A 115343-nucleotide genomic window follows, 5' to 3' on the forward strand; every position below is an offset into this window, starting at 1 on the left:
TTACATGGCCCAAGGCGACTATGATCTGGTGATTCTGGACGTGATGCTGCCTGATCAAAGTGGTATTGATACCGCCCGCCACATCCGTCGTGACGGCTATGAAGGTCCGATCCTGATGCTAACGGCCCTGTCCACCACCAAGGACAAAGTTCATGGACTGGATGCCGGTGCTGATGACTATCTGACCAAGCCCTATTCTTTTGATGAACTGCACGCCCGCGTGCGCGCGCTGCTTCGCCGAAAGGCCCCGTCCCAAGGCGGTGCTGTCAGCAACATCCTGAAATATGCGGATCTGGAACTGGATCTGATCCAGCGCAAAGCCCGCAGAAGTGCGCAAGAAATCTCACTGACTTCCAAAGAGTTCGCTCTGCTTGAATACTTCATGCGAAATCCTGAGCGCCCGTTGGGCCGCGTTTCCATTGCCGAACATGTCTGGGACATTCACTTTGATTCTGAAAGCAACGTGATTGACGTCTATATCAATTTGCTGCGAAAGAAAATCGATGTCCCGTTCCCGAAACGTCTGATTCATACGGTGGTGGGTACAGGCTATGTTCTTAAAGAAAATCTATAATTTCTTTCAAAGTTTCAGCATTCGTCTGCGCCTGTCGCTGATCTTTGTGCTGATCTTTGGCGCTACCACCGTTTTCTTTAATATGTTCCTGTTCCAAATGATGATCGACACCCTTCAACAGGATTTCGACGATGCTTTATTCAATTACTGCGTCGACGTTTCCGACGGGATTGAAATCGGCATCAAGGGGGACCTCAGCTTCCCTCCCCTAAGACTGGATCACGGGAAAATCCTTCCGTTCCCGCTGGGAACAGCGCTGATTCAGGTGCGTCACAGTTCTGGCGCCGTGCTGGCGCGCGTGGGAAATTTCGGCGAGTTCAGCCCGCCCTACAAAAAAGACTTCGAACGCATCTGGAAGGGCGAAGAAGCCACCTATCGCACCATCGAACACATCCGCAATATTCCCTCGGCCGAGGCCGATTCGTACCGCCTGATTTCATTCCCGCTGGATAACGCCGCCAAGCCCCAGTTGATGCTGCAAATTGCCGTGCCAATGACCTTGATGGAAACCCAGATTCAAAAGCGTCTGACGCTGTTGCAACTGGGTATTCCGTTTGTTTTGTTCGTGGCAACCCTGGGCGGAATGTTCCTGTCGGCGCGCGCTTTGAACCCGGTGAATAATATCATTAAGATCGCCAAGGAAATCAAAGTCACCGAGCTTTCCAATCGCGTCCCCGTTCCCAATGCCAACGATGAAATCAAACAGCTGTCACTGACGCTGAATGAAATGCTGGATCGTATTCAGCAGGCCTTCCAGTCCCAGGAACGGTTCGTTGCGGATGCCTCGCACCAGTTGCTGACACCACTGACAATCATGCGCGGTGAAATGGAACTGCTGCAGAAAACTGAACAGCGCGATGTCGATCAATTTATCAAAAGTGCTTTGCAGGAAGTGGACAATCTTTCCAGTATCGTGCAGGAAATGCTTTTGTTGGCTCGTGTGGATGCGGGGATTGGCGCCTTGAATCTGGAAGATCTGAATTTTGACGAACTGGTTTTTGAAGCCCTGACTCGGGTTGAGAAACTGGCAAAATCAAAAGATATCAAACTGAAAGTCACAATTAATAATGAAACCGGCGAAGAACACAAACCTATTCGTGGCGACAACGACCTGCTGACGAATCTCATTGTGAACATCGTTGAAAATGCCATCAAGTATTCACCCAATCAGGAAGTGGTCTCTGTGACGGTCAATCATGGCCGCGAGACAACAGAGCTGCTGGTTGAAGACAATGGCCCGGGCATCCCGGAAGAACAACTGCCGTTCATCTTTGAACGCTTCTCACGCGGTTCCAATATGGAGACTCGTGTTAAAGGCTTTGGTCTAGGTTTAGCAATCGCGCAAAAAATCGCCATTCTTCACAATGCCAAGCTAAGTGCTCAGAATCATTCAGGGTCAGGTGCGAAGTTCGGGTTTGAAATTAAAAACATTTAATCTGCTTTTAATCAAAGATTTAACCCCGTTTGTTAGCCTTTTCTAGTTCGCAATTGAAGCTAACAAAGAACCATTAGGAGGTTACTATGAAATTCGCTTCTATCTTGATGACTATCGCTTTCGCAGGTGTTGTTGCTCACGCTAACGAAACTGCTCCAGCTGCTACAACTGCTGCTCCTGCTGCTCCAGCTCACGCTGAAGTTAAAGCTGAGAAAAAAGCTGCTAAGAAAAAACACGCTAAAGAAGCTGCTCCTGCAGCGGCTGCAGCTCCAGCTGCTCCTGCTACTACAGCTCCTGCTGGTCACTAATCTTTCGCTCTCACGAGCAAAAGATGTGATAAAGGGAACCTTCGGGTTCCCTTTTTTTATTTCTGAATGTGTTGCTGAATTATTTCACCCAAAGTTCCACACGCGGAACACCGATAGAGCCTGCGCCCGTCACCGCATCTGATGCCGGAATCCCCGACGGAGTTCCATAGGTCGCACTTGCCAGCATTCCCACCGCATAGAACCAGTTCGAATGCCCGACCGAGCCTTCAGCCAGCGCCGATGTCATGGCCCCGTTATATTCAAGACCGCCCCAATAGTTGGTGGTTGATTCCACAGTCACTGCCGTGTAGCCAGCAATCGCCTGCGAAGTGAAGTTGCTGGTCTGAGTCCACCAGTTACGAATTGAACTGCCCGAACCCGGCCAGTTGATTCGAAGCTCCAGTTTACCCGAACGATAGAAACCACCCACGCGTCCCATGATGGAATAACGACCCGCCTGAGGTGCGCCTGAATTATAACTGAGTGCCTCTGCCGTGCTGGCAAACAGACCATCGGAAAAATTGTGATTCAGGATGCGTGTCCAGCCGCCACCATCTGTGGTCATGTCACAGTAAACCGGAATCGCACCGCCACCACCAGGGTTGATTGTGTATAATCCTGATCCGATGGATGCCCCGGCATCCAGAATGGCTTTGCAGGAATTGTAAGTCGTGTATGTGTCATCTTCCTTGATCCAAAGATTCACTTCCGCCACGCCAGCACCAGTTCCCAGAACTGCACCCGCAGAAGGAATACCTGCGGGCGTTCCATAAGCAACCGTGGATCCGATCGCGTACCACCAGTCCGGATACTGTACCGAACCATCCAGCAAAGAGTTATTATTGTTCACCGGACCGTGAGCCCCGTTCCCCAACTCCAAACCACCCCAACGATCAGTAATGGCCGTTGCCATGATCGGCACCCAGCCCGCAACTACAACGTCGTTCAAAGGATTTGTCGTTTGCAGCCAGATATTCTTATAAGCTGAATAGCCCGGCCAGGTCTGACGGAAGCGATACTTTCCGTTCGTCACAAAATCAGGAATCTTCGTTAGTTGAGAGTAAAGATTTCCCGTCGGGGCACCGGTATTTTTCGACTGAGCATCTGTCGTACTGGCAAAATATCCACCGGCAATATTGTGGCGGAAGATCCGTGTCCAGCCACCCCCATCAGTCGTCATGTCACAATACGCTGAATAGGATCCATTTGCACCGGTACCATCGGAATCAATCGTGTAAAGCCCGTCCGCCGGGCTTCCCATCAGATCTTTGATCTCTTTGCAGGATTTTGGGTAACACTGGGTCGCGACAATAAACGCCGGCTTTGAGGCTCCGACAAACGTGGTCCATTCCGTCGATGTTTTTGTGGGCACAAAAAGATCACTGCTGGCGTGGTTGTTGGTAACAATGTAACAGGACCCTTGCGAAGAAACGTAAGGCAGATAAAGCCGTGTCGAGCCCCCGACCGGAATACGATAGCCTTCACTGAGAGTGTTTATTCCCAGCACAAATGGCACCATCATAATCATCAAGGCAATTCGCATTTTCATGTCTGTCCACGTCCCGTCTTAGCGAAGATAGAATTTAAAATTACACGCGTTACCCTTGCCACTGTAACACACTTCCGTCGCTTTATACGATGGCACAATGCCTTCGTTACCTGAATTGAAGGCGATGTTAAAGGCATCCGAAGCACTGTAATTGTCATTGGCAGTTTGTCCCGCACAGCCGGCCGTCCGGCTGGTGTGACGAAGGTTCCCGGCACACTTGGTGCTGTTATAATTCCAGTTTCCGCCGGCCAAATCAATGATCGCAGCGCCCCCATTGTATGATGGAGACACAAACATGGCATCCGTCGTGTTCACGGCAATTGAAAATGCCTCGACATTCACCGACGCCTGCTGAGACGCCATCACGTGTTTACCAGCCGCGGCCAGGTTGTAGGTGTTCACAAAAAAATCATTCGGCGTGGTGCCAGTCACCGCACCATTGGAATATGCCACCAACGTCCATCCGCCACCGGATGTCGTCATATCACAGTAAACATCATAGGGTGCAGTGGCCCCGGCGCCATCAATGTCAATCGTATACAGTCCGTCGCCCTTGGAGGCTCCGGCTGCCAGGATCGCCTTACAGGAATTATAAACCGCGTGGGTGTCATCGTCCTTCATCCACAGATTCACTTCGGCGACACCGTGGCTGGTTCCCAGCATTTCAGACGCGGGAATACCCACCGGTGTCGTGCCCCAGGACACATACGCCCCCACAGCATAATACCAGTTGGCATGATTGACAGAACCTTCGATATAAGCCGACGTCTGCGCCGGCCCGTGGGCACCGTTACCCAATTCAAGACCACCCCAATAGTTGGTATATCCCTGAACAAAAACTGTTTTATATCCTGCCACCACCACATCCGCAGTGGGATTGGTCGTCTGGAACCAGATGTTTTTCAGGTCTTCCCCAGGCCAGGTCAGGCGGAACTGGTATTTGTTCCCGGCAGTTTTAAAATGATCGATTTTATTTAGAATAGAATACAGGTCCGCCGTCGGAGCCGTCGTATTTTTACTGCTGGCGTCCGTGGCATCGGCAAAATACCCGCCTGCGATATTGTGTTTGAACACGCGAGTCCATCCGCCACCATCAGTGGTCATGTCGCAGTAAACCGGATACGGAGAACTTCCCGTGGGATCGACGTAATAAATGCCGTCCCCTTCGGAACCATTGTTGTTCAAAATATCCAAACAGGATCCACATTTAGTCAAAGAGACATTTGTGAGGGTGGCTGCACGGAATGCCGTCCATTCGGCAGCTGTTTTAGTGGGAACAAAAAAGTCCTTGTCCGCCGTGGCATTTACCACTTTCTTACAGACGCTATGAGCATTGATGGCCTTGGTCGTGCCACGATTCACCCGGTGACCGGTGTCCTGGGTGTTCAGTGCCACCAGCAACGGTGACACGGCTAGAATAAGAATGATCTTTCCAATGATCTTCACTGTCTTATTTTCCGTTCAGCATTGCTTTTTCAAGACGCTCCAGACGTGCTTTCAAATCCTGATTTTCCTGTTCAAGTTTTTTCAAACGACTGTCCGAAGATTCATTCACGCTAGCCAAACCACGGGACACCTGAGAAATCTGTCCCTGACAAAGATCTTTGTCCTGCAGACGCTCTGCGTGTTCCTGCTTCAGAGCTTCCACCAAAACCGCCACGATGTTGCCGTACTGAACGGCCTTATAGCCAGACTGTTTGTCGGTGCGAACCAGTTCTGGATACACTGCTTCGACTTCCTGGGCGATGAAACCCATCGTTTTTTCGCCGTTGTTTTTCCAGACGAAGTTCACCCCGCGAAGTTTCAGAACGTTTTCCAGTGCCATCGGCAAAGTCACAACGTCTTTTTTCAGGCGCGCATCGGAAGTATACAGATACGAAGCAGCTTTGACGTTGCCATTGACTTCCAAAGCCTCGCTTGGCGCCGTGGTGTTGATACCGAAGAAACCTGTCGTCAGAATGGTCATTTTGGCCGTATTGCTCACACCGATTTGCATCGAAGTTGCCACGCTGTTGGTGATACTTTTACCGACCGTGACTGTGTTGCCGGCAGAAACAATGTTGTCACGGCCCAAAACTACGGCGTTGCCCGAGTTGTTATTCACTGTATTACTGCGTCCGAACAAATCCAGAGCGATACTGAAGTTAAACAAACTGGTCGTAATGGCATTGTTCGAGCCAATAATGTTCATTACCGAAGCATTACCACCGCCAGAGTTCGTGATCGAGTTGGAGGCTCCAATGACATAGTTACTGGCGTCAGTAAACGTGGTATTCCCCGAACCAATGATCCCCGCACCATTTACGTGCAAATGTGTGATCGGAGAGCTGACGCCGATACCCAGCTTACCTGCGGACGAGAGACGCATTTTTTCCGCGTTGCTGGTGTCAAAGATGATATTACCGGCAACTCCATTGCTGATAAACAAATCATCCGAAGCTCCATCGCTATAGCCCACGGTCCCTTTCCAGGTGCCATTGCGAAGCATGTCGATGGAAGGAATACCCGACGCCACCGTATCCAGAATCAAAGGAGCCTGAGCCGCAGATGTCGTCTTGATGGCGATTTTGGCATTGGCATCCGGAGCCTGCCCCACGCCCACATTACCTGTGGTGTCGACTGTGATACGAGTCGTACCCCCAGTTTCAAACTGCAGGCTTTGTGCATCGTTGGTACCGACTGTGGCTGCAGCACCAAAGCTGTTACCACCATTAACTAGAGCACTTGGGAAGTTGGCAGCACCGACGGCAATCGTCTGGCAAAGGAACGTGTCTGTGGCCGCATTATAATACATGGTTTGAGAAGTCGTACATGCCGAGTTTGCAAACACTCCGCCAAAGGGTGTGATCGTCGAACGGATGTCACCCACTTGCAGGAAGGATGGAGCGTACTGAGTGGTGCCATTGTAACGAAGCACCTGACCAGCGGCCGTCGGCGCCGTCGCACTGACCGCTGTGCTTTGAACTTTTGTCACGGTGAAAGCACCCGCATTGGTCATGGTCACATCACCACTTGGTGCCACGGCTGTCGCCACGTTGGAAACGTTACCCACGCGGATATTCCCCGAGGTCAAAGTCGCTGAAAGTTTATTATTAAAGGTCGTCCAGTCCGCAGAAGCCAAATAACCATTTTGAGTTCCATTGGCCACTTGAATGCCAATATTTGGAGCTGCCGCCGTACCAGAATTCACAATCGGTGAAGTCACCGCCACACCCGACGTCACCGCCGGTGATGTCCAGGAAAGATTTCCAGAAGCATCCGTGGTCAGGACCTGATTGGCTGAACCCACCGCTGCCGGGAATCTAAGAACATAAGAAGTCGTCACCGTGTTCGGTGCCTGCAAAGTTACGGTGTTTGCACCCGTGTCCCGTAAAACCACAGAACCCAAACTTGCCGCTCCGGCAGCAAAGTTACCGGATCCATCACGTTTTACAATGGCGCTGGCTGTATTCAGATTTGTCGCCGCATTTGCAGCCACCGTCGCGGAATTCACGTTCGCTGCTGTTGAGCCACCAACAGAATTCACTGTCGCACTGACCGTGCCGTTACCGGAAGCGGTCACATCCCCCGTCAAAGCCGCAATCGTACCACCGGCCCCAGCCGAGGAAGCAATCGCCACCCAGGCCCCTGAGTTATATTGATAGATAACTTTCGTATCAGCGGCGAAATAAATCGCCCCGGCTGCCGGACTTGCAGGCTTGGCGGCGTCGTTACCTGACTGAATGCTTGGTGAACCTCCGGCATTCCCCACAAGAACTGTCGAATTCAAGGTGGCTGCAGAGCCCAACCCCAGATTAGTACGGGCTGTAGCGGCTGTTGCAGTCAGCTCACTCAAATTGTTTGCAGGATTCAGCGGTGTGAATCCCAGCGCATTTTGTTTGCCGTTAAAAGTGTTCCAGTCCGCAGAAGAAAGATAACCATTAGTTGACGTATTCGCTTGAGAAATCGAGATCACCGGGGTCGTCGTGCCTGTCGCCACAGAAATCGGCGCAGTGCCGGTCACATTCGTCACGGTACCGCCCGCATTGCTGTCAGCCGCGGCATACCAGCTGGTGCCATTGAATTTCAAAACCTGATTGTTCGTCGGTGCCACTGTGAAATCCAGCGGGTAACCTTTAATCTGAGCAACAACCGTCGCGCCTTGAGTGCCCGTCACATCACCAGCAAGACTTCCCAGGAAGTTCGTCGCCTGAGTTGCAGACCCCACAGCCAATGAAGATTGATTTGTACACTGCCAGCCCAAAGCCACAGACCAGGTCAGTAATTGATTGGCACCACAAGAAAGCGGCGCCAGCGTCGCCCCCGTTGAAGAATCCGTCATCACCAGACGACTGATTCCAGGGTTTGCAAAAAGCTTTTCCGTAGTCACTGCACCCGCAGCAATTTTAGGTGTTGTCACCGTATTGTCAGCAAGGCCAGGATTTGGATATGTACCCGTCAAAGCCCCACCCGCAGCCCCATTGGGCGCACGAGAATCAGTGAAACGCGCATCATTACCCGCAGCCACAGTGCCCGCCACCGTGCCAACGTTCAAGGTGATCAACGGTGTGACCGTGTCAGCAGAAACTGTCAGATAAGGGTTGCTGCCCGCAGAAGCTGCCACGGACTGAACCGTACCGCCGCTGGCACCAGAAACACCCGCACAACCAAATTCCTTGGTCGCGGCATTCCAGGTCAGGAAGCTGCCAGCACCGCAATCAGCACCCGCATTGACTTCGGTCTTCATCACAAAGTCAGTTGCCACATGCGAACCCAACGTCGCCGCGGAAGAAGCAAAACCTGCGAAAGGAACGGTGCGAATTTCATTGTCCGGAGAAATCGTCTGCCATTGGGAACCATCATGGAATTTCACACGCAGGAAGCGGCCATCAGTCAGACCCGGATTGTAAGGTGAACCCCCGTCACACACGAAGGGATTGCCGTTGTTAAACGCATCCAGGATCGTGAAGGTCGGAGCCCCAGGGTAACTGTGCGAAGATCCGATCTTGACGTCGAACACCCCGCCTGAGTTTGTCATGTCGATGTGATTCAGTTGTTCCCGGTAAAGAACGCAGACCTTGTTCGGCGCCAGAATTTCAAACTGGAAGGCGACCGCGTTGTATTCCAGCGGTGCTCCGCTGCTTTTAACGATGCGTCCTTGATAAGTCAGCGCCGCCGGGCTGGCATAAGCCACCGTTGTTAAAAGGCTAACAAAGAAAAGTGCCGTTAACGTTCCGTAGTTTTTCATACGAAACGTATCGGCATTTATAATCCGACTCTAAATTACATTCACAAAATCCTAGGAAGATCTCGCTATTTACGAACCTTTGTTACATATTTCAGCACATTTCAGTCTCAAGGTGAGACACAAACCCCGACTTAAATTGAGAATCAACCTAGTCCATCGACGGGGCCTCAACATGAACGGTGTAAGGCTTTTCAACCGCCGGACGGCGAAGAGCCTGTCGCAAAGTGGGATGCAAAGTCTTGCTAAGCGCTGTCAGGGTGACTGGTTTTCGCAACTTCACCGACTTCATGATGGCCTCAATCACCATCAGATCCAGCACTCCTTCTGTGGCATTGGGTTCAGGATGTTTTTTATTGATCAGGCAGTCGGAAAAATACACGATCTCAGGCCCGAACTGATCGCTCTTTTTGAATTTGTATTTACGGGTGGCGGCGTTCACCCGGCTGAAATACAAAGTCATATCGTCAAAGTATTCATAGGCATTTTCCAGGCGCAGGCACCCCGTTGTTCCCACCACATCAAAGGCCGCCTGATGCTGACCACTGAAGCTGCAGATGAAAGTCGCCATTCGGCCCCCGGAAAACTTCATCACCACGGACAGCATTTCATCCACTTCTTTGGAACGCTGATCGAATCCCTGATTGGCAAAAGCAAAAACCTCTTCCGGCAGTTCACCAAAGAAACCGCGGACGGCGTTAATACAATAGATGCCGATGTCGTAAAGCGGGCCTCCGCCCTTGGTGCGACTGGTGCGCACATTCCCCTCTTTCACACGCATGCTAAAAACAGTGTTGAAAAAGCGAACTTCCCCGATCTGGCCAGATTTGGCAATTTCGATGGCTTTTAAATTGGCGCGCTGAAAATGCAGACGGTAAGCCGTCATCAAACGGCTGCCGGTCTTTTCACTGACCTGGGCCATGATCTTGGCATCATCCACCGACATGGCCAAAGGTTTTTCACACAGAACGTGAACTCCGGCCTGCATGGCTTCCACCGCAAAGCGCGCGTGCATGTCATTGGGAAGCGAAATATAAACCGCATCGATAAGCCCGGAATAAAGCATCTTGCGATAATCAGAATAATCAAAGGTGTAATCGACGTTGTATTCTTTGGAAAGCTTCTGAAGTTTGACTTCGTCGCCTGACACCAAGGCCACCAGCTCCGAGTTGGCGGTGGACTGAGTAAATCCAGGCAAAACAGCATTCTGAGCAATATGCCCCAGACCCACTACCGCGTACCGAATTTTTTCACTTTGTTTTACGGCCACCGAAAACCTCCTTTAGGGATCACATCCCGAAATTCTAAAAGGCTTTCGCTGCCATAAAAACAACAAGGCCCCCGGGTTTGCCAAGAAACCAGGGGGCCTTGTGTTTATCTGCAAAAATCTGAAATTACACCAGACTTTCTTCGATCTCTTCCTGTGAAAATTCCGTGGGACGACGAATGGATTTCACTTCGCCCGCAGAAATCTCAACGATCTGATCACAGTCCGCAATCGTTCCCAAACGGTGAGCAATGATCAACATCGTCACGCCCGCAAAGGATGTACGAATGACTTTTTGCAAAAGAGCATCCGTCTGCACATCCACGCTGGCGGTGGCTTCATCCATCACGATCACCCGCGCCTTGGTTAGCAAAGCTCTTGCCAGACACAGCAACTGACGCTGTCCCTGACTTAAGTTCAAGCCACCTTCGGCCACCGTCGAGTTCATGCCTTCAGGCAGGCTTTGTACATATTCCCACATGGAAGCATGCCTCAACGCGCCCGTGACCTCGTCATCTGAATACTCGTTGTAACGATCCAGATTGTTTCGGATCGTTCCCATAAACAGAGTCGGATCCTGCGGAATGATCGCCAGACTGCGACGCAGCTTTTCCAGCGGCACACTGGCAGTGTTCACGCCGTCAATACTGATGCTGCCTTCTTCCGCCTCAATAAAGCGGAACAAGGACTGGAAGAACGTGCTTTTTCCCGAGCCCGTACGACCGATGATACCCACGCGGCTTCCCGCCTCGACCTTGAAAGTGATTCCTTTCAAAACCTGCGGCAGATGGTTCGCATAGCGCACCTTCAAACCCTCGACGGAAATCTCGCCAAACTCCGGCCATGTCGGGCGCAGTGGTTCAGGCAAAGGTTTCAGTACGGACACTTCACCCGGCAGATTCGAGAAGAACTTCAGACGTTCAATCGAAGTCATGCGCGATTCAATATCGGCAAAGATACGAACACCCCAGTTCAGGAAACCCCAGAACGACAGCGAGTACAACGTCACCAGACCGGCCGTTCCGGCATCCATCACGCCGTAGTAAGCCGACAAACTGACACCCACGGCCGTCGCCATGGAAATCAAGCCCCCCACCAGCGGAATGCGCGACGAAAACCAGCGGTTGATCATATAGTGTGAATAGAACATGCGATTGCTGTGCGAAAGTTTCGCATAGAAATTCTGCATGAACCACGGTGCCTTGTTAAAGCTGCGAATGACCACCAGACCCTGCAGGCTTTCCTTGAAGTGCGCATAACGAGGAGACCTCGCCACACTGTCAAAGCGCTTCACTTCACGAGCCGGACGGCGATAATCCCGTTGCAGCACATAGTAAAGAACCATCACCGGAACAATCACAAACGCCATCAAAGGCATCAGGCCCAGAATAAGCACGATCGACACAATCACCTGCAACGCACAGTGAACGGCTGAATCAAAGCTCCATTGCAGGTACACATCCACCGATTCCACATCTCGCGAAAAACGCTGAATAATACGCCCCACCGGAGTCGAATCAAAGAAGCGCACCGGGGAACTCAAAACACTTTTCAGCATCTTATCGTGCATGTTCTTGCCGGCGCGAATACCGCGATCCAGCCAGAACAGATGATTCAGCAATGAACCCACCAGAACCATCACACCAATCAGCCCGTAAATCCCGATGGCGGTCAAAGCCAGCCACTCGGTCTGATGTCCGGAATAATAAGACAGCCAGGCTTTCTGCGCCAAGGGCAGAACCGTCACGCCGGTAGCACCCAATAACAGCGTCGCCAGAATCAAAGGCTTGGTGTATTTGCCATCCCCCCCCAGGGAACTAATATAGTCCCAGTATACAGAGCCCTTCACCGCCCCCACTTCACGATCCTCGTCTTCCGTCACGCGGGTGGTTTTGGCTTCCAGCTCTTCATTGATGGACGCTGCTTCCTGAGCCGTGTCTGCCGGTCGGGATTCATGCTCTTCACCTTGAGTTTTGCCGTGCTCTTTATAGAACTCTGCAAACGGCGCACAAGATTTCACCAGTTCTGCGAAAGTACCTTGCCCCTGCACACGTCCGTGCTGGATATAAATCACTTGATCAAACTGCGCCAAATGTTCCAGTCGGTGCGTCACAACAATGCGGGTCACATCCTTCCACGCGCCAAAAATCAGACGCTCACAAAGCAGATTTTCCGTATCGGCATCCACCGCTGACAACGGGTCATCCAAAAGCACGATCTGTGGTTTACGCAAGAACGCACGGGCCAACGCCACACGCTGCTTTTGCCCTCCGGACAGATTCACGCCTTTTTCACCGATCTCGGTGCGAAGTCCCCCGGACCATTCCTTCAGGTCTCGGCTTAAACAGCTGTTGTGCAAAGCACGACGAAGCTCTTCTTTGGAAACCTCTTCACCGAACTGCAAGTTTTCCAGCAGTGATGTATTAACGATGTAAGCTTCCTGAGGCACATAGGCCATGCGCGGACGTCCCGGCATTTCCGGTGTAAAATGCAACGCACCTTCACGCGGAGCCACTTCCCCCAATAAGGACATCAACAGCGAGCTTTTCCCCGCCCCGACCGGTCCAACAATGGCCAATGAGCTTCCCGCCGGAACATTCACGTTCACATCGTGAAGCACATCAGAAACCGCTCCGTCATGACGAAGGCTCAGGTGCTGCAGGTGCAGCCCCACGGCCGCACCATCGGTGCGTTCTTCGGTGGAGATTTCAACTTCATCCTCATTCAGGTATTCCAGGATACGACGAGCACCCACTTTGGCATTGGTCGCACGGGAAATCAGTCGCGACAAATCACCAAACGGACCTTCCAGCAAACCAAACAAAGAAATACAGGTGAAAATCACCGCGGCATCCAGCTTTTCCCCGCGCCAGGCATGCACCGCCAAAGCCACAAACAAAACCAGTGTGGATACTGCCAGATAACCCAGGCTTGAAACCACTTCCGCTTTCGCCAAACGACGACGGCTGGTCAGTTCCTTTTCACGAACTTCAGTCACTTCTTTGGCAACACTTTTTTCCCAGGCAAAGTATTTCACCACGCGGATCGCATTCATCGCCTGAGTCATCAGGGTCACACGACGGTCGCGGTGTTCCATCATCTCTTCATCAAGATGGGTGAACTTTTTTGCCACGTAATTGGTTAATGGCGCCAAAGTGAAAAGTACGGCCAGGGCCGCCAGTGCGGACCAGCCGATATAATAGAACAGCATCGCCACCACACCGACGATCAGGAAGCTTGCCGAAATCAGATCCCCGAATACCAATGGGAAGTCCGACACGTTGTCACTGTCCGTGCTCATGTGGTTGACGATATCGCCGACCTGATTTTTCTGGCGCGCCTTCTGACTGAGCTTCAAACTGTGTTTGAACAGACGCTCATTCAAAATATTCGTCGCGACCTGATAGGCCTTCAAAGAATTGAAGAAATAGTGCTGCATGCAAAGACCGGAAAGGAATCCACACAGCCCCAGCGCCACACCATAAATCAATGCCGTCGGCAAAGTTTCGGCCGTCACTCCGGCAGAAATAGTCCCGACAAAGCGATTCACAAACACCGGCGACAGCAGGGCCAGCACCGAGCTTGCCAGATACCACGTGTAAGAAGGTCTGGTGAAATCACGCAAAGCGCGGATCAAAGAAAACAGCAAAGCCCTTGGGGACTTCCAGCTGATTTCCTGCATATCAACCTTAATATGCTGAGGATGCAGTTCTGGTGGCAGAGCCAGCAGATCACTTTCCTCGATATTTTTCGTTTTCGCTAACTTCACCAGGGGCGTGACATCAGTGAACAACAAACGTCTGAAAAAATTCATAACGAATCCATAACTGCCCTAAATGGGCGTAAAAACAGTCAAATATTTAATTGTGCAGAAGAATAAGATCCGTTCTTAAATGAACAAGTGACCTTAGAACTGTGACAGAAGAAGGCCCAACATTGAATTCAATGAGCTGATATTCATCATAATCATGTGGTCCTCCTCTCGTGTGAGATGTTTTAAAGCCTAACCAAAGAAAAAGGGCTTGTCTAGCCCCCTCCTAAAATAAAAACCAAAGGATCTTATTTTGATCCCAGAGGTAGCGTAAAATAAAAGACTGATCCATGGCCGATTTCACTGGTAACTCCAATAGTTCCGCCCATTTTCTCGACCAGCTGTTTGCTGATACTCAAACCCAGTCCGGTACCGCCGAAGCGCCGCGTGATCGATGAATCCCCTTGTGAAAAACGTGTAAAGAGCCACTGCATTTGATCTGGCGCCATGCCAATGCCTGTGTCCTTCACACCGACCCACAATTGATCATCGCTCACCTTCATCTGCACTCTGACTTCCCCGTGGGTGGTGAACTTCAAACCGTTCCCGATCAGATTGATCAGCACCTGCTGAAAGCGTGAGGCATCCCCGTTAATCTTCTCGGGCACCTGCGGGTCGATATCCAATTTCAGATCCAGTTTCTTTTCCACGGCCTTGATCATCAGAATTTCAAAAGCCCGGCGGACGGATTCCCGTACGTTGAACGGAACTTTTTCAATCACCATCAAGCCGGACTCAATTTTGGAAATATCCAGAATATCATTAATCAAATTCAACAGGTTCGAGGAAGCCCGGGTCAGAATTGTCACAAACTGGCGCTGATCAGGGCTTAACTCTGTATCCAGCAACAATTCGGACATCCCCATGATTGAATTCATCGGGGTGCGAATTTCATGACTCATATTTGCCAGAAACTCGGATTTGGCGCGGGTTCCGGCTTCGGCGGCCTCTTTGGCAGTTTCCAGCTCTTGCTGGTAACGATGAAGTTCGGTGATGTCGGTGGACACCCCGGCAATGGCAATCAGATGGTCCCCTTCATCACGCAGCGGGAACTTTTCTGACAGATAATATCTTTGCGAGCCATCCACGAAAGTCAGACTTTCTTCATAGCTGCGCGGGCGCTGTTCTGCGATCAGCTGACTGTCGGAATCAGAAAAACGTTTTGCGTCTTCAACACCGAAAATTTCCTGGTCTGTTCTGCCAACCAGATCCGCACTGAGTTTTCCCACCAGCTGTTCAAACGTGGGACTGACCAGCAGATAACGACCGCCCAAGTCCTTGACGTACACAATGGCTGGCGACGACTGCAAAAACATCTTCAACAGGAACTGTTGATAGCGCAGCTCTTTTTCAAAGCTGCGTTTTTGCGCGACATCATACATCAGACCATAAATCTGAACGATCTGCCCTTCTTGGCGCAAAGCTGTTCCCATCACTCGCGCTGGGAACACCCGCCCTTTGCCCGACCGAACCAGAACCTCGATATCATAATCTGTTCCGTGCTCCATCAGACGCTGATGGGTTTCGATCATCAGGGCGCGGTCTTTTTCCGCGATCATTTCAAAACCGCGCAAACGATCCAGATCGTAGGTTTGCGGATCCACCTCAAAAATGTCGTAAAGAGCGCGGGACCAGAAATGCCGGCCCGTAAGAACATCCATGCTCCAGGTTCCAATGGGACCTTCGGCGTTGGCCTGACCAGATATTTCGGTAAAGATTTTTTGTGGACTCGTGTCCTTCGCCACACAAAGAGCATCGTTGCCTGTCGGATCGTACTGATAGTTCCAGGAAAGAAACTTGTATTGGCCGTCCTTGCAACGATAACGCAAAAGGAAGTTTCGAATCACTTCGCCTTTTTGAATCTTGTCGTAACGACTGACAATGCTTTTGATATCGTCCGGATGGATGAGGTCGCTGAAGCGCATTTGCATCAGCTCTTCGGTGGACCATCCCAGCACATCAGACCAAACATGATTCAGTTTCGTCGGACGCCAGTCTTCTCCAAAGACACCAACCATGTCATTGGACAATTCAAAGAGAGCGTCGTAACGGGATTCCATTGAGAAATCTTAACAGGGTAAAAAACAAAAAAGCCACCTCATAATAAGATGGCTTCCCAAGTTAGGACCTCTGAATTTCAGTGTCTATAACATCCATAAACAAATCACCGCCACCGCCGTAGGCACCAGGGCTGCAATCAGCAGGTTCAATGGCTTAATACCACCTGGGAACTTATGGCTTAAGATGGAATACCCCGCTGCGTTCGGCGCATTGGCAATAATCGTAAGTCCACCCCCGGCGATGGCACCTGCGACCAGTGCGTATTTGCTGGCATCAGTTAGCCCTTCGACCTGTGACCCCAGATACGTCAGTGCCGCATTATCGGTGATAGCAGTCAAACCCACCGCACCTTTGAACAACAAAAGATCACTCATACTGCCCAGCAAGGGAGCCAGCCACCATTTCTGGAACGCACCAAACTGAATGATACCACCCAGGAACATTGCCACCAGCAGACTTTCCTTCAAGCGCAAAGAATCCTGATAACGCTGAGTCACCGCCGCCACGCCCAGGAACAGCAGGAAGATTCCCATAAAGGCATTCTGATAGTGGGCCGTCACCACAATCCCCGTCAGAAACAACAAATGAACCAGTGTCACCGGCACCGGGATCGCCGCCTGCGAACCAGCCAGACGAGTTTCCACTTCACGCAAAGTGATGCAGCCTTCGGTCAGCTGTTTGCGGAAGACCGCAATCAAAAGAACCGTGTTGATCACAACCGCAATCGCACTTTTCCATCCGAAATGAGACATGACAAAAGCAAAGTCCCAGTTCCACTTACCGGCCACCATCAAAATCGGAGGTGCTGCAAACGGAGTCAGCGCACCGCCAATGGAAATATTCACGAACAGCACGGCAATAAGCCCGTAAATCAGTTTGCTGCTTTCTTTTTGCAGCATCGAGTTCAGCATAAATGCCGTCACGGTCATTGCCGCAGGCTCGGTGATGAAACTGCCGCTCAAAGGCCCCAGAATCAGCACGACAAAAATATCCGTCAGAACCGCTGGCGTGCGAAAGACTTTTTGAATCAAAGATGAAATGAACAAAATACCTTTGCGTCCCGCCGCCAGAACCGGCCGTGTTGAACACACAACCATGATGGCAAAAATAAAGAACGGCTCAATAAAGTTCAGCTTGCTCTGATAATCCAGTGCGGTTGTCCAACCCTCCAGACTGATAAAAATCGCCATGAAGATGGCAGCCCAGATGGCAAACACCGCCTCGATTTCACCTAATAGATGAAGAAAATTGCTCCACAATGAATCTTTGGGAAAGTGATGGGACCAGGCCAAGATACGCCCCACCATGAAGGTGTGAATGACCGCCAGTGCAAACAAAATAGTTCCGATGAGTTCAATCGTTGTGTATGTCATTCAGACATACTACACAGAGACAAAAACCCGTGCCAAACAGAACCGGAAAAACCCGGTGCGATTTTGCTCCGAGTCCAATTCCGCTATTTCTTGACACAAGCTCCCTGGCGGCAGGCCTGGTCAGGCGCGCACAGGATTTCTTTTTCGATGATTTCGCCCTGCTGACACGCAAACTCCAAAAGTTTCTGCGAATCCAGGCATCGATCAAATTCTTTCACCACCTGACGATAGCAGCTGTCCCCAAGGCAGTTTTCATCACCCAGTGAATAAATGACTTTACCTGCGGATTCAGGAATCAGGCCCTGATCTGAGTCCTTGCAGACTTTGGCGTGAGCCACCGACGCCGACATCACCAATGCAATCAACAGGGTTCTCATCATTGTGCCACCTCACAGCTGAAAGTTTTGGTCAGCTTGGCTTGAGTCTGCCACTCACGATCCTTTTTCGGAGAACCGCACTGCACTGCCAACTCCAGATCCACCGCACACTCGCCTTTGCCCGTACTTTGGGTTTTCAGGCGGATGACGGAGGAATACGAACACGGTGATTTGCACTTGGAGTCTTCCAGAAAAGAACCCAGTTCATTTTCACCCATCAATGTTTCCTGTGCATAAGTGGTGGCCGCTTCCTGACACTTTTTAGAATCCGCACGCATCCGGAATGATTTTTTGAAATAGTCCCCGCTCTGCCCGATGGCGAATCGCTGCTGCTCTGAAGAACTGAGCTTCAGGGCTGTGTATTGATCCGGACACGATGCGTGCTTCACCACTGCGGTGGGCTGTGTGGCAATCTCAACCACTGGTGCATTGATGCGTGAGCAGCCGCCAGGACAGCCACCCGCCTCTGCCAAAAAGGCTTTCTGCATGCCTTCCATTTTCTCAAACAGAGACTTCATCTTGCCCGAGGCACTTAAGATGCCATAGGTGATGGCTGGCACCGAATCGGTTTTGGCCGGCGCATTCACTTTGCAGTGAGACTGATTGGATTTATTAAGTTCGTCGCAAATACTTTGCAGATCCTTGACCGTGCTTTTGGACTGAGGGCAGCTTTCCTGCGCTTCCGCTGCGAAGGCTGCAATGAGGACCAGTAAAATAAGAACTGTTTTCATGGGGTTCTTATCGGCACCCCGACCGCGGATTTAAGGGATTTCAGGCCGAAATCCGTTCCTTATTGGTTTCTTAATCTTTCCATATTCTCAGAGCGAACCTATTGGCACAGAGCCATATTATCACTCATAAACTGACGCTGATTCTGAAGGTCGGCTTCGCTATAAACGAATTCATTCAAATCACAGCGGTTCTCGCTGGCCAGTCGTAAAACGGTGTCTTTTTCAGGTGGTGTTAACCCCAGGGACCAGATCATTTTCACTTTCAACCACTGCACCAGGTACTGACAACGATAGGCCGGATTCGGTGGCATGTAACCTTCCGGAGTTTTATCACTCTTGGAGGCGTTTTCTTTTCCGAACACCGACAGCAGATGGAATTCATTGCCCAGATAATTGGAATAAAGACAGCGCTTCGTGCGATTCCATTTGTGGGCTCCGCTGATGTAAGCATTCTTCAGCGGAACGAAGTGATCAACCTGAATGTCACTGGCGCGGGAATACTGACGATCCCCATACGGATCCTGCCACTTCCCCGTGGAGACCGTGCAACCGTTAGAGGCAAAATCCACCGGCACATCTGAATCACGCATCAAAACTTTGGCGCGTGTGTTGTAGCAGTTTTCATCGCGATGATCATTCAGCCAGCCACCGAAGTGTTTGGCGCGATTGTAGCGTTCCCCGACATTTCCATATCCATCGGTGTGATGATCAAAACGCACCAGTGAATAAATTCGGCTGCGCAGTTCAGTGAAAAATTCTTCGTTTTCGTGCAGCAGATTTTGAGCTGCTTCCCAGGGGCCCGTGAAATTTTCAGAATTAGCAGAAAGGGATTCCCTGACTGTGTAATAGTCATCGAAACGGGGGTTGGCGAGATTTTCTTCTGCCAGGGCCTTTGAAATTCCCGAGGTGGCCACCAACATCATCACAAGAAACGTTTTCTTCATGAAGTCTCCAAATCCTTTTAGAGCATCGTTGTTTCCTTATTAGAAAAGGGATTCGGGGCCTTGGCAAAGAGTTTATTTGTTAGACTTCTGTTAACGGCTCCGCTACAAATCCAATTATGTTACGCGTCGGCCGATTCCGCCATCGTCTGTTGGAAGACGAATTCCTCCAAAAACAAAGCCCGCTGGCCCACAAGTGCCTGCAGGTTTTCATGCGTCTGTGGCAGAGCAAATCCTTGTCTGACGCGGAAATCGCGGCAATTTACATTTTGATATTCAGCTTTTTGCGCCGCCCGAAAGACTTTCTGGGGGGCCCGCACAACCAGCCGCTGGCAACCCTTCCGGTCAATTCACGAATCAGCTGTCAGACCTTTTTCGAGTTGCTGCAAAAAGAGCTTCCTGAAGACCTGCGTCAGGCCAAGTCCCTGGCCCGCTTTCAGCGCCCCGACGATCTTTTAAGCTATTTCTGTGCCCACAGCTGGCGCTCTATTCCACTGTCCGTCGCGCAATCACTGATGGCGTGGGAAAACGGCCAGTACCCGCTGCGTCTGCTGTCTTATGTCCCAACACCAAAAGAGGTCTTGAGCATGCAGACCGAAGGGCAACGCTGCGTTTCGATGCTGCAGGATCTGACGGAAATGCAGGAATTCGTCGAAGAAGGCCGTGATGTTCTGGGTTTCATTGTGCATGACCTGATTCACGCGGATCATTTTTTTGCAGATCCCGTGAAGGCCCGCGCACAAATTGAATTCAGCCGCCGCTTGATGGTGGTGTTTGGTTTCCACGACATTCAGGGGATGCTGCAAACCGATGCCGTCTTTAAAAAGGAGTTTGAGTATCTGATGTCAGATATGAACTCTTTCCCGCTGCATTTGCTTAAAACCTTCAAGGCCGTACTTTTGGGCTACTTCAAACGGCGTGAAGGCTTGGCCATGACTGAGGCACTTTCAGAGGCCACAGAAGCTGAATTTCAGCGTTTGTACGAGTCCAGCCTGAAAATCTGGGAATTGCCGCTGGAAGCTCACAGTGCGGCCCAGCGCTTGAATACGCCCCTGTTCCAAGGTCTCGATGACAGCCTTTTGTTGCACTCAGCCCTGCTGCAGTATCAATAAACTTTCATGACGAAAAAGGCTTTTTCTGATAGACTGCCCCTATGTCGATCAAAAAAGAATGCAGCCCTCAATCCACCCCAGAAAACTGCAAAACATGTGGCAACCGCCTTGATAGCATCCTGTGCTCCAATCCGGATGTTTTGCTTATGGTGGAAAAGGCGCGCGTTTCCTGCCGCTTTAAAGCAGGTCAGATGATCTTCTATTCCGGCAACGATCCGCTGGGAATTTTCACCATTCAGTCCGGCCTGGTAAAACTGGAAGTGACGTCCGCCTCGGGCGCGGCGCACACTCTGCGTTTGGTGGGTCCTGGCGGCACCCTGGGTTACCGCTCGCTGTTTGCCAACGAGCCTTATCACGCTTCTGCCGTCGCGGTGGAAGACTGTGAACTCTGCTTTGTTCCCAAAGCCGAGATCATGAACATTTTCAAAAATCATCCTGATCTGGCGATGAAACTTTTGTCCCATATCTCCAAAGACCTGCGTCTGGCTGAAGAAAAATGGATGGATCAAATGGACAAAGGAGCTTCCGAGCGTATCGCCGAAGCTTTGTTGTTCCTGCAAGATCATTTCGCCCATCAGAACTGGACCCGCCGTGAAATCGCCCAGTGGGCCGGGACGACACCTGAAACCGTCATCCGCACTTTGTCGCAATTTGAAAAAGACGGCCTGATTGACCAGACTGATGGTCGCAGCATCCGCATTCTGTCCAAAGATAAACTGCGCGATCGCGCGGAAATCCGCTAACGGCAGGTTGTTATGGAAAAGCGCTTTATCGACAACTGTCCGATCTGCTCCACTCAGGAAGAAAACGTCACTGAACAAATCCTTTCTGTGATTCAGAAAAAAACCTTTGCCAAGAATGCCTTGGTTTTTGAGCAGGAAGAAGAATCCAGAGGTTTGTTCTTAATCACCAAAGGTGTGGTGAAAATCTCCAAGATCTCCCCTGCCGGAAAAGAAATTGTTCTGGGCCTTTTGAGTGCCGGAAAAACTTTTGGTGAAGGCAGTCTGCTGGGGCAGGATCGTCAAGCCGACACCGCCACAACCACCGAACCCACCGAAGTTCTTTATCTGCCGAAAAAAGACCTGCAGGCCATTCTGGACAAGAACCCCCTGCTGTATCAATCCGTGGTGGCTTCTTTGGTCCGCTGGATGGCAAACCTGAATAACGTCATTGAAAACATCAACACACCTTCCGCAAAAGAACGTGTGTGGACTTATCTGTGCCGACTGCAATCCGAGCAGAACAAAGATCTGCTGCAATTAAGCGGCAAAAAGCACGAAGTGGCCCTGATGCTGGGACTCAGACCCGAAACATTTTCACGTGCCCTGGCGGAACTTGAAAGTGACGGCCAGATCAAGATGAATCACAAACAGATTCAAATTCTGCAAAGCTCCAAATAATTCTTCAGGATGATGCCGATCATCCTTTCCCCTTTTTAGGGATGCCACGAAAGTCCGGCCCGATATCCTTGTTGTATCGGGAGGCTTGCAGTGAACATCTACAAGTACGACATCGTCTTCCAGGAAGTGCCGGATCATGTGTCCCTGGCGTTCTATGTTTGTGGCTGCCCGCTGAAATGCCCGGGCTGCCATTCCCCCGAGCTATGGACTGAAAAAACCGGCACGCCTTTAACCACGGAACTGCTGCAGCAGCTGATCACACGTTACCGTGGCAGGATCACTTGCGTTCTGTTTCTGGGTGGAGAATGGCATGAAGCCGAGCTCTGTCAGTTTTTAAAAGTCTGCCATCACAATCATCTTCACACGGCCCTTTACACGGGCCTGACCGAGGTTTCAGTTCGTTTGCTTGAAGGTCTTGATTACCTGAAGACCGGCCCCTGGGTCCGCGCTTTGGGTGGCCTTGATTCCCCCACAACAAACCAGGTCTTTCGGGATCTGCGCACCGGTAAAATTCTAAATCATCTTTTTCAACACAACACAAAGGAGCCCTCCCTATGATCAGACTCACTGAAGAACAAATTCAGAAAAAGATCGCCTTCGTCCAGCAGTACAAATCCGCCGCCAATGCCGCGGAAGGTTCCAGACTGGACGCCAACGCCAACGTCACTTTAAAGAATATTGCGACGCTGGAGGCAGAGATCAACAAGGACATCAATATCCAGATCAACCGCAGCCTGGTCGCCGGAAAAATCGCCGCATTGTTCGGGCCCGAGCTTTCCGCCGAATATGTACGCCAGATCGAAAGTCATGAAATCTATGTTCATGATGAAACATCGCTAAAGCCCTATTGCGCTTCCATTTCCATGTATCCTCTGCTGCTGCAAGGTCTGCGCGATCTGGGCGGTGAATCCAAAGCCCCCCAACATCTGGAAAGCTTCTGTGGCTGCTTTGTGAATCTGGTTTTTGCCGTGTCTGCCCAGTTTGCCGGGGCCGTCGCCACGGTGGAATGGTTGATGTACTTCGATCACTTTGCCCGCAAGGACTATGGTGATGACTATTTGAAAACCCACCAACGCCTGATCAATAATCACCTGCAGCACGTGGTTTATGCTTTAAACCAACCCGCAGCTGCCCGCGGATACCAGTCCGTCTTCTGGAATATTTCTGCTTATGATGAATACTATTTCAAATCCCTGTTCGGTGACTTTGTATTCCCGGATGGTGATCTGCCCCGCTGGGACAGCGTTGAAAAACTTCAGGCGCACTTCATGTCCTGGTTCAACGAAGAACGTAAAAAAGCGATTCTAACTTTCCCTGTGGTGACCGCCGCCATGCTGATTGATGAACAAGGTCCGCGGGACACAGCCTTTGCCACCATGTGCGCGCAAGAACTCAGCCGCGGCAACAGCTTCTTTATGTACATGAGTGATTCCGCCGACAGTCTGGCCAGCTGCTGCCGCCTGCGCAACGAGATTTCCGACAACACCTTCAGTTATTCCCTGGGGGCCGGAGGTGTTGCCACGGGGTCGATTAATGTTATCACCATCAACATGAACCGCCTGGTTCAAAAGAACCTGGATCTGGCCGGGATGGTGGACAAGGTGCAAAAGTATCAGGTCGCCTATCGTGAGCTGATGCAGGAATACTTTGAAGCCGGACTGCTGACGGCATACACTGCCGGATTCATTTCCCTGAACAAGCAATTTTTGACGATCGGAATTAACGGCATGGTGGAAGCCGCTGAATTCAGCGGGCTGAGCGTCGAAAATTCCGGCCCGTACAAGGACTTTGTGCGCGAAAAGCTGAAAGTGATTTATGATGCCAACCGCAAAGCCCGTCAAACTTATGGCTATATGTTCAACACCGAATTTGTGCCGGCTGAAAATCTGGGGGTTAAAAACGCCCAGTGGGACCGCAAGGACGGATTGTTCGTCCCGCGGGACTGCTACAATTCCTATTTCTATGTGGTGGAAAATGATTCTGTGAATCCTCTGGACAAGATGGATCTGCACGGCAAAGAGATGATGCAGTACCTTGATGGTGGATCCGCATTACATCTTAATTTGGAAGAAAGGCTGACCGCCGAAGGTTTCTTAAAACTGATCCGTGCGGCGGCATTGTCGGGCTGCAACTATTGGTGTGTGAATATCAAAATCACCATCTGCAACGCCTGTGAACATATCGACAAAAGAACGCTGTACAAATGCAGCGACTGTGGAAGCCACGATGTTGATCACGCCACCCGGGTCATTGGTTATTTGAAACGTGTTTCCGCCTTCAGCAAGGCACGCCAGACTGAGGCGGCAAAACGTTTCTATCACCCTACTCCTTCACGCGTATCATCTTTGGCAGGAAAATCCAGCCCCACACCAGCAGCCCCAGAATCCAGGTATATGCCGCATACACCAGATGGGACTGATAGATATGCGGAGCAAAACCCGCCGACAGGCGTGTAAGTCCGGCCAGCGCCATCAGGAAGGCTCCAAGGAACAAACCCTTGGAGCTTTTCTCTATGATCATGTCATGCTTACCATGGGACAAAGTCACGCGTGTTGCGATCATGAAGGTCATCAGACCCAAACCTGAAACCAGAATCACATGCAGCAAATGCACCCGGAAAGACGGAACAAATACGGTTGCGGCCTGTCCCACAAACATCAACCAGGCGGAACCCCACAACCACCAGCTTTGAAAAGCCCGGCGCTGCGGAAGACGATGAAGCTTCCAGAAAGAAAACACGATATAAGCCATGACGGCTGTGCGCAGAATCTGACCGGCTTGCGCGTTGACCAGCACTTCCAAAACGAAGCTTGCCACAAACAGAACCGCCAGCGACGAGAACAGTTTAATCCGCGGTGCTGCTTTGCCAGCTTCAGTAGGCAGCGGAGCCCAGCCCAAAAGTGCGGGAATCAAACGGCTGCCCACACCCATCACCAGACACAGAACATAGACCTGCAACAAGAATGTGCGTGCCAAAGAATACAGCGGACCTGGAATATTGATGAATTCACCGGCCAGTAAAGCCATACAGCCCAACAACCCCGCCCCTAAACCCACACCGACAAAAAGAAATGAATCCGGCGGATTGCTTTTACGATTCAAAAAACGGCGGGCCATATAGAAAATCAAAAACACGAAAAGCGCAGTGACGCTCACATAAAACAGGGTCTTGCCTGCTGGCAGCAGGGATGCGAACAACACACCGATCAGCAACAACGATACTTTCTGTTCACCCGCAGTCGGGCCAAAAGTGTTGGTGAATCGCGGAGCCGCCGTCATTAAAAAGCCCGCCACAAAACAAAGAAAGAATCCACCGGACATGATTTCCGGATGATGAAGTCCCGGATAGGAAACCAGATTCCACGGGAACAAAATCCACAATAAAACTCCCCAGATGGCCATCACCCATCCTGCAGGAAAGAAATACCGGTAAGCATCCATTGAAGTCGTACTCATAACTGCCTCATTTCACCCTTCGCGGGTCTCAGAATCAAACTACTCCAACTGCACGGCTGATCACATGATCGGGATCAATATTGGGTAAAAAGTGGCGAAGTTGATCCGGATCATGTTGTTACCTGCGAAAGCACCGCATTCTAAGTAAGAGGGTCCTATGAAAGACATTATTGCCATTTTAAAAAAACAAGACTTTCTGCGCCACCTGAACGACCGTGATCTTCGTTCTTTGTCCCCTTATTTTGAGCTGATTCACATTTCTCATCGCGAGATCCTTTTCAAAAAAGGCCAGCCCATAGAACACATTTATCTGGTGCTATATGGATCATTCAAAATTCAGGAGTCCATCGAAAAAGGAGCGGTGAAAATCTTTAATTTCTTAAGCCAGGGTGAATTCCTGGGCGTTGCCATGGCCGGCCTGCCGCAGCCCCGTTACCCGACTTCTGCGGTCGCCAATGAAGACAGCACTCTGCTAAAGATCCCCATCGGCATTTTCTTTGACCGCCTGATGCTGATCCCGGAACTGCGCCGCAAGGTGAACCGTCAGATTTCCGAGCGTTTTCTGGAGTTCCAGAATGACATCTGCAAATCCCACAAACTGGCCCCCTATCGAGTGGCGGACTTTTTACTGCGCCTGCTGGATCGCCAAGATTCGAACAAAACCTATATTCAGCTTCCCCTGACCCGACTGGATATTGCCGATCGCACCGGCACCCAGAGCGAAACCGTCATCCGCATTTTAAGCCAATGGACCAAACAAGGCTGGATCCGCACCGTAGACCATCATATTGAAATTCTGGATCCCCAAGCCCTGAAGGAGGTGGAAAGTGAACGCCCTTCTCGAAAAACTGCGACAGGAACATCAGATCATCCTGAAAATGTTTGAAGAACAAGTTTCCATTCTGGAAATCATCCATTTCGTCGAAAAAGTGCATCATCCCCTCGAGGAACAGGAATTGTTCCCCGCAGTGGCGGGTCACCCGCTGCTGCGCGAAGGCGGACCGTTATGCACTTATTTCCGGGGCATGGAACTGGATTTAAATCCGCAGGAAGCCCCCCGCCAGCATCTGCGAAAGCTGTATGAAGAAGGCTTCCCCAAAGCCTGTGCTTACGCCAGTTTCAACTGGTTGAACCCACAAAGTCCCTTAAGTCTTCCGATGGATGAGCATGAACTGGGTCATGAGTTAGCCGAAGCTTTGAAGATTCTGGTAAATCCTGACATGCAAAAAATCTATCCGGGATATTTTGAAGTATTAAAGGCCGACTATGAAAGCTTGCTTCGCCGGCATATCGCCAAAGAGGATGGGTGTCTGTTTGTCTTGTGTGAAAAACTGTTAAGCTGATCCCTGTTGCGCTGTCGCGGGCGCAACAGGGGGCTTGTTTCAGGCTACTCGCAGAAACCGCAGCAGCCTTCTTTTTTCTTTTTCGTCAGGCGCAGCTTCCAAACCGCCGGACCTTTTTCAAGATACTCATCAACAAACTGATTGGGACGGGCTTCACCGAACTGGCGCAGCAGCGGAAGCGGATCATGGTTGTTCACGATCAGCAGGCTGTCGCCGCCTTCCAGCTTGTCAAAACTTTCGAAAATAAAAGAATGGCGGGTCGCTGGTTCAATTTTCTGAGCTTCAATGACTAGTTCTTTCATGGAATCACTCCTTTGTTTTCCCCAATTTAGGATGAAAACTCAGCGCCCGCCTTGATCAGGATCAAGGGATGAATTTTATCAGATCTTTTGGATCCCCCGCAGCACCCACCTGGCGGCCACGTGGAACACCGTCGGCGTCAAGCACAGTGATAATGAAAGAATGATCATAGTCGCCGCCCTCTACTTTGCTGTACTTGATTCCCAGCACACTGGCGATTTCGCGTGGTTCTTTGTCAGACTTGGAAGTCAGCAGGCTCCACTGTCCACTGAGGTCTTTCTTTTTACCAAAGGCCTTTAACACCGCGGGCTTGTCTTTTTCCGGATCAAAGCTGACCAGAACAAAGCGCACGTCTTTTTTACCTTTGGCCTGCAGGGCTTTTTCAATCTGCTGCATTTGCGCCACAATCAGGGGGCAAGTGTACACACAGCTGGTATAGGCCATGGAAATCACCACGGGCTTCCCTCGAAGGCTTTCCAGATTCACTTTCTTCCCGTCAGTATCAAGCAAGGATGAATTCAAATTATAGATTGAGTCCTCGCTTAAAGCCGGACTCTTTTCCGCGGCCGCGGGGGCGGCGTGATGATGATGGTCATTGGCCTGGGCCATTGCCACCATCAGCAGAACAACACCAATGGGCAGTACTTTTGACAGTTTCATAAATCACTCCTGTTATTTAGCGCAGCGAAAGCCCAGATTCTGAACAGTGTATCGGGCTTGCAAACTGCTGCGAAATGCAAATCTCATAAAAGCGGCGTAATCCGCCGGGTCTGCTGCACCGGAAGCCCCGGCACCACAGAACAGATTTTTATCCAGCCCCCCGTCAGCGCGGGACTCACCGGTGACCAGAGCCGTGTTGAAATCTTCAACCCACTCCCAGATCAACCCATGCATGTCATACACACCCAAACGGTTGGCACTTCCTTTTTGAACTTTCGGCAAGGGCCACTCCGCCCCCCGCCCGTACCATTCCAGAATCAAAGCCTTGATGTCGGCGTCATTTTTAAAGGGACTTAACGCCACGTATTCCCACTCGTTGGTCAACGGCAGCCGCAGACCTTTCCACGCGCAGTACTCACGTGCCGCAAACCAGCTGACTCGCACCACCGGGGACTGCCCGGACACTTTGTCTTCCCAATGAAGATCGTTCTTCCAATAATCCAGATAGCTGGCATCAGCGAAAATCTTTTTTACCTGGGATTTTCGCCACTGGGGATTTGCTTTCACAAACTCCAGATAGTCGGCATTGGTCACCGGATGCAGGTCCATTTGAAAGGGGGCCACCGTCTGTTTTTTCTGATTCAGCCGGGCCGGCATCTTGAACTCTCCGCCGGGGATCACCACTTGATTCAGCGCCAAGGCACTGAGGCTGATGAAAAGGACGGCCACGATCAGAAGACCCTGTTTAATTCCGTCCATTTTCAACCTCCTTACTGATTCGTTGACGCTTACTTTTTCCCTGCTGCACGGACAGCTTTAACATCCGCCGGAGTCACCACTTTCTTCGAGTTGCCCCACATGCTGTATACATAAGTCAGCACGTTCGCCGCATCTTCGTCAGACAGGATCTGAGCCGGCATAACAGAATTAAATTCTTTGCCGTTCACTTTCACCGGACCTTCCAGACCGTGGATCACCGCAGAAATGGACTTTTCCTTGCTGTTGTTCAGGAAGTCGGATTTCGCCAGCGGAGGAAACGCACCCGGCAAACCCTGGCCATTGCTTTGGTGGCAGGCAAAACAGGATGAATCGTAAATACGCTTCCCGCCCGCCAGACGCTCTTCCAAAGTTTTGGCTGGAATCTGCTTCGGAGCTTCCGCACCGATTTCCTGGATCACGCCCCCCTCGGGCTGATAGATACCGTCTTTAGTTTTGCCGGAATAAATCTCATGATCCTCTTTACCTTCGACTTTCAGCATCCCGATGGCACCTTTATTAAAGGCGCGGAAGATCGAGTGATCGACCAGAATGAAAGTGCCAGTAGTGTCCAGCTTGAATTCAACGATGGCAGAACCACCGGCCGGAACCAAAGTAGTCTGCACGTTTTCATTCACCAGCTTGCCGCCTTCAACATAAACCTTGTCGAAGATCTCACCAATGACGTGGAAGGAAGACACCAGGTTCGGTCCACCGTTACCCACAAACAAACGGACTTTTTCACCAGTTTTGGCTTTCATGGCATTGTCGCCCACCAAAGCACCCACACTGCCGTTAAAGACCACGTAGTCCGCTTTTTCTTCGACCGCCTTAGTCATGCTGAAAGGCTGCAAACCCGGCGCACCGTATTTGCCTTTAGTGTAGAACTCACTCTGCATAACATAGAATTCGCGGTCCACTTTTGGCAGACCTTCTTTAGGTTCAACCAAAATCAAACCGTACATCCCATTGGCAATGTGCATCCCCACCGGCGCAGTTGCACAGTGATAAACATACAAGCCCGGATTCAGCGCCTTGAAGCTGAAAGTGGAACTATGTCCCGGTGCAGTGAAGGAGCCTTCGGCACCACCACCCTGACCTGTCACTGCATGCAAGTCGATATTGTGCGGCAATTTACTGGAAGGATGGTTGTGCAGATGGAATTCCACCTGATCCCCTTCACGAATCCGGATGAACTTGCCCGGCACCTTGCCTCCGAATGTCCAGAAAGTATAATCCACCCCGTCGGCCAGACGCAGTTTTACTTCCTTAGTTTCCAGATTCACAACCACTTTAGTGGCGTGTTTGCGAGTGATCGGTGGTGGCACTTCCGGGGCGTCAGTCAAGACGGCCACTTCCTCGCCTTTAATTTTTTCCGCCATTGCCGCGACCGGAGCTGCGCCGATCAACAAGCCTGCCAAGAGTATCTTTTTATAATTCCAGTCTTTCATCTTTTGTCTCCTTGATGAATTCATCTGCAGCTTCATAGTCGCGAACAACTGACGGAAAATACATGACGGCCATCAATCATCCAAAAAAGTTGCGCTGTTTTTTTAGTCGTTATATATAACATTATGGTTACTTTAGAAGCAAACGGCGGGAATTTGATCTGGATCATGGAACGGGATCCCCCGGATGCCGTAGCATGGACTATTTCTAGACCGTCCCAGTTTAGAAATAGCCTGTAAAGTGCAGCAAATTGAAGCACCTGTGCCTCCAACCCACCTCACATTTTGCGACTATTTTGGGGAACATGATGCCGATCATATCGGGGCGGGGTGGAGAAAGGCATATTTGAGACAGGTCGAGGAGTTTATGAGCACAGCCACCCTACACGAATGCGCCTACTGCCGAGCGGGAACAACAGAACCCGTGTACTGCTGTTCTGCGTGTGAAATGCTGGACCTGCATGTGCGACAGATGCCGGTACTGGGTGAAAAACAAAATCCCTTCGCTTATCTGGATCAACCTGAATTCCGTAAGCTTTATTCCCACCCACAGCAGGACTTTAACTATCTGTTCTTTGCAGAGGGACTGCACTGTTCTTCCTGCGTTCACCTGCTGGAAAAACTTCCTGAATTTTATGATCGCATCGAAACTGCGCGTGTGAACTTCGGTCAAAGCACTGTCACCGTCAAACTTGCCGATGACGGTTCCTTGGCGCAAGTGGCGCACGTGATTGCTGAGCTTGGTTACAAACCTTCCCCTCTGGCCGCCCAGGACAATCTGGCTGAACGTTATCAGTCTGAAAATCGCAGCTTCCTGAAAAGAATTGCGGTGGCTGGTTTCTGTGCCGGGAACACCATGCTGTTTGTGATTCCGGTGTATGCCGGACTTGCCGGCAGCTGGGCGACTGTATTTAACTGGCTGAGCTTCGCGCTGTTCCTGCCAATTCTATTGTATTCAGCGCAGCCTTTCTATAAGGGCGCATGGAACTCTTTGAAGTACAAAGTTATCAATGTAGATCTGCCGATCACTATCGCCATGCTTTCCGGTTTTGCGCTGTCCACGGCCAACCTGATCCGTGGAAATGGTGACATCTATTTCGACAGCACTGCCAGCTTCATGTTCTTCATCCTGTCCGCACGCTATCTATTGAAACGCGTGCAGCAGAACTACCTGTCCCCGTCCCGTATGAAGTCCTTCTTCCAGATGGAAAAATACGAGCGGGTTGACGGTGGCAAGGCCGCCGTGATCCCGTGGTCTTCCGTAAAATCCGGCGATGTGCTGAAGCTGAAACAGGGGCAAAGCCTGCCTTCGGATGCGACTTTGATGTCGTCCCATGCCACTTTGGACATGTCGCTGTTTAACGGCGAATCCCTTCCTAAAGTCTTTTCCTCCGGAATGACTTTGTTTGCCGGCACCAAGGTTCTGGATGACGGTGTTTTGATCCGCATGAATGTGACTTTTGCCGAAAGCAAACTGGGTCAGCTTCTGCAGCAGCTGGATCAGGGGGCTTTGCAAAAAAGCCGCTTCATCGCACTGACTGACCGCCTGGCTCAATATCTGATTATAACTGTTTTCTCTATCGCGGTTTTGTTCTTCCTGGCATACGCCAGTGTGGATATGTCGGAAGCCTTCAACCGCTCTTTGGCGCTGATTGTGCTGGCCTGCCCTTGTGCTTTGGCCTTTGGCTCGCCGCTGACTTTCGGACTGGCTCTGAAGAAATCCCAGCGTCTGGGAATTCTATTAAAAGATGCGACCAGCCTTGAGCGCATGCTGGAAGTTAAAAACATCTTCTTTGATAAAACCGGCACTTTGACTGAAGGGCATCTGTCGCTATCCCACTCTGAACCGGCCATCATTTCTCCGCGCCTGCAAGCCCGCATTCTGGCTTTGGAAGCTCGCTCTTACCACCCGCTGGCCTTTGCACTTCGTAAAGCGTGGCCTCATCCGGAAAGTCTTCCGGTCGTGGAACAAGCCCAGGAAATTCTGGGAAAAGGTGTGAAAGGCCTGATCGACGGAAAGCTGTATGAAATCCGTCACCTGTCTGAAAGCACTCACGAGGATGAAACCGCCATCGAAGTGATTTGCGAGGGTCAAAGCCTGTGCCGTCTTTACTTCCTGGATGAACTGCGTGCAGACTCTGCCCAAGCCGTTCAAGAACTGAAAAAACACGGCATGAACTGCTTCCTGCTTTCCGGGGACAAAAAAAGCCGCGTCTATCAGGCGGCAGCCCAGTGTGGCATAGCCAAAGAAAACGCACATGGCGAACTGTTCCCTGAAGACAAAAAAGAGATTCTGATCCGCCATAAAAACACCTGCATGATCGGCGACGGCGCCAACGATTCCCTCAGCCTTCAGGCCGCGGATGTTGGTATTGCCGTGAAAGGCAGCGTGGACTTAAGCCTGAACAGCGCGGATGTGTACTTCACTCGCGGGGGTCTTTCGCCCTTCTTTGATCTGATGCAGATCTCTTTGCAGACTCAGAATGTTCTGAAACGCAATCTGGGCATTTCCCTGGTTTATAATACTGTCGGCGGACTGCTGGCTTTGGCTGGGTTCATTGATCCGCTGATGGCCGCGATTCTGATGCCGATCAGCTCTATCATTATCATTCTTTCTTCATTGTGGGGTTTCCGATGAACATTATCTTATTGATGATCCCCATGGCATTAATTCTGGGAATAGGCTTTGTCTCTGCCTTTCTCTGGGCCACCAACAAAGGTCAGTTCGATGACCTCGAGACACCAGCACACCGTATTTTAGATGACGAAAACGAAAGGAAAAAATCGTGAACACATCGGGAAATCTCATCGAAAAAATTTACTACGATGACGATATTGTCAAAAAGTTCGTCCTGGCGACCTTGATCTGGGCCGGGGCTGCGTTTCTTTTTGGCTTGATCGCAGCGTTGCAACTGGCTTATTGGCCCATGAACGCCAATCTGGAATGGATCACATTCGGCCGTCTTAGACCGCTGCACACCAATGCCGCGATCTTTGCTTTTGCCGGAAATGCGATCTTTGCCGGGATTTATCATTCCAGCCAAAGACTGCTGAAAACCAGAATGTTTTCGGATGTGCTTTCCAAAATGCACTTCTGGGGCTGGCAGCTGATCATCCTTTCTGCCGCCATCACTTTGCCGCTGGGTTACACTCAGTCCAAAGAATACGCGGAACTGGAATGGCCGATTGATATCGCCATCACAGTTGTGTGGGTGATTTTCGCGATCAACTTCTTTATGACCCTGCGCCAACGCCGTGAAAAACACATGTACGTGGCGATCTGGTTCTATATTGCAACGATTATCACGGTGGCGGTTTTGCACATCGTGAACTCTATCGAGATCCCGGTGACATTCCTGCAGTCCTATCCGGTTTATGCGGGTATTCAGGATGCGCTGGTTCAGTGGTGGTACGGACACAACGCCGTGGCATTCTTCCTGACCACTCCGTTCCTGGGTCTGATGTACTACTATGTACCGAAAGCCGCGAATCGTCCGGTGTATTCTTACCGCCTCAGTATCATTCACTTCTGGGCGTTGGTATTTATCTATATCTGGGCCGGTCCGCACCACTTGCTTTACACTTCCCTGCCGGAATGGGCGCAGACTTTGGGGATGATCTTCTCGATCATGCTGTGGGCTCCGTCCTGGGGTGGTATGATCAATGGTCTTTTGACTTTGAAAGGTTCCTGGCACCTGCTAAGAACCGAGCCCCTGATCAAGTTCTTCGTGGCGGCATTGACCTTCTATGGCATGTCCACTTTCGAAGGGCCTCTGCTTTCCATCAAGTCCATCTCTGCAGTTGGTCACTATACTGACTGGATCGTGGGTCACGTTCACTCTGGCGCTCTGGGCTGGAATGGATTCCTGACTTTCGGTATGGTTTATTATCTGGTGCCACGTTTGTGGAGAACTGAACTGTACTCCAAAAAACTTCTGGAAAACCACTTCTGGATCGGTTTGACCGGTGTGCTTCTGTACTACACTTCCATGGTTGTTGCCGGTATCACTCAAGGTTTGATGTGGCTGGCGGTCGGTGAAGACGGTACTTTGGTGTATCCGGACTTTATCGAAACTGTGGTTCGTATCGTTCCGCTGTACTGGGTTCGTGCTCTGGGTGGATTCCTGTTCATCGTGGGCTTCGTGATGATGTGTTACAACATCTACAAAACCATCAAGCTGGCTCCAAAAGAACAACATGATTCTTACATTGAAGTATCCCGTTCCGGTTATGACGAGCTGACCAAGGGTCACCGCAAACTGGAAGGTATGGGAGCCGTGTTCTCTGTCCTGGCGTTCCTGGCAATTGCCGTGGGTTCCGTGATCGAGATTTACCCGACGCTGTCCCTGCACCGCTATGTGAATCCAAACAACATCGTAGATCCCTATTCACCGCTGGAACTGGCGGGTCGTGATATCTACATCAAGGAAGGCTGCTACGTCTGCCATTCCCAGCAGATTCGCCCGATCGCTTCCGAAGTAATGCGTTATGGAGCGGCCTCCACCGTGGAAGAGTCCATGTACGATCGTCCGTTCCAATGGGGTTCAAAACGTACCGGTCCGGATCTTTCCCGTCTGGGCAAGAAATATCCGAACCTGTGGCATTACAGCCACATGCTGGATCCGCGTGCCGTGACTCCGAAAAGTATCATGCCGAACTATCCGTGGCTGGCAGACAAAAAAACCGACTTCCTGGTTTTGCGTAAAAAACTGTCCGTCATGAAGCAGCTGGATGTTCCTTATGCAGATGATGTTGTGGCGAACGCCGACATTTATGCTCAGAAACAGGCCAAAGAGATCGCTGCGGATCTGGAATCCAACGGCGCTCCAAAAGGTCTTGAAGACAAGGAAATCGTGGCCCTGATTGCTTACCTGCAGTCCCTGGGTCAGAAAGGAAAAGCACAATGAAATCGGAAGGACTGAAATTTTTCACTGACACGCATCTGACCGCGATGGGACTTTTGATCTTCTTCCTGTTCTTTGTAGGAGTGCTGATCTGGGTTTACCGCAAACACAGCTCAGAAATTTACGCGCACATGGAACAGATTCCTTTGAAAGACGGAGAATAAAATGAGCGACGATAACAAGGAAAAATTCCACGAATATGACGGGATTATCGAGCACGATAATCCCCTGCCAACCTGGTGGCTGTGGACCTTCTACCTCACTATCATTTTCGCCTTCCTCTATTACATCCACTATGAGCTGGGGGGTGGCCCGACTTTGCAGGATGAACTGAAAGTGGCGATGACTGAAATCGAACAGGTTCAGGCCAAGGCCGCAACGGCGTCACCGATGGAAACCGAGGAATCCCTGCAGGCCGCGTTTGATAAAGACGGCGTACTGGCAGTGGGTGCTGCGCAGTTTGCCTCGAAGTGTGCTTCCTGCCATGGCCAGGAGCTGCAAGGTTTGATTGGTCCCAATTTAACAGATAAATTCTGGATGCATGGCAAAGCCACTCGTATGGATGTGGTGAAGGTCATTCGTGACGGGGTTCCTGAAAAAGGAATGCCGCCATGGGGGCCGGTCATGAAAAAAGATGAAATCTATGCCGTGTCGGCGTTTATTCTGTCCAAAAAAGGCAGCAACCCGGCGGGCGCGAAAGAGCCTCAAGGTGAGGCTGTCGAGACAGTGGAGTAAGTTATGTCAGGGTTGGATTCAGGAAAGCTGACAAGTGTTGATGAGCACGGCGACCGGTTGAATATCATCCCCGCAGAAGTGCGGGGCCGCTTCCGCCGTCATCGTGACTGGACTCAGATCGTTTTGCTGATTGTGTTCCTGATCCTGCCCTGGACGACTTTCAATGGTCATCAGACCATTCTGCTGGACATCCCCAAACGCGAGTTCGCTCTGTTTGGGGTTCTGTTTAAAGCCCACGATGCGCCGATGCTGTTTTATATCGTCGGAACTTTGACTCTGGGCCTGGCCTTTGTGACCTCGATCTGGGGTCGCGTCTGGTGTGGCTGGGCGTGCCCGCAGACTGTGTTCATTGATGCCGTTTACCGCCGTATTGAAAAATGGGTGGAAGGCACCTACATTCAACGCCGTCAGTTGCGTGACGGACCAATGACCTTCACCAAAATCCGCAAAGTGTCTTTGAAATGGTTCCTGTTTTTTGTCGTGTCTTCTGTGATTGCCCACAGTTTTATTGCCTACTTCGTAAGCGCAAGTGAACTGCTGGCAATGACCCAAGGCTCACCGGCCCAGAACATGACTTATTTCCTGCTGGTGCTGTTTTTCACGGCCATCATTCTTTTCGATTTCGGATGGTTCCGTGAACAGTTCTGCGTGATCATGTGCCCTTACGGGCGTATTCAGTCCGTGCTGCTGGATCAAAAATCCCTGGCCGTGGTTTATGATGTGAATCGCGGCGAACCCCGCAAAGGCACCACTCAACCCAGTCAAAAAGCCGGCGACTGCGTTTCTTGCAATCGCTGCGTGCAAGTCTGCCCGACTGGCATCGACATCCGCAACGGCCTGCAAATGGAATGCATCGCCTGCACCGCGTGTATTGATGCCTGTGATGAAATCATGGAAAAAGTGAAAAAGCCCAAAGGGCTGATTCGCTATGACACTCTGGATGGCAGCAAGATCTCTTTGGCTAAACCACGTTCACTGATTTACATCCTGGCGATTGCGGGTTTGATTGGCGGCCTGGCTTACGCGGTCAGTACGCGCGAACCGGTGCATATCGCAGTCCTTCGCGGGGCCGGTCTGCCCTATTCTTACGTAAAAAACAGTGATGGTCAGGAAGTCCTTTTAAATCAGTTCCGTCTGCACATCCAAAATCAGGGCGCCTTGCGGGCCCGCTACAATCTGACCTTGCCTCAACAACTTCTGGACCAGGGAATCCAGGTTCAGGTGGCGGAAAATCCGATTCATCTGGCGCCGGGTGAATCACGTGAATGGTATTTCTTTGTCAGAATCCCGACATCTGTGATCCCGGCAAATGGACAACTAAAAACAGAAGTGAATGTTCAGGACGAACTGGCTCCGGAAGGTTTCAAGACCCGCCGCGAACTGATTCTTGTCGGACCGAGGTCACAATGATGTCATCAGCACTTCTGGCATTGGGAATATTGTCCTCCAGCTTCTTCGGCAGCTGGCATTGTGCCGGAATGTGCGGACCTGTTGCCACGCTGATGAGTGCTCGCAATAGTTTATTAAGTTATCATCTGGGTCGCTTGTGCTCTTATGTATTGTTGGGTGTTTTGGCGGGATCTCTGGGGCAGTTTTTCCTGAACAGTCAGTTTGTGACCCTGCGCTGGATTTCGGCGATACTTTTGGCATTGGTGCTGGTAGGTTCCGGGGCTCGTCTGATTCTGCCCGCTTCGTGGCAACAGCGTTTGTCTGCGAATAAGATTTCTCATTCCATTTTAAGTGTGATCAAAAGGCTGCAGGCCTTCCATGTCAGAAAGTCCGGCTTTGTCGTGGGATTACTGACAGCCCTTCTTCCCTGCGGCTGGCTTTACACTTACGTCACTGCGGCCATTGCCACTCAAAGCCCGTGGGCTGGTGGTCTGACGCTGGGTCTTTTCTGGCTGGGTGGTTTACCCGCATTAAGTGCTGTTCCCATGATGGTTCGTCAAGGCATTCAACACGCCGGACTTCGCCAGCAACGCATTGCTGGTGGCGTGCTGATCGTGGCAGGTTTGTATTCTTTGGGCAGCTTTATGCTGATGCACTAGTTCAGTTGATATTTCCATCTCGCAACAAACACGACCTTTCCTTAGCCGAGCCTGCTTGTTAGTACGCAGGGATTCGCCGGTTCCGGGTTGTTTTCCTTGTAAGCTTTCCTTCCGCGGGATTAGCGTTAAATCAAGAATTTAAAACACATTCGTTTACTTCTATGAAGGAGGCGTTCTATGGTTTCCCGGACTCATAAGGTACTAGCATCTGTGGCTGTTGCCGGATTTATCGCAGGTTGCGCCAGCAAGCCGCCAAGCGTGCAGCCAATATCTTCCAGTGCCAATCCGACGGCCGAGATTGAAAAAACCGAAGCCATGATCAGCGAGGCCCGCTCGAAACAAATTGACGTGCTGTCACCAGAAAACTTCACGGACGCCACCAAAGCTTTGGAAAAAGCAAAACAGAAAAAGGAAAAAGACAAACCCAATGCTGATATTCTGGAACAGGTCGCCTATTCCCGCGGCTGGCTGAGCGAAGCCAACACCCGCGCTGAAATCGCCCGTACATCGATGAGACAAATCACCGATGCCCGCGAAGGTGCAATGAAAGCCGGAGCCCCAAAACTGTACCCTAAAGAATGGGACAAAGCCGGCAAGGATCTGGAAAAGATCACCGTCGCCATTGAAAAAGGCAACCTGAGCCCCGCTGACAAACGCGGAGACGAAATCATCAGCCGCTATCGCGAGCTGGAGATCATGTCTGTCACCAAAGCTTATCTGGGAACAGCCAAAGACAATCTGGACACGGCTAAAAAAGCCGGTGCCGACAAAAATGCACCGAAGTCCTTTGGTATGGCTGCGATGAAGTATGAAAATGCCGAAAAGCTGATCAAAGCAGATCCGCGCAATCCCGCCATCATCGCCCGTGCCTCCCAGGATGCCACCCGTGAATCCCAGCACCTGATGGATGTCACCCGCAAGGTCAACGCCGGAAATTCGGAAGAACTGGTATTGATGGCGGAACGTCAGCAGCGCACAATTTCAAGCCTGCGCACGGAATATTCCAGTGCAGAACAAGAGCTGCAAACAGTGCAAACTGAAGCCGAACGTCAGCGCATGGAGCTGCAGAAACAGCAAGCCCTGCTGGGTCGTGCCCAAGCGCTGCGCAGCCAGCTAAGACCCAACGAAGCTGAAGTGTTCACCGAAAATGGCAAGCTGATGGTGCGCCTGAAAGGTCTGCAATTCCCAACAGCCCAAGCCAATCTGGGACCTAAAAATCAGGCGCTGTTGAAAAAAGTCGAAGGAGCTTTGGCCGGGGTCACACCATCCAAAGTGATCGTGGAAGGTCACACGGATAACGTGGGCAGCGCTGAAGCCAACCGTGCCCTTTCTGAAAAACGTGCTCAATCCGTACAGAACTTCCTGGTATCCCAGGGAACTCTGCCCGCGGATAAAGTGGAGTCCGTGGGAATGGGTTATGACAATCCAGTTGGTAACAACAACACGGCTGCAGGACGAGCACAGAATCGTCGTATTGATCTTGTGATCGAAACAGAGTAAGGAGGTGCCCTATGGCATCACAAATTCCTGGTCCAGGCTGGCAGGAACTGAAACGAGAGCTCATGCAGAAATGGCGTGAGCTTTCGGACAATGACCTTGAAAGCACCAAAGGCAATGCCCAGTCCATCGTCGATTTGCTGGAACGCAAAGTCGGAATGGCGATCGACGAAGCCAGTGAAAAGTTCGCTGAAATAGCATCGCATTATCACCTGTATGATGAACCCGAGGAAAAGCCGGTGAAAGCTGACGAGGAAAAGAAAGAACGTGTGATGGAGCTAAAGCCAAAAGCTCCGGCGAACCGTGACCGAAAACCGAAAGATGATTTCCTGGGATGAGACCCTGCTCACCCACCGGAGGCTTGATTCAAAGACTGTGTTCTTTCGAATCAGGCCCCGTTTTTTCCCGGACCACACTAACGAAAGAACAAGGCACTGACGTCACAACATGCGGCTCTGAGCCCACCTTGTGAATCAGCTCCAGCATATCTGGTGATCCCTGTGTCTTACGCACAAACACCATCCATCCGGATTCCTTCAATTGCGCAAACACTTTCTGTGGAAACTCGGACGATCCGGCCGTGAATATAACCCGGTCATACGGACCGTTGGCGGTATCGCCTTCAAAGCCATCCCCCGCTTTAACGATCACCTGAGACAGGTGACGTTCGCTCAGGATCTTCCGGGCTCGCACTGCAAGCTCCTCGATCACTTCGACTGACACCACTTTGCCTTCTTTGCCGACGATCTCGGCCATCATCGCTGTGTTCCAGCCGCTGCCCGTACCCAGTTCAAATACTTTCTGACCGGGTTCAAGTTTGAGCAGATCCAGAATGCGCAGAACGAAGCTGGGTTGGGAAATAGTGGATACAAAAGGCGGACTGTTGAAAAGCACCAAGGGATGATCTTCGTAGGCCTCTTCCACTGTGTATTCCGGCACGAAGACGTGGCGTGGTTGACTGTAAAAAGCCTCTACCACTTTTTCAGACAGTGGCAATGCGCGCTTCAAGACACCTTGTTGATAGTGTTCCAATGACAAGCCCATGATTAAGCTTGCAAGCTTTTTTCCCGAACGGCAAGCTTGTATCATGACACTGACTCAACTCGAATATATTCTTGCCGTCGCCGATACAGGCAGCTTCAGCCACGCTGCCCGCCAATGCCATGTCACTCAGCCCACGCTGAGCATGCAAATTCAAAAACTGGAAGAGGAATTGGGTGTGATTCTTTTTGATCGCACCAAACAGCCCATCCGCGCAACCTCGGTCGGCGAAGAAGTCCTGCAACAGGCCCGCCTGGTCGTCAAAGGTTCCCAGCATCTGAAAGAAATTGTCGATGATGCCAAAGGATCCCTGTGCGGCGAACTGCGCATCGGAATCATCCCGACCCTGGCGCCTTATCTGCTGCCGCTGTTCCTAAAAAAGATCAAGGATGCGCACAGCAGTCTGCATCTGACCTTTGAAGAACTGCAAACCGAAGCGATGATTGAAAAGATCCGCAATCACAGTCTGGATCTGGGCATCATCGTCACCCCGATTGATGATCTGAACATCGCCAATCACGTTCTGTTCTATGAACCCTTCAATGTGTATCTGTCCAAGGGGCATCCCCTGCTGAATCAGAAATCCCTGGATGAAAAGGATCTGTCGTCTGAAGACGTGCTGTTGCTGAACGAAGGTCACTGCTTCCGCGAACAAAGTCTTTCCCTTTGTCGCAACAAAAAGGCGCCTTCGGTGATGGACCGCAGCTTCACCTTTGAAAGCGGCAGTCTTGAGACATTAAAAAAACTGGTGGACCAGGGTGAAAGTTTCACACTGCTTCCGTATCTGGCGGCTTTGGATGTGCAGGACAAAAAGCGTCTGCGACCTTTCTCAGATCCTGTCCCAACCCGGGAAGTGAGTTTGGTTCACGGGCCGCACTTCCAAAGAAAGGCTCTTTTGAAGGCGCTAATTGAAACCATAAAGAGAAACCTGCCCGAAGGCCTGTCCGCCACCCGAGGTAAAAACCAACTGAAAATCGACAATCCGCTCGGCTATCTCAAATAGTTTTCATCTATGCCTATAGACAGCATATAGACATAATCTATAGGTCCTATAGAAAAAGAGAACTGTTCACCTCCTCCACACTGGCTTATCCTGTTTACAGGCAAGAGCGGGGTTCCTGCAACGGACCCCTCTGACAGTGACAAGGAGGAATTTTATGAGATCACAAAACGCCCAATCACTGAACGAAAGTAAATCCGTCAGCAATCTGAAGTCCGTTGAAACCGGAACAGATTCTGTCGTTGAGACTTTGAAAAAGTCCCTGGCAGAAGAATATCTGCTGCAACTTAAAACCCAAAACTTCCACTGGAATGTGGAAGGCCCGTTGTTCTTCTCTTTGCACAAAATGTTTGAAGAACAATACGGCCAGCTGGCTGAATTCGTCGATCGCACGGCGGAAGTCATCCGCGCTTTGAAAGTCAAAGCTCCGGGCAGCTTCAAAGAGTTCCGCGAATTGTCCTCTATCCAGGAGGCTTCGGATAAACTGACCGCCAATCAAATGATCGAAATGCTCAGCCAGGATCACACGAATCTGGCTATCGCCCTGAAATCCCGACTGGAAACCGCGGAAGATGCGGAAGAAACCAGTGCTGTGACTTTGTACGAAGACCTGATCGGCTTCCACGAAAAAGCCGCTTGGATGATCCGCAGTCACAGATCCTGATCCCGATTTGAATCATCGAGAAAGGATGTAGAACATGGGCAGCGCACTGATGGGATTATTGGCAGGAGGAATCACCGGGCTTTCAACGATGCTCGGTGCTCTTCCCATTCTGAAAAACAAAACCACCGGCTGGAACCCATGGCGCAGTCTGAATCTGGACTTTGCCATCGGAATGATGCTGGCGGCAGCGGCCTTCAATCTGATCGGGCCTGCTTATTCAAGCACACACAGTTCCTTCGGGGTGTCTCTTGCCCTGGCGCTCGGTGTGGCTTCCATCTATGGGCTGAGTCATCTGATCCATAGCGTGTCGCCCTCCGAATGGTCTGTTCATCGAAGAGCCTGGCTTTTCGTGACGGCTATGATGCTGCACAACCTCCCCGAAGGTTTGGCTTCGGGAGCTGCGCTGAGCGCTGACTCCATTTCCGCCGCCAACGGCTGGACAGTAGTGGGCGCCATCGTGTTTCAAAACTTTCCGGAAGGCCTGGCCACTGCGGCGGCTTTCCTATCCATCGGCATGTCCCGCAAGGTTTCTTTCTTTGGTGCCGCAATGACTGGTGTCATGGAGATTCTGGGTGGAGCCCTGGGTGGAATCTTTACCAGCATCACTTCGGCATCCCTGCCGTTCATTCTGGCTTTCGCCGGCGGCGCGATGATCAGCGTGACCCTGGAGGAAATCTTCGCCAAAATGAAAGAAACGCGCATGACTTATCTGTGGCAAAAGCAATTTGTCGCAGGCGCCCTGTCCGTGGTTCTGATGAACTGGCTGATCAGCTAAAGGGTGGACAGCGGCGACGGGCCACGCTAGGCTTTTGTCATGACATTAACAGCATTTCAAACCGTCGCCCTGGCAGCACTGGTCGTCTATTTCGGCCGGTATATTAAAAGCAAAATCCATGTTCTGGATAAGTACAATCTTCCGTCACCGGTTATCGGTGGATTTATTGTCGCCGTCATCATCTCCATCCTGAAGGCCAACGGCCTTTTCGTGCTGACATTCAACAAGGCCTTTGAAGAAGCCCTGATGATCACCTTTTTCACGTCAGTCGGCTATTCCGCGTCTGTGCGCCTGCTAAAAGAGGGCGGCAGAGCTGTCGTGTTCTTCCTGCTTTTGACCATCGGCGGCCTGGTGGCACAAATCGTGGCCGGGATCGGCTTGGCTAAAATGATGGGCGAACATCCTTTGATGGGGGTTCTGACCGGAGCGGTTTCCTTAACCGGTGGCCCGGGCACGGCTTTGGCATTCGGTCCCGTCTTTGAGGCCGCCGGCGTCGAAGGTGCCTCTGTCATCGGCCTGACCACCGCCATGGGTGGCATCGTACTGGGGGGATTGATTGGAACTCCCCTGGCGACTTATCTGATCAATAAAAAGAAGCTGAAGCACCCGGTAGATCACAACAGCGGCGAACCGCATGAATCCATGATCCTGAAATCCTTCGCCGGTCGCGATCTGTTGATGCACCTTTTGGCACTGACTCTGATTATGGGCATCGGGACCACGATCAGTTCGTGGATCAGCACCCTGCAAATCACCCTGCCCATCTATATTGGTTCCATGGTGGTGGCGGCGATCTTCCGCAATATCGAAGATGCTAAGCCGGTGTTTAAAATATCCCCGGAATGGATTGAAGAGATCGGCTCGGTGGCCCTGACCCTGTTCATTGCCATGGCCATCATGAGTCTGCGCTTGGAAGAGCTGAAAAACGCCGCCTTACCGATTCTGGTTTTCCTGACGGTGCAGGCTGTTCTGGTCGCGGTCACCGCCGTGGGACCTGCGTTCTGGGTCGGAGGCAAGGATTACGAGGCCTCGGTAATGAGTGCAGGTTATGTCGGATTTATGATGGGCACCACCGCCAACGCCATGGCCAACATGCATTCACTCAGTCAGCGTTATGGCCATGCTTACAAGGCCTTCCTGGTGGTTCCTTTGGTGGGTTCCTGCTTCATTGACTTTATCAATGCCGCGCTGGTCACATTCTGTATCAACATGTTTGGCAACTGATACCACAGTAAAATACCAAATAAAAAAAGCCCGCTGAATCCAGCGGGCTTTTTTGTTTGAAGAACTCTGTCTGAAAAGACTATTGTTCGAAGCCGCAGCGGGTCTTCAAGGACTCAAAAATGCGACCATCCAGAGTCAAACCAAAGGTGTCGTGTCCGGACTGGGCCACAATAACACCTTCACCGCTTGCATCACGCATCCAGCTGCGCTGATGATCGGCATAATAATTACCGATGCAAATCTGAGCAGGCTCGCCCGTCTGATAGAAGTTGATAAAACCACCTGGACGAGTCGAACGAAGGCTGTAATCAACATGATTCAACTCAAGCTGAAGAGTTTTGATCTGAGTCAGCAAACCCTGCTCATTATAAATCAGCTCGGAAGCTGTCGCCTGACCAATGGATTCTTTCGAACGCAAAACAAAACCCGCAGACGTGCAACCCATTTGAATGCGTTTCACCCTTCCTGTTGGCCAGAAAGAGATGATGCCGCCACCTTGCTCTACAGCCTTTGTTTCAGTGGCCCCACAATAAACCGGCATGGTACGCCCACCCGGACCGGAAAGATAAAACGATCTTGCCAGCGTCGCGGACGTAACAACACCTGTTTCATTAAAGGATACTCTGTAGGACTGACCACGACCCGTTTCCTGACCGGAGTGCAGGAACACGTGGTAACCATTCACGTCGGCCAGCTGCAGACCTGATCTTTGCAACAGATCAATGTACTGAGGCAAGGTCACGTCACGCATCATTGTGGAATGCAGGAAGCCGTTCAGCAGACGAACACCATTGGAAGTCTGGAAGTTATTTTCCGGCTGCAGACCTTCGCGGTAAATGAACTCATGCAATACCAGCGCTGAACGCTGAGTGTTGGTCATGCGATCCCAGACATCTTTATTGAAGTAATAGCGATGACCCTTGATGCTTGGGCGTTTGTACTGAACTGCCCCCTGAACCAGGATACAACCCTTTGGCAAAGCACCCCAGCCACGATCCGGGATGTCGGTGAACTCGGTGCCTTTCAGGAACAAAGCTTCACGGTCAAAAGTCTCCAGGAACGAGGTGTACAAAATCGCACGGGTTGGATTGATATCTCCCATACGGGCAATCATCTGGCGCAGGATTTTTTTATACTCAAGACCTTCAAGAACATCCATATCGAATGTCTGAATCTCGCGGGCTTCAAACAGATCCAGCACTTCAAAACGCTGATTTTCAAAACGGTTTTCGCAATAAATTACACTGCCGCCGTTGCCTTTTTCATCACCGCCGATAAACGCGGCCTGTGCCAGCGACCCCGCGAATGAAAACAGAATCAGGGGTAACAGGGTTCTTTTGATCATAGCGGCTTCTCTCTTTCAGCAACAGTCAGGGGGAAAAACTGGATATTCAGGTTGTACACTTCCGTCATGTCACCCTCTTCAACCAGCATGGACAGTTTACGGCGGAATTTTTTAATCAAACTCTTGGCCTCTTCCATTTTGTGCGGATTGATGGCCATGGTGATGGCGGAATAGTCACGACGATCCGTCGGAGTTCTTTTCAGAACTTCGATAGCCTTGTGCATGTCAGACACGTGGGCCTGAACCAATGCTTCACTGGGAATATCGGTGGTGGTGGCAAGACTTGCCACGGAACGCGCGATGGAATTACCTTTGCGCTTGATAAAGCCCAGATCCAAAAGCAGATCCAGACTTTGCTGAACTTTTTCCAGCGGCAAAGCCAGACGCTCGGCAATCCATTCCGGCTCGGGCTTGAAGGTTTTCATGCGGATCAGATTCAGGATCGCGAAGTGCTCCCAGCTGGCAATCAATTCCAGCTCTTTTTCCGCCAAAGTTTTTTGTGCGGCAAATTTACGGGAACGCGTAGAGATCAAAGAATAAACTTCGTTGCGTTCCTCTGCACCCAGCTCCAGACCCAGAACAATTTTGTTGGCGTAGAATTCACTCAAAGGGCGCTTGCCGTGCATCAGCTCGTTCAAACAACCTGGTGAGATACCAACTTTCTTGGCCAAAGAGCGGAAAGAAAACCGAGGGTTCTTTTTCTGAATTTCCTCGAGCTTATTTTTTAACAGGGCACCGAATTGATTAGACACAAAATCCCCCACCGACATGAGGGATTTTTTACATTTAATACCAAAGTTGCAAGATTAAAATAGACGAAGAGTTCCGTACAACAAACAAAGGGAACGCTGCGACAGATTTAGATTACAAGCTCTATGATAGCGCGAAAGCCATGATTGCCTGCCATTGCGCCGATAATGTTACGAAGTGACGTGATGTTCTTCCCCTGAGAACCGATCAATTTCCCTCGGAACTCCTGCGGCACCGTCACCTTGTACACTGTTGTTTTGTCGCCGGCCGCAAAGGTCACTTCCACTTGCTCATAGCAGGAAGTCATCTCTTGAATCACACTCTCAAGAACCTTCGCCAAACGATCTCTGATATCCGCATCCTGGGTCATATTCTCCGCCAACATGTTTCGTTCTCCGTAACACTCATTTTGTTGATCCCCAGCCTTAAGAGCAACCCTGCGCGTCCGCCCTAGGCCGGAAAGTGTTCCACCAAGAATATAGGAATGCTCAAATTCCCCTCTGATAGGACCTAAAAAAACAGCCATCCGGTTAACCTTTTTTTGTTTCATGCGGGTCATGCAGTACCGGGACAAGGCCGTCCCACCAATCCCCATCAAAGGAAGATAACGGATGCAAAAAACAGTTTTATGTTTTTCTATCTTAATGCTCTTAAGTGCCTGCGAAAACAGCACTCCCGGTGAAAGCTCGGGAATAACAACCCAGGGCACGCCGGAACTGCAAGAGAAAGTCATCTATGGCAATGATGACCGAAAAGACCTCTACGAAGTGAAGTCCGCCCTGCAACGCCGCCTGGCTGACTCTACGGTCGCTTTAATCAAAGATGAAAACCTGCAGGAAGGTGCCGAGATCACGCGCATCACTGCCCAAACTTTCCGCAGATCCTACAATCTGTGTTCTTCAGAACGTTTCGGGGAGCAGGAAAATGCGGCCTTTTGCTCAGGCTCCTTAGTAGCGCCTGACGTCATTGCCACTGCTGGTCACTGCGTCCGCTCGGTTCGTGACTGCAGTGAAACCCGTTTTGTCTTTGGCTATGCCGTTAAATCCGCAGGTGTTCAACCCCGCGAAGTCGCTTCCAGCGAAGTCTATCGCTGTGCTGAAATCATTCACAGCGAAGTTTTGGGAACGGGATCGGACTTTGCGCTGATCAAGCTGGACAGAGCCGTCACCAATCATGCAGTTTTGAAAACCCGCAAAACCGGAAGCGTCAAGGTCGGCGCCTCGTTGGTTGTGATTGGACATCCCGTGGGTCTTCCCACCAAGGTGGCTGCCGGAGCCAAAGTCCGCAGCACCACAGAATCAGAACATTTCGTCGCCAATCTGGACACCTATGGCGGGAACTCTGGATCCGCAGTGTTTAACTCGTCCGGCGTGATTGAAGGAATTTTGGTCCGCGGCGACACTGATTTTGTGTATCAGGGTTCCTGCACCGTTTCCAACCGCTGCACAAGCACAGGCTGTCGCGGCGAAGATGTCACACGCATCACCCGCATCCTGCCTTATCTTTGACCTTCATCAGACTTGGCTGACATTTCTTTCCTGAACCGATCTTTTTGGTTCCAATAAAGACATGTCACAACCTCAATGGCACAAGTTGGGTCCGGTGGAGCTGCTGAAGAAAAAGAATCTGCAGCAAATTGAAATTCACCGGACCAAGCTGGCTCTGATTTACAAAGACAGCGAATTCACGGCCATATCGGGCGTGTGCAATCACGTCGGCGGTCCGCTGGGTGATGGTCAGCTTGAAGGCGACTATGTGGTCTGCCCGTGGCATTACTACAAGTTTCATTATCGCACCGGATTTGGCGAACCCGGCTACGAAGCCGACCGCGTTCCGGCTTACACTTTAAAAACTGAAAATGGCGAACTGTGGGTGGATCTGACCAGCGCCACCCCCCGGGGCCGCATTTCCCATGAACCTCACCCCCTAACCCGGAAAGTGCAACGGGAACCGGGACCCCTACGGGTGGTGGGAATTTCCACGACCGTGATGGACAATGCTCATCCGCGCATATCGACTTCAGAACTTTTGCTGGAACAAACCCTGAAGCATGCGCAAAGCAAAGGCTATGAAACGCGTCTGCAAAAAATCCGCGAACTGAAGTTCCGCCACTGCGAAGGCTTTTATTCCAAAAGTGCACATGCCTGCACCTGGCCCTGCTCGATCACGCAGATGGATCCAACCGACCAGCTGGATCGCGTGTATGAGGATCTGATTCACTGGGCCGACGTGATGATCGTCGCCACCCCGATTCGCTGGGGTTCGGCCAGTTCTTTATATTATAAAATGGCCGAACGTTTTAACTGCATTCAAAATCAGATCACCATCAAAAACAACCAGCTGGTTCGCAACAAAGTGGCCGGGTTCATCATCACCGGAGGCCAGGACAATGTGCAGGCCGTTGCGGGCCACATGATGGGTTTTTTCTCAGAGCTCGGGTACCACCTGCCGCCGTTTCCATTTATCGCCCACTCTCTGGGATGGAGTTCTGAAAACATGGAATACAACGTGCGCTATGTGCAACAGACCCAAGCCCTCACCGATGCCGCGCATGAACTGCTGGACCGCTGTGCCGAACTGTCGTGCGCACTGCTTGAAACCTCTGCCCACGTTCTGCAACACCGGGCCGGGCGCAAGGCTTACAACGCCTCCAAACACCACGATCGCTAACCCGGAAGGCGGCACCGTCGATTTTATAGACAGCCAAAACCTGTCTGGTTTCTTCCCGGGCCGGAACTGCTCTTGCATCCCTGGAGGGAATGAGGATTATATTCTGGATTCTTGCAGCAATCATGGCCCTTCAATTTACGGCGCCGCCTTTTGCCGAGGCCTGCAGCTGCATCGCCGATCCGTATTCCAAAAAATATCAACTGTATAAAAAAACCTGGTACGGAACCCAACGTAAATGGAGCTGTGTCTATACCTGTCAGGATTCCCAGCAGCAGCGCACGGAAGTCACCGCCCATCATTCAGACTGGTACGTCACTGATAAGGGTCTTGAAGGCATTTGCGATGGACTGCACTATGTGAACGTGTACAACACCCACCGCATGGATTTTGTCTGGAAGTTTGAAGAAGCACGCTGGTTTAATCCCGCGCAATCATCTTCAGCCGACTTGAAAAAATGGGCGCAAACCTGCCGCTGATACATCTAAAAAACAAAAACCCCCGGGTTTTCCCAGGGGTTCTTTGAAATTCAATTTTTAAATCGAATTACTGAGCAGTGTTGTTGATCCACTCGATCGCGTTGCTAACTTTGGCATAAACACCATAGTAGTTCGCACGAGCACAACCCTGACCCCAACTCACAACACCAACCAGGTATGTCTGATTGTTTTCGTCTTGAGCCACCAATGGACCACCAGAGTCACCCTGGCAAGAATCCTTACCGCCACCTTCGTAACCAGCACAGATCATGCTGTCAGTGATGCCGTTGTTGTAAGCTTTGTTACAAGCTGCTGTAGAAACCAATGGAACGTCCACTTTTTGCAATTTCGTCGGCAAAGAGTAAGAACCTTCACGAGTTGCACCCCAGCCAGCCACTGTCGTCAAAATTTCAGAGCCGTCAGTCGGAAGAGTGATTTCAGCAGGGTTCAACGCCACTGGAGCGTATGAAGAATCCTGAGAAAGTTCGATCAATGCAAAGTCATTTTCCATTGTGCGTGCATTGTAGTTCGGGTGAGCGATGATTCTTTTCGGAGCGATGGATTCTGCATTCAACGCATTCGTGCGGTCATGCAAACCGATCACAACTTTTTTAACCGTGCCGCCACGAACACAGTGAGCTGCTGTCAATACCCAGTTCTTCTTAATCAAGGAACCGCCGCAGAAATGGCTGCTGCTCTGCAAAGACACGATGTATGGGAACTCACCGATGGAAGCTTCAACGCCACCAACGATTTTAGCCCCTACAGAGCCAGATTTCGCGAAAACCGGAGCAGACATCATCATAAGGCCTGCGATAACAAGATGGTTCATTTTCATTTTATTTCCCCTCTGGTTTTGAATCCTTCAAAACCTGATATCAATCGTTGTCTGTTTTTTCCCAATGCTCAAAGACTCTCGGCGACCCACTTTGGAACTGGCCTTTTTTCGGACCTTTGCAGAGGGGAAATTATTGCCCCCGAACATTTCTTCCTCGACGGTAATTACCGATTTTTTTAAAAGAACTTGCCAAGTCTGCATGATTTTTATGAAATTCGATTTCTTTATTCTTGGAAGATCCTCCGAAGCTCGCTAAGACTGAAATTGACGGAGGCCCCATGCGATCACTTGCTTACTCTGCTCTTTTGCTGGTCTTGTTTACCTGCTGGACTTTGAACTCCCACGCAGCGGCCCCTTTCGCGCGATTGGCTGATGGTAAAATCCAAGGCCTTCGTACTGCTCACGACACCGAAGCCTTTCTTGGAATCCCTTATGCAGAACCGCCGGTGGGTTATCTTCGCTGGAAAGCGCCCAGATCCCCGGCCCCTTGGATTGGCACTCTCAACGCCACAAAACTTCCTGTCGCCTGCCCTCAAAAAGGAAATTTCTTTGCCAATGTGCCGCCAGAAAAATTCGGAACTCCGGTTGGCAACGAAGACTGTCTGTATCTGAATGTATGGAAACCCTTCGCGGCGAAAAAACGCCCGGTGGTTTTGTGGATTCACGGCGGATCGAATTTCAAAGGCACGTCCGCGGATCCTCTTTATGACGGCGCATGGCTGGCATCATCTTCGGATGTTGTTTTTGTCAGTGCCAACTATCGACTGGGCATGCTGGGCGCACTAGCGCACGAGGCTTTGAACAAAGGCAGCAAGTGGGACAGTTCCGGCAACTATGTGACTCTTGATTTGGTCGCCGTTCTGAAATGGATTCACGCCAATATTGAAAGCTTCGGCGGAGATCCTGACAACATCACCATCATGGGTCAATCCGCAGGCTGCATGAATGTGTGGGGTCTTTTGAAAACACCCCTTACCAAAGATCTTTTCCACCGTGCGGTTTGTTCTGCGGGTGTGCCGAATGCCTATCCTCGCTGGGTGGCGGAAACCCGCTCTGAAGACTTCATCGAAAATCTGGTGGTGAATGCCGGCTTGGTGAAAGAAAAGTCCCAAGCGGAAGCGTATCTGCTAGCTAAGGACACCAAGTGGATCCGTCAGTTCCTGTATTCCCGCACCACCGAAGAACTGGTGCAGGCCCAAGAATACATCGTGCCGTTTCAGCACTTCAAAGATGACGCCGTTTTCCCGCATGGGGTGGAGGGCATCTTATTCGGGAATTTCCACCGCGTTCCGCTGATCTTGGGTTTAACCACCGATGAAGCGACTTATCTTTTGGGTGGCGCCCTGATCAAACCCACCGACAAAGAGCTGTGGTCCCTGATTCAAAATCCTCCAGCAGATCTGAAAGAGGAAGACCTTATCAAAGACAACAAGGTGACTCTGTACCATTCCAGCACTGCCGCCGGGTCCCTGGCGATGCAGATGACGATGGAAGAAATCTTCTGGGCGGTGAAAGCTTACAACCCACAGACCTATCGTTATTCCTTTGAATGGAAAGAAACCCCCTCCCCGTGGAAAGAAGTTTTTGGCGCTGTGCACGGCATGGATGCGATGTTCTACCTGGGGAACTTTGAAACCGAAAAGCCCAGCTTTGCCCGATTTGCATGGACGGAACAGAATCGTCAGTCCCGGGAGGCCTTGAGGGACTCGATGGCACCCTACTTCAAATCCTTCTTCTGGGACGGAAATCCCAACACCCAGCTCCCCGCCCAAGCGTCTGTCTGGGACGGCCGAATGGTCTTTAAATGAACCACAACGCGTATCATTTCACGACAAATTAAAAACAGTCCGCATAAAACCTCCACAGAACACAAATTACGATCTGTGCTGGTTAATTAACTCCAGTTTATATAAACACGCGCCGATATATACTCTCGCGACCCTTCAACTCTAAGGAGTTTGCGATGAGTCTGTTTCGCACTATTATACTTGCTACCATTCTCACTGCGTGCCTTCCGACTAAAGCTGACCTTCCTCCCAATTCAAACACCCCTCAGAAAACTGGTGATTGGTGGTATATTAATTTTGAGGAACCAAAGTACTTCTCAATGCCGGAACTCAACTGCACCACCTGCAAAAACAAAACGCTTACCTACAGCCAATCGACATTTATTACCCACAATGAATTCGAGTTCGATACGAAAGTCCTCCAGTGCACCTCATCCCCCATTCCCTACAAAAATACGACAGCCAAACCCTGTGAGGGCTTCAATGGCAAGCGTGGCGCATATAGTTTCCATTTCAATCCATCTAACAAATACAGTTTCACAGCAATCGACCTATCGTTCTTAATGCCTAAATCATCAGCTATAGATATCGACAATATGCAAAGAGGCTTGGGTCCAAGGATTCTTTAAGACTGCTGAACATAGGCCCCAAAAACTCATTTAAATGTTCAGCCAATATCGGATCTACATTCTCAGGAGGGCAATGGACTGATGGAGTTCTTACTGGCGATGTATTATTTGTAGAATATCGCTTTCCAGCCTCGACAACGGCCTCTCTTGGAAATCTTAAGATTTCCTGTAATATGCCAATTTATCGATCAGGAATGTGGCCGGAGGTAGATAACTCAGAATCGATTAACTACTACGACGGCGTCAATACTCCATTAATTACAAGCTTAATGGTCGGACTTCTGACTGATATTAAACTAAAGATTGACCAGGTTAACTCTGATGGAGTTGTCGGCAACAATCCGCCAACTTCAATTAGAGATCAGGGTAATCTAAACATCCCGCTAGGCGGAATCTTTACCTTAAAGCTGTATGATGGTACCAACCCAATCAATGCGACATATAAACTGGTTGCCGGCACGGCCAGCCTCCGTCCAAAAATAGATAAGCCTGATGACATAAAGGTAGGGCTTTGGCTAGATCGTGTCGCCTTACTATTTAAAGAAGGAAATGCCACTTCTTCTCAGCAAATATTGGCAGTTCATAATGGCAGCCAGAAGTTAATAATTACTCCTACCAGCAATAAATATAGACCAATAACATTATTCTTGAATGTTGCGAATCCGAAGTCTCTTGGTACAGCAAGTGGACAATTTGATAGTATCATTCTGCAGTATGCTCATCTGCGCGGGATCCCCCCACAGTTTATTAAAGCGCAAATAAGACAAGAGTCAAATTTTGACCCAGCAGCCTTTAGGTACGAACCCGTCTCCGTTGATTTAGCCTTATTTGGGAAAAATCCGGTTCGAGACAAAACGAAAGAAAAGATATTTGGTAAATATATAATCGGGCCCAAAAGAGACCTCAAAGCGATACATATTGACCTTTTAAGACCCAGAAATCGATATGGAGTTTACTTGGGTTCATCACCAGTTCCGAGCGCCGTCCCGGCCAACTACGAAATGGAATACAACAACGGAAAATCTCTTCAAAGTACAGAATTGATGAGAATCAACAACGCGGGATACAAGGCAAAAAATAAGAATGAAACAACCTTTGAACGTCAAAACTGGTTTCTTGACCAAGGGAAAGTAGCCAAAGAGGAACTAATTCTTTTGAACTCAGGTCTTCGCGATCCGAATTCAAAATCGCGCTTTAGCCCCATTTTTGACTTTACTGCTCAAACAATCGTAGCTTCAAGCTACGGGCTAATGCAACCTCTTTATTCCACTGTAGCAAACAGAAAATTTGCAAACTATTTAAATGCAGATTCTACAGGAAGAAATCCGTTGGACTTATTCTCCCCTCCAACAAACCTGCAATACGGAACAACCTTCTTATCTTTCGTTTTCAGAAAATCAAATGGAAACGAGAATAAAGAAAAAGCTTCTTTTGACTCTTTTACCGTCTTTAGAGATGCTTGGAAAAGAGGATTCATAATGTACAACGCTGGCCCTTATATCACACGTATCGATATTTCGAGCACGTCTTCATATGGTGCCAAAGTCTGGTCACACATTTCAAAATATGAACCAGTTGCAGCTAATCCATTTGTATCCAAATAGGAGTACGAAGTGACTAATTTAATTTTAGCTTCAATCATACTATTGATCTCCCAGCATGCATCTGCGCTTGTCCCAGACAAGATCCTGAGTGCAAATATTCCTGCTACACTTACAAAAGACCCAGAAACAGGAGCCACTCGAACCATAAATGACGGGGTTGTGGCCGACCAATTGTCAGTCAAACTTGATGGGCCAACTAAGCTGCCTTATGACGTTGTGCTCCTGAAGACAACAACACTTGACTGCAGTTTGCTTGTTTTTAAAGAAGGTCCAAAAGGAAGTTTTAAAAAGTATCCAGTTACTTTCTCCACAAGCTCGTCCATTCACTCATGCTTATCCCTTGAAACAAAGGACTTTAACCAGGATGGGAAACCGGAAATAGTTGTTCAAATCCTTGATGGAAAAGAAGTCGGATCTCCCTCTATTTTTAGATGGGATGGAGCGAAGCTTATCGATTCAACTCCGACACAAACTTTAAATGGCGTTACGACTAAGAAGCTTCGATCCGTGCTAATCACCGACAAACCCGTCCAGGGTAAATTGATGATCTTCGATTACTCCAACGACGGCAGCCCTACCAAAGTATTCACTCTGACAGATAAAGGCCTGCAAGAGACCGGCTCCTATGATTCCATTAACATGGTTGGCAAAACAGTTTCAGGACTTTCCCTAAGGCCCTCCGTAAAGGACGGTAACTACACACTGACAATGACAAACGTTTCCAGCCATCAGCGTGCAGTAAGGGCGGAGATTTCTATTAACGGCAAAGTATTAGTTTTCCCAAAGCAGTTCTGCAAATCCCCAGCGCCTGCAAAACCTGATGCTGGCAAAGACGATCTTGATGACAAGAACGAAGATAAAATGAAGCGGTGTCTACCGAACAATACCGTCACATCATCCTTGAATCTGAAAAGAGAAGATGAACTGAAAATTAAGGTGTATGGAAGAGGCGACTCATTGATGCGTTTTACTTTGACTAAGAAGTAAACGGGCAAAAAGTCCAGCGATCCGCGTCACGCTTGCCACACTCAAAGCCCTTTTTAATCGATAAGGGCCCCCGGGCAGCTCACATTTGAATTTTTGAGGACATTGAGGCCCCCAAAAGGGGCTAAACTCATAAGGGAAATTTTATTGTCATGGGACCCCTTTTATGAGAACCAATTTAGATGTCTGAAAACAAAATTCGCAACGAAATTCATGTCTTTATCAACGGCGCTGAACACCGCATTTCTGGCGAAAAAGCCTTCCTTCCGCTAGCCCAGTATTTACGCTATCACAGCTCCCTTCCCGGAACGAAAGTGGTTTGCGCTGAAGGCGACTGCGGCGCCTGCACGGTGCTTTCGGCAAAACTTGAAAACAACACGTGGTCTGAATTCCAAGCCATCAATTCCTGCATCGCCCCAATGTACCTTTTCGACATGGGCTCACTGGTCACGGTGGAAGGCCTTTCTGAACAGGACGACTTAAGCGAAGTGCAAAACAAGATGCGCGAATTCCACGGTGGTCAATGCGGTTACTGCACGCCGGGGATGGTGTGTTCATTGTCTTCATTGGCAGAAAAAAGCGCGTGCTCTGGAAAAGCCATCACAGAAAAGAAAGCCCGCAACTTTCTGACCGGCAACCTGTGCCGTTGCACCGGATATGAACCGATTCTGGCGGCTGCGACAAATCTGGATCTTTCAAAATGGAAATCCCTTTCTGCCAAGTATCTGACAGACAGTCAGAAAAAACAGTTCCAGTCACTGGCCTCTGATTCTTTGATGATTGAAGCGGGCGCCAAGAAATTCACCGCCCCGGCGAACTTCCAGGTGGCGACCGAGCAAAAATCCAAATCCCCACAAACTCGTCTGGTGGCTGGCGCCACCGATCTGGGCGTTTTGCACAACAAAGGCAAAGCCTTCATGGATGACGTGATGAGCTTGCACAAGATCACTGACACCAGTGAAATCAAAATGACCGCTGACGGTGTCTGGGTCGGTGCCCGCGTCACCCTGACAGCACTGGAAAACTTCCTGGAAAACAAACTGCCAGAGCTTTCCCGCCTATTGCGCATCTTCGCTTCACCGCAGATCAAAAACCAAGGCACTCTGGTTGGTAACGTCATGAACGGCTCCCCGATTGGTGACAGCATCCCCGCGCTTTTGGCACTGGATGCAGAAGTTCATTTACAGTCCACCAAGGGTCTTCGCAAAGTGGCTTTGCCAAAGTTTTACAAAGCCTACAAAGTCTTTGATGTGACTGCGGATGAAATTGCCACTGGCATTCTGATCCCGGTGCCGGGACTGGAATGGAAGTCCAAGTTCTTTAAAGTGTCCCTGCGTAAGGACCTTGATATCTCTGCGGTGACCTTTGCCGCTTTGGTAAAAGTCGATGGCAATACCATCAGTGACGCTCGCATCGCCATGGGCGGTGTTGGTCCGACGGTGGTTCGATTAAGTGACATCGAATCCGCAATGAAGGGTCAGCCTTTCAGCGAGGATACTTTCACCCGCATGGGCGAAAAAGTGCGCACTCTGATCAAGCCTATTTCAGATCTTCGCGCCACAGATGAATACCGCCTGAAGGTCGCCGAGAATTTATTCAAGAAATGCCATATTGAACTTCAACAGGAAATGACAGCATGTCCGTAGGTCAAAACATCCCCCATGATTCTTCCCGTGGCCACGTCACTGGTGGCAGCGTCTTTATCGACGACCGCCCGATGATGGCGGGCGAAGTTCTGGTATTGCCAGTGGGTGTACCCGCTGCTGCCGGTCGCCTGAAATCAGTTGATTATTCCCAGGCCCTGAAATGCCGCGGCGTTTTAGCGGCCTTCACGGCCAAAGACCTTCACCACAATTCGTGGGGCACGATTGTTCCAGAACAACCGGTTTTAGTTGCTGACAAGATCGGTCACTATGACGAACCGGCCGTACTTTTAGTCGGCACTGACATGGAAGACCTGTTGCGCGCAAAAAAACACGTGCAATTTGAAATTGAAAAAGACAACGGTGTATTCACCATTGATGAAGCCATTAAACTGGATCGTTTTATTTATAAAGCCAACGCCTTCAAAGTTGGCGACGCCGATGCGGCGATGGCCAAAGCCCCGCACCGCCTTAAAGGCGCCTTTGAGTGCGGCGGTCAAGAGCACTTCTATCTTGAATCCAACGCCTGCATCGCCTACCCAATGGAAGACGGTCAGATCGAAGTTCACGCCAGCTCCCAGCACCCGACCGAAACCCAGCACGTGGTGGCTGAAGCCTTGGGCCTGAGCCTGCATGAAGTCGTCTGCATCGTTAAACGCATGGGCGGCGGCTTTGGCGGTAAAGAAAGTCAGGCGGCCCCGTTTGCGGCGATGGCAGCACTGGTGGCAAGTAAAATGAAACGCCCGGCTCGTTTGTGTTTGTCGAAAGACGACGACATGATGATGACCGGAAAACGCCACCCATTTAAGAACTACTACGAAGTGGGCTTTGATAACGACGGCCGCATTCTTTCCTTAAAGGCGCATCTTTATGCCGATGGGGGTGCTTACGCCGATCTATCTAGCTCAATTCTGGATCGCGCCATGTTCCACATTGATGGTGCTTACTATCTGCCAGCCGCTCACATTGAAGGTTCGGTGGTTCGTACCAACCTGTATTCCAACACCGCTTTCCGTGGTTTCGGTGGTCCGCAAGGGACCATGACCATTGAAAGCATCATCGAAGACATGGCCCTGCACTTGAAAAAAGATGCCTTGGCCATCCGCGAGCTGAATTGCTATCAAAAAGAACATAACAACGTGACCCACTATGGTCAGGCCCTGGGACACAACCCCCTGCCCGAACTTTTTGCCGACCTTAAAAAGTCATCAGACTATGATAAGCGCCGTCAGGAAATCGACGCTTTCAATGCCAGCAGCAAAACTGCTGTGCGGGGCTTGTCCATGACAGCCACCAAGTTCGGCATCGCCTTCACCGCGCGCTTCCTGAACCAAGGAAATGCTTCAGTGAACGTTCATAAAGATGGCACCGTGCAAGTTTCCACCGGCGCCACCGAAATGGGTCAGGGTGTGAACACCAAAATCCAGCAGGTCGTGGCTCACGCCTTTGGTATTCCTGCCAACGACGTCAAAGTCATGGCAACCTCGACTGAGAAAAATCACAACACTTCACCAACGGCGGCTTCCAGCGGATCTGACATCAACTGCGCGGCAGCCTTGAAGGCCGCCGTCGGCATTCAAAAACGTCTGGCGTGGTTGTTCCAGAACATCATGGCTGGCACGCCGATGAATGATATCGCGGAATGCCCGCCTTTGGACGAATCCCAATTGAAGTTTGAAGAATTCCATTTTGAAAACGGACTTCTGACCCATAAGCCTTCCGGAAAATCCATGACTTGGCTGGACGCGATCAAACAAGCCTACTTCAACCGTCTGTCATTGGGCGAATACGCTCACTTTAAAACCGAAGGCCTTGGCTTTGACAAAAAGACCAGCCAGGGAACTCCATTTAAATATTTCACCAACGGTGTTGCCGTCAGCGAAGTGCAGGTGGATCTGTTCACCGGTGAATACAAGGTTCTTCGCACCGACATTCTGATGGATCTGGGCCGTCGAATTAATCCGGGCATTGACAAGGGTCAGGTCACGGGCGCGTTCGTTCAAGGCATGGGCTGGGTGACTTCAGAAAAGCTTTTCCACAATAAAGATGGAAAGCTTTTGAGCCACTCCCCGACCACTTATAAGATCCCGAATGTGCAGGACACACCAAGGGTCTTTAATGTGGAATTCATTGAAAACCACGAGAACCGCGAAAACGTCCACCGCTCTAAAGCCGTGGGGGAGCCGCCGTTCTTGTTGGGGATCAGCGTATGGACTGCATTGAAAGACGCCGCCAATGCCAAAAGCAAAGGTCTGATTTCTGCCCTGAAGTCCCCGGCCACCCCGGAAGAAATGCTGATGGAGATCGCCCGTCATGAGTAAAATGAACTTTGAAGACTATCTATCCGCGATGAAGTCCCTGCAGAACTTGGGAAAATCCTTTGTCAGCGTGACTCTGGTAAAACAAATAGGCTCGTCCCCGCAGGAAGTGGGAGCTCGCGCGCTGGTGTCGGCTGACGGCCTTGAATTTGGCACGGTCGGCGGCGGTAAAGTTGAAAAACGCGCCATCGAAGAAGCCCAGAAGATGATCCGCGAAAAGACCCATCACCACTATGCCGACTGGAATCTGCAAAAAGATATCGGCATGACCTGCGGTGGTGTTGTCAGCTTCTTTTTTGAATTCTTTGAATACAATCACCCGTTCAATATCTGGGTGTTCGGTGCCGGACACATTGCCCAGGAACTGGTGCGCCTGTTGATGCGTCTGGATTGCAAGATCACTTGCGTGGACCCACGCCAGGAATGGATCGAAAAACTTCCGACCTCTGCCCGACTGAAAACTCTTTGCACTGACGACATGAAGGGTCTTGTTGCCGGCATCCCGGAAAAGTCCTTTGTGACTTTGATGACAATGGGGCACGGCACAGACTTGCCTATCTTGGTGGAGGTCATGAAACAGCGCGATCGTTTCAGTTATGTCGGCAACATCGGCAGTGATCAAAAAGCCCGCCGACTGCGCCAGGACCTGATTGATGCCGGCATTGCACAAGAGTCACTCGACAATTTCCACTGCCCTATGGGAGAAAGCTTCGGCACGAATGCGCCAGTGGAAATTGCCTTCAGTATTGTGGCGCAGATTCTAAAAACAAGGGATTTGGTTCTATGAGCTTAAACAACAAGAAAACCCAGAAGATTGCAGCCGACCTACTGCCAGTCCGCCTGTCGCAGGCGCGCGGCGATGGTACTTTGGATTTGCTGATCACGAATGTGCAGATGCTCGATGTGATCACGGGTGACATCTATCCGACCTGCATTGCCATTGGTGGCGAACATATCGTCGGCGTGGGCATGGAATATCAAAGCCAGTCCGCCCGCCGCATCTGGAATGCAGAAGGTGCTTTTGTGACCCCGGGCTTTATTGACGGTCACTTGCATATTGAATCCTCGATGATGTCGCCTTTTGAATTTGAAAAAGCGACATTGCCATTGGGAACCACCACAGCGATCTGTGATCCGCACGAAATCACCAACGTACTGGGCGGCAAAGGCTTTAGCTGGTTCTTGCGTTCTTCCGAACTGATGCACCAGAATCTTTTTGTACAGATGTCTTCCTGTGTTCCGGCCCTTCCGGGTTTTGAAACCACGGGCAGTGATTTCCCCCTGGAAGAAATGAAATCCTTCAAGGATCATCCGTCCGTTTTGGGTCTGGCGGAAATGATGAACTTCCCGGGCGTGATTCATGCCGATAGGGATGTTCTGGCTAAAATTGAAGCCTTTGATGATCTGAACATGGATGGCCATGCACCCCTTTTGCGCGGCAAAGCCTTAAATGCTTACCTGCTGGCGGGAATTCAAAACTGCCACGAAACGGTGACTTTGGAAGAAGGCCGCGAAAAACTGCAAAAAGGCATGGGCCTGATCATTCGTGAAGGCAGCGTTGCAAAGAACCTGCGCACCCTGGCTCCGCTGGTGAATGAGTTCTCGTCACCACAATGCCTGCTTTGCACAGATGATCGCAATCCTTTTGAAATTGCGCACGAAGGTCACATCAACTACCTGATCAAAGAACTGATCAACAAACACGGCGTGGCCGTGCATGTGGCGTACCGTCTGGCGACTTATTCCGCCGCGCGCCACTTTGGTCTGAAACGTCTGGGACTGGTGGCTCCGGGCAAGAAGGCCGATCTGGTCTTCTTGAAGGACTTGAAAGCTGTCGACATTCAAGAAGTGATGATCGGTGGTAAGTTTGTTTCTGAATTAAAACTTCAGGATTCATTGCAGGAAAAACTGCAGACGTCCCAACCGCCTCTTGAAAACACCATGAAGCGCGCGCCGTTGACGGAAAAAGAACTGACTCTGAATCTGCTGCCGGGTGTTTACAACGTGATTGAAATCGTGCCTCACGAAATCATCACTCAACATCTGACCGTTGCTTTTGACGGAAAGAACTTTGCTGAAAGCGATGTTCTTTACATGGCCAACATCGAACGTTATGGCAAAGGTTTGCCTCCGGCTCTGGGCCTTGTAAAAGGCATGGGGCTAAAAAGCGGTGCCTTGGCCAGCTCGGTGGCCCACGATTCACACAATATCATGGTCATCGGCACCAATCCGGCAGATATGGTCCTTGCTGTGAATACTTTGATCAAAACTGGTGGCGGCTTTGCCGTGGCTGATCAGGGTGAAATCAAAGCTTTGGTGGAACTGCCGATCGCAGGTCTTCTAAGTCTAAAGAGCGCTGAAGAAATCAAAGATGGTATCGCGGACCTTAAAACTGCCTTCCGATCCTTGGGAGTCCATTTAGATGAGCCGTTTATCCAAATGGCGTTCCTGGCTTTGCCAGTGATTCCGACATTGAAGTTGACCGATCGTGGGTTGGTGAATGTCACAAACTTCAGCTTCATTCCATTGCAAGTTGAGGCTTAGGTCCTTGAAGCAATTACTCAAAAGCCCCTTTCTGACAGAACGGGGCTTTTTCTTCTCGACAGTCCAGCAAATTCCGTGATTCATTCGGGGTGATTTCTTATCAGGAGGTCATCATGTTTGAAACATTATGCGCGATGCTTGTGCCCTTTTGCATTCAAGCTTCGGATCCTGCAACCGACAGCTTAAAAAGTTACAATATTGATCCCAACAGCATCACCATTTCCGGTGTTTCCTCGGGCGGCTTTATGGCCGTGCAGATGGATGTGGCGTATTCGTCGGTGTTTTCCGGGGCCGGGGCCGTTGCGGGTGGTATTTACTGGTGTTCTGAAGGCGAATCCAAAAAAGCCCAGTCCCAGTGCATGGGAAATCCTGACAAGATCGACAGCCGCCTGATGATTGAAAAGGCGCTTGAGCTTTCTTCCCAAGGCGCGATTGATTCCCTCGAAAACCTCAAAGATCACCGCATCTATATTTTCGCCAGCCCCAAAGATTCCGTGGTGAAGCTTGGCAATAGCGACAAGCTGATCGAATTTTACGAAAGCTTTGTTCCTAAAAATCAAATTCATCGCGTGACCCCTCCGGAAACCGCTCACGGCTTCCCGACTCTGTCCAGTGGTGGCCCCTGTTCCATGGCGGCCCTGCCGTGGCTTTTGAAATGCAACTTTGATACGGCCGGTGACATTCTGTCGCATATGTATACGGATTTAAAACCGCGCGGGACAGCCGTGGTGGAAAATCTGCACAAGTTTCAACAGACAGATTTTGGGGACAGCAAGACACCGCTTTATCGCGATGGCTGGATCTATGTGCCCGAAGCTTGCGAAAAACGAGCTTCCTGCAAGTTGCACGTGGCCTTGCATGGCTGTCAGATGAATCCGGATTTTATTCAAGACAAGTTTGCCACACAGGCTGGATACAATGACTGGGCTGAAAGCAATAACATCGTTGTGCTGTATCCGCAGTCGGCCCGCGACAGCCGCGGAAATCCTTATGCATGCTGGGATTGGTTTGGCTTCACCGGACCTGATTACGTCAGTAAATCCGGTGCACAGATGTCGGCTCTGATGAAAATGATCGAGCGCGTGCGCGGACTTTAATCCGCGCTTTCCGGGAACTCGGGTTCTTCCACGTTTCTCATATGATCTGCCAGGCGCAGCAGGGAATGCAACAGTTCGCTGCGCAGTGGTTCTGCAATTTGCAGTTCATCAAATGCCTGCACCATGCATATCATCCACTGATCGCGCTCGGACTTTCCGATCTTGAACGGAAAATGGCGCATACGCAGTCTTGGATGCCCGTATTTTTCCACGAACAATCCCGGGCCCCCCAGCCAGCCGGACAAAAACATAAACAGCTTTTCCTCGGACCCTTGCAGGTTCCCCGGATGCATGTCGCGAATGCCTTTGGCTTCAGGAAGGTTGTTCATGATCTCATAGAATCTTTTGCACAGTTGGCGCAGGACCTGTTCGCCACCCAGCAATTCGTAGGGTTTTTTCTCTTCAGACATTACAAGAACTTACTACTCCCGGACCAAAGTGGCAACTTGCTTCAAGTTGAGACATCTTGAGACTTAATTGAGCGCGAGATTTCTTCAGATTCCCTGTGAAAAAGCCGATAAATTCGTACACGCCGTGGAGTCTAAGTTCATGAAAAAATTAAATATTCAGCACGTCACTTCGATCCTTTCCATGCTCTTCTTTTTGAGCGCCTGTGATCGTATGGCTGTGGAAGACAGCAAAGTTTCTTTGAAGCTTCCCAAAACAGTTTCCGGAAAAGCCGGTGCCCAATCCGTTTCAACACTGAAGCATATTGCCGTGCAAGTCACCGCTGCGGATATGGCCGAACCCGTGACTTTGATTTTGGATTCCCACGACAGTCAGGCACTTCCCTCTGAAGTGACCCTGGAAATCCCATCTGGCAATAACCGTCTGATTCAAGTGCTTGCGGCGTACGGCACCGGAAGCAACGACGACAATGCGATCATCTACTATGGCGATGTGACAAAAACTTTGATCGGTGGAACTGATACTGCGGATGTGCCGTTGGATAATCTAAGCGGCACTCTGCCTGAAGAGGAAGGTCGCATTTACGGCCGTTATCTGACGGCTGCGAATCAGGGGCCGTCCGGCGAATTAAAAATGGTGTACCGCCCTGCTGGCAAACCCGGCATCGTGGTGGACCGCCGCTTCATTCTGGGTGGCTGGTTTGAAGCCACCGTTTTCAAAAATGTGGCTGTCGACTATGTTCTGCCTGATGGATCTCTGCTGGGAAATCAGTGGACTGTTGAGTCCCTGCCGGTTTCCAAACACCTGCTGCGCCTTCGCATGCCCGCCCATTCAGAAAGAAAATGGGAAAACAACACGAACAACTGGCGTGACCGCGGGGTTGAAAACAAATTTCTTGGATTCTTCGCCGCGCAAACATCGCTGTTGGATGATAAAAAAGTCTGCTCATTCAGCAAAACCAGCAAGAACAATGGTGATGTCTATTTCGGCAACAAGTACCTTGGCCCATCAATCCTGAATGTAATGCCAATTAAGGCTTTCTTTACCGGCACAACACCGCAGACTTCTGCAAACTTTGCTTCAATCATCGGGGGCATGGATATCAGCGCCTGCTCCACCCTGCCGTTAACAGAGGAATTCAGCCGTTATCTTGTTCTGGACAACTCCAATTATGGCAATGAATTGTGGGAATCGTTCGAAGGCCTTTCCGGTTATCGCGGCGGACAGGCCGCTTTCAGGGAAAAATCAATGGATGGTTTGACGACCTATCGTAACACCGTCAAGCAGGGGGCAAATTCCAACGGCCCTTACTTCGAGGTTTCGCTTTTGCCAGGCCTGAAAGATTCGATTACCAGCTACCAAATTTACAAAGCCACTCAAGGTAGTTATGCCCCGATGGGTTATGACAACCGTTGTGAGCCCTCTGAACTGTCCAAACAAGGCTGGATACTTCTCAGAACAAATGCCCTGCCGGCGGGGGCCGGTGACTTCGTCCGCTTCACGCCTGGTAACATTGGCTTCACTCTGGATCCATACACCAGTTATATGCTATGCCTGAGCAAAAACAATATCCCCTTAGGTTCGCAGATTCCGTTCGGCAGTTGGGCCTTTACTGCGTCCCCACCTGAAGGCATGAATCTGATCCTGGCGGGGAATCAGTTCAATCAAAGCTCTCAGCCAGTGGTTCATGAATGCCGTCGTATCGAAGTGGCTCTGACCACCCCTCAGGGGAACATCGTGAATGCCAACGGGGTCACAGCGACTCTCAGCGCACAAGGCCAAGCTGTACTTTACACGGATGCCACCTGCAGCACTACGGCCGCCTCTTCATTAAGTATTTCATTGCCGGCTGGAACTCACTTCACCTCGGTCTACACTAAAAGTGCCACGCCCCTTTTATATAATGTCAGTATCGACAGCAACAGCGCAGGACTGAATCTGCCGCCGCCACTGCCTTTTTCAGTGGTGGATGCTCCAACAACTGTCAGCCACCTGGACATGGTGATGAATTCCTCCCAATGGTATTCAGGCACCCCTGCAGAAATGAAACTTTTCAAAAACGGATGTTTCCCAATGATGGTGCGCCTGACCAACGCCGGACTGTCCGTAGATACTTCAGGGACGGTGAATTTCGCCTGGTATAAACTGGATGGCACCACCGCCTACACTCCACCCACTGGCACTCGCCTGGTGAACAACTGCACCAGCAAATCCCCGATAAGCCAGCTTTCATATAGTAACTCGGCCATTGCAGAATTCGCCATCGAAGTCGGCGCTGAAATACCTGCGAATGCCTCTTTGAAAGCCGATGGCTTCGGATTTTCTGCAAAGATTGCCGTCAACAATTCTCCACTGGTGCACCATTTGGCGATCCGCCTTGCGGGTGGTTCCACTTCAACTCCGGCTGTTGGATCCTGTCAGGCTGTGGAATTTGTCGCCAAAAATGCATCTGATCAGGATGTCGCCGTTCCTGCCGGACAAGTTGTAAGCTTTATACCGACAACGATATACTATCCCGGCAGCTCTGGAACTCTGGTCGAGTTCTTTGACAGCAGCAGTTGCAGCTACAACTCAAATAACTACGGCATTGCTGCCGGTGAAAGTGTCAAGACCATATACATGAAGGCAAAAAGCCCTCAAATGGCGGAAATCACCTATCAGTCCGAACACACCGAACGCACTCATGGCTACAACTCGGATTTGATCAGCAAGCTGACCATCAATCCGGTGGTGCTGCCTTTGCTTGTTCCGGTACCGGATCCAGTCGTTTTGGTTGGTAACACCGTCACACTTTACGTCCAGGGTGGTGTGCCCCCGTACTCGATTCAAAAGATCTCAGGTGCGGCAAGCCATTACTACTCGGAATACGGCAGCACGCTCAATGTCACAGCCGAAGGAATTGGAGCCATTCAGCTGTCAGTTACGGACAGTATGGGAATTGTTTATTTAGTTAACTTAACAGGGCAATAAAAGAATACGCAGCATGAAAACAGAAAAGATCAGCATCCTGATTGGCATCACCGTGTCGGCGCTTTTTATGTGGTTTGGATTCCACTATTTCAAATATGTGGACACCCCGGCGATTCAGCGCCCCTACAGCCCTTTCCTAGAGGGAATTGAGGTTCTGGACCTGCGCTTTAACGACATCAAATACAAAATCCGTCCGCCTTCACAAAGTCAGGCCCCAGTGGCCCTGATCGCGATTGACGACGCATCAGTGCGCGAAATCGGCCGTTTCCCGTGGAGCCGCGAAATGGTCGCGGAGATGACTGACAATCTGTTAAAGCTAGGTGCGAAATCCGTCAGCTTCGATGTCATCTTTGCGGAACCTGAAACATCCAACCCACAAGCGGACACCGCTTTTGCCAAGGTCATCGCTGACAATCCGGATCGCATCGTTCTGGGTACTTTTAGTGAAAATCTGGTCGACTTCAAACCCCACCAGGATCTTTGTGTGGCAGAAGCATTCCTGGCCACCGGTGGCGACCAGCTGGTTAAAATCAATCCCAGCTTTGCCATTGATGAAGAAACTCACGCCATCGACGATCTGAATTGGGCGCCGCTGTTCAGCACCCTGTTTCAAACCATTCAGGATCGTGAACAAAATGACCTGCTAAAAAGCCTGGGTAAAAAATCCCCTGAAGAGCTTTCGACTTTTCAAAAGAACAATCTAAAAGCCCGTCAATCCATGGCGTTATTTGAATATTGTAAAACCTGGCTGACCAAGCACGACATCTTCCTGTCACCAGAAAATATCGGTCAGGTGGAAACCCTTTATCATGACGTCGTGGCCGAAGCGCCAGATTTGAAAAATCTGAAATTCGAAGACCTGCGTTCACGTATTCGCAAATCATATAAAACCCATCCGATCCCGCAGTATGGCGAATGGACGCCGAACACGCTGGAACTGCAAACACCCGCGAACTACACCTCAAGCTTCATTGCACAGCTGGATGCCGATGGTTACGTTCGTCGCTATCCCCTGTTCTTCCGTTCAGGCCACAAATTGGGCACAAGCTTCATTCCTTCCATGGCCCTGCAAAGCTTTCTGCTATCCGGCCCTTACCGTGCTGAACTGAAAATGGCCACGGCCAAAGACGGCGAAAAAAGTCTGGATCAATTTAATATCTATGACACCTCCAAAGAACCGGAAGTCAAAATCGCAAGTTACCCAGTGGATGGTTCTGGCCAATTATTGATCAACTACTATGGCCGTCAAATGTCTTTGCCTTATGTTTCCGCCAAAGAGCTGTTCAATGACGAACCGACCGTCAAAGTCACCACCAGTGTCATGAATCAGGAATCCAAGCAGCTTGTGATTGAAACCAAAGAATACGACAAGAAAGAATTCTTCAAGGATCGCAGCCTGATCGTGGGTGCCACTGCCGTGGGCCTTTACGACTTGCGAAACACGCCCTTGGAAGCCAACTATCCAGGACCTGAACTGCATCTGACCATGCTGGCAAACCTTTTTGACAAACACTTCCTGAAACAGTGGAACCAAGAGGCCCAATGGCTTCCGGTGGTGCTGTTTGCGGGGGGGACCGCCTTGGCCGTCGCCTGGGCTTTGCTGGGATCACTGTCATCCCTTCTGGGCTTTGTCGTCTTCATCCTTGCCCTGGGGGCCTTGGATCTATGGCTGTTTATCAAGAACAACTTATTGGTTCATTCCTTCCTGATTTATGCCTGTGCCTTTGTGGGCTTTGGTGCGATTCAGGTCTTTAAGTACTTCACTGAAGAAAAGAAAAAGAAAGAACTTAAATCGACCTTCTCTAAATACGTGTCTCCGGCGGTCGTGGATGAACTTTTAAAAGACGCCGCGAACTTGAAACTGGGAGGCCGTCGTGAGCGCATGACGGCGTTCTTCTCGGACGTCCGTGGATTCACGACGATTTCAGAGAAACTGCCGCCCGAAGAACTGTCCCGCGTGCTGAATCTGTATCTGACACCGATGACCGACATCGTCTTTAAGAACAGCGGAACTCTGGACAAATACATGGGTGACGCGATCATGGCCTTCTTTGGTGCCCCGGTAAAAGACCCGAATCATGCGGCCCACGCCTGCCGTTGTGCTTTGGAAAGCCTGGTAAAACTGAAAGAACTGCAAAAAGAGTTCTCGGACAAGGGACTTCCGCACATCGATATCGGGATTGGCATCAACACCGGCGAAATGAGCGTGGGGAACATGGGCTCCAACATCGTTCAGAACTACACGGTGATGGGTGACTCGGTAAATCTGGCGTCCCGTCTTGAGGGAATTAACAAAGAATACGGCACTCGCATAGTGATTAGTGAATTCACGTACAAAGACGTCAAAGACACCTTCACTGCCCGGGAAATCGACCGCGTGCGAGTCAAAGGAAAGCTTGAACCCGTGCGCATTTTTGAACTGGTGTGCGAGGGCACTGCCCAAGACAAAACCGCGGAATTAATGACATCGTTCCAGTCAGGATATGAACTGTATCATCAAAAATGCTTTGCCGAAGCCAAAGAGGTCTTTGAAAAAGCCCAACGCAACTGGGGCTCGGAAGAACCCGTCAGTGAGCTTTATATCGAACGCTGTCAGGAGTATCTGGATTCACCACCACCGCAGGACTGGGATGGTGTTTACGTCATGAAAACAAAATAAAAAAAGCCACCCTCGGGGTGGCTTTTTCGTTTCTACTTACCCAGAATGCTGTGGGTGAAGGTGAATAGGCTTGTCACTACAAACTTGTTATAGTCGTAAGAATCCTCGTCGGAATCCCCCACATTGTACTGCAGGCTTAAAAGCATATTCACGTTGCGCTTAAGGTCCTTGTTAAAGGCTGCTGTCACAATCGGGTTCGTGTCAATGCGCGGGCTTGTGGCTTCGTCATAGTTCTGACTGGAATACTCGCCACGCAAGCTGCCATTGAACTTCCACCAGGCCGGGAAGGCATAAGTCAAACCCAGGGCCGAGCGTTTATACCGATAATTACGGCCTTCCGCCTGATTGATAATATAAGACGCATCGAGCGTCAGGGACTTTTCGCCTTTCAGATCCAGAATCCACGTCGGCAACAGGGTAAATCCATAACGAAGAGCCGTCTGGTCATCATCCCCTACTGAGGTCGCCAGCAGTGAACGTTCATGGGACACATCCAATCGACCCGCCATCAGGACATCACTTTGAATCGGCGCGGACAAGGTCGTATTCACACCCAGGGAACTGATGGCCTCTTTACGTGTTCCGCCCGTCGGGCTCATAAAGATGCTCTTATACGTTGGTACCAGTTCCCAATTCAAAGAGCGCTTGGCATATTCAAACTCTTTATGGAACGGAAGGCTCAGGTCTATCTGCAAAGGATCCGCTGTCTGCAAGGTGGCGTTGTCTTTAAAGCTGGTGTCGGTGCTGTAGTAATCAGACACCCCGAGTTGAGTTCCAAAGTCCGAAGTCGGCGTGCGTTTCCAAATGGCAAGGGCACTGGCACCAAAATTCAAACGATACGCCTTCACATCTGTGCTGACGTTATTTTCTGCGACATTCAAAACGTTACCGTCATAGATCGCGCCAATAAAGCCCGTAAAACGGTACTTCTCTTTTTTGCTTTCATAGAAGGACTGCATTTTGTCGATCTGAGCCAGCAGGTCTTCGGCCGCACGGTCCATCTGTGGGTCCTGGGAATTATCCAGAACGTATTCCATGCTGGTGCGAGCTTCCGGGAACTTCTGCTGCTGCATTTCAATATTACCGGCAAAGAACGACGCCGTCGGACTCAAAGCCGGGTCATTTTCAGAGCGGATTTCAATCAGCTCTTTGCGGGCCTTGTCATAATCCTTCAGTTTCAGGTGATTCAGGGCCACGTAATAGTCTTTTTCCAAGGACATTTCCATCGGCACATCGGCCATGGAAAGAGTCGCCAGGGACTTGTTATAGTTTCCGACCTTGTACAGGGTCACACCATAGCGATAGTAGTAGGAATCGTTTTCCGGATCCAGTTCCACGGCGGCAGCGTACTTCTTTTCGGCTTCCACATAGTTCTTTTGGGCATAGAACTTGTCGGCTTCTTTCACCTGGACTGTGGCCTCTTCTTTTTTGCGTTTTTTCTCTGCCGCACTCATTGCCGCCTGCTGTTCTAGCATGGCCGCACGTTGTTTGGCCTGTTCTTCCTCCAGCATTAATTGGGTCTTCTCCTGAACACGCTTCTGCTCGCGATCCTGCTTTTCCAGCTTGCGGATATTCTGCGGAGACATCACCTGCGCTGTCGCTGTGGGCTTAGCCACCAGAGTTTTCTCGTTGGCAGAAACATATTTCGCCAACTCGTCAGCGGACTTGAACAGGACAATTCTCTGCACGGTCCCACCCGGAACGGCGTAAGCATAGTAAGGCGGTTTTCCTGGTGCTGAAAATTCCAGAACCCGCGGACGATTGTCCCCGATAAAGAACTGAATGATAAAGAACCCGGTCAGTGGACCGCCGGCGCCGCCGCGGCGATTCAGCATCACCTGGGCCATTTTGCCCGATTCACTGTCACGCACGCGCAAAGGACGGGCGTCAGCTCCGCCCTCTCCGTCTTGCAATTCAATTTCCAATGATTGTGTCTGAGAGATTCGTGCATCCAAAGCATAAGCTGAATTCACGATCAAGGTGCCTGCTAAACCCAAAGCTGCCAGTTTCATACGCTGCATTCTCGATGGTTGAGGTGTTTGTTATTTCGGACGAGGTGTAATGACGACCTTGGTTTTGCCGTTGATCGCACGATTAACATCCTTCAACGTGTCCTGGGTCGGAGCCTTCACCACCGTTGGCGGAGCCACCACTGGGGCCGCAATCGGCTTGATTTCCTGAGCCATGCCCAGATCCATGTCCTTGCTGTCGATCATCGAAGTCGGAGCAGCAGGTTTATCGGCACCCGCGGCTGGCGCTTCCGAAGCGACATCACGGTTGTTGTCAGCTGATCCAGCTGGAGCAGCACCGGCTTCCGCCGTCAATCCTGCACCTTCTGTCGGTGCTGACACCGCAGAGGCAACGGATTCGCCGTCAATTTGTTTCATTTCTTCTTTAGGCAAAGCTTTTGGAGGTTCCGGAGCAGCATTCGGTGTGGCCGTCGTCATCTCACCTTTTTTTACAAGTACTGGCGCGCCCACCATTTTACCCTGAGCGTTCACTGCCGCCAGACTGACCGCCCCTTTGAAGGTCACGATGGAAGTCATCTGAGTTTTTACGTCAAACCCTGCCTGGAACTGAGTACCGCGCACACCCGCGACCGCTGTCGGAGTTTTGATCTGGAACTTGCTCTTTTCACCATCATAGGTTTGCTCGACATTACTGCGCACTTTACCGCCTGAGAGTTTGATCTCGACGTTCTTTTTGCCAGTGGCAGCATCGTTCTGATATTGAGTGATTTCAATTGTCGTGTCCGGGCTCAGATTCAAAACGTTTCGATCGGACATCACAATTTTGGCGCGGGAATCAGCGGCAGTGACGACCTTGTCGCCCTCATAAACTTTCGCACCCACTTTGGCAGGAGCCGTTTTTCCTTCGGTGTGAATTTGCACTCCGCCCTTCACTACCATAAAGACACCATACATTTTGTCAGCGGCATGAACTTGAACGCACAATAAAAAACAAACAAAGCCAACGACTTTAGCCATTTACGCCATCCTCTAATTGTTAAGTACCTCTATAGTTTAGATGAGAATTTCTTGGATTAGAAAAACACTTTGTCACCCGTCTCGGTTTTAGACTGAGGTCTCAGATTCAACACTGGACGATGGGCGTGTTCTGTAATGTTTATTTCAAGTCAGAAATTTCCCAGACCCATTCAGAGATTTTATTGAACGCCTGAAAGTGGGACGTGATTTTCAGTATTTAGAGCCCCTGACAAAAAGCCGACAAGAACAGTATGAAAAAACATCATGTTATTCTGATTGTGGCTCTTTGGGCGCTGACGGCTTGTGATCGTCTTTCCTTGGATGAATCATCCAAAGTTAAGATCACCTTCCCCAGCACACAATCCTTGTCTTCCAAAGTCGAAGCCATGACCAGCAATGGAAGCATTCGCCCCGTGCCAACAGGCTTTACCGGTGATCGTCCGATCAACTGCTACATCATTGGCGCCAGCGGCCCTGAAGCTGCCATGCGAAGAAATGTCTGCACTCGTGACGATGGCACCATGACGCCTAAATTTATTGGCGAATGGGTTGGCGGCGTTCCTGCCGGAGGTTCCATCACCATGGATGTCACTTCCGGCAAAGACCGCGTGATTACCGTCGTAGGCTTCTATGCTCCAGAAGGAACGTGCAAAGACTTTAAAGGCACCTCGGGTCCCGGTGACGCTTTATCAAAGCCTTATATTTTAGGTGAAGTGGGCAAGCTGCTGTTGACGGCCGGTGAAGAAAAGAAAATCGACATCGATATCACTTATGATCCGGAAAAATGGTTTGATTCCTGTGATGGCCCCGACTTCCCGGATGACGGCCCGGGCGGTGGCGGCAGTGTCATCCCGACTGTCCTGGCAATTCAAAAGGACTACTTCCCGCCAAACACGCTGACGACTTACTCTTGCAGCAGCTTTGGCGTTTCATTGCGTGATGCTCAAAACCGTGAAGGTTCCTTACCCACGGATACCGTGTTCTCGGTATCCGCCAATGGATCGCCGTTGGAAGTCTATCAGTCTTTCAATGAGTGTCATCAGAACATCGGCGCTTATGGCAATGCGGTGATACCGGCCGGTCAGTCATTTAAAGACGTTATCGTGAAGGCTCCGGACACTCCGGGGGCACTGGTTATCGCCACGACTATCCTGTCTTCATCTGCGGTGCTTAGTACTCCGACAGCGAATTTCCAAAATGTCGGTTCAGGAGACAAAGGCTTTGACCTTGTCGGAGCACGTTCTATCCTTCCGGACCTTTGTTATCCATTTACAATCAAACGCCGCTATGTCACTGGAACTGATGAATACAGTTCTTCACCAGCCATGATCACACTGGCTCCGTCCAGCGGTTTGACCGTCTATAGCGACTCCAGCTGTGTGACATCAATCACATCTACGACAATTTCGGCTCACACCTATGGCACAAACGTATTCCTGAAAATGACCGGAGCCCAGGGGCAAAACACCCTGACCATGTCGGGTTCAGGATATCTGTCACTGACCCAATCCGTTTACCGTGGCGGCGGTACGAACGTGCCTTGGGGCTTTGAAGTGCGTGGACACCGCGATGGACCAAGCCGCGGCCAGTGTTACAATTCAGCGTACGAGGCCGTTTTGGTGAACTCCCAGCACACAGCCGTCATGGCACCGGCTCAGATGCCGGTCGTTCTGGGATCCGGTAATACCGAGTTTTACAACGAGAGCAGCTGCATGACGACGCCCAGCCCGAACATGACTTTATACGGTGGCAAGTATTCCCTGCCGTTCTATATAAAAACCATGCAGCCGATCAACCTTCCGTTAAGCGCTAGTTCTCCGGGACTTAACAACGGTGTTTACAACATCAATGTTCGAGGTCCGCTTGCGATGGGTGCTGAAAACATCAATGTCTCCCCGTTCAACGGAGCCTGCGCGAAAGTTCCCTATGGCACTTTCTGCTGGGGCAATAACAATGGCGGCCGTATTTTAAATGGTGCTTCCAATATCCCGGCTTATGTGAACCCTGCTGGTGTTGACTGGAGCTATATCAAAATGGGTGCTGACTTTGGCTGCGGACTTTCCATGGCCGGTGACATCAAGTGCTGGGGGCAGAATGCTCAGGGGCAGGTTGGTAACGGTTCGACAGCAACTGTCACTTACCCTGAAGCACTGGCTGGCGGCGACTATTACATGCAAATGTCCGTTGGGAACATGCATGCCTGTGCAATCACCAATTCAAATATTTTAAAATGCTGGGGATCCAATGGTGCCGGCCAGCTGGGCGACGGAACGACTGCTTATCGCAGCTCTCCGGTCATCGTGGATGCCGGGACCACCTATAGATTTGTCTCTACCGGTTCTTCACACACTTGCGCCATCACCACCACCGATCAGCTGAAATGCTGGGGTAACAACCTGGGTGGCAAACTGGGGAATGGCTCAACGTCGTCTTCCCTAACTCCGGTCCTGATTGATTCTGGAGTTCAATACGCCACCGTTTCTGCCGGCTCAACGAGCACCTGTGGAATCACCAATTCCAGTAGCTTGAAATGCTGGGGTGAAAACAGCTTTGGCAACGTCGGGAACGGAACCTATGGAAACAATGTCACATCCCCCGTGGTTATTGATCCGGGTTCAACTTATACGGCCATTTCCGTCGGCGAACAAATGGCCTGTGGTATCGACAGTGGCCTGGTGAAGTGCTGGGGCTTAAATAGCAACGGCCGACTGGGGCTAGGACCCGCAGCGGGAGATCAGTCCGTACCAACTGCGGTTTCAATGCTTTCAGCCTGGGGCACCCCGATTCAGGTGTCCACCGGATCCGGAACGACCTGTGCCAGCACTTCCAGCCGTGTCGTCTGCTGGGGTGAAGGTATGGAAGGTGAACTGGGTGTGAACACACCGATGAACGCCAGCACTCCTATGGAGCTGATCTATTAAATTTTGCCCTGTCCACTTTCTGGGCAGTCCGGCAATTACTTCATCCCCTGCCCGGCGCAGTTGATATTCCGCCTGTGAATATGGAAACTGCCCGGATCACAGGGGATGAGCTATGTTAAGACCTCACATCATCGGTGTTGCTGGCGGCAGCGGTTCCGGCAAAACACATTTCGCCAAAGAACTGCAGCAGCTGTTGGGTGAAGACAACTGCTCGATCATCTATCAGGACAACTACTACATTGATCAATCCGCAAAGTTTGACGGTGATGGGGGCTCGGTGAACTTTGACCACCCTTCTAGTCTGGATTTCGGTCTTTTGGCTGAAGGACTGCGCGCGCTGAAATCCGGGCAAAGACTGAATATCCCCATTTACGATTTCGTGACCCATTCCCGCAAAAAAGAAACCCTGCTGGGTGAACCCAAGAAAGTTATTATCATCGACGGCATCTTGATTCTGCATTCCCTGGAAGTGCGCGCAGAACTGGATGAAGCCATCTTCTTTGACACTCCGGAAGAGCTGCGTTTCGAACGCCGCCTGAAACGTGACGTGCACGAACGCGGAAGAACTCCGGACGGCGTGCGCAAGCAATTCGAACTGCAAGTTCGCCCAATGCATAATCAGTTCGTGGAGCCTTCCAAAGACCACGCCCACACGGTGATCAAAGATCTGGGTGATTACAGCCAGGCACTGCAGATCTTCCGTCAGAAACTATCCCAAAACTTTTTGCAATAATTGAGACCTGACAACCAACTGGACCCGCATCGGGTGACAGTTGGCAGGATTCGCAAGCCAGCATACCCAACAAGCCAGCCCACCCCTACCCTGATTTCACAAGGGGGCCCCGGGTGAAATCAAACTTTTCACGACGATCCTTTCTGAAGTCATCGCTTGCCGCCAGTGCATTGGGCTTTTTTCGCAGCGAACAGGCCGAAGCCGAGCCCAAAACCCAGAACGTCAACCTGACCATGAACTACACGCGTCTGGCCGATTCCGCAGCCGAACTTGAAAACTTTTACGAAGTTCTGATCATTGGTTCCGGCTACGGCGGTTCGGTGATGGCGGCGCGATTAAGCCGGCATCACCAGGTCGTCATTTTAGAGCGAGGGCGCGAATGGGTCCCCGGAGAATTTCCGGAAACATTTCAGCAAATGAAATCCAACCTTTACTGCGAAACCCATCCCCTGGGACTTTATTCCTATCACACCCATCGCGACATTGATGTCATGTGCGGCAGTGGCCTTGGTGGAACCTCCTTGATTAATGCGGGCGTCGTGATTGCTCCGGATCGTGAACTGTTTCAGAAAAAAGGCTGGCCGGAAGAAATTCAAAAATCAGCCCAAAAGGGCCACTTTGAAAGTTACTATCAACGCGTTGAAAACATGCTTAATGCCCAGTCTTACGACCCCAGTCGCATGCGCATTCATAAAGCCAACAATCTAAAAAACAGCAGCGATGAACTGGGTGATCCTTTTCATTGGGCTCATATCGCCGTCAACATTCATGGCAGCCATCGCACCCCGCTCGGGGACCGTCAGCCCAAATGTCATATGTGCGGAAACTGCAGCACCGGATGCAACACCGGCGCCAAAAACACCCTGAACATGAACTACCTTCCCCTGGCCAAAAAAAATGGCGCCCGCATCTTCACCCAGATGCAAGTCAGTCATATCGAAAAAAACCGCCAGGGAAATTATCTGGTTCGCGGCACCCGCATCAGTGGGCGCGACAAAAAGCCCTTCAGCATTGAAGCCCGCAACGTGATTGTTTCTGCGGGAACCATGGGTTCAAATCAGATTTTACTGCGTTCGCAGAAATGGGGGCACCTGCAGCTGTCCCCTCTGCTAGGGCGGCATTTTTCGGGCAATGGTGACTTGCTGGGCCTGGGCTTCAACGGCCGTCAAGCCACTGACATGCTTGGCAACAGCAGTGCTCGCATCTATCGTCCGGACATGATTTCCGGCGCGACTATCTATGGGATCGCCGAATACCGCCAGCGAAAGAATATTTTCGAACGCTATCTGATTGAAGAAGGCAACATTCCCGGGGCCCTGGTACAAATCGCCAGACGCCTGACCACTTTTGTCAAAGCCCAGACATCGCCGTCAAAAATCTACCGGGCGTGGATTGATTTTATCAACAGCAAGGATGTGGAAAAAGGTTCGCTGAATCATTCTATGGTGTATTTCGGAATGGGCCATGACCGGGCCGAAGGCCGTCTGCAACTGGATCACGCCAATCGGGCCGTGGTTCACTGGCCGGGAGTACAACAAGATCCGATCTTCAAGCGCATGATCGCCAAAATAAAACAGCATGTCGCGGTCAATGACGCCACCTACGTCAAAAATCCCCGCTCAACAATTCTGGGCGGCAATAACCTGATCACAGTGCACCCGCTTGGAGGCTGCGGCATGGGTGATTCAGTTCAGACCGGTGTCGTCAATCATCTGGGGCAGGTTTTTCACCGGGACGGATCGCTGTACCCGGGATTGTTTGTCATGGATGGATCAGTGATTCCAACAGCTGTGGGCGTGAATCCACTGTTGACGATTTCGGCCCTCGCAGAAAGGGCCGCGGAAAATATGGAGCTGCGCTAGCGCATCACCGAACTTGCGGTCGCAGCAGTTTCGTTGATCACACGCTGGGATATCGCAGGATCCCGGCCAAAATATCCAAAGGCACGCAGTTGATTGGGACGAACAATATTACGGCTGGTGTTAGAAAGATTCCACGAACTTTTAAACGCGACCGTTTTAAATTCATTCTTCCAGTCAAATTGTTTGTAATTGGCTTCACCCCACTGGTGAGCCATGTTCGCCAGATGGCAACTGGCGCAATCCAAAGTGCCGGGATTATGGCGTTCGGGATTTTCGTATTCAAACACCGTGGAAAGCATCTCTTTCACCTGGGTTTCTGAATAAATTTTCTTAAAGCGATATGAATCACTGGCAAGTTCGGCAAAAGCTTCATCCGCAGGCTCTGTAACATCCGGTCTTGGAGTCATGCCCCCGGTGAAAGTCTGAAACTGAAAAGACGTCTGCGTGACCGCATGGGTCTGCCCCCGCACTCGCGGAATATTCATGACTTTCGGCGCTCCGTTCACGATATCAAAGCCGGAAAAGATCCAAAGCATTTCGTTGGCCATGACATTCATAGCGGTCATACGAATCAGATTTTTTTCTCCGCAATGCTTTAACAACAAGGCGCGCAGGTATTTCCAATACGGCCCATGCAGCCCTTCAGCCTTCAGGCGAGGATGAATTTGCAAGGCATCTGTGGCTTTCCCCGAAGACAGCTTTTGCCATTCTTTCCAGATGCCAGTGAACGCGGTTTCATCAAATTCATAAAAACTATGTATGGCCGCATCCCGGGTGGTTACGCCGTCCGTATCTTCGATCACAGGCTGCCACACCAGACGAATCTGGCGACGACATGGCAAAGGCCCCTCTCCTTCGACAAAGCATGGATCAATACGGACGGCTACCACCTTCAATTGGTCACGCCATATTTTAAAGTTTGGATGTTCAGGAACCAGCTGAACGATTCCCTGAAAAGTTTTAAGCGAAAGCAGCGGCCCCTGAGCGCCACTGGAAACCGCAGACAACTGCAACGCTTCATCAGCACTGTCAGGAAGCGGCAGCAGAATGGATAGATCATTCAGGCTTAAAGCCGCCCGGCATTCCCCGCCATAAAGCAGTCCCAAAGAAAGCAAAACTGTCACAATTGTCTTCATGGCGAGGTCATCGCAGAGCCCTGCTCAGATATCAATTCCCAAGTATCAAATGAAAGCGAAATGAGCCCTGTCTTGCGCGTTTTTTGAGCATTTTCTTTCCTATTTGCCAAAGCTCTGATGCAATTACGCGGAATTTGCCGTATCCTTGTGGAAGGTACTCAAACTTCAACGGAAGGATGAGCTATGGCACAAAGAAAACCCTCGCCCGCGGGAATCGCAAATACTCTGCTGGATCTGGTCAGTCAGATCCCCGCCTCCTCCCATAAGGCATCAAACACTCCCGTCAAAGATTCTGCGCAAGTGATCAAGTCAGCCTCATTGCGTGCCGCCAGCGTCTCTGCGGCTTTGGCTATTCCACCAGGTCCTCTTGGCATGGTGACGATCCTGCCGGATCTGATATTGATCTGGCGAATTCAGGCCCAGATGGTTTCAGATATTGCGGCCATCCATGGCAAAACAGGATTTTTGACCAGAGAGGCGTTGTTGTTTTGTCTGTTTAAACACGGTGCAAGCCAGCTTTTCCGCGACATCGTCGTGCGCGTCGGTGAACGTTATGTTTTACGCAAAACCAGCCTGCGCATGGTACAAAGACTGTGTGAACGACTGGGCTTGCGGGTGACTCAGCGAATGCTGGGGGCCAGTATCTCACGCTGGATTCCGGTGGCCGGCGCCGTTGCCGTCGGCTGGTATACACGCTATGATACAAAACAAGTCGGCCAGTCGGCTTTGGACTTATTTTCCAAAGACATCGACACCGATGACTTGAAAGATGTCACCGAGTCAGAAAGGAATCTGCCTTGAATAAAATCACCTTGTTGTCCCTGATCTGCCTGTCCTTGTGGGGCTGCGCCCACACTGAAACAACGCCTGAGGAAACCAGCATGCAAAACAACTCCGCCCCTGCTGCCAACTTCAAAGACATCCGCTGGGAACTTGTCGAGCTGATGGGTCAACCCGTGAAATACGCCAACGCGGATTCGCAAAAAGTTTATATACAGTTTAATGGTGGTGACAATCGTGTGAACGGAAGCGATGGCTGCAACAGCTTCACCGGAGCCTACGAAGAAACTCCGGGCCAACGCCTGTTCATTTCCAAACTGGCTTCCACCAAAAAATTCTGCGTGAAAATGCCGACTGAAGACAATTTTGCCGAAGTTCTGCAGGGCGTGGATAACTACACCGTGGATGGAGACAGCTTAAGCTTGAACAAAGCGCGCATGGCTCCTTTGGCTCGCTTTAAAGCCGTCAGCAAATGAAGTTTTCGCTGATTCTGCTCGGTGCTGCCTTTCTCGCGACACCGATCGTGCAAGCACAATCCCCCTTCGCTGACCATAAAGGGCGCGAGATCATCTATCAGGGTTTAACTGAAGATTTCGTCCCTTTTAACTATCAGGAAAATGGCGAAGTCAAAGGCTCAGCCACGGAGGTGGCGAAGGAAGCCTTTAAACGCGCCAAGCTGAAAGCCACTTTCACCGTCTGGCCCTGGGCTCGCGCCTATAAAGCCGCCCTGGAAAAACCCAAACACTTTGTCTATTCCACGTCTCGCACGGAAGAACGCGAAAAACTTTTTAAATGGGTCGGTCCCATTGTAAAAGATGAGGTCCATTTGGCCTGCTTGCAAAGCGCAAACCACGAACCCCATCAGGATTTCAAAACTTTCAAGTCACATGCGGTTGCCGGCCAGTATGGTGACGCCCCGATCGAATTTTTGCAAAAGCACGGCTTTAAAATCACCATTTACCGGGAAGAAGACGAACGCATGCAAGCCTTCAAAAAAGGCCGCATCGCACTGGATATCGTGACAACCGGAAGCCAAAAGTCCTATGAAGCCAAGTGGAACGTCAAATACAAGAAGCTGGCTTACCTTTACGCCACCGATTACTGGCTGGCATTTCATCCCAGTACGCCCGACTCTGTGATTGAATCCCTGAACAGTGCTCTGGAATCCATGCGCAAAGACGGCACCCTAAAAAATATCACCGCTAAATACTAGCTTCTGCGGCTTTGATATGTTTTAAATGACCTATGAGTACTGAATCCAAATGCCCTCAATGCAATTCCGAACACATCTATCAGGACGGCAACCTTTGGGTCTGCCCCGAGTGCGCCCACGAGTGGAGCGCCCATGCCGCTGAAGCCCCGGCAGAAGAAGCCGTCGATGACGGTGTTATTAAAGATGCCAACGGCAACGTCCTTCAAGATGGTGACACTGTTGTGGTGATCAAAGATCTGAAAATCAAAGGATCTTCCTCTGTCGTCAAAGTCGGAACCAAAGTAAAAAACATCCGCCTGCAATCCGGTGGGGATGGTCACGACATCGCCTGCAAGATTGACGGCTTTGGATCCATGAATCTGAAGTCCGAATTCGTAAAGAAGGCCTGATGACCAGAATTCTGATTCTGACTGCCATGAAAGAGGAACTCAACGACGTCGCGGGCCTGCCCTCGGCGCCGATGGCCTCTTTGGCACCTTTTGCCGTCCCGGTGTGGAAGCTGCAAAATAAAGAATCAGACATTCTTATCGCTCAGACTGGCATTGGTCCCATCAATGCCAGTTCAGTTCTGACGTCGTTTCTAAGCACATATAAATTTGATGTCGTGATGCTATTGGGATTGGGCGGAGCCATCGACCCGGGCCTTAAGCTTGGCGATATCTGCATTGCCACGGACGTCATTCAGCACGATGCCATCTGTTCGTCCAACCACGGATTAGAGTACATGGCCAGCGGAGAACTGCACCTGTCTTTGCCTCCAGAAAAACGCAAATCCATCAAGATCAAAGCCTCGGCGCAATGGAATCAGAAGATCGACGGTCTGTTGAAGAATAGCCCCTGCGCAGTTCACCATGGCACTGTTTTATCTGGATCTGAGTTTGTTGGCGGCACGGTTCGCAAGGATTTACTTAAACGAACATTTGCTGACGCTTTATTGGTAGATATGGAAGCTTGTTCCATCGCTTATCTTTGTGAAAAAGCCCAGGTGCCTTTTGTGATCGTTAAAACGGTGGCTGACACCACTTATAGCAAGCCCACTGATGAATACGTCAACTTCCTGACTTCCAGTCAGAAAAAAACCGCCGATATCATCGACGGCCTTTTAAGCTGATCACTGCGCCCCGCCTTCGACGCCGAAGTGCGCTGGCATCTTGTGTTCGGTCTTGATCCATACAGGACGCTCGCCGGTTTTTTGACTTTGCTTGAACATGCGATGCGCTTTCAATGCCGCCAAAAGGTTGACCACATTAGCCAGCACCCAACGCACTGGCACCATCAATGCCTGACTGAAATCATTCACCCGAATCACGGCACGCATTCTTTGCAGAATACGAATGCCCATGGCCACCGCATTAAAACTCAAAAGCGCCACAAAGAACGGGCTTTGCAGCAGGCTTGGCATGGTCTCCCCTTGCAGGCGCAAAGCAAACATCCCCAGCAGAACCAAGATAGAAAGCAAAACCAGAATGCTGTTCGCGGGGCCCTTCCGGTCCCGCAGCAGGAAGTACCTGTCCACCAGCGTTCCACCCCATTGCAGATTGTGAAAGCCCTGATAAGCAATTCCCAAGGTCCATCGTGACTTCTGGCGGACGCTCGCCATGAAATCACTGGGGAAGTATTCCCGGGTTGCGATAAACTCTTTTTGTCCGTCCGGTTTCTCAAGCTCAGCGCACACAAAACGGCTTTTAAAGCCCATAGGCTTGGCGATAATTCCCAGATGATAGTCTTCAGTCAAAGTGTCTTCTTTTAAAAGCTGCCCGTTTTGCCGCGCCATCATACCCGTCACCAGGTTTCGCGACATACAAGTTCCCACCCCGGCGGAAGGAATGGCGGCGCCCAGTTCCTGACGGACCAAAAGATCTTTGGTGTGCGCTTCGCTGAATTCGTCAATATAGATGCCACCCACTAAAGATGATTTGGGCACATCAAAAGAAAACACCGGAATTTGAATGAAGTCAGCCTCGCGACTGTGATAGTTCATCAAGGTGAATGCGTGAGGGTGCAAAACATCCTCTGAATCCTGCAACAAAAAAAGATCCATCGTCTGGCCCGTGACTTTTTCGGATTGAATAATCTGCCGGGCGATTTCGTTCAGCATCTGCCCCTTGGAGGTTGGTCCCGCCTGGGTGTTTACAACTACGACAACTCTGTCCGGGAAGAGGCGCTCAAGTTTACTGGCCTCTTCCCATGTGGCGATGTCGTTGGGGTAAACACCCAGAAAGAACTTATAATTCTGATATTCAATACCTTGGACATTCCCTCGGATCATCGGCCCGATAACATCGGCCTCTTTCCAATTGGCGATCATGATAGCAATATGTTTCTGCTTCAGCGACTTCATCGTCAACAAAGCCGAGTGCCCAATACGCTGAGGCTTCAGCCTGCGCACCACGGCCACCACGTCAATGAACAGATCGTCCAAAATGAAGGCCGCCGTTGCCATCACCACCAGCCAGCTCAACAGCGAGAAAGCATCATGATATTCCCAGGTCCATTCCATTAAAAGATTCCTCCGACGACCAAAAGACCTTCAAGTTCTCCGCTGTGTGTGTGCTTTTCCAGTGGGTGAAACAACAGCGCCGACATATTCCAGGAATTTTCAAACCATCCCGTGCGCCCGCCGACACGCCATTCGGTCATGGTCGGCCCCAGATCGGCGCTGCGACTTTCACGTGCATAGAATTCACCATAAGCGTCCACTTTCAGTTTCGTTAGCGGCGACCAGCGATAACCCTGCTTGACCCAGGCAATAGACACCGGCGTGGACGACAGGCGCGGCACATAGGACGCTTCCCCATAGACATCAGTGAAGACCTGCGCAATCGGCCAGCTAAAGAAATATCCCGCCGCTGCGACCATGCGTGGATCCCATGTTGTGGCCGCCGGTTGCTCTTCATTGCCGACCACCGTGCGATAGCCCACCTGGGCCCCGACACTCATCCACTCGACGGGACGAAGCTGCAACCCCACGTGCGGGTTGACCGTGTTGTCATAGTATTTGGCTTTGGCTCCAGAGGACTGATACTGAATATTGGCACCCAAGTAAGCTGCGAGCTTCGCCGATAGAATCTCGGCAACCGGATGGTAATAGCGAAGGCGTGTGTCGGTGACGACATCATAGTCGTAAAAATAGCTGCTTTCAGAATACAGTTCGACAAAGCCCTTCGGTGCAGGCTTTGCACTCATCACCATTTTTTCGGCCAGCACATCCTTGGCTTCATCCGCTTTTGCAGTTGCACAAAAGATAGATGTAAATACAAAAAGTGAACATATATAACGAAACGTCATCCGCAATTCCTTCGCAAAGAGTTCGTGGGAAGGTAGACGGTAAATGAATTTCGCGGCAATGAAGAGTTAAACTCTTGTAAGTATATAGGAGTTGCCAACGAATAATCTGCGACACTACGGTTGAACGCATGAAAACACTACTCGTCGTATTTGGAACAAGACCTGAAGCTGTGAAATTGGCCCCGCTTATTCTGCAAGCTAAACAAGATCCGCGCTTTCGCGTGATCGTTGGCTCGACCGGGCAACATCGGGAAATGCTTAGACCTCTTTTGAACTTCTTCCAGATCGAGCCTGATTTTGATTTGGATCTGATGAGACCCGGACAAAGCCTTGCAGACATCTCAACATCTGTGATGAAAGGTCTGCATGATTACCTGTCGAACAACAAGGTGGATGGCATCTTGGTTCAAGGTGACACCACGACTTGCTTTATAGCAGGCCTGGTCGCTTTCTATCATCGCATCCCGATCATCCACGTCGAAGCAGGGCTTCGCTCCGGCGACATCAATTCACCCTTCCCGGAAGAGTTCAATCGCAAAGCCACAGGCCTGTTAGCAAAGTTCCACTTCGCCCCCACAGAAACCTCGCGGGAAAATCTATTAAAAGAGCACTACCCGTCTGATGACATCTATGTGACGGGCAACACAGGCATCGACACCTTGTTCGAAGTGCGTAAGCGCCTGCAAAAATCAGATATCTATAATCAGGAGCTGAACGAACGTTTTGCCTTTTTAGATCCTTTGAAAAAACTGATTCTGGTCACCGTCCACCGTCGCGAATCCTTTGGCACGCCGATGGAAGAAGTGATGAAAGGACTGGTGGCCCTGTCAGAACGTCAGGATGTGGAAATTCTGATTCCACTTCATATGAATCCGCAAGTGCGGGCTTCGGCACGCAAGATCTTTGGGGACCGCGCCCGGTGGATTGACAAGGGACTGCCGGTAAATCCCGGGGAAAGTAAAATCTGGCTGTGTGAGCCCATCGACTATGTCCCGTTTGTCTATTTGATGGAAAAAGCCCACAAGATCATCACGGACTCTGGCGGCGTTCAGGAAGAGGCACCGTCCTTGGGGAAACCTATTTTGGTGGCCCGGGAAAAAACCGAAAGACCCGAAGCCATCGCCGCCGGAACATCGATGCTGATTCCCCTGCAGGAAAAAGCTTTCTTCAACACCGCCACCCAGGTCCTGGATACACCCGAGATCTTTGAACGCATGTCGCAAGCAAAAAATCCATTCGGTGACGGCAAAGCCTCGGAACGCATTCTGGAAGTCCTGGCCGACAAGCTTTAAGGTGAAACATGAAAGTCCTAGCCTCCATTTTGACAATTGTGTTCGTGGTGCTGGCATCGATCAGCGCGTACGCCCAAAGTGTCGCTATGCGAGGCCTGCGCGTGGATCCGGCGTACTTCAGTCGTCTTTATCCAAATCAATCCATTGAAGCGATCGCTAGACGCGTGGTGACTCAAGCAAAACGCGCTGGCGCAAATACTTTGTTTTTATATGCCTACAGTCCCCTGCATGGATCGTTCTATCGTACCACCTACCCGTTCACCGAAGTCGAAGAACAAATGGGCGAAGACAATGTGTTCTTGGAAGTCTATAACACCGCCAGGGCCCAGGGATTGAAAGTGGTCGCCGTTATTCCGGTCAATGATTTTAAAAAACTTTGGGAGGAACATCCGGACTGGCGTTCTAAAATGCGCAATGGCCTGGACTATAAACCCTTTGCCAGGACTCATCACCTATCCGCCTGGCATCCCGCTTATCGCGCGTGGTTTCGGGGCTATGTTCATGATTTACTGCAAAAGTTCCCGGATCTCTACGCCATCGAGGCCGTGGAGCCCACGGTCGACTGTTTTTGGACGGGTGAACCTGATTACAATCCGGTCGCGAATGCCGAATTCAAACGACACTATCCTCAAGGCTTACTTGGAGACGCGAACTGGTTTAAATTTCGTGCGCAAGGTTTGACGGACCTCGTAGCGATCATGTCCAAAGTGGCCCACGAACACCGAATATTGTCCGCCGTGGTTCACACCTGGCCCGCACACGCCAACGGCCGTTTGATGAGCTCTGAACAAATCCGCGATCAGGTGGGATTTGATTTTGATGGAACCCTAAATTTCGTGGGACCTGAAAAGATCGATATCATCGTGGGTGAATTCTTGTGGCAGCAATGGGCCGGCGAATATGGAGGATCGGTCTTTACTCCGGAATGGACCCGCCGGGCCTCTTTGGATTTTGTTCGTTTTGTCGCCGGTCGCAGTCTGCCCATTTTACATGTCGAGATTTCACCATGGTACGGACAAGACAGCATGGTGCAGCCCACCCTGCAAGAGTTCCAAAGAACCCTGTGGGCCATACGTGATCTGGGTTACGGTATAGACGTCTATGATCACAGCCAAATCGAGGATCGCAGCGCTTGGAGCGTATTATCAGATTGGAATCACTGAACTATAAAATGACGGCGAAAGACTTCCGTGACCGGCGCTTTTCCCAAGGGTGAAAAGCCGCGGTTTTCCAATAGATCTGTGTCTTCATCCACCAGCACCTGCCAGATGCCGACCCCATAGAAGCCAAACTCAGTCGATGCCCGCAGTAATGCCTCCCACGAGGCGGCCTGATGCATGTAATTGATGGGTTCGTTGCCCCCTTCATAGTGGTACGGCGAAACAAAGCATTTTTCGACACTGCGATAGCCAACCTCCTGCAACCCCACTTCTTTCGAAACTCCCGTGACCTGGGCGATCTGCTCGACGCTTTTTTGAATCTGTTGCGCAAAGCCTCTGGTCTGAACAGTCAAGTGATTGGCCAGATCCTCGAAGGCTTCAGGATATTTTGACGTTTTCTTTCCCAAGGAACGGTAAAAATCCAATCCCAGAAAATCCAGGGACTGCCAAAGTTCGCGCATGTTGTTCTGATGCAAAGTCTCTTTGCTGTTTTTGGGTTTAAAGGTGATGTCGTGGCGCCATTGTTCCAGCTCCCCGCCCCAGGTGCGTTTGGCATTTTCCAGCACGAACTGATCCGTGAAGTTGGCTCCGTAAGTGACCGCGACACCACTGGGGTGCAGGCGTTCCTTGGCGGCTTTGATGAAGGTCACCCACTTATCCGGAAAGCCAAAGCGCCACTTGGGCTTGCGACTGCCCAAGCCGGAAGTCATCGAATGCATCTCGGCCCCGACAGAATACCACTTAGCCCCCACGCTCGCCGCCAATGTCATGTAGCGCTCATGAAATTTGAAATAATTGTTAAACCAACTGACCGGATCTTTGGGTTCGATATTTCCATGCCACCACGTGGTGCCTTTTTCCGTGTAAGGAAATTCTCCCTTAGGCCCCACCACCAGCAGTATCGGCCGAAAGGCCACATCCATTCCCAATTGCTTTGCATAGGCAGCCAATGCCCGGATGTGAAATTCTTCTTCGGGGCGCAGGGATTCAGGGATCACTGAATTGATCTCACTGCCTTTGCCGGTGATCATGTGGCCTCGCATATTCAAGATCAAAACTTTGACGCCAAGCTGTTGAATTTTCTCCAGCAGGCGTCGCACCCGCTGTCCCTGTTCGGTTTCATCAACGCGAAAACCCAAAGGATGGTAAGTGACGATATTAATGGCGGGCTCAAACGCGGCCGCCGTCCACGAAAACAGGCAAAGAAAAAGAATCATTCCAATTTGCGTCTTCATGGCACTATTTTAGATTTGCATGCGTCTGCGCGATACCAGTTTGTCCCTGAATATTCACACACCTTGCGCGGCAAAAGCTTCTTTTACCATAAAATCTCCGATAGACTTTGGCTTCCAGCAAATACCGGAGGTCACCATGATTCCAAAGTTTGAAGTTTCAATCATCATTCAAAAGCCCGTGAACGAAGTTTTTGATGCCGTTTACAATCCAAAGAAAATCAGCGCGTATTTTACGACAGCGGGATCATCGGCTCCGTTGAAAGAAGGCACAACTGTGCAGTGGGAATTTGCGGACTTCGCTGGTCCATTCCCCGTGCCAGTAAAACAAGTCATTCAGGACAAGCTGATTGTGATCGAATGGGAGGCCGAGGCCGGTGGCTACAACACCAAAACAGAATTTGTCTTTGAAGCTTTGAACGACAAAGAAACCAAAGTGAAGATCTATGAAACCGGCTGGAAAGAAGATGAAGCCGGCATCAGCAGTTCTTACAAAAACTGCATGGGCTGGTCCCAAATGGCCTGCGCGATGAAGGCGTATCTGGAATACGGCATCAACCTGCGCCAAGGCGCATACAAGCCTCTTTACTCTTAAGACAAAGGGCCTGCAAAAGACCTATTTCCTGGAGGCAAAATAGCAGTTCGTTTACTGTAATCTGATGGAAATAGGTCAAATTCTCTCCTACGACGAACTACGCACATTCTCTGGATTTCAAATTCAACATGGAATGAACTATTCTACCCCAAAAGGGGGTCATGTCTTTCTCATGTCCATGAGAGAAAATGCCCCATATGAAGACTGGATCTCAGAAGATGGATCTTTGGTAGAATACGAAGGCCACAATCAAACGAAAAGCCTTTGCGATGATCCTGAAAGAACTGACCAGCCACGCAAAAATAAAAGTGGAAGTCTCACCAAAAATGGTAAGTTCGAGCAAGAGGCCTTAAAGTTTAAAAATTATGGAATCGGCCCCTGCAAGATTTCTATCTTCAATAAAGTCAAAGACGGCATTTGGACATTCTGCGGAGTTTTTTCTCTTATCGACGTGAGCTATATCCAAGTAGGTCCACGTAAAGTCTTTCGCTTCAAACTTCAACTGGCGGAGTCAAATCCCCAAACCCATTCCGTCGTAGACTTGAGACACGATCGAATGATTCCCAGCGAAATTCAAGCGGCGGTCTTTAAACGCGATCAAGGCCGCTGTGTAAAGTGTGGTTCAACGGAAAACCTTCACTTTGATCACATACTACCCTACTCCAAAGGTGGATCCTCAAAGAAAATTGAGAACATTCAAATTCTCTGCGCCAAGCACAACCTTTCCAAAGGAAATCGCTTTGTCTAAAAAGACTTCTTACTTCAAAGACCATAAACGTCGACTTGCGAAGATGAGCATCTCGACAAGCGCCTTTCGCCGGCAAGGCAAGCAAGGTTTAATTCGCTTTACTCAAAACTACATAAACGAGAGAATTGATCTTCATACTTTTGCTAAAGCCCTAAGATCTGGCAATTACCAAAAATATCTAGACAAGCAGACTCTGCTTTTAGTTCAAGCTGCAAAAAAGTATAATTGCCGTTGGGGGACAGCTCGCAAAGGTCTAAATATTTTCTTCCGAGACGTTCTATACAACAGCTACTTTATCAACGAACTGAAACTCAACTTAAACCATGGTTGGCACCTAGAAATTCCTTTAGACAGCAAAACAATGAGTCAGATTCGCCGACTTCACAAATCCGAAAATTTGCAGTCGCTAGGTTTTGCAACACCCCAAACAACCTCAATTATCGCCCTGCATCCAGAGAACTCACTTAAATATCAAATAGCTGCCACTGCAATTGCCAAAGCGAAGTACCAAAAACACACCCGGGTCGACCTCGATATGGAGTTTTGGACCACTTAATCCCCTTGCCGAGCTTTCGGCAGCCACCGATTCCCCGGCAGATTCACCTGCCGGGTTCCCGACAGACTCCTTATCAGATCAAATTAAACGCACTTTCAGCCCTCATCTAGGCTGGCACAACCGGTGCTTTATAGATCTGCATAACGCTGGCGCTGATGCCGGCAACATAAAAACACTAAGGAGTTCCCAATGAAAAAACAAATCGCTGCTCTGATCTTGATTGTATCTTCCGCTTTCGCTACTTCTGCTCACGCAGACAACCTAAGTGCCCTGCTAACGGTTCTACAAAATGGCAGTGCACCCACTGAAAAAATGGAAATGAAAGACTACAATCGCTGCACCGATGAAGAACTGGCTTCCGGGATGTGTATCCTGAAAATGTCAGCCGCGATGACGACAATGATGGATATCAAAATAGCTGAAGGTAAAAAAGTTCAGTTCTCTGCTGATCCGGAGTGTGGCCGCGACGTGATCGTGCGCGATCCAACCAACTACGAACTGGATCTGCGTTCCGAAACTGAATTCAAAGATTCCGGCACTTACACTGTAAACAACCGTGGATTCAGAAATTGTGAAATCCAGGTTGTGATCGCAGCCCCACAACTTTAAAATTAAAAACGGGAACCAAGGACGGTTCCCGTTTTCGTTTTTTCGGGCTATTCAAGCACCGGATGCTTGCCGTGAACTTGATCCTTGGGAAGCGCATTAAAATGCCACCATTCATGCTCCAGCACTTTGAATCCTTGATCTTCCATCAGGCTTCGCAGCAGCAGGCGGTTTTGCAGTTGTGCCTCGGTCAGTTCACCGGACTGCAAAAAATGCTGTTCTAATTTGGGCTGAGCCAAATCACGGAAATCATCAAACCCGGTCCCCATATCCAGCGGGACTCCATCCTTGGTTTGCAGGCTCAAATCCATCGCCATGCCGAAATTATGAAGTGATCCCGGATAAGGGGCCGCCACATAATTCTGAAACGGCGTTCCCGCCAAGTGGTCATAAAACTGGGCCTGAATACTGCGCGGACGAAGAGCATCCCAAATCAGAAACTGCAAATCCGGATGACTTTCACGCAAGACTGCACAGGCCTTCATAAACATCTCAAAAGCCATGGGCGAGACAAAACAACGATCAAAACCTTTATAAATATCAATATTCATAAAGTTGTCGTTGGTGGCGTATTTCATATCCAGAAAAACTTCAGCCGAAGGTTTAAGCTCTTTGAAGTTTTCTTCAATCCAGGCAATTTGATTTACAAAAGAAGTCATGACTTAACGATACCCGACGACCGGGCCTTCCTCAAGATCTTGTCAGCAGAATAAACTGTCGCGATAGACACAAAGGCCGCGGCCCCCAGTCCCCCGCCAAAGCCCCGCGCAAAGGGAATCAGAAAGAAATAAATCAAACCATAAATCTGACTGGCCAGGAACACCCGCTTCCAGCCCATGCGTGATCGATCGGTCATCCCGACGAAAGTGGCTCCAAAGAAGGCGGCTTGCAGAACCCCGACAAAGGGAAGATTGAACAGGGCCAGAAACCCCGCAAACACCAACGTCAGTCCACTGGACGCTCGCACAGTCGGGAAATGATAGCGATGAATTAAGAAAAAAGTCAGCTCTGCACCCAAGAAGGATAGCAGCATCACCAGAAAGATCATCATAACCAGTGCCTCATTGCCCATCCCAGCAAGGATGAAATAAAGGCAATCAACCCCAGACGCCCGCCCATGCCTTTAAAATAAGGGCTGATTAAAAAATAGATGGTGGAGCCCAGCACCGACACCCACAGAATCTGCCAAGGCCCCGCATCCACCACACGCGAACCCATGGCGATAAAGGCCCCCATGTAAATGGTGGCGTGAACGTGAGTCTTTTCAATGCGTTTGGTATCCGGGATGAACGTCCCCAAAAAACCCGTCAGTGCCGCGGCAACCACCGCACGAATCTGAAACTGTGACTGCAGAAAAAAGCAGAAGAAACTTCCCGCTAAAAAGGCACTGAACTTTAATGCCCAAAGCTCAAAATACTTTAATGAACCGACCAAACCAAACCTCGATCCGGAAAATGTACCAGACCGCTGTTTGCTTGCATACTGCGAAATAACGGTCACAGGCTTAGAATAAAGCTACAAAAACAGGAGGAGTTATGAGAACCCTTGGCGCCTTCTTACTGGCAACTTTTATGGCCTTCCCCACTTTCGCCGCTGAAACCGTCAGCCCCACCCCACAGGACATCAGTTACTTAAGCATTGAGTTCGGTGAAGCCTATCTGGAAGAAACAATCTGGGTGGAAATCGGCATCAATGCCCCCAGCGACAAAACTCTGAAGATCAACGAACTGACGATCTTTGGGGAAATGTACACTGCGACCACCAACTGTGGCGACACAGTCGATCCGGACAAATACTGTGTTGTTGATCTGTACTTCACCCCGAAAGCTCTGGGTGAACATTATGGCGAAATGTATATCGGAACCAGTGAAGGAAACATTCTTTTAAAACTGTATGGTTCAGGAGTCGAAGCGACCCCTGAATAATTTAGCGCACACAAAGATAATTCAACTGTTCAGTAGGATTTAAACTGGTGGCGCTGGTGGACTGACTCCACGGCGCCACATAGACCCGGCCTGATTCCACCGACCAGTAGTCGGTATAAGCTCCGTTATGCCCGACCGAAACACCACCACCATAGTCACCCAGCGTCGCCACCGCTATCAATTCTTTTTCGGTACTGACCCGGCCCCCGCGCATTTCACAGGCAATCAAACTTTGCTTGTAAAGATCATACATCTTAGTCTCCGTCGGCCGATTGATCGAACCTTTAAATAAAAGCGTCAAATTTCTGCCATACACTTTAGCTTGAGCGGGAAAACGAGTTTTTTGAAATTCATGAAAAACATCCTGCGCCAACAACTCGGTGGTTTCAAAGGCATCACCCGCCGCCTCAAAACTTTGAGTTTCACCCGTGCGCAGGTTTTCCACAGTCACGGTGGTATGCATACCGCGGTTGCCAAAGGCGCGAAGGGTGTAAGTGCCCGTGATTTGAAGGTCGCAAGACTCGTGCGGAACTCTTTCCACAAACTGCAAGTTGCGAACGGCTGGATTGTGAAGTCGATACAACTGATCCAACTGGGACTTGAAGCTGACTTCCAGCGTGTCCCCCAAAGCCTTGTCCCGCACCGGGTGCTGAGTCGTCAGGTCGACAAACTGAATGCGCGAGTAAACTTTGTAACCGCCTTGAGGCAAAGGCAACGGCCCGTCAGAGGCTTTGGCAAACACCGAAAAGAAAGCAATTAAAACGCCTGTTATCAAACAAGAGATAAATTGAATCATAGATGCTCCTACGAAGCCTGATTATGCCTCGGGAAATCCACGAAGCACAAACAGCGGAGCTGATAGTGGCAATATCTTAATTAAAGAACACCCAGGGCATAAAGAAGCGTGATGGCTGTGACTGAAGTCCCTGTCAAAATCACCCCACCTTTTACAGCGATCTCTTGGGTGATGCGTGCGTCTGATTTTTCCAACAGCGCCGCGCTTTCATTCAGAGTTTTGTTACCCACATAATAGACATCAAAGGGAACCGGGTTGCCTTCGCTATCTTTGATGCCATTTTTCAAAATCGAGTTCAGCATCTTGTACGGGGAAAAATATCCCCTGCGGCTGCCACCCACATAAAGACCTGCGGTCGTTGCCAAAGCCTTGCAGGCCGTCTTGCTGCAGGACAAACCACTCTTGTCATTAAAGGCTTTCAACTTCACCCGGTCGATCGCCGTGGAATGAATGCGAATGATGATACCGGCATCCAACAAGTCGGTAGCTCTGACTTGCGTTTGTCGTCCGATGATATCCCCGTCCAAGCGCAGTTTGTTGGCCACCACATAGGCATGGCCGTATTCAGAAAAACCAATCAGTAAATCCTGGGTATTCCCCAGAATCTGCTCGGCCTTGTACATGCGGGAATTATAGGGAACCTCGCGGAAGGACACCGGCAGCTTGTCCAGTACGGCTTCTTTGATCTGGAAACCCGGAATATCAAACAGAACATCCTGGCAAAGGTTGACCGCCCGGGCCGGACCCGAGATCAGCATCACAATGAAAATCGCTATCAGCACAAAGGCTCTTTGCATGGATTTCCTTTTTAGGGCACGCACCATCCATCCTTTAGACGATGGATGTGCCACAGAATGCATTCAGCGCCTCCTGCGGGGCCCTTGCTATTGGAAAAGCAAAGACTGAACCAGCAAGACTGTTTCAAAATGAGATTTTCAAGATTTGCTGTATTTTTGCAGAACAGCTTCAACCGTCGCCATGGTCAGAGGTTTGGCCAAGAAGTCACTCATCCCCACCTGCGCACAGCGCTCTTTTTCTTCGGCGATTTCTGTGGCGGTCATGGCTATGATCGGCAGGTTCTTGAACTTGGGATTTTCACGAATTACTTGCGTGGCAAGAAATCCGTCCATTTCGGGCATGTGACAATCCATCAGGATCAAATCGAAATCTGATGTTTGCAGCTTTTCTAAAGCCAGTTTGCCATTTTCCACCATCGTGATGTTATGGCCCAGCTTTACCAGCATGCCCCGGACGATCAGTTGATTGACCGTATTATCTTCAGCCACAAGTATGTTCAATGGTTTCATGGCAGGTCCTGAATCTCTTCAAAAGATCGCATTAAAAGTTTCAACTCCAACGCAAATTCCTGGATCTGCACCTGAAGGATCGCAAATTGAGCTTTCAATTGCTCATGTGTCCAGTCATCGGTGTGGATCTCTAAGATCCGGGCCGTTTCAGCCACATCAGGGCGATGGAAATTAGAAATCGCCCCTTTGATCTTGTGAGTCAGCGCAAAGGCCTTTTTTCGATCCAAATTCTCAATCAGCCCTTGAAGCTCTTCCAGCTCCTCGGCGTATTCATACAGAAAAATATCGGCAGCAGCAGCAAAGATCGAAAAATTTCCCAAAAAACGCGTATCCAGCATCTGACTTAAAAACACCGGGTCCAAACCCGATGCCATCACGTCTGGACAGAGTCTTCTGATTTTTTCTTCGGTGTTGGTCATGCGGCTCCCTGGCTGTTGTCAGCATACCGGAAAGGACTGGCATGTCAAAGGCTGGAAAAAAGCAGCCCGGAGGATTCTCCGGGCAAAGGAAGGCAGAAAAATTAGAACTGAGCTTTCTTAAGGGTCTCTTTAACTTCAATGGAAGTTTTCAGGTCGCCATCGCAGAAATCAATGCCGCAGTCTTTGCGCATTTTAGCTTCGTCGATGAACATCTGGTTGGTATCCACTGTATAAGTGATGTCCTGCATGCCCGCTTCATCACGATAAACCAGCGCCTTGATCTCATAGACGCCCGCGGACTTACGAACTGCAGATGTGAAATTCAGAACATGATCGATTTTGAAGCTGGTCGAAATATTGCCCATCTCAGCAAAAGCTGTGAACGTCAGGTAAATGGAAGCCGTCGGGCTTACATCAGTAGATCGGCCGTGGTCGGTTACAACCACATTCACGGTTTTCAACACGGAATCACGTTCAACTTGCGCCAGTTTCACAACCTGGGAAACAGAAGACACGGGAATTTTCTTGTCGTCAGAGGCAATCGTTTTTGCCTGAACAGAAACAGAAGTCAGAAGAGCAGCGAACGGAAGCAACAATGCTTTTTTCAAGGGGATCTCCTTTGGTTTGTTTAATGAACAGCAAGGTAACTGTTCCTTAGACAAACCGAAAGAGGGCTCATGATGGATTACTAATTTGTACAAAAGGACCGCCAAAATTTGTTGTTTTGGCGTCCATTTTCACGGAATTACCCAGAACCTATGTCAGAACTGCAAGGTCGGCCGGGTTAAAGCCTTTCAGCTCGCCCGTGCGGGCGTCTTTTACTTTCTTCACCCACTGGGGGTCGGTCAACAGAGCGCGGCCCACCGCCACCAGGTCAAAGTCGCCACGATCCAATCGACGGGTCAATTCATCAAGACCACCGACCTCGGCGCCCTGCCCGCGGAAGCTATTTAAGAAGTCTCCACCACTCAGGCCGATAGAGCCCACAGTGATCGTTGGCTTGCCGGTGATTTTCTTAGCCCAACCGGCAAAGTTCAAATCAGAGTCCGCAAACTCAGGCTCCCAGAATCTTCTTTGAGAACAGTGGAAGATATCCACACCCGCTTCAGAAAGTGGCAGCAGCCATTCTTCCATTTCTTTCGGAGTCGTTGCGACCTTGGCGTTATAATCTTGTTGTTTCCACTGCGACAGGCGCAAGATCACCGGGAAGTCCGGGCCGACTTTGGCTCGAACGGCTTTCACCACCTCAACGGCAAATGTATTTCGCGCTGTAATTGTGCTGCCACCAAAACGATCAGTACGCGTATTCATACCTGGCCAGAAAAATTGATCGATCAGATAGCCATGGGCCCCGTGAAGTTCAACGGTGTCAAAGCCCAGGTTCTTGGCGTCCAAGGCGGCTTGCGCATAAGCGTTGATGGTTTTTTGAATGTCTTCGCCTGTCATCTCGGCCGGGCCTTCAAATTGGCTCGGTGGCAACCAGCCGGACTGGCTTGGTTTCATTTTACCCATGTGCCAGATTTGTGGCGCCATCTTGCCGCCTGCTTGGTGAACGGCCGTGATGACCTCTTTCCACTGGGTCAGGGATTTTTCACCATAAAAATGCGGAACGTCTTTTTCGTTGGAAGAAGCCGGACGATTGATCACGGTGCCTTCAGATAAAATCAATCCCACGTCGCCTTCAGCGCGGCGCTGATAGTACTTAGCGACGTCTTCAGTCGGCACACCGTTCGGTGATTTTTGACGCGTCATCGGCGCCATGACGATGCGGTTTTTAAGGTTTAAGCCTTTAAATTGGAAGGGTTGAAAAAGTGAGTGGGTATTCAAGAATGCTCCTTTGACGGACAGATGAAGCATTAATGTTACTATTATTGTTGCAATATTGGAAGCCCTTATGTAACAGTAAGTGGTACATTTTAACGCAAAATCGCATTTATCATGCAAAGGAATCTGAAAATGAATCTGTTTTATTCTCCTGGTGCCTGTGCCCTGGCTTCTCAAATCGCGTTGCGTGAAGCCGGCATGAACTTCGAAATGGTTAAAGTTGATCTGAAAAACAAAGAATACGCTGGCGGCGACTACAAAAAAGTAAACCCAAAAGGTTACATCCCTGCCCTGCAACTGCCTGACGGTCATTTGATGACGGAAGGTGCGGTGATCTTGCAGTGGATCGCGGATCAGGCTCCAGACAAAAATCTTTTGCCGAAATTCGGCACTATGGAGCGCTACAAGGCGATGGAGTGGCTGAACTTTATCGCGACTGAGGTGCACAAGGGTATTGGTTCCCTTTTCAATTCTGCACACATGAACGACGAAACCAAAGCGGCCATTCAGGCAAAAATCCAATTGCGTCTGGGCGTCTTGGATCAGCACCTTCTGAGCAACGCCTATATGTTGGGTGAAAACTTCTCTGTCGTTGATGCTTACGCTTACAACGTTCTTCGCTGGACGAACCTGGTTCATGTCGACACGACAAACCACAAGGGCATCCAAGGCCTTATGGCTAAAATGGCAGAACGCGCTTCCGTGAAAGAAGCGGTTGCGGCAGAAGGCATCCGTCTTTAGTTAGCACATTTGGGCTCAAGGACATTTCCGTGAGCCCAAACCTTATAGTCCGGGCACTTTTCTGCTGCCACCGAAATCAGAAAATCACTTTCACTCACCACCAGATTTTTCAATTTTGGAATCGCTGACACCGCAGCCCAATCCCCGACCGAGTTTTCTGAAAGATCCAGGGTTTCCACCCCTGTAACAGTCTGCAACGCCGTCACATCTGAAATATTATTTCTTTTAAGACTGATGAATTCTTTTTCAGGCAAGTTTTCCAGAAAATCCAGATGTTCGATTTCCATCTTAGAAAGATCCACACGGGGGCTTTCGTTCAGGTACTGAAAGGCCGCCCCACAACTTCCCGCAAATTTCTCCGTCAAAGTTTGAAATACTTTGTCGTTGGAGTTTTGACACCAGTACATGAAAGTCGGAACTCTTGGAAAGGCTATAGAAACCGGCGGCAGGTTGAGGTCACAAGTTTGCAGGTTTTGGAAACAAGCAAGAACCTGATCCTCAATCCCAACCTTGGCTTGATTGACGTTTTCTTTGGTTTTGTCCCACATCTCGCGATAAGCCGCAGGGACAGAGACAACACTTTGCCAGCTTTCCATTTGCCCGGATGTCACTTGCAGCTTGCGATAATCCTCGGAAAGGACTTTCAAGCGTTGCAACGTCTGCTCTTCCTGCGGGTTAAAGAGCGGACTTTTTAGTTCTTTCCAGTCAAAAGATACAATGGAAGACGACGCCCCACCAGCCAGAACCTGATGCAACAAGCCGGTTTGTTTGTTCAGCGCATAGCTTGTCAGTGATTCATAAATGGCAGCACAGGCGTTCAGATCCGCCTGCATATTACACTGAGCCAGGCCCTTCAGTTCATTGGAGGTAAATGTAATAAACTGCTGAGGATCCCCACCCCACTGCAGGGCAGACACCATAAATCCATCCAAGGTTTTATGTTGCTGTAAAACGCGGAATAAAGATTTGAGCGAGCTGCCATCAGCCTGGCTTTCAAAAAGATCGGCCGACTGACGGTTTTTAAAGTACATATCCACTTTCACCAAAATATCGGCGCCAAGGTTTTGGCTATCGATATAGGCTTGCTGGCAATTTTTATCGTCAAGATGAGCTTTCTCTAAGCGAAGGGAAAGGCCCCGCAAGGAAAGACTGTAAAAAAAGATCCGGCGGAAAGACTCTTTCGCCGGCAGCAGAAATCTATCCACGGAACTGCCAGAAAAAAAAGTCTTCTGATTGGGATATTGACCCTGGTTAAATCCCAGCAGCTCATAAACTTGATCCGGAGACAGGTTGCGATTCAGGCTGTTTTTCAGAACCAATTCACCTTGCGAGATTTTACCTCCCGTTGCGCACTGACGTCCCACTTCTCCGGTCAAGACATTGTAACTTCGGCCCAAAGCCAGATTGTCAGGAATGTTGCGACGGGTTTCGGTTAAAAATGCCTGATCATAGTTAAAATCAATATGATGATTGCGTGGGGGCTGACCGCAGCCGATCAGCAATTGAAAGGTAAGAAGAACTGGAAAGTATTTTAGATAATTCATAGGCGGTCACTACCTCGTGCTTTTGAACATCTCTGAATCTTGCAATTCAAGGACCATGTCTTGTCCAACCAATTGCTGATAAAGGTTCTTAGCCATGCCAATTTCCAAAATACAGGACTGATTTTTCTGACAGCGGTTCATAAGGCTTGCGATCTTGCGGGAGGCACTTTTAGCAAAGTTCAAATACTGCTGAACTGAGCGTTGGTGATTCACTTCCAGCTCTGCATTGGCCAGCAGGATTTCAGCCCGAGCCTGTCTTTTAAGGACAGCGGACTGGACTTCGATAAATTGCTCGATGAATTCAGGGTCTGCACCTCCCGTTTCGCTTAAGCTCCAATAGGATGGAAGCAACCCTGTTCTGGCATAAGAATCCAGGTTGTATTGCAGTATCGGAGACTCCTCAAGATTGTCTTCACTATATTCCAAAGACGCCATTTGGGCGGCAAAACCCTCGGGGCCGTTCACATAGTCTAAAATTTGATTTACGATATCCCGGCATGGTTCAACATTGTCCACTCGGCAGCTTTTGATTTCAAACTGCGGCAGTCGGCTTTTGTTCCCGCCAAGCTGGGTGGCAGTTGTCGTGATCAGGGTGTTTTCCTGCAACTTTTGATTTACCACCGTCACCGAGTCGGATTTACAAATCCCCAGGACGCAGACTTCGGTTTTAATGTCGATCTGGTTACGAAAGTACTTTTTAGACAAATCAAGGCGATTATGAACCAGCAACACCCCACCCATGTCAGCACTGTCCAAAAAGCTGTTGCCGCAGATTTCTTCAAAAGCTTTGGGGTCATTCAGTGCCAGGGCATTTTTGCCAATTTCGGTAAGCTCATAATCAATCAATGCAGCTGTTTTACCACGCATTTCATATTTAAAGCCCGTAGAACCCGCCATCGCCCCGTCTTCATAGGACGTCGACGTATAGGCCGAAGCACTGCCGCCCAATACGACGGCGTTGATTTCGGCAGAGACCTTCCCGCTCAAAGAAGATTTAATCCCGTTCAAAGATAGATTCGTCGTCAGTTGCAGCTGCCCTTCGGACAGGCCCCGGTAATGAACCCGTCCTTTCAGACATCGCGCGCGGGGTTCTTTGGATTTGGAATCGTAACCAGTTCCCAAGGCCCAGGCTTCTTGTTCAGCGCGGGGGACAGTCTGCCCCCACGCTGGCAAGGATATTCCCACAAGCGACAACGCTAGAATATTAACAAGAAGTGCCTGAGCATTCATAATTCGTCCTATTGAGCTAGGTTGTCCCAGAAAGCGGGTTCAACCTTGACCGCAACAACAGCGTCATCACAGCTGTACCAGCCTTCCACATTCGAGTTACCGAACTGACCAGGAACCTTAAAGATCGGCGCCGTGTTCAGGGCTTCGGCCTGACGGATATCCACACCTTGATGAAGCATCGTCTGGCGCAGCAGATCGCAGGCACGATTGTTGGTGATAATATGGTTCTGGATACCGTGATTTTCATGATTCCACTTTTCTGATAGCGGGTTTCCGTAAGCGCGAATGGATACAAGGCTCATGGCAGAAAGCGCTGACAAATTGCTGACGTTGTTATTGGCAAAGTTCACGTGCGACAGATTTGGCAGTTCTTTCAGTTTGTCGATATTGATCACTCGATTATGGTGCATGTTCAATACCTCCAAACTTTTCAGATTCTCGATCCCGTCCAGCATAAAGATTTCGTTATCGGAAATATCCAAAGACGTCAGGGATTTCAAGCCACGCAAAGGTTCCAAGGATGAAATCTTGGTGCTTGCAAGGTTCAGCTTGTGCAGATCCTGCAGGTAACGGAAGGCCTGGCCGCAAGACATCTTTTCTGAAATCTTCGCGGCCGTGCGGATGGCTTTCACCGTGTCCTTCGTCACTGAATTTTCGTCGGAAAGACCGCAATAGTCTTCAAAGGTCATCATTTTCGTGATTTCACGGGAATCATAGAACTTCAACTTTTCCGTCATACCGGCAAAGGCATTCACACAAGAATCCGGATTTTCACGGCAGATCTTGATCGCGTTTTGAACAACGTCAAAGTTGTCGCGAATCACGGACTGGAGGGTTTGAAGGCGAGCTTTTTCTTCAGAATGTTCGATACTGATATCCAGTAAATCCTGAGTGCGACCCAAGTCAGCGCTCAGTTTCAGATACTGGCGAACCAGGGATCTTCTTTTTTGTTTGATGTCTTCGCCGATATCGGTGACTTCGCTGCTCAGCTCCTGGGCCTCGGAATTGGCATAGCTGGTGTAACCATACTGCATCCACGCCGGACCGTCAGACTTCTGAGGCTGGTAAGTCATGCTGTTTAGCTGAGACGAAAAGCCACCTTCTTCGGTCGCATAATTGATCATCTGAGAAATCGCTTCATAACACGCTTCGTATTTTTCGATATCGCACTTAAAGATCTGCGCCGTGACGCCTTTTTTAATTTTTTCTTCAGACGTTTCAACACCTTTTAGGATGTTAGCCAGTTTTGAAACGTCCCCACCCACCTGAACTGCCGTAACGGTGAACTTGACATCGCGGCCGTATTTCTGAACGGCGGCGTTCATGCGCCCGTTCAGTTTGATGATATCCATGATGTTGGCATTGGCGTCGGACTGAAAGTTAGCCTTCAAGTCACTGGAGGTGAACGTAAATTTCACGTTGATCAGAAGCTTTGCTTCTAGTGCCAAAGAACGAATGTAGCTGTCACCGCAGACTTGTTTGACGTTGCCTTTGCTGACCGCGTCCTTCCCCGCTTGAGTCAACGTCAGGTTCTGCAAAACAGCGTTTTTCCCGGCCGCACTGATAACATAAGCCGCTGAAACCGAGTTCGACGTATTGGCGGTGCTGCCTGTGAAGTTCGCAGCCCCACCGGCAGAGATAATATCCAAAGAGATATCCGCTCCGATAGCCATACCCAGTTCAGTCAACAGGCGCTCTTGGCTGACACCCGCTTCAACACCTACGTAGCCGTTGGAACTGCCCACATAGGCCAAGGTTCCAGTTACGCAAGGCACTTTGAACGTTTGAGTGGCAGAATCAAAACCAGATCCCAAAAAGCCCTGTTCAGAAAGCTTGGTGATTGTTTCTGCATACGCTGGGGCCGCCCCCGTAATCAAGGCGGCCGCCATTCCTAGTTTAATTTTTTTCAGTAAGTTCGTTTTCATATAATCTCCGTTAGTTTATTAGCAGGTTTGGACTCGACAGACTTCGTGGCGCTTGGGTGGCGGATAGTATTCTTTTTCTTTTTTCGATGGTGCGGGCTTCGGTGGCGGCGCCAACTTTTCAGTCATTGACCACTGACAAACCGCCACGAACTTGACACCTTCCGGGACTCGGCAAATTTCACCGGGGGCCCAGTTTCGCTCGTCATCACCGAAGACGGGGTAATTCACCGCGGTGGTTGACTCGGTCGAATTTTGCTCGGTTTTGACGCCAAAGTATTGAGCGCTGTCTTTGGTGAAACCAAAGAACTGAGCATTGTTTTGTTCAATACAACGATTCAACCAGGCAATGCGGGATTGAATCTGGGGGACCGTCAGCTTTTCGACAGAGCATCTTTCAAAAGAGGCTTTGGCGGAAGCCGTCGCCAGCAAAATTGTGATAGTAAAAATAAATGATTTCATAAGTTCTCCATTAACAGTTTAGGCGAAGACAAATATCTGCCCGCGGCCGCTCTTCTTTAGGAAATGGAGCAGGCTCTGGGGCCGGTGCCGGCGGAGCGGGAACTGGCGCCGGAGGAGGAACCACTTTCTCCGTCACAGACCACTGGCAAACCGCGATAAACCTGACGTCCTCGGGAGCCAGACACAATTCTCCGGGTGCCCAGTTGCGTTCCTCATCTCCAAAGACCGGATAGTTCACGGTGGCGGTCGACTCAGTGTCGGTCCCGACTTCCTTGACACTGAAGTACTGAGCACCGTCTTTGGAAAGCCCCAGGAAAGAGCCGTTGTTTTCCTGGATACAGCGATTCAGCCAAGCAATGCGAGCCTTTACTTGCGCCACCGTCAATTGTTCCACAGTGCATCTTTCGAAAGCGGCCTTCGCGGAAGTGGCTGACAGCAAAATAATGGTGTTAAAAATAAGTGCTTTCATGCGAGCTCCTTTTACTGGCACAGACGAGGGGGACAAATATCTCTGGGAGGACGCTGCGGTTTAAGTTTAGGTTCCGGCTTCTTTTCTTGAGGGGGGAACGGATTGGGCATCACGACTTTCTCAGACACCGAGACTTCGCAAACGGCAAGAAATCGGACTTCTTCAGGAACCCGGCATACGTCTCCTGGAGCCCAGTTTTGTTGGTCGTCACCAAAGATCGGATAGTTCACTCGAGTGGCCATCATCACGGAGTTGGCACGGACCTCGGTTCCGAAGTACTTGGCGTTTTCTTTAGTGAAAATCAGAAAGGCCCCGTTGTTTTCATCAAGACAACGTCTAAGCCAAGCCACCCGGGCCTGGGCTTTTTCTATGGTCATAGGTTCCATCGAACAGCGCCCGGACGTGGCTCGGGCCGATATCGCCGTCAGGATGGTGGCTGCAAAGATAATGAATGACTTCATGGGGTCTCCTTTTTTTCAGGAAGACCCTTTTGCAAGGTGAAGACCCCGTATTTGGGACTTGAGGACAGCTTTATTTCGTTTTAAGACCCGAAATGTCTGAAATTCCGGAACCCGTCCGAGAAAAGGGACGGACAAAATGGGCTATTTTCCAAGCTGGAACTTCTCGAAACGATGAAGCTCTTTTTCGATTTTCTCTTTATTGGCCTTGGATTTGTGTTTACCCAGCCAGCTCCATTGTTGGATCAGAAGCTCTTGGTTTTGCCGATCGGTCTTGAGGTCAATGACCGCTACGGCCTGATCCCCGATGATCACCGGCAAGCCGAAATAGCCGTACTTGCGTTTTTCTTTCGGGACGTAGGCTTCAAAACGATGATCATAATCAAAGAACATGTGAAAGCGTTTGCGCTGAATCACCAAAGGATCAAACGGCGACAGGATGTGGGTCATGTCGTTGGCTTCAGGCATTTCGCTATCAAGTATTTTTGCTTCGATCCAAAAGGCCTGTTTTTCAAGATCTTTGATTTGGACCGGGACAAGGCTTCCCTTTTTTACGCGGGCTTCGATGCGCTTAAGGATTTCTTTTTTAAATGGCGCTTTGGCCATGTAGGCTGCGGAATCAAGGCTGATCACACCTTGGGACCGCAAGGCCCGGTCAATGTAGTATTCGTAGACTTCCGCGGGTGTGGCGGCCTTGGGGCGCTTGTCCCAGGCAAAATGACGGTCGGTCAGGTCGTACTTTTTAAGCATGCCTTGGCGTTCGGCGATGACCAGGTCGCCGCCGTTAAATCCGCATTGCAGGAATTTCTTTGACGGCTTCTTGCTAGCCCACGCGTGAGTCTTTTCGACCAGCACGTCATCAGTGACATCACGAATGCTGATGGGGCCTTGTTTTTTGATGGTGGCTAAAATCCCCTTCACGTCTTTTTCGGTGACGGAAGAATACCATTCTGACGGATTGACCTTACGGCGGTTCATGTCGTTGATGAAGTACTTAAAGTCGTCTGTGGCGACGTAGGCCAGGGCATGGGTCCAATATTCAAAGATCGTCTTATCTTTGCTTTGTGCCTGGTGCAGGTGCGAGCGTTTATAGTCTGGGATGCGTGAAAACAGGATGTGGTGGTGTGAGCGTTCGATCACGTTGATGGTGTCGATTTGAACATAGCCCAGATGTTTGATGGCTTTAACGGTGGCTTTGGGGCCTTGGCCGAAGGGTTTGGGTTCGGTCAGGCCCTGGGATTGGAGCCAGAGGGACTGGGTATGATCTTTTGATAGTATCAACAGTGACATACCCATACCTTTAGCAGACGAAATACAATTACACCATCATTCTTCTTCCTGAACAAGCTTAAGAACTTCTCCAATAGGGGTATCCGGAGGAGAGATCTTATCCGTTCCCAGCAAAGCCCTTTCGATTCTTATAACTTCGCTTCTCCAGTCACGCGACCAATCCTGTGACCAAATTCTCTCAATCTTCCAACCGCGAGACTTTAACAGCGCCTCTCGAATCTTATCCCTGTCCCTGGCATATGGCGTAGAATGGAATATTGCACCGTCACACTCAATTCCAAGTGCAAAATTCGACTGAATGACCGGGTGGTGAATACCCAAATCAATAAAGAATCCGCTACTACCGATCTCAGCACTAACTTTATGACCGTTCTCTTCCAAACGCCTTTTAACATCCAAAGCAAATCTACTAGATTTTCGATTCGTTATAGTACCAGCAATCGGGAAGGAATTAAGAATATCCATTGCAAGCTCCAAATTCTGATCGGAGACAGCCTTCGAGTAAGTGAGGTATCTACCAAAAACACAAAGATCAGGATTCTTAGAGAACGATTCTTCATCGACAGGAATAGACCCTGGATCAAATGAGCAATACACATGCATCTCAGACTTCGCACGTGTTGCCGCAACGTTCAACCGCCTACCGCCACCTTTCTTACTCAAGGGACCGAAGTTCATTCTGAGCTTCTTTCCGGGCGCGGCTGGCGCGTAACCCACTGATAGAATAATAACATCTCGCTCATCCCCTTGTACGTTTTCAAGGTTTTTCACAAAGAGGCCGGCGTCAGATTCGCCATCTTTAAATGCAAGAGCTCTTTCGTAAAGACGACGAGCCTCCGGGTCTCGATCTATTTTTTTCTCGATAGCTTCATCAATTGCATTCGCTTGTTTCTGACCCATAGCAATCACGCCATAGGACCTATCAGGGTTTAACCTAATACGCTCAAATAAATCATCAACCAAAACCTCTGCTTCGGTCTCATTACCACTCTTTGTCGTAAAGTAGCCATTTTGCACAAGGTTGAACTTTAATGCTCCTCCGGCCGTCATCATTTGAGGATTAGGCGCAGCAATAAGTTTCCCGCCATAAAATGCTCGATTTGAAAATGCAATCAAAGATTCTGATTTACTCCGATAATGCCACTCTAACAGAACCGACGGATATACCATCGAAGCCAGATCCAGCACACTAGGTTCGATTTCAAAATCATCTTCATCGTCATCGATTACGCCTCCTGAGAAAAAGTTAGTAGGAGGCATCTGCTTATTATCACCGACAACAATCATCGTCGAAGCCCGGTATATTGAAGGAATTGCATCCTCAACCCTAACTTGCGATGCTTCATCGAAAATAATAACGTCAAATAGCCCCTTTTGTAGAGGCAGTATCTGACTAATACTCAAAGGACTCATTAACCAACATGGCTTCAACTGCATCATGGTTGCAAGAGCACCTTTTTCCATGATTTCCCTTGGGGAAAGAACTTTTCGCTGCTTTTCAGCCTCCCGACGTAGCAAAGGAATGCCACTACGATCACTAGAAGAAGTCCATCTCATGGCAAACGATTGATGGACTGCCTCTTGGGAGCCCTTTTTGTGCATTTCCGACGAATTTCTGAAACTATCCACTAGTGAAACAACACGATCACGACTAAAAGATCTAAGAGTTGGATCGGAGGTAATAACCTGTTCTGTCCAAATATTAAGCATCGTGGATTCAAGTACATCCGTCCAGCGGACTTTGACCTTACTAAAGAACTTGTTGATCGTCCCCTTCAAATCTTGAATTTCAAATAGATCCTCAATTCGACGAATTTCGAGATCAGCTTTATCAACTACTTCGAGATCTGGCAGGGAGTCTATCATCTTACCAACAAACTCTGATCGCACCGAATCATCACCATAACTCGGCACATTCGTAATATAGTCGTTAAGTTCAGCCCACCTTCTATTACTTTCTTCCTTTACGGCCTTAATATCTTGAAGCGCAGCCTTGATTTTCGATATGCCGCCGACGGTGTCATTGAATCCCTCCAGAGAACCCAATGCGGCATTCTTCATTTTTACTGTCAACTTAAGGTCTGCATTAGATAAGAACAATTCTAAATTTTGTAAACGACCGATTTGCTGCTCAACCCATGCGCGAGTTCCCGTGTGCTTATCTACATCAAGAGTAACTTGAGAATTGAAAGAGTCCGCCAACAAGTGCAACTCATCAAAGGACTCCCTATATTCTCGATAGCCTGCAAACTGTCGATTCGTTCCATTCCAATCATGACAAATGTTTTTTCGTAGGTCTCGTTGTCGCCAATAAACACCCGAGAACCAGTCTATTATGCCCCTGGGCTTGGAATAGTACACTTCAAGGTCTTTAACAACCTCAGGATCAGCATCAGGAACAATGGAACAGTATGAGCTTTTATGCTTCTCAAGCCGAGCCAAGGCGGCTTTGAGTGAAAGTATCAATGTACTTAGCGCGGTCCTTAAGTCATCTTTCGACTTATTCCAGAGGGCCTCGTACTGTAAAGGCAAAGCTCCATGATCTTGCAGCTTTCCTATTTCCTCATAAATATCATTTGACACATCTCCGGCAGTCTCAGACATAATCGCGTTCAATGACTTCACTTTGTCGATACTGGAATCAAACGAGTTCTTGAGATCACGAAGTTTAAATTCCAGAATATTAGTTTTTACAACATCAGGCTTCCTGTACATCCACGGACTATTTTGAAGGTCGGAGCATTTACTTAAAAGATCCTGTATCAAACCAAAATCGCGTGAAAAACGCTTAATCCTCTCATAATTTAAATGAGAAAATTTGCTGTATACGTCGGGAACAATAAAATTCTGATCTACTAGAGAAGTCGCAACAATCAAATCTGAGTGGCTTAATCCACTCTTTTGATTCTCAGCAGAAAGCGCATCCGCATAGGCATTCATCTCTTTCTTGGTATGATCCAGAGACTCTGTCAAGTCATGCCATTCGCGCTGACTTACTTCACAGGGCGCCGCTGCCGCCATTTCTAAAAATGATTTATATAGGTCTGATTTATTTAGATCGCTGCTGTGGATAAGCACAGCTTGTGACTCAATATTCGCCCCTTTCATTCGATTATATACGACATCAAGGGCTGGTCGCTTTTCTGAGACAAACAAGACCTTCTTACCTTTCGCCAGATAATCGGCAATTAAATTGACAATAGTCTGACTCTTACCTGAGCCCGGGGGACCTTGAATCACGATAGCTTTTGATTTTCGAGCGCTATCAATTGCCCTGTGCTGGGTACTATCGATATCAACTACAAAATAGTTATCTCGCTCTCTATAAGAATTGGAGTGAACCCCGATTTTTTGGACACGGTTTAAAAGTTCACGGACCCTTTGTACTCGACCGGGCTCTTCATGCCAAGTGCTGAGTGCGGAGCAATATTGTTATAATCTGCAAACCACTGCGGCAAAAGCTTGAGAACCGTCTCTGCGCTGTCACAGTCAGCCTGATAAACGTAATCCCTTTTGATTGTTTTAACGAATGCTTCAGCCATGCCGTTGGATTCTGGGCTGTAGGCTCTGGTGTAACAGCAATTCAGATTTAACTCTTTGCCAAGATCCTTCACGGACTTCGCACGGTAAATTGACCCTCGATCTGACAACCACTGAATTTCGCGAGGACATCTCAATGACTCACCAAATCTCGCTTCAACAGCTTTAACCATCAATTCCTCTATGTCGGTAGCTGATAGCGGCTCAGTCCTAGCGACGTAAGCAAATGCTTCGCGATCACAACAATCCAAAGCAAACGCCACGAAAACTTTGTCGCCGTTAAAACAGCGGATTTCCATGCCATCTGAACACCAACGCAGATTCGGGAACATAGTCATAACAACTCCCGTATGTGGCCTTTTTGGCTGTGGCATTGTTTGTGGCAATGAAAGACCATTCATGCGCATGATTCTTTGAACACGCTTGCGATTGATCTTATTGCGACCATCAAGGGATCTTTGGCGATTCACCATCGTTGTCACCCGGCGGTAGCCATAGGTGGCTCTAATTGCAATAACGGCTTTGATTTCTTCTAAAATTATTTGATCGTCTGATTTTTGGTAATGGCGAGGCATGCCAATTTCCTCCTGAGAAACTGGTTCGTAATAAATTGAACTTCGGCTGATTTCGAAAACTTCTGCGATCTGACTTACTTCATACCGATTAAGCGCTTTGACTTCTTTGGCGGTTGAAGTGCTTTTAATATCGCTTTTTTTTGAACGATCTCCAGGCCATCTTTTAAGATGTCATTCTTGATCGTCAAATCGCCAACTTTAGCTTTGAGATTCTGATTCTCAGCCTTGAGTTTGTCGTTTTCTTCGATCAACTTTTGAATGTATTCCGCACTGATTGGGGATTCGTCTTTTTTGTGGTTCATTTGCCTCTTCCAACTATAAAGAGTGATAGCATGAACCCCGTATTTCCTGGCAAGCACTGGGATAGAAATTCCCTGGGAATTGTGCTCTTTGATGATTAATTGCTTCTTTTCCTGTGTAAATACTTTCCGTCTGTTAGACGTTGTTTCCATAAAGACCCCCTGGGTTGGGTGTCCAAATAAAATCGGGGTCAGGAACAGATTCTTCTGGAGGTCGAAGAGATTGATTGCCTTCAAGTAATGGAACAATGCCAACAAGCCATAGAATGCATACTTAAAGCATACTTAAATCATCACGAAGTCAAATTTGCTGGCACGCATGACATTGAAGTACTATCAAAATTAATAGAAAAAATTGATTTTGATTTTTCAACTGAACTAGAACCTCTATATTTTTTAACTGACTTTTCCGGCACTAATCGATATAAAATTAAGCTTGGTCAACTAATACCGTGTTCCTGACCCCGATTTTATTTGGACACCCAACCCAGGGGGTCTTTATGGAAACAACGTCTAACAGACGGAAAGTATTTACACAGGAAAAGAAGCAATTAATCATCAAAGAGCACAATTCCCAGGGAATTTCTATCCCAGTGCTTGCCAGGAAATACGGGGTTCATGCTATCACTCTTTATAGTTGGAAGAGGCAAATGAACCACAAAAAAGACGAATCCCCAATCAGTGCGGAATACATTCAAAAGTTGATCGAAGAAAACGACAAACTCAAGGCTGAGAATCAGAATCTCAAAGCTAAAGTTGGCGATTTGACGATCAAGAATGACATCTTAAAAGATGGCCTGGAGATCGTTCAAAAAAAAGCGATATTAAAAGCACTTCAACCGCCAAAGAAGTCAAAGCGCTTAATCGGTATGAAGTAAGTCAGATCGCAGAAGTTTTCGAAATCAGCCGAAGTTCAATTTATTACGAACCAGTTTCTCAGGAGGAAATTGGCATGCCTCGCCATTACCAAAAATCAGACGATCAAATAATTTTAGAAGAAATCAAAGCCGTTATTGCAATTAGAGCCACCTATGGCTACCGCCGGGTGACAACGATGGTGAATCGCCAAAGATCCCTTGATGGTCGCAATAAGATCAATCGCAAGCGTGTTCAAAGAATCATGCGCATGAATGGTCTTTCATTGCCACAAACAATGCCACAGCCAAAAAGGCCACATACGGGAGTTGTTATGACTATGTTCCCGAATCTGCGTTGGTGTTCAGATGGCATGGAAATCCGCTGTTTTAACGGCGACAAAGTTTTCGTGGCGTTTGCTTTGGATTGTTGTGATCGCGAAGCATTTGCTTACGTCGCTAGGACTGAGCCGCTATCAGCTACCGACATAGAGGAATTGATGGTTAAAGCTGTTGAAGCGAGATTTGGTGAGTCATTGAGATGTCCTCGCGAAATTCAGTGGTTGTCAGATCGAGGGTCAATTTACCGTGCGAAGTCCGTGAAGGATCTTGGCAAAGAGTTAAATCTGAATTGCTGTTACACCAGAGCCTACAGCCCAGAATCCAACGGCATGGCTGAAGCATTCGTTAAAACAATCAAAAGGGATTACGTTTATCAGGCTGACTGTGACAGCGCAGAGACGGTTCTCAAGCTTTTGCCGCAGTGGTTTGCAGATTATAACAATATTGCTCCGCACTCAGCACTTGGCATGAAGAGCCCGGTCGAGTACAAAGGGTCCGTGAACTTTTAAACCGTGTCCAAAAAATCGGGGTTCACTCCAACCGCGAAAGCAGATAAATTTACCCAACGACTATCACTTAATAAGAGAGTTTTTCAATTCTATTCTTAGCACTTTCCCCCCAGAACTCACTGGAGTACTTCAACTCAATATTCCGACCAAAGCCCCCGAAGTAAAATATAGAGATGAATATCCCTTCGAATTTTCACAGAAGGGAAAACACGTCGAACTTCATGGTTTCTATCCTACCTTACACAACCCCATGTCCGCAGCATGTAAGATAACCTTTAGGCACATTAAATTGAATGGAGTGTCGTTCTTATTTAACCAACAATCCATAATAACCGACCTTTTTGGAAATCTATATCTCGCTCCACACTTGCGAAGTTTTAGTAGCAAGTATTCAAAATCCACAAATAACAGGTTCTCTTTGAATTTCGAAGGTCCTAAATTCGAAGTTTCAAAAGATCAGATTTTGGAGCTTTGTGAAATCGTAGACAACTATTCAAAGCCTTTCCTAAATCAACTAAAATCAATTGATGAAATCTACAAAACCAGCAGTTTCGAAAGAATATCTAGAACTTCTGAATCTTACTGTTTAGCACATGTTAACAGACAGGCCTGGGAAAAAATAAAAAGGTATTCAAGAGATGGATACAAGTCGAGCTGTACACTTTTTGAGCTCGAGTCAGGGGGAGATTGCATTCATGTATATAATTGCAACATTCCAAGAGCTTATAAGTTCGACGCATGTTTTTCATTATATCCAAACTATAAAAACGAGGGTCGCCTTGTCCAGATATACTGGTCTCCGCATTTGACGGAAAAAGCTGTCAGAGATGGTTTTGCGAACCATTTCATTAGTTGTTTTCAGGCCTTTATCTGGCTTATTGAAACTCTGATTCCTGAATCAGTTGCATATAGTGATCTTAAAAAGCAGTCTATTTTTAACCGTATCCTCAAAAAAGGCCAAGACGTTCTTTCTCCTGTTCACTATTTAGATTGGAGTTCAGAACATATGTACAAAGAAATGTTGTCTAAAAAGACCCCACTATACTACGCAGAGAAACTCCAGATTTTCTGCCATGGGAATAGAGATCTGTACGTATCAGTGGAGTTTTTTTCTTGCCTCATTGATTGCCTAATTTGGTGCTGCACGCACATACCAATTAAAAATCTTGATTACATTTGTGGCAATTTTGGCTTTTCAGGAAACCGAAAAAGTATAGATGGAGTCATTCGCTTCTTAGACGGTTCTAAGACAATCAAAAAGGATTTCTCGGGCTCACAAATCGACTATTATCTGAGAAGCTTGTGTGCATTTCTCGACGATGCACCAGATTCTTTTGATCAAACAAAAATGCTAGAGAAAATGCATCCGATGATCAGTCTGCTGAACAGGGAGAAATTACTATCTCAATTTTCTTGAGCAATAACAGAGAATGTTTAAATCATTAAAATCAGTTGATGGCCGCTAAAAACTCATATCGCGTAGCGCTGAATAAGCTTCAATACTTTTTTCAATCGAAAAAGCCAAGGAATCCATTCGCTTCTCACTAAGTCTTTTGCATTCGAGCATAGACCTTAAGCGATCTGATCTTTACTGATGACGGAGGCTTGCTTGCATACAGAAGAACCAAACATATGTACGAGCCAGCATTCAAAAAGACTGATCTGCTGTTCTCGGGAACTCACGTTCTAAGACATACTGGTGCGAGGTTTTCCAACGGTTGATAGAACCGCCATCGACAAGATCGAAAACAAAGGTAAACTGCTCCTGCTCAAAGAGAAATAAAGAGGGCTACCTGGCGGCATTTGCTGGCGAATCGCCAGGAAAAACAGAAGACTACAAAACTCGCAACCCCACGAATTTTGAACATAAAAAAACCCGGCTTGAACCGGGTTTTAAAAAATTGGTAGTGAGAGGCGGACTTGAACCGCCGACCTACGGATTATGATTCCGTTGCTCTAACCAGCTGAGCTACCCCACCACACAGTAACGCCAACTTATAAGGAACGAAGTCCCCACTTGTCTGCGTGAAGCAAGATTTTTAGTTGTGAACGCGCAGGAAGTCAATAATGGGCTTTGCGTTATATTTCGAATCTTAAATTTTCGTGCTTAGCCCGCCTTAGGTCTTGACCGTGTGGCTTTTCCGCAATGCAATTACAGACTGTGACAGATTCCATACCACGGAGGGGGAACTAATGAAGAAATTAATGATGGCGCTTGCCGTCCCAGCGCTACTTGCAGGCTGTTCTGACAAGAAAACGCCAAAAACCGGTGATTCCGAAGGCTTCGCAGGCCTGTTCTGGCAACAAAGTGCCAACGTCATTTCCGTTCGCACTGTAGACGACCTGCCTATTAAAAATGCACAAATTCTAATCGGCGACGCTTTGAACTCCCCATTCAGCGGGAACTTCCTGACCACAGACGCTAACGGCCAGGTGGAACTGCCAGCAGCTTGGAACCAAGCCCTGCCCGTGACCGTTCAAGCCCCAGGCTTTGTGCGCTCTACTTATATGAGTCAGGAACCCGGCGCTTTGACCTTCAAACTGCGCGCATCCGTAACGACCACTCAATATGAAGTCAAAGGTGTGACCTCGGGCCTTCCGGTTCAGGACAAAGACGGCTATGTCGATTTCGGTTTGGTGATGCCGGCGTTTTCTAAAATGGCGCTGCTGTCCTTTGATATCAACAACGTCATCAGCCCGCAGTCCGACCGCATCGAAGCCATGGGTCAGGACATCGACGTTCCAGCGAACATCGCTCTGCCTCGCCAAAGCGAAAAATACGCGCTGTTCACGATCACTTTGGATAAACCGAACTATCGCATCTATTACGGTAATACGGGTGTGAACCGCGTTTTTGCGGCTCGCGGTCGTTTCCCGTTTAAATCCACGGTGGACGCTCTTCGCGGCGGGGCTGAGTTCTATGAACTGATCAACAGCTTTGCCATCAACGGCGGCGCGGTTCGTGATATCGAAGTAAAATCAGGCTCTACCCGTCTGGATATGCCTACACGCGAGCTGAACTTCACGACCAAACAAGACGTGATGGCTCCGACCTTCCGTTCGGATGAGATGTTCATCGCTGTCGGCGTGGCTAATCAGTCCGGTTACCTGATCCCCACGGACGTGAAAAAGATCGAAAACAACAAAAAGATGGCTCTAAACACCCTGGCGGGATCTGAGCTGATGGTTCTGGGCGTATTGAAGAAAACCTCCGAGATGAAATCCGGTGGCGACCGCATGAGTGCGACGCTTCTGCCATTCACGGCGGGCGCAGCCCCTAAAATGTTGCCACTGATCCCGGATCCATCCCTGCAGGCGGGCGAACTGCTGATGCCTAAATTTAACACAATTGATGGTGTGAACCCGATTGCGACTTATTCGGTCCTTTCCAAGGAAGAAGAAGTGGTGCAAGGCTCTGCCAAAGTGAAAGTGCTAAACCCGCAATGGGAAGTTTACGCCCAGAACTGGCTTGAGCGCATGAAGCTGCCACAGTGGCCGAATGATTCTGCCCCGGCTGGCAAAAAACGCTGGGAAGTGAACTTCGTCGGAAGCCAGACGGCAACGACGGCTCCGGTGGGACCTGCGATGATCGAATCTGCGACCCACGTGACTCATAGTTCTGTTTCCTTCTAAGACATCTTCAAAAGCCGCTTCATCCCGAAGCGGCTTTTTTTTCGCCCAAAAAGCCTTTCAAAAGCGCTTTTATGCTGTTAGATTTTTCTTAGATGTCTAATCCAGCGCGCATTCTATCCAAAAAAGTTCTGATGGGACTTGTGATTATCACAGGATGCACTTTTGTGGGTTGCAGCCTTTTTGACAAAAAACCGTCTGCGCACCAGCGCATGGGTCAAATCAACAAACAAAAAGTCTTCTTTGCTTCCTACGATAATGTCTGGCGTGCGGCGCATGCGGTTTTGAAGTACCCGATCGCACAAGAAAATCAGGACACCGGCGTTATTGAAACCGAATACATCAAGGGTGTTGACGGCTGGATTCCACCAAACGAACAGCGCCCGCCTTCCAGCGGGATTCGTTATAAGCTGACCCTGATCTTTGCCAAAGGCAAAACCGAAGGCCGCGAATCCACCCGAGTCACCATCGAAAAACGCATGGAAATCCTGCGCGACTTCTTCAGCGAACCTGAAACCATGGAAACCGACGGCCTGGAAGAAAAAATCATCTTCTATCGCATCGAACGCGAACTGATCGTGAACGAGGCTTTGAAAAAAGCCGGCTTCTAAGTCGACCGCATCCGAGGAGAAACCCTGTGCTGGTTAAATTCCTGCGCTCTATCGCCGAAAGATCCCCGACATTTGTGATGAGGATGTTCTTTAACATCTATCCGCCGTATCTGGGTTCGGGCATCAAAGTCGAAGAAATTTCGTCAGACTATAAATACCTGCGCGTGCGCTTGAAGCTTCGTTTCTATAATCGCAATTACGTGGGCACTCAGTTTGGCGGCAGCATCTATTCCATGACGGACCCGCATTTTATGTATCTGTTACTAAATAGCCTGGGATCTGAATACATTGTCTGGGACAAGGCCGCTAAAATAGATTTCCTAAAACCCGGCAAGACCGATCTGATCGCCGAATTCCGCATCGACGACAACCTGCTAAACGAGATCCGCGAAAAAACCAAAAACGGAGACAAGTTCGTCTTTGACCTGCCGGCCGATATTTTTGACCTGAACGGCGTCAAAGTAGCAGCCCTTAGCAAGACCCTTTATGTTCGGAAAAAATCCGACAAACCACGCCAAGCCGCAACGTAAATTTTGAACGGACTTTTTTTCGTTTTTAGACGACGCAGAATCCTGCTAGGCTTTTTGATATGTCGAAATCAAATTTCAAAAAAGCCCTGATCTTTGCAAGCGTATTGCTGCTTCAACCCATCCTGACCCCAAGCTCTGCCGCTTTGGCGAAAAGAAGAACTCCGCCCAAAGCCTTCAGCTTTATCGCCGAAGGGGGCAAGGCCTCCCAGGGCGAGTGTGAT

106 protein-coding genes, 1 tRNA gene and 1 pseudogene (2 of these 108 only partly in view) are annotated in these 115343 nt (G+C 49.7%); 61 read left to right on the forward strand and 47 right to left on the reverse strand.

Annotated features, from left to right (window positions below):
• From BDT_RS12545 to BDT_RS12555, 3 genes are all read left to right on the forward strand, one after another.
• A protein-coding gene (locus BDT_RS12545) for a response regulator transcription factor (RefSeq protein WP_015091620.1) crosses the window boundary here: on the forward strand, positions 1–574 show its 3' portion. 113 nt of this gene lie to the left of the window's left edge; the window shows 574 of its 687 coding nt (coding positions 114–687); the start codon falls outside the window, past its left edge; the stop codon is at positions 572–574.
• Positions 552–2009: a sensor histidine kinase gene (locus BDT_RS12550; RefSeq protein WP_015091621.1), complete on the forward strand. Its 1458-nt coding sequence runs from the start codon at positions 552–554 to the stop codon at positions 2007–2009. The genes BDT_RS12545 and BDT_RS12550 overlap by 23 nt, the downstream gene beginning before the upstream one ends.
• Positions 2010–2095: 86 nt before the next feature.
• The gene (locus tag BDT_RS12555) at positions 2096–2317 is read left to right on the forward strand and encodes a hypothetical protein (protein ID WP_041577798.1); all 222 of its coding nucleotides are present in this window, start codon (positions 2096–2098) and stop codon (positions 2315–2317) included.
• Positions 2318–2396: 79 nt separating this feature from the next.
• Here the strand turns inward: BDT_RS12555 and BDT_RS12560 are convergent, their stop codons facing one another.
• From BDT_RS12560 to BDT_RS12605, 10 genes are all read right to left on the reverse strand, one after another.
• Positions 2397–3866 carry a fibrinogen-like YCDxxxxGGGW domain-containing protein gene (locus BDT_RS12560; protein WP_015091622.1) on the reverse strand — a complete coding sequence of 490 codons (1470 nt, stop codon included), beginning with the start codon at positions 3864–3866 and terminating at the stop codon, positions 2397–2399.
• A gap of 18 nt (positions 3867–3884) precedes the next feature.
• Positions 3885–5312 carry a fibrinogen-like YCDxxxxGGGW domain-containing protein gene (locus BDT_RS12565; protein WP_015091623.1) on the reverse strand — a complete coding sequence of 476 codons (1428 nt, stop codon included), beginning with the start codon at positions 5310–5312 and terminating at the stop codon, positions 3885–3887.
• Positions 5313–5316: 4 nt separating this feature from the next.
• Entirely contained in the window at positions 5317–9093 is a 3777-nt protein-coding gene (locus tag BDT_RS12570) for a tail fiber domain-containing protein (RefSeq protein WP_015091624.1), read from the reverse strand.
• A gap of 148 nt (positions 9094–9241) precedes the next feature.
• Entirely contained in the window at positions 9242–10360 is a 1119-nt protein-coding gene (locus BDT_RS12575; protein WP_015091625.1) for a Gfo/Idh/MocA family protein, read from the reverse strand.
• A 124-nt stretch (positions 10361–10484) separates the two neighbouring features.
• Positions 10485–14171, reverse strand: a complete 3687-nt coding sequence (locus tag BDT_RS12580; RefSeq protein WP_015091626.1) for an ABC transporter transmembrane domain-containing protein — start codon at positions 14169–14171, stop codon at positions 10485–10487.
• Positions 14172–14416: 245 nt separating this feature from the next.
• A complete protein-coding gene (locus BDT_RS12585; RefSeq protein ID WP_015091627.1) occupies positions 14417–16228 on the reverse strand; it encodes a PAS domain-containing hybrid sensor histidine kinase/response regulator in 1812 nt (603 codons plus the stop codon).
• A gap of 84 nt (positions 16229–16312) precedes the next feature.
• Complete coding sequence (locus tag BDT_RS12590; RefSeq protein WP_015091628.1) at positions 16313–17602, reverse strand: putative Na+/H+ antiporter; 1290 nt, start codon at positions 17600–17602, stop codon at positions 16313–16315.
• 83 nt (positions 17603–17685) lie between these two features.
• A complete protein-coding gene (locus tag BDT_RS12595) occupies positions 17686–17982 on the reverse strand; it encodes a hypothetical protein (protein WP_015091629.1) in 297 nt (98 codons plus the stop codon).
• Positions 17979–18710 carry a hypothetical protein gene (locus BDT_RS12600; protein ID WP_015091630.1) on the reverse strand — a complete coding sequence of 244 codons (732 nt, stop codon included), beginning with the start codon at positions 18708–18710 and terminating at the stop codon, positions 17979–17981. The genes BDT_RS12595 and BDT_RS12600 overlap by 4 nt, the downstream gene beginning before the upstream one ends.
• A gap of 98 nt (positions 18711–18808) precedes the next feature.
• Positions 18809–19654, reverse strand: coding sequence for an HNH endonuclease family protein (locus BDT_RS12605; RefSeq protein ID WP_015091631.1), 846 nt, complete (start codon positions 19652–19654; stop codon positions 18809–18811).
• 116 nt (positions 19655–19770) lie between these two features.
• On the opposite strand from BDT_RS12605, the gene BDT_RS12610 reads away from it, so the two are divergent.
• From BDT_RS12610 to nrdD, 5 genes are all read left to right on the forward strand, one after another.
• A complete protein-coding gene (locus BDT_RS12610) occupies positions 19771–20763 on the forward strand; it encodes a hypothetical protein (protein WP_041577801.1) in 993 nt (330 codons plus the stop codon).
• 41 nt (positions 20764–20804) lie between these two features.
• Positions 20805–21506 (forward strand): Crp/Fnr family transcriptional regulator, encoded by a 702-nt coding sequence (locus BDT_RS12615; protein WP_015091633.1) that lies wholly within the window; start codon positions 20805–20807, stop codon positions 21504–21506.
• Between the two features lie 12 nt (positions 21507–21518).
• Positions 21519–22163: a Crp/Fnr family transcriptional regulator gene (locus tag BDT_RS12620; RefSeq protein WP_015091634.1), complete on the forward strand. Its 645-nt coding sequence runs from the start codon at positions 21519–21521 to the stop codon at positions 22161–22163.
• A 90-nt stretch (positions 22164–22253) separates the two neighbouring features.
• Complete coding sequence (gene nrdG, locus BDT_RS12625) at positions 22254–22721, forward strand: anaerobic ribonucleoside-triphosphate reductase activating protein (RefSeq protein WP_015091635.1); 468 nt, start codon at positions 22254–22256, stop codon at positions 22719–22721.
• A complete protein-coding gene (gene nrdD, locus BDT_RS12630; RefSeq protein ID WP_015091636.1) occupies positions 22718–24619 on the forward strand; it encodes an anaerobic ribonucleoside-triphosphate reductase in 1902 nt (633 codons plus the stop codon). The genes nrdG and nrdD overlap by 4 nt, the downstream gene beginning before the upstream one ends.
• On the opposite strand, the pseudogene BDT_RS19405 reads toward nrdD, so the two are convergent.
• A pseudogene (locus BDT_RS19405) lies at positions 24558–25619 on the reverse strand (NnrS family protein); the annotation flags it as partial. The gene nrdD and the pseudogene BDT_RS19405 sit on opposite strands and share 62 nt — an antisense overlap.
• 157 nt (positions 25620–25776) lie before the next feature.
• Between BDT_RS19405 and BDT_RS12640 the strand changes: the two are divergent.
• Together BDT_RS12640 and BDT_RS12645 are read left to right on the forward strand one after the other, a co-directional pair.
• A complete protein-coding gene (locus tag BDT_RS12640; protein WP_015091637.1) occupies positions 25777–26505 on the forward strand; it encodes a Crp/Fnr family transcriptional regulator in 729 nt (242 codons plus the stop codon).
• Positions 26447–26962, forward strand: a complete 516-nt coding sequence (locus BDT_RS12645) for a hypothetical protein (protein WP_235046116.1) — start codon at positions 26447–26449, stop codon at positions 26960–26962. The genes BDT_RS12640 and BDT_RS12645 overlap by 59 nt, the downstream gene beginning before the upstream one ends.
• Before the next feature lie 44 nt (positions 26963–27006).
• Here the strand turns inward: BDT_RS12645 and BDT_RS12650 are convergent, their stop codons facing one another.
• The 4 genes from BDT_RS12650 to nirK form a co-directional block, all read right to left on the reverse strand.
• Complete coding sequence (locus tag BDT_RS12650; protein ID WP_015091639.1) at positions 27007–27264, reverse strand: DUF2249 domain-containing protein; 258 nt, start codon at positions 27262–27264, stop codon at positions 27007–27009.
• 61 nt (positions 27265–27325) lie between these two features.
• Positions 27326–27922 (reverse strand): SCO family protein, encoded by a 597-nt coding sequence (locus BDT_RS12655; protein ID WP_015091640.1) that lies wholly within the window; start codon positions 27920–27922, stop codon positions 27326–27328.
• A 12-nt stretch (positions 27923–27934) separates the two neighbouring features.
• Positions 27935–28681 carry a formylglycine-generating enzyme family protein gene (locus BDT_RS12660; protein WP_015091641.1) on the reverse strand — a complete coding sequence of 249 codons (747 nt, stop codon included), beginning with the start codon at positions 28679–28681 and terminating at the stop codon, positions 27935–27937.
• A gap of 29 nt (positions 28682–28710) precedes the next feature.
• Complete coding sequence (nirK, locus tag BDT_RS12665) at positions 28711–30129, reverse strand: copper-containing nitrite reductase (RefSeq protein ID WP_041577805.1); 1419 nt, start codon at positions 30127–30129, stop codon at positions 28711–28713.
• Between the two features lie 364 nt (positions 30130–30493).
• Between nirK and BDT_RS12670 the strand changes: the two genes are divergently transcribed.
• The 9 genes from BDT_RS12670 (at position 30494) to BDT_RS12705 (ending at position 39648) form a co-directional block, all read left to right on the forward strand.
• Positions 30494–32764 carry a heavy metal translocating P-type ATPase gene (locus BDT_RS12670; RefSeq protein WP_235046117.1) on the forward strand — a complete coding sequence of 757 codons (2271 nt, stop codon included), beginning with the start codon at positions 30494–30496 and terminating at the stop codon, positions 32762–32764.
• Positions 32761–32916 (forward strand): cbb3-type cytochrome oxidase assembly protein CcoS, encoded by a 156-nt coding sequence (gene ccoS, locus BDT_RS12675; RefSeq protein ID WP_041577808.1) that lies wholly within the window; start codon positions 32761–32763, stop codon positions 32914–32916. The genes BDT_RS12670 and ccoS overlap by 4 nt, the downstream gene beginning before the upstream one ends.
• Positions 32913–35033, forward strand: coding sequence for a cytochrome-c oxidase, cbb3-type subunit I (gene ccoN / locus BDT_RS12680; RefSeq protein ID WP_015091644.1), 2121 nt, complete (start codon positions 32913–32915; stop codon positions 35031–35033). Before ccoS ends, ccoN begins: the two co-directional genes overlap by 4 nt.
• On the forward strand, positions 35030–35194 hold the full coding sequence (locus tag BDT_RS19100; protein ID WP_015091645.1) for a cbb3-type cytochrome oxidase subunit 3: 165 nt from the start codon (positions 35030–35032) through the stop codon (positions 35192–35194). The genes ccoN and BDT_RS19100 overlap by 4 nt, the downstream gene beginning before the upstream one ends.
• Before the next feature lies 1 nt (position 35195).
• Positions 35196–35765, forward strand: coding sequence for a cbb3-type cytochrome c oxidase N-terminal domain-containing protein (locus BDT_RS12685; RefSeq protein ID WP_015091646.1), 570 nt, complete (start codon positions 35196–35198; stop codon positions 35763–35765).
• Between the two features lie 3 nt (positions 35766–35768).
• The gene (gene ccoG, locus BDT_RS12690) at positions 35769–37175 is read left to right on the forward strand and encodes a cytochrome c oxidase accessory protein CcoG (RefSeq protein WP_015091647.1); all 1407 of its coding nucleotides are present in this window, start codon (positions 35769–35771) and stop codon (positions 37173–37175) included.
• The gene (locus BDT_RS12695) at positions 37172–37813 is read left to right on the forward strand and encodes a sulfite exporter TauE/SafE family protein (RefSeq protein WP_080602404.1); all 642 of its coding nucleotides are present in this window, start codon (positions 37172–37174) and stop codon (positions 37811–37813) included. The genes ccoG and BDT_RS12695 overlap by 4 nt, the downstream gene beginning before the upstream one ends.
• A gap of 177 nt (positions 37814–37990) precedes the next feature.
• Complete coding sequence (locus tag BDT_RS12700) at positions 37991–39313, forward strand: OmpA family protein (RefSeq protein WP_041577820.1); 1323 nt, start codon at positions 37991–37993, stop codon at positions 39311–39313.
• A gap of 11 nt (positions 39314–39324) precedes the next feature.
• Positions 39325–39648: a transcriptional regulator gene (locus tag BDT_RS12705; protein ID WP_041577822.1), complete on the forward strand. Its 324-nt coding sequence runs from the start codon at positions 39325–39327 to the stop codon at positions 39646–39648.
• A 28-nt stretch (positions 39649–39676) separates the two neighbouring features.
• On the opposite strand, the gene BDT_RS12710 is transcribed toward BDT_RS12705, so the two are convergent.
• On the reverse strand, positions 39677–40354 hold the full coding sequence (locus BDT_RS12710; protein WP_015091652.1) for a protein-L-isoaspartate O-methyltransferase family protein: 678 nt from the start codon (positions 40352–40354) through the stop codon (positions 39677–39679).
• 43 nt (positions 40355–40397) lie between these two features.
• Here BDT_RS12710 and BDT_RS12715 point away from each other — a divergent pair, with 43 nt between their 5' ends.
• From BDT_RS12715 to gltS, 4 genes are all read left to right on the forward strand, one after another.
• Positions 40398–41354 carry a hydrogen peroxide-inducible genes activator gene (locus BDT_RS12715; protein WP_041578359.1) on the forward strand — a complete coding sequence of 319 codons (957 nt, stop codon included), beginning with the start codon at positions 40398–40400 and terminating at the stop codon, positions 41352–41354.
• Positions 41355–41508: 154 nt separating this feature from the next.
• On the forward strand, positions 41509–42015 hold the full coding sequence (locus BDT_RS12720; protein ID WP_015091654.1) for a Dps family protein: 507 nt from the start codon (positions 41509–41511) through the stop codon (positions 42013–42015).
• A gap of 34 nt (positions 42016–42049) precedes the next feature.
• Positions 42050–42790, forward strand: coding sequence for a ZIP family metal transporter (locus BDT_RS12725; protein WP_015091655.1), 741 nt, complete (start codon positions 42050–42052; stop codon positions 42788–42790).
• A 39-nt stretch (positions 42791–42829) separates the two neighbouring features.
• Entirely contained in the window at positions 42830–44014 is a 1185-nt protein-coding gene (gene gltS / locus BDT_RS12730) for a sodium/glutamate symporter (RefSeq protein WP_015091656.1), read from the forward strand.
• A 79-nt stretch (positions 44015–44093) separates the two neighbouring features.
• On the opposite strand, the gene BDT_RS12735 is transcribed toward gltS, so the two are convergent.
• The 3 genes from BDT_RS12735 to BDT_RS19410 all read right to left on the reverse strand — a co-directional run bounded on the left by BDT_RS12735 (position 44094) and on the right by BDT_RS19410 (position 46659).
• The gene (locus BDT_RS12735) at positions 44094–45359 is read right to left on the reverse strand and encodes a hypothetical protein (RefSeq protein ID WP_015091657.1); all 1266 of its coding nucleotides are present in this window, start codon (positions 45357–45359) and stop codon (positions 44094–44096) included.
• Complete coding sequence (locus BDT_RS12740; protein WP_200859535.1) at positions 45356–46111, reverse strand: DUF4423 domain-containing protein; 756 nt, start codon at positions 46109–46111, stop codon at positions 45356–45358. The genes BDT_RS12735 and BDT_RS12740 overlap by 4 nt, the downstream gene beginning before the upstream one ends.
• 107 nt (positions 46112–46218) lie before the next feature.
• Entirely contained in the window at positions 46219–46659 is a 441-nt protein-coding gene (locus BDT_RS19410) for a KH domain-containing protein (protein WP_235046118.1), read from the reverse strand.
• A 61-nt stretch (positions 46660–46720) separates the two neighbouring features.
• Between BDT_RS19410 and BDT_RS12750 the strand changes: the two genes are divergently transcribed.
• The 3 genes from BDT_RS12750 to BDT_RS12760 all read left to right on the forward strand — a co-directional run bounded on the left by BDT_RS12750 (position 46721) and on the right by BDT_RS12760 (position 49255).
• The gene (locus tag BDT_RS12750) at positions 46721–47617 is read left to right on the forward strand and encodes a trypsin-like serine peptidase (RefSeq protein ID WP_148278825.1); all 897 of its coding nucleotides are present in this window, start codon (positions 46721–46723) and stop codon (positions 47615–47617) included.
• A gap of 61 nt (positions 47618–47678) precedes the next feature.
• On the forward strand, positions 47679–48779 hold the full coding sequence (locus tag BDT_RS12755) for a Rieske 2Fe-2S domain-containing protein (RefSeq protein WP_015091661.1): 1101 nt from the start codon (positions 47679–47681) through the stop codon (positions 48777–48779).
• An 89-nt stretch (positions 48780–48868) separates the two neighbouring features.
• On the forward strand, positions 48869–49255 hold the full coding sequence (locus BDT_RS12760) for a hypothetical protein (RefSeq protein ID WP_235046119.1): 387 nt from the start codon (positions 48869–48871) through the stop codon (positions 49253–49255).
• 67 nt (positions 49256–49322) lie between these two features.
• Here the strand turns inward: BDT_RS12760 and BDT_RS12765 are convergent, their stop codons facing one another.
• The gene (locus tag BDT_RS12765) at positions 49323–50093 is read right to left on the reverse strand and encodes a S1 family serine peptidase (RefSeq protein ID WP_015091663.1); all 771 of its coding nucleotides are present in this window, start codon (positions 50091–50093) and stop codon (positions 49323–49325) included.
• Positions 50094–50371: 278 nt separating this feature from the next.
• Between BDT_RS12765 and BDT_RS12770 the strand changes: the two genes are divergently transcribed.
• The 9 genes from BDT_RS12770 to BDT_RS12810 all read left to right on the forward strand — a co-directional run bounded on the left by BDT_RS12770 (position 50372) and on the right by BDT_RS12810 (position 62699).
• Positions 50372–51901 (forward strand): carboxylesterase/lipase family protein, encoded by a 1530-nt coding sequence (locus tag BDT_RS12770; protein WP_051026310.1) that lies wholly within the window; start codon positions 50372–50374, stop codon positions 51899–51901.
• Between the two features lie 155 nt (positions 51902–52056).
• Positions 52057–52509, forward strand: coding sequence for a hypothetical protein (locus BDT_RS12775; protein ID WP_041577827.1), 453 nt, complete (start codon positions 52057–52059; stop codon positions 52507–52509).
• 173 nt (positions 52510–52682) lie between these two features.
• A complete protein-coding gene (locus tag BDT_RS12780) occupies positions 52683–54113 on the forward strand; it encodes a lytic transglycosylase domain-containing protein (RefSeq protein ID WP_015091665.1) in 1431 nt (476 codons plus the stop codon).
• A 9-nt stretch (positions 54114–54122) separates the two neighbouring features.
• Entirely contained in the window at positions 54123–55100 is a 978-nt protein-coding gene (locus BDT_RS12785) for a hypothetical protein (protein ID WP_015091666.1), read from the forward strand.
• A 179-nt stretch (positions 55101–55279) separates the two neighbouring features.
• Complete coding sequence (locus BDT_RS12790; protein WP_015091667.1) at positions 55280–56743, forward strand: xanthine dehydrogenase small subunit; 1464 nt, start codon at positions 55280–55282, stop codon at positions 56741–56743.
• Positions 56734–59061 carry a xanthine dehydrogenase molybdopterin binding subunit gene (gene xdhB, locus BDT_RS12795; protein ID WP_015091668.1) on the forward strand — a complete coding sequence of 776 codons (2328 nt, stop codon included), beginning with the start codon at positions 56734–56736 and terminating at the stop codon, positions 59059–59061. Before BDT_RS12790 ends, xdhB begins: the two co-directional genes overlap by 10 nt.
• Positions 59054–59845: a xanthine dehydrogenase accessory protein XdhC gene (gene xdhC / locus BDT_RS12800; protein ID WP_235046120.1), complete on the forward strand. Its 792-nt coding sequence runs from the start codon at positions 59054–59056 to the stop codon at positions 59843–59845. The genes xdhB and xdhC overlap by 8 nt, the downstream gene beginning before the upstream one ends.
• Positions 59842–61602 (forward strand): adenine deaminase, encoded by a 1761-nt coding sequence (gene adeD, locus BDT_RS12805; RefSeq protein ID WP_015091670.1) that lies wholly within the window; start codon positions 59842–59844, stop codon positions 61600–61602. The genes xdhC and adeD overlap by 4 nt, the downstream gene beginning before the upstream one ends.
• 113 nt (positions 61603–61715) lie before the next feature.
• Positions 61716–62699 (forward strand): extracellular catalytic domain type 2 short-chain-length polyhydroxyalkanoate depolymerase, encoded by a 984-nt coding sequence (locus tag BDT_RS12810; protein WP_148278827.1) that lies wholly within the window; start codon positions 61716–61718, stop codon positions 62697–62699.
• Here BDT_RS12810 and BDT_RS12815 read toward each other — a convergent pair.
• Complete coding sequence (locus tag BDT_RS12815; protein ID WP_015091672.1) at positions 62696–63109, reverse strand: group II truncated hemoglobin; 414 nt, start codon at positions 63107–63109, stop codon at positions 62696–62698. The genes BDT_RS12810 and BDT_RS12815 overlap by 4 nt on opposite strands.
• Positions 63110–63248: 139 nt before the next feature.
• Here BDT_RS12815 and BDT_RS12820 point away from each other — a divergent pair, with 139 nt between their 5' ends.
• Together BDT_RS12820 and BDT_RS12825 are read left to right on the forward strand one after the other, a co-directional pair.
• A complete protein-coding gene (locus BDT_RS12820; protein WP_015091673.1) occupies positions 63249–66077 on the forward strand; it encodes a hypothetical protein in 2829 nt (942 codons plus the stop codon).
• Between the two features lie 13 nt (positions 66078–66090).
• Complete coding sequence (locus tag BDT_RS12825) at positions 66091–68736, forward strand: adenylate/guanylate cyclase domain-containing protein (RefSeq protein WP_015091674.1); 2646 nt, start codon at positions 66091–66093, stop codon at positions 68734–68736.
• A 32-nt stretch (positions 68737–68768) separates the two neighbouring features.
• On the opposite strand, the gene BDT_RS12830 is transcribed toward BDT_RS12825, so the two are convergent.
• A complete protein-coding gene (locus tag BDT_RS12830) occupies positions 68769–70748 on the reverse strand; it encodes a tetratricopeptide repeat protein (RefSeq protein ID WP_235046121.1) in 1980 nt (659 codons plus the stop codon).
• A 30-nt stretch (positions 70749–70778) separates the two neighbouring features.
• Positions 70779–71723, reverse strand: coding sequence for a FecR family protein (locus tag BDT_RS12835; RefSeq protein ID WP_015091676.1), 945 nt, complete (start codon positions 71721–71723; stop codon positions 70779–70781).
• Positions 71724–71974: 251 nt separating this feature from the next.
• On the opposite strand from BDT_RS12835, the gene BDT_RS12840 reads away from it, so the two are divergent.
• The 3 genes from BDT_RS12840 (at position 71975) to BDT_RS12850 (ending at position 77239) form a co-directional block, all read left to right on the forward strand.
• The gene (locus tag BDT_RS12840) at positions 71975–74644 is read left to right on the forward strand and encodes an RCC1 domain-containing protein (protein WP_015091677.1); all 2670 of its coding nucleotides are present in this window, start codon (positions 71975–71977) and stop codon (positions 74642–74644) included.
• A 112-nt stretch (positions 74645–74756) separates the two neighbouring features.
• The gene (gene udk / locus BDT_RS12845) at positions 74757–75377 is read left to right on the forward strand and encodes a uridine kinase (protein WP_015091678.1); all 621 of its coding nucleotides are present in this window, start codon (positions 74757–74759) and stop codon (positions 75375–75377) included.
• A gap of 113 nt (positions 75378–75490) precedes the next feature.
• On the forward strand, positions 75491–77239 hold the full coding sequence (locus BDT_RS12850; protein ID WP_148278828.1) for a GMC family oxidoreductase N-terminal domain-containing protein: 1749 nt from the start codon (positions 75491–75493) through the stop codon (positions 77237–77239).
• Here the strand turns inward: BDT_RS12850 and BDT_RS12855 are convergent.
• Positions 77236–78375 carry a hypothetical protein gene (locus BDT_RS12855; RefSeq protein WP_015091681.1) on the reverse strand — a complete coding sequence of 380 codons (1140 nt, stop codon included), beginning with the start codon at positions 78373–78375 and terminating at the stop codon, positions 77236–77238. The genes BDT_RS12850 and BDT_RS12855 overlap by 4 nt on opposite strands.
• Before the next feature lie 183 nt (positions 78376–78558).
• Here BDT_RS12855 and BDT_RS12860 point away from each other — a divergent pair, with 183 nt between their 5' ends.
• Genes BDT_RS12860 through mtnN form a run of 5 tightly spaced genes read left to right on the forward strand, consistent with a single transcriptional unit; the run spans position 78559 to position 81479 of the window.
• Complete coding sequence (locus tag BDT_RS12860) at positions 78559–79176, forward strand: hypothetical protein (protein ID WP_015091682.1); 618 nt, start codon at positions 78559–78561, stop codon at positions 79174–79176.
• A complete protein-coding gene (locus BDT_RS12865; RefSeq protein ID WP_015091683.1) occupies positions 79173–79631 on the forward strand; it encodes an META domain-containing protein in 459 nt (152 codons plus the stop codon). The genes BDT_RS12860 and BDT_RS12865 overlap by 4 nt, the downstream gene beginning before the upstream one ends.
• Positions 79628–80368 (forward strand): substrate-binding periplasmic protein, encoded by a 741-nt coding sequence (locus tag BDT_RS12870; RefSeq protein ID WP_015091684.1) that lies wholly within the window; start codon positions 79628–79630, stop codon positions 80366–80368. Before BDT_RS12865 ends, BDT_RS12870 begins: the two co-directional genes overlap by 4 nt.
• Before the next feature lie 32 nt (positions 80369–80400).
• Complete coding sequence (locus BDT_RS12875; protein WP_015091685.1) at positions 80401–80757, forward strand: zinc ribbon domain-containing protein YjdM; 357 nt, start codon at positions 80401–80403, stop codon at positions 80755–80757.
• A complete protein-coding gene (gene mtnN, locus BDT_RS12880; RefSeq protein ID WP_015091686.1) occupies positions 80757–81479 on the forward strand; it encodes a 5'-methylthioadenosine/S-adenosylhomocysteine nucleosidase in 723 nt (240 codons plus the stop codon). Before BDT_RS12875 ends, mtnN begins: the two co-directional genes overlap by 1 nt.
• Here mtnN and BDT_RS12885 read toward each other — a convergent pair whose 3' ends face one another.
• Together BDT_RS12885 and BDT_RS12890 are read right to left on the reverse strand one after the other, a co-directional pair.
• A complete protein-coding gene (locus BDT_RS12885) occupies positions 81480–82868 on the reverse strand; it encodes a glycosyltransferase (protein WP_015091687.1) in 1389 nt (462 codons plus the stop codon).
• Complete coding sequence (locus BDT_RS12890) at positions 82868–83656, reverse strand: hypothetical protein (RefSeq protein WP_041577830.1); 789 nt, start codon at positions 83654–83656, stop codon at positions 82868–82870. Before BDT_RS12890 ends, BDT_RS12885 begins: the two co-directional genes overlap by 1 nt.
• A gap of 128 nt (positions 83657–83784) precedes the next feature.
• Between BDT_RS12890 and wecB the strand changes: the two genes are divergently transcribed.
• Positions 83785–84948 (forward strand): non-hydrolyzing UDP-N-acetylglucosamine 2-epimerase, encoded by a 1164-nt coding sequence (gene wecB, locus BDT_RS12895; RefSeq protein ID WP_041577832.1) that lies wholly within the window; start codon positions 83785–83787, stop codon positions 84946–84948.
• An 8-nt stretch (positions 84949–84956) separates the two neighbouring features.
• Positions 84957–86111: a hypothetical protein gene (locus BDT_RS12900; protein ID WP_015091690.1), complete on the forward strand. Its 1155-nt coding sequence runs from the start codon at positions 84957–84959 to the stop codon at positions 86109–86111.
• Here the strand turns inward: BDT_RS12900 and BDT_RS12905 are convergent.
• Positions 86105–87343, reverse strand: a complete 1239-nt coding sequence (locus tag BDT_RS12905; protein WP_148278829.1) for a glycoside hydrolase family 113 — start codon at positions 87341–87343, stop codon at positions 86105–86107. The genes BDT_RS12900 and BDT_RS12905 overlap by 7 nt on opposite strands.
• A 136-nt stretch (positions 87344–87479) precedes the next feature.
• On the opposite strand from BDT_RS12905, the gene BDT_RS12910 reads away from it, so the two are divergent.
• From BDT_RS12910 to BDT_RS12925, 4 genes are all read left to right on the forward strand, one after another.
• On the forward strand, positions 87480–87935 hold the full coding sequence (locus BDT_RS12910) for an SRPBCC domain-containing protein (protein ID WP_015091693.1): 456 nt from the start codon (positions 87480–87482) through the stop codon (positions 87933–87935).
• 172 nt (positions 87936–88107) lie between these two features.
• Positions 88108–88683, forward strand: a complete 576-nt coding sequence (locus tag BDT_RS12915; RefSeq protein ID WP_158320238.1) for an HNH endonuclease — start codon at positions 88108–88110, stop codon at positions 88681–88683.
• Positions 88676–89239, forward strand: a complete 564-nt coding sequence (locus BDT_RS12920) for a hypothetical protein (RefSeq protein WP_041577838.1) — start codon at positions 88676–88678, stop codon at positions 89237–89239. The genes BDT_RS12915 and BDT_RS12920 overlap by 8 nt, the downstream gene beginning before the upstream one ends.
• Positions 89240–89428: 189 nt before the next feature.
• On the forward strand, positions 89429–89848 hold the full coding sequence (locus BDT_RS12925) for a hypothetical protein (protein ID WP_015091695.1): 420 nt from the start codon (positions 89429–89431) through the stop codon (positions 89846–89848).
• A gap of 47 nt (positions 89849–89895) precedes the next feature.
• Here the strand turns inward: BDT_RS12925 and BDT_RS12930 are convergent, their stop codons facing one another.
• From BDT_RS12930 to BDT_RS12940, 3 genes are read right to left on the reverse strand one after another with little or no spacing between them, the layout of a single operon-like run.
• Positions 89896–90504 carry a M15 family metallopeptidase gene (locus BDT_RS12930; RefSeq protein WP_015091696.1) on the reverse strand — a complete coding sequence of 203 codons (609 nt, stop codon included), beginning with the start codon at positions 90502–90504 and terminating at the stop codon, positions 89896–89898.
• The gene (locus BDT_RS12935; protein ID WP_148278830.1) at positions 90501–90896 is read right to left on the reverse strand and encodes a hypothetical protein; all 396 of its coding nucleotides are present in this window, start codon (positions 90894–90896) and stop codon (positions 90501–90503) included. Before BDT_RS12935 ends, BDT_RS12930 begins: the two co-directional genes overlap by 4 nt.
• On the reverse strand, positions 90893–91279 hold the full coding sequence (locus tag BDT_RS12940; RefSeq protein WP_041577840.1) for a hypothetical protein: 387 nt from the start codon (positions 91277–91279) through the stop codon (positions 90893–90895). Before BDT_RS12940 ends, BDT_RS12935 begins: the two co-directional genes overlap by 4 nt.
• Positions 91280–91380: 101 nt before the next feature.
• On the opposite strand from BDT_RS12940, the gene BDT_RS12945 reads away from it, so the two are divergent.
• On the forward strand, positions 91381–91770 hold the full coding sequence (locus BDT_RS12945) for a hypothetical protein (protein WP_041577842.1): 390 nt from the start codon (positions 91381–91383) through the stop codon (positions 91768–91770).
• Between the two features lies 1 nt (position 91771).
• On the opposite strand, the gene BDT_RS12950 is transcribed toward BDT_RS12945, so the two are convergent.
• The 6 genes from BDT_RS12950 to BDT_RS12975 all read right to left on the reverse strand — a co-directional run bounded on the left by BDT_RS12950 (position 91772) and on the right by BDT_RS12975 (position 96119).
• Positions 91772–92566 (reverse strand): hypothetical protein, encoded by a 795-nt coding sequence (locus BDT_RS12950; RefSeq protein ID WP_051026312.1) that lies wholly within the window; start codon positions 92564–92566, stop codon positions 91772–91774.
• A gap of 80 nt (positions 92567–92646) precedes the next feature.
• Positions 92647–93426, reverse strand: a complete 780-nt coding sequence (locus BDT_RS12955; RefSeq protein ID WP_041577843.1) for a hypothetical protein — start codon at positions 93424–93426, stop codon at positions 92647–92649.
• A gap of 75 nt (positions 93427–93501) precedes the next feature.
• Positions 93502–93873, reverse strand: coding sequence for a response regulator (locus BDT_RS12960; protein WP_041577844.1), 372 nt, complete (start codon positions 93871–93873; stop codon positions 93502–93504).
• Complete coding sequence (locus tag BDT_RS12965; protein ID WP_015091703.1) at positions 93870–94292, reverse strand: Hpt domain-containing protein; 423 nt, start codon at positions 94290–94292, stop codon at positions 93870–93872. The genes BDT_RS12960 and BDT_RS12965 overlap by 4 nt, the downstream gene beginning before the upstream one ends.
• A 101-nt stretch (positions 94293–94393) precedes the next feature.
• Positions 94394–94900 (reverse strand): hypothetical protein, encoded by a 507-nt coding sequence (locus tag BDT_RS12970; protein ID WP_015091704.1) that lies wholly within the window; start codon positions 94898–94900, stop codon positions 94394–94396.
• A 148-nt stretch (positions 94901–95048) separates the two neighbouring features.
• Positions 95049–96119 (reverse strand): NADH:flavin oxidoreductase, encoded by a 1071-nt coding sequence (locus BDT_RS12975; RefSeq protein WP_041578362.1) that lies wholly within the window; start codon positions 96117–96119, stop codon positions 95049–95051.
• A 129-nt stretch (positions 96120–96248) separates the two neighbouring features.
• On the opposite strand from BDT_RS12975, the gene gstA reads away from it, so the two are divergent.
• Entirely contained in the window at positions 96249–96857 is a 609-nt protein-coding gene (gene gstA, locus BDT_RS12980; protein WP_041577845.1) for a glutathione transferase GstA, read from the forward strand.
• Here the strand turns inward: gstA and BDT_RS12985 are convergent.
• The 10 genes from BDT_RS12985 to BDT_RS13030 all read right to left on the reverse strand — a co-directional run bounded on the left by BDT_RS12985 (position 96854) and on the right by BDT_RS13030 (position 108799).
• On the reverse strand, positions 96854–98401 hold the full coding sequence (locus tag BDT_RS12985; protein ID WP_041577846.1) for a hypothetical protein: 1548 nt from the start codon (positions 98399–98401) through the stop codon (positions 96854–96856). The two genes, gstA and BDT_RS12985, sit on opposite strands and share 4 nt — an antisense overlap.
• A 9-nt stretch (positions 98402–98410) precedes the next feature.
• Complete coding sequence (locus BDT_RS12990) at positions 98411–99631, reverse strand: hypothetical protein (protein ID WP_041577847.1); 1221 nt, start codon at positions 99629–99631, stop codon at positions 98411–98413.
• An 8-nt stretch (positions 99632–99639) separates the two neighbouring features.
• On the reverse strand, positions 99640–101556 hold the full coding sequence (locus tag BDT_RS12995; RefSeq protein WP_041577848.1) for a leucine-rich repeat protein: 1917 nt from the start codon (positions 101554–101556) through the stop codon (positions 99640–99642).
• A gap of 18 nt (positions 101557–101574) precedes the next feature.
• Positions 101575–102015 carry a hypothetical protein gene (locus BDT_RS13000; protein ID WP_015091710.1) on the reverse strand — a complete coding sequence of 147 codons (441 nt, stop codon included), beginning with the start codon at positions 102013–102015 and terminating at the stop codon, positions 101575–101577.
• Between the two features lie 10 nt (positions 102016–102025).
• Positions 102026–102484 carry a hypothetical protein gene (locus BDT_RS13005; RefSeq protein ID WP_015091711.1) on the reverse strand — a complete coding sequence of 153 codons (459 nt, stop codon included), beginning with the start codon at positions 102482–102484 and terminating at the stop codon, positions 102026–102028.
• Positions 102485–102495: 11 nt separating this feature from the next.
• Complete coding sequence (locus tag BDT_RS13010; protein ID WP_041577849.1) at positions 102496–102945, reverse strand: hypothetical protein; 450 nt, start codon at positions 102943–102945, stop codon at positions 102496–102498.
• A 141-nt stretch (positions 102946–103086) separates the two neighbouring features.
• Entirely contained in the window at positions 103087–104232 is a 1146-nt protein-coding gene (locus tag BDT_RS13015; RefSeq protein ID WP_041577850.1) for a winged helix-turn-helix domain-containing protein, read from the reverse strand.
• Between the two features lie 36 nt (positions 104233–104268).
• Positions 104269–107472 carry an AAA domain-containing protein gene (locus BDT_RS13020; RefSeq protein ID WP_015091715.1) on the reverse strand — a complete coding sequence of 1068 codons (3204 nt, stop codon included), beginning with the start codon at positions 107470–107472 and terminating at the stop codon, positions 104269–104271.
• A gap of 122 nt (positions 107473–107594) precedes the next feature.
• On the reverse strand, positions 107595–108476 hold the full coding sequence (locus BDT_RS13025; RefSeq protein ID WP_148278732.1) for an IS3 family transposase: 882 nt from the start codon (positions 108474–108476) through the stop codon (positions 107595–107597).
• Entirely contained in the window at positions 108422–108799 is a 378-nt protein-coding gene (locus BDT_RS13030) for a transposase (RefSeq protein ID WP_041577221.1), read from the reverse strand. Before BDT_RS13030 ends, BDT_RS13025 begins: the two co-directional genes overlap by 55 nt.
• An 87-nt stretch (positions 108800–108886) precedes the next feature.
• On the opposite strand from BDT_RS13030, the gene BDT_RS19550 reads away from it, so the two are divergent.
• The 4 genes from BDT_RS19550 (at position 108887) to BDT_RS13050 (ending at position 111768) form a co-directional block, all read left to right on the forward strand.
• On the forward strand, positions 108887–109108 hold the full coding sequence (locus BDT_RS19550; protein ID WP_041577851.1) for a HEPN domain-containing protein: 222 nt from the start codon (positions 108887–108889) through the stop codon (positions 109106–109108).
• Between the two features lie 38 nt (positions 109109–109146).
• Complete coding sequence (locus BDT_RS13040; protein ID WP_041577221.1) at positions 109147–109524, forward strand: transposase; 378 nt, start codon at positions 109147–109149, stop codon at positions 109522–109524.
• A 23-nt stretch (positions 109525–109547) separates the two neighbouring features.
• Positions 109548–110351 (forward strand): IS3 family transposase, encoded by an 804-nt coding sequence (locus tag BDT_RS13045; protein WP_235046334.1) that lies wholly within the window; start codon positions 109548–109550, stop codon positions 110349–110351.
• 418 nt (positions 110352–110769) lie between these two features.
• Positions 110770–111768 (forward strand): hypothetical protein, encoded by a 999-nt coding sequence (locus tag BDT_RS13050; protein WP_148278832.1) that lies wholly within the window; start codon positions 110770–110772, stop codon positions 111766–111768.
• A 485-nt stretch (positions 111769–112253) separates the two neighbouring features.
• Here BDT_RS13050 and BDT_RS13055 read toward each other — a convergent pair.
• A tRNA-Met gene (locus BDT_RS13055) sits at positions 112254–112330 on the reverse strand.
• Between the two features lie 214 nt (positions 112331–112544).
• Between BDT_RS13055 and BDT_RS13060 the strand changes: the two genes are divergently transcribed.
• From BDT_RS13060 to BDT_RS13075, 4 genes are all read left to right on the forward strand, one after another.
• A complete protein-coding gene (locus BDT_RS13060) occupies positions 112545–113984 on the forward strand; it encodes a hypothetical protein (protein ID WP_041577852.1) in 1440 nt (479 codons plus the stop codon).
• A gap of 92 nt (positions 113985–114076) precedes the next feature.
• Positions 114077–114592 carry a hypothetical protein gene (locus BDT_RS13065; protein WP_011165078.1) on the forward strand — a complete coding sequence of 172 codons (516 nt, stop codon included), beginning with the start codon at positions 114077–114079 and terminating at the stop codon, positions 114590–114592.
• A gap of 77 nt (positions 114593–114669) precedes the next feature.
• Positions 114670–115122 (forward strand): DUF4442 domain-containing protein, encoded by a 453-nt coding sequence (locus BDT_RS13070; RefSeq protein ID WP_148278971.1) that lies wholly within the window; start codon positions 114670–114672, stop codon positions 115120–115122.
• 59 nt (positions 115123–115181) lie between these two features.
• Positions 115182–115343, forward strand: partial view of a hypothetical protein gene (locus tag BDT_RS13075; protein WP_015091719.1) — the 5' end (the start) only. It continues 303 nt past the right edge of the window; 162 of the gene's 465 nt are visible here — the first part of the coding sequence; it begins with the start codon at positions 115182–115184; the stop codon falls past the right edge of the window.

Source organism: Bdellovibrio bacteriovorus str. Tiberius (assembly GCF_000317895.1).
Classification (GTDB): Bacteria; Bdellovibrionota; Bdellovibrionia; order Bdellovibrionales; family Bdellovibrionaceae; genus Bdellovibrio; species Bdellovibrio bacteriovorus_F.

Bases quoted from the DNA above. Each gene is read 5' to 3' on its own strand.
- BDT_RS12855 (WP_015091681.1), bottom strand. From the start codon at position 78,375: ATGAAGACAATTGTGACAGTTTTGCTTTCTTTGGGACTGCTTTATGGC.
- BDT_RS19550 (WP_041577851.1), top strand. From the start codon at position 108,887: ATGGAACAATGCCAACAAGCCATAGAATGCATACTTAAAGCATACTTA.
- BDT_RS12600 (WP_015091630.1), bottom strand. From the start codon at position 18,710: ATGAAAACAGTTCTTATTTTACTGGTCCTCATTGCAGCCTTCGCAGCG.
- BDT_RS12715 (WP_041578359.1), top strand. From the start codon at position 40,398: ATGACACTGACTCAACTCGAATATATTCTTGCCGTCGCCGATACAGGC.
- BDT_RS12965 (WP_015091703.1), bottom strand. From the start codon at position 94,292: ATGACCAACACCGAAGAAAAAATCAGAAGACTCTGTCCAGACGTGATG.
- BDT_RS12945 (WP_041577842.1), top strand. From the start codon at position 91,381: ATGAGAACCCTTGGCGCCTTCTTACTGGCAACTTTTATGGCCTTCCCC.
- ccoS (WP_041577808.1), top strand. From the start codon at position 32,761: ATGAACATTATCTTATTGATGATCCCCATGGCATTAATTCTGGGAATA.
- BDT_RS12840 (WP_015091677.1), top strand. From the start codon at position 71,975: ATGAAAAAACATCATGTTATTCTGATTGTGGCTCTTTGGGCGCTGACG.
- BDT_RS12755 (WP_015091661.1), top strand. From the start codon at position 47,679: ATGTCACAACCTCAATGGCACAAGTTGGGTCCGGTGGAGCTGCTGAAG.
- BDT_RS12615 (WP_015091633.1), top strand. From the start codon at position 20,805: ATGTCGATCAAAAAAGAATGCAGCCCTCAATCCACCCCAGAAAACTGC.
- BDT_RS12560 (WP_015091622.1), bottom strand. From the start codon at position 3,866: ATGAAAATGCGAATTGCCTTGATGATTATGATGGTGCCATTTGTGCTG.
- BDT_RS13005 (WP_015091711.1), bottom strand. From the start codon at position 102,484: ATGAAAGCACTTATTTTTAACACCATTATTTTGCTGTCAGCCACTTCC.
- BDT_RS13015 (WP_041577850.1), bottom strand. From the start codon at position 104,232: ATGTCACTGTTGATACTATCAAAAGATCATACCCAGTCCCTCTGGCTC.
- BDT_RS12910 (WP_015091693.1), top strand. From the start codon at position 87,480: ATGATTCCAAAGTTTGAAGTTTCAATCATCATTCAAAAGCCCGTGAAC.
- BDT_RS12930 (WP_015091696.1), bottom strand. From the start codon at position 90,504: ATGACTTCTTTTGTAAATCAAATTGCCTGGATTGAAGAAAACTTCAAA.
- adeD (WP_015091670.1), top strand. From the start codon at position 59,842: ATGAGCTTAAACAACAAGAAAACCCAGAAGATTGCAGCCGACCTACTG.
- BDT_RS12710 (WP_015091652.1), bottom strand. From the start codon at position 40,354: ATGGGCTTGTCATTGGAACACTATCAACAAGGTGTCTTGAAGCGCGCA.
- gltS (WP_015091656.1), top strand. From the start codon at position 42,830: ATGACATTAACAGCATTTCAAACCGTCGCCCTGGCAGCACTGGTCGTC.
- BDT_RS12555 (WP_041577798.1), top strand. From the start codon at position 2,096: ATGAAATTCGCTTCTATCTTGATGACTATCGCTTTCGCAGGTGTTGTT.
- BDT_RS12860 (WP_015091682.1), top strand. From the start codon at position 78,559: ATGGCACAAAGAAAACCCTCGCCCGCGGGAATCGCAAATACTCTGCTG.
- udk (WP_015091678.1), top strand. From the start codon at position 74,757: ATGTTAAGACCTCACATCATCGGTGTTGCTGGCGGCAGCGGTTCCGGC.
- xdhB (WP_015091668.1), top strand. From the start codon at position 56,734: ATGTCCGTAGGTCAAAACATCCCCCATGATTCTTCCCGTGGCCACGTC.
- nrdD (WP_015091636.1), top strand. From the start codon at position 22,718: ATGATCAGACTCACTGAAGAACAAATTCAGAAAAAGATCGCCTTCGTC.
- BDT_RS12780 (WP_015091665.1), top strand. From the start codon at position 52,683: ATGCCAATTTATCGATCAGGAATGTGGCCGGAGGTAGATAACTCAGAA.
- BDT_RS12720 (WP_015091654.1), top strand. From the start codon at position 41,509: ATGAGATCACAAAACGCCCAATCACTGAACGAAAGTAAATCCGTCAGC.
- BDT_RS12885 (WP_015091687.1), bottom strand. From the start codon at position 82,868: ATGGAATGGACCTGGGAATATCATGATGCTTTCTCGCTGTTGAGCTGG.
- BDT_RS12960 (WP_041577844.1), bottom strand. From the start codon at position 93,873: ATGAAACCATTGAACATACTTGTGGCTGAAGATAATACGGTCAATCAA.
- wecB (WP_041577832.1), top strand. From the start codon at position 83,785: ATGAAAACACTACTCGTCGTATTTGGAACAAGACCTGAAGCTGTGAAA.
- BDT_RS12870 (WP_015091684.1), top strand. From the start codon at position 79,628: ATGAAGTTTTCGCTGATTCTGCTCGGTGCTGCCTTTCTCGCGACACCG.
- BDT_RS12775 (WP_041577827.1), top strand. From the start codon at position 52,057: ATGAGTCTGTTTCGCACTATTATACTTGCTACCATTCTCACTGCGTGC.
- gstA (WP_041577845.1), top strand. From the start codon at position 96,249: ATGAATCTGTTTTATTCTCCTGGTGCCTGTGCCCTGGCTTCTCAAATC.
- BDT_RS12890 (WP_041577830.1), bottom strand. From the start codon at position 83,656: ATGACGTTTCGTTATATATGTTCACTTTTTGTATTTACATCTATCTTT.
- BDT_RS12550 (WP_015091621.1), top strand. From the start codon at position 552: ATGTTCTTAAAGAAAATCTATAATTTCTTTCAAAGTTTCAGCATTCGT.
- BDT_RS13065 (WP_011165078.1), top strand. From the start codon at position 114,077: ATGTCTAATCCAGCGCGCATTCTATCCAAAAAAGTTCTGATGGGACTT.
- BDT_RS12670 (WP_235046117.1), top strand. From the start codon at position 30,494: ATGAGCACAGCCACCCTACACGAATGCGCCTACTGCCGAGCGGGAACA.
- BDT_RS12620 (WP_015091634.1), top strand. From the start codon at position 21,519: ATGGAAAAGCGCTTTATCGACAACTGTCCGATCTGCTCCACTCAGGAA.
- BDT_RS12595 (WP_015091629.1), bottom strand. From the start codon at position 17,982: ATGATGAGAACCCTGTTGATTGCATTGGTGATGTCGGCGTCGGTGGCT.
- BDT_RS12915 (WP_158320238.1), top strand. From the start codon at position 88,108: ATGTCCATGAGAGAAAATGCCCCATATGAAGACTGGATCTCAGAAGAT.
- BDT_RS12835 (WP_015091676.1), bottom strand. From the start codon at position 71,723: ATGGCTAAAGTCGTTGGCTTTGTTTGTTTTTTATTGTGCGTTCAAGTT.
- ccoG (WP_015091647.1), top strand. From the start codon at position 35,769: ATGTCAGGGTTGGATTCAGGAAAGCTGACAAGTGTTGATGAGCACGGC.
- BDT_RS13070 (WP_148278971.1), top strand. From the start codon at position 114,670: ATGAGGATGTTCTTTAACATCTATCCGCCGTATCTGGGTTCGGGCATC.
- BDT_RS12570 (WP_015091624.1), bottom strand. From the start codon at position 9,093: ATGAAAAACTACGGAACGTTAACGGCACTTTTCTTTGTTAGCCTTTTA.
- BDT_RS12655 (WP_015091640.1), bottom strand. From the start codon at position 27,922: ATGAAACTGTCAAAAGTACTGCCCATTGGTGTTGTTCTGCTGATGGTG.
- BDT_RS12810 (WP_148278827.1), top strand. From the start codon at position 61,716: ATGTTTGAAACATTATGCGCGATGCTTGTGCCCTTTTGCATTCAAGCT.
- xdhC (WP_235046120.1), top strand. From the start codon at position 59,054: ATGAGTAAAATGAACTTTGAAGACTATCTATCCGCGATGAAGTCCCTG.
- BDT_RS12640 (WP_015091637.1), top strand. From the start codon at position 25,777: ATGAAAGACATTATTGCCATTTTAAAAAAACAAGACTTTCTGCGCCAC.
- BDT_RS12825 (WP_015091674.1), top strand. From the start codon at position 66,091: ATGAAAACAGAAAAGATCAGCATCCTGATTGGCATCACCGTGTCGGCG.
- BDT_RS13040 (WP_041577221.1), top strand. From the start codon at position 109,147: ATGGAAACAACGTCTAACAGACGGAAAGTATTTACACAGGAAAAGAAG.
- nirK (WP_041577805.1), bottom strand. From the start codon at position 30,129: ATGAAAGACTGGAATTATAAAAAGATACTCTTGGCAGGCTTGTTGATC.
- BDT_RS12985 (WP_041577846.1), bottom strand. From the start codon at position 98,401: ATGAATTATCTAAAATACTTTCCAGTTCTTCTTACCTTTCAATTGCTG.
- BDT_RS12700 (WP_041577820.1), top strand. From the start codon at position 37,991: ATGGTTTCCCGGACTCATAAGGTACTAGCATCTGTGGCTGTTGCCGGA.
- BDT_RS13010 (WP_041577849.1), bottom strand. From the start codon at position 102,945: ATGAAGTCATTCATTATCTTTGCAGCCACCATCCTGACGGCGATATCG.
- BDT_RS12760 (WP_235046119.1), top strand. From the start codon at position 48,869: ATGAGGATTATATTCTGGATTCTTGCAGCAATCATGGCCCTTCAATTT.
- BDT_RS12925 (WP_015091695.1), top strand. From the start codon at position 89,429: ATGAAAAAACAAATCGCTGCTCTGATCTTGATTGTATCTTCCGCTTTC.
- BDT_RS12725 (WP_015091655.1), top strand. From the start codon at position 42,050: ATGGGCAGCGCACTGATGGGATTATTGGCAGGAGGAATCACCGGGCTT.
- BDT_RS12905 (WP_148278829.1), bottom strand. From the start codon at position 87,343: ATGAAGACGCAAATTGGAATGATTCTTTTTCTTTGCCTGTTTTCGTGG.
- BDT_RS12995 (WP_041577848.1), bottom strand. From the start codon at position 101,556: ATGAAAACGAACTTACTGAAAAAAATTAAACTAGGAATGGCGGCCGCC.
- BDT_RS12585 (WP_015091627.1), bottom strand. From the start codon at position 16,228: ATGGAATCCCGTTACGACGCTCTCTTTGAATTGTCCAATGACATGGTT.
- BDT_RS12875 (WP_015091685.1), top strand. From the start codon at position 80,401: ATGAGTACTGAATCCAAATGCCCTCAATGCAATTCCGAACACATCTAT.
- BDT_RS13060 (WP_041577852.1), top strand. From the start codon at position 112,545: ATGAAGAAATTAATGATGGCGCTTGCCGTCCCAGCGCTACTTGCAGGC.
- mtnN (WP_015091686.1), top strand. From the start codon at position 80,757: ATGACCAGAATTCTGATTCTGACTGCCATGAAAGAGGAACTCAACGAC.
- BDT_RS12830 (WP_235046121.1), bottom strand. From the start codon at position 70,748: ATGAAACTGGCAGCTTTGGGTTTAGCAGGCACCTTGATCGTGAATTCA.
- BDT_RS12705 (WP_041577822.1), top strand. From the start codon at position 39,325: ATGGCATCACAAATTCCTGGTCCAGGCTGGCAGGAACTGAAACGAGAG.
- BDT_RS12815 (WP_015091672.1), bottom strand. From the start codon at position 63,109: ATGTCTGAAGAGAAAAAACCCTACGAATTGCTGGGTGGCGAACAGGTC.
- BDT_RS12580 (WP_015091626.1), bottom strand. From the start codon at position 14,171: ATGAATTTTTTCAGACGTTTGTTGTTCACTGATGTCACGCCCCTGGTG.
- BDT_RS13000 (WP_015091710.1), bottom strand. From the start codon at position 102,015: ATGAAATCATTTATTTTTACTATCACAATTTTGCTGGCGACGGCTTCC.
- BDT_RS12790 (WP_015091667.1), top strand. From the start codon at position 55,280: ATGTCTGAAAACAAAATTCGCAACGAAATTCATGTCTTTATCAACGGC.
- BDT_RS12660 (WP_015091641.1), bottom strand. From the start codon at position 28,681: ATGGACGGAATTAAACAGGGTCTTCTGATCGTGGCCGTCCTTTTCATC.
- BDT_RS12685 (WP_015091646.1), top strand. From the start codon at position 35,196: ATGAGCGACGATAACAAGGAAAAATTCCACGAATATGACGGGATTATC.
- BDT_RS19100 (WP_015091645.1), top strand. From the start codon at position 35,030: ATGAAATCGGAAGGACTGAAATTTTTCACTGACACGCATCTGACCGCG.
- BDT_RS12750 (WP_148278825.1), top strand. From the start codon at position 46,721: ATGCAAAAAACAGTTTTATGTTTTTCTATCTTAATGCTCTTAAGTGCC.
- BDT_RS12950 (WP_051026312.1), bottom strand. From the start codon at position 92,566: ATGATTCAATTTATCTCTTGTTTGATAACAGGCGTTTTAATTGCTTTC.
- BDT_RS12650 (WP_015091639.1), bottom strand. From the start codon at position 27,264: ATGAAAGAACTAGTCATTGAAGCTCAGAAAATTGAACCAGCGACCCGC.
- BDT_RS12605 (WP_015091631.1), bottom strand. From the start codon at position 19,654: ATGAAGAAAACGTTTCTTGTGATGATGTTGGTGGCCACCTCGGGAATT.
- BDT_RS12990 (WP_041577847.1), bottom strand. From the start codon at position 99,631: ATGAATGCTCAGGCACTTCTTGTTAATATTCTAGCGTTGTCGCTTGTG.
- BDT_RS12900 (WP_015091690.1), top strand. From the start codon at position 84,957: ATGAAAGTCCTAGCCTCCATTTTGACAATTGTGTTCGTGGTGCTGGCA.
- BDT_RS12590 (WP_015091628.1), bottom strand. From the start codon at position 17,602: ATGACATACACAACGATTGAACTCATCGGAACTATTTTGTTTGCACTG.
- BDT_RS12820 (WP_015091673.1), top strand. From the start codon at position 63,249: ATGAAAAAATTAAATATTCAGCACGTCACTTCGATCCTTTCCATGCTC.
- BDT_RS12955 (WP_041577843.1), bottom strand. From the start codon at position 93,426: ATGCATTCTGTGGCACATCCATCGTCTAAAGGATGGATGGTGCGTGCC.
- BDT_RS12735 (WP_015091657.1), bottom strand. From the start codon at position 45,359: ATGATCAAAAGAACCCTGTTACCCCTGATTCTGTTTTCATTCGCGGGG.
- BDT_RS12770 (WP_051026310.1), top strand. From the start codon at position 50,372: ATGCGATCACTTGCTTACTCTGCTCTTTTGCTGGTCTTGTTTACCTGC.
- BDT_RS13030 (WP_041577221.1), bottom strand. From the start codon at position 108,799: ATGGAAACAACGTCTAACAGACGGAAAGTATTTACACAGGAAAAGAAG.
- BDT_RS12610 (WP_041577801.1), top strand. From the start codon at position 19,771: ATGTTACGCGTCGGCCGATTCCGCCATCGTCTGTTGGAAGACGAATTC.
- BDT_RS12765 (WP_015091663.1), bottom strand. From the start codon at position 50,093: ATGAAAATGAACCATCTTGTTATCGCAGGCCTTATGATGATGTCTGCT.
- BDT_RS19410 (WP_235046118.1), bottom strand. From the start codon at position 46,659: ATGAAACAAAAAAAGGTTAACCGGATGGCTGTTTTTTTAGGTCCTATC.
- BDT_RS12695 (WP_080602404.1), top strand. From the start codon at position 37,172: ATGATGTCATCAGCACTTCTGGCATTGGGAATATTGTCCTCCAGCTTC.
- BDT_RS12935 (WP_148278830.1), bottom strand. From the start codon at position 90,896: ATGATGATCTTTCTGGTGATGCTGCTATCCTTCTTGGGTGCAGAGCTG.